We start from the raw sequence: 112,744 nt of genomic DNA, 5'->3' as shown, positions 1-112,744 counted from the left end.
CTGAGTATGTGCCGCCGGTTGACGGCCAGGCCGCGCGTGTTGCCTGGCATGGCTGGGCGGAAGGCGACGCCACTACACGTCTGGATGTTATCCACGCCTGGCTCTTTGAGGATTTACCCGGCGGGCGCGTACGTATTCTGACCCAGGAATCACAAATTGGCGTTCCGGCACAAGAACTGGCACTTACGCTGCCCAATCCGATGATCAACGGTCACCAGGAGTGGATAACCGGCCTGGCCCGGGCTGCGCGTGACGCTTAATTGAGCCAGAAAGGGCTCTCTGTCCTGGGCCGGATAAGGCGCAGCCGATCTCTGGTGAATAGTTGTCAAAACGTTAATTACGTCACAAATTTAATGTTACACTGCGTAACTTTTCTACAATAACCCCACGCAGGTAACAAAATGAGTGAAGCTGTTGAACAAAAATCCCGCGCTGAGGCAAATTCCCGACCTAACTGGTCGGCGGTATTTGCCGTGGCGTTCTGCGTTGCCTGCCTGATAACCGTTGAATTTCTCCCCGTTAGCCTGTTAACGCCGATGGCGCAGGATTTGGGGATTTCTGAAGGCGTGGCCGGGCAATCGGTGACCGTGACGGCATTTGTCGCCATGTTCGCCAGCCTGTTTGTGACGCAAATTATTCAGGCGACCGATCGTCGCTATGTGGTGATCCTGTTTTCGGTGCTACTGACGCTTTCCTGTCTGCTGGTTTCCTTTGCCAATTCTTTTTCGCTGCTGCTCGTTGGCCGCGCCTGCCTCGGTCTGGCGCTTGGCGGCTTCTGGGCGATGTCGGCGTCGCTGACCATGCGTCTGGTTCCTGCACGTACGGTGCCGAAAGCGCTGTCGGTTATTTTTGGCGCGGTCTCCATCGCGCTGGTAATTGCCGCGCCGCTGGGGAGCTTTTTGGGCGGCATTATCGGCTGGCGTAACGTGTTTAATGCGGCGGCGGTAATGGGCGTGCTGTGCACGATTTGGGTGGTGAGAGCGTTGCCTTCGCTGCCAGGTGAACCTTCGCATCAGAAACAAAACATGTTCAGCCTGTTGCAGCGTCCAGGGGTGATGGCCGGGATGATTGCCATCTTCATGTCCTTTGCTGGTCAGTTCGCCTTCTTTACCTATATTCGCCCGATCTATATGAATCTGGCGGGCTTTGACGTTGATGGCCTGACGCTGGTGCTGCTGAGCTTCGGTATTGCCAGTTTCGTTGGTACGTCGTTCTCGTCGATGATTTTGAAGCGTTCGGTCAAACTGGCGTTAGCCGGTGCGCCACTGGTGCTGGCGCTCAGTGCGCTGGTCCTGATCCTGTGGGGCAGCGACAAAGTGGTCGCGGCGGGTATTGCGATTATTTGGGGGCTGTTGTTTGCGCTGGTACCGGTCGGCTGGTCGACGTGGATCACCCGTTCGCTTGCCGATCAGGCAGAAAAAGCCGGATCCGTCCAGGTCGCCGTGATCCAGCTTGCCAATACCTGCGGGGCAGCGGTGGGAGGCTATGCGCTCGATACCCTCGGACTGCTGTCGCCCCTGATGCTTTCCGGCAGCCTGATGCTGCTGACGGCGCTTTTGGTGGCAGCGAAAGTTCGCATAAAAGGTATGCAATAATCTCGGTGTTGTTCGCCGGATAAGGCGTTCTCGCCGTATCCGGCACTTCACTACTCACTAATCAGAACCATGCTTCCCACATGGCACCAAGGTTAAAGTCGTCCAGCGTTTCATCCTGCGTGCCGTTGACCCGCGCGGTGCGATCGTTATCCACCTTGCCGCCGGTGACGTAGAAGCGCAGCATCGGGCGGAACTCCGGTCCCATGGCGATCGACATGTTCTGCGACAGCGTCAGTTTCCAGCCGTGGTTATCCCCGCCGTTGTCGTAATCTACGCGCTGATAGCCCGCTTCCAGCCAGGTGGAGTGAACGTCGTTCCAGAAGTACATTGGACGCACAATCGCGCCGTAGTTCTTACGGTTATCGCTCTTATCGGTGCTGTTGTCGTAATCATGGAACGCTAACAGGTATTCCACCTGCGCCTGGCGGGTAAACTTATGACTTCCCTCGAAGCTGGCGTAAACCGTAGTCAGGTCGTCGGTTTTGTTATAGACGCTGTTGTCGGAGTTATCAGAATAACGGGCAATCACTTTATTCACGCCGCTGTCGTTGGTGTGGCTCAGCACGAATGCGCCCTGCCAGGCTTTCAGGCGGTCATCGCTCTCGACGGCTTTGGAGTCAAAACCGTAGTTGGCGTAGATCTCCAGATCCAGCGGGCCCACTTTCATATTGTGAATTTTTGACGTCACAGCGTAGTTGCCTTTATCGCCGGTACCGGAACCGCCGGTACAGGTAATACGCGATGGGTTGGCTTCGTCTTCCATCACTTCCGGGCTGCACGATTCAACTGCGGCAACGGTGGCGACATCAAACTGTACGCCGCCGATGTCGAAGTTCTTCACCCCGGCGCCCTGGCCGTCGTGGTTCATCCAGAAGTAGTCGTTGATACCCTGTTGCGGACGCTGGTGGAAGTCGCGGCCTGCCCAGATATAGGCGTTGGGATTGGATTCCAGTACGTTGGTGACGCCCGCGTAGGCTTTTTTCAGGTTAACTTCGTCGCCCCAGTGGTCGATCATCACGTTGATGTCCCAGATGGCGCCGTTATCGCTTTTGAACGCTTTTGAGAGCTGGAACTCGCCGCCGTTGCCTTCGTTACCCAGGCGACCGATAGCGGAAGCACCGTTGTAGGAGCCATCAACGCCAACGTATTTCTGATCGCCGCTCTGGAAATGCGCGCCGTAACGCGCATAGCCGCTGAATTTCACACCGAACGGAATAGCCATATCCGGCGATTGCGCCGCGCTTTGCGGCTCGTTAATGACATCGGTTTTTTTCGCCACGGCGGCGTCCATTTTTGCCTGACGCTCAGCCAGCGCTTTATCGACGGCTTTGGCAACGATGGCATCGATTTGTTCTTGTGTGAATTCCTGTGCGAGGACAGAAATTGGGCACAGCGCGGCGACGACCGCCAGCGTGACTGGAAGTTTTTTTATCATGTTCATGGTTATCTCATCGACACTTTACCCTTCAGTTTGCGTAGAGCATTCTGAATAAGCGTGTGCATTAATTTATTTTAAGATAATAACCATCCCGTCTCGGTTTAATTTGCTATCACCAAAACAAGTTGATTTGTCTATTTAATAACGGGTACAGGGCTGCTTTATTTAATCGTAATGCTTTCTCCGTTGTTGAATGTGTAATTAACGATTAACGCTGATACAGATGAATAATTTCTTCTGACAGTTCGCGGGCTAATAACGACGTCATTAAGTGGTCCTGCGCATGCACCATAATTAATGTCATTGGTTGCCGGGCTTCCCCGGCGTCCTGTTCGATCAATTTGGTTTGCATGTGATGAGCCTGACGGGCGTAACCGTCAGCCTCACGAAGCAGGCTTTTTGCCTCGTCAATATTGCCGGCGCGCGCGGCATGCAGCGCTTCAAAGCACAGACTGCGGGACTGCCCGGCATTGACGATGATTTCCATTACTGCTTCTTCTAATGCAATCATGTTGTTCTCTTCCTAATCGAATCCGTTATTTTCGGCGGTCTGGGCAAACCATTCGCCGCTTTTTTTCACAGTACGTTTTTGCGTTGCTAAATCTAACTGAACAAAACCGTAGCGGTTTTTATAACCGTTAAGCCATGACCAGTTATCAATAAAGGTCCACATATGGTAGCCAAGACAATTACAGCCTTCGCTAATTCCTTTATGTAGCCATTTAAGATGCTCAGAAACAAATTCAATACGGTAGCTGTCGTTGATTTGCTCTTGCTGAATAAAACGCTGCTCATTCTCGACACCCATACCGTTTTCAGAAATAAAACAGCGCGGGTTGCCATAATTATCACGCAGATTGGTAATAATATCGTAAATACCCGGCTCATAAATTTCCCAGCCACGGTAGGGGTTCATTTTCCGCCCCGGCATTTCGTAATAATCAAACAGCCACTCCGGCATAAACTGTGCATCCGGGTTGATGGCGCTATCACGACATTTCACGCGACGCGGCTGATAGTAGTTGATGCCGAGCAGGTCGATTTTGCCCTCGGCGATTAACTGGCTGTCGCCTGGCTGGCATGTTGGTAACTGATCGTACTCCTTCAGCAGCTCAACCAGATCCGCCGGATATTCACCCTTCAGCACCGGGTCGAGGAAGCTGCGGTTAAACAGCAGATCCGCATAGTGTGCGGCTTTTACATCCACCGGATTTTGTGAGCGCGGGTAGGAAGGCGTTAAATTCAGCACCACGCCGATTTCACCGTCATGGTTTGCGGCACGATATGCCCGAACCGCCGTCGAATGCGCCAGTACGGTGTGATACGCCACGGTGGCTGCACGTTTGAAATCCACCACATTAGGGTAATGGAAGTCATACAGATAGCCGCCTTCAACCGGGACAATTGGCTCGTTAAAGGTAAACCAGTGCTTAACCCGGTTGCCGAACAATGTAAAACACGTTTGTGCATAGCGGCCAAACGCCTCGACCACTTCACGGTTTTCCCAGCCACCTTTCTCCTGCATCACCATCGGCATGTCGAAATGAAACAGGGTGATAAATGGCGTAATGCCTTGTGCCAGCAGCTCGTCGATGACGTTGTTATAGAACTCGACGGCTTCAGGATTAACCTCGCCGGTACCGTCCGGAATCAGGCGCGACCAGCTCAGAGACGTACGGAAGCTGTTATGCTTCAGCTGTTTGAGCAGTGCGATGTCCTGTTTCCAGTGCTGATAAAAGGTCGAGGTAGTTGCCGGGCCAACTCCCTGATGGAAACGACCTGGCTGACGGTCGAACCACACGTCCCACGTGGTCTGGCTTTTGCCGCCGTTCAGGCTATCCCCTTCGGTTTGCAGCGCTGAGCAGGCACTGCCCCACCAGAAGTTTTCAGGAAAACGGTATCTCATTGTTCTGACTCCTTGATTCATTATGAGTTGCTACGGGCAGCGTTCGCCACGGAGACGGCATCCTGTGCTTTTTGCTCTTCGGTTTTCAGCAAAGAACGTTCGTAAGCACGCAGGAATGGAAGGTACATCAGCGCTGACATCGCCATACAGATAAAGCACATCACCACCGGACTTAATGCCCAGTTTGCGGCCCAGGAAGCACCGATTGGCGCAGGCGTAGTCCACGGCGTCAGTGAAACAACCTGTGCCAGCCAGCCGAGTTTGGTGGCGCTATAGGCCAGCACGGCGTTAACCAGCGGGACGCAGACAAACGGGATGAACAACATCGGGTTCATGATGATTGGCGCACCAAACAGAATAGGCTCATTGATATTAAAGAAACTAGGCACAATTCCCATTTTGCCGATAGTACGCAGATGCGCGACGCGACTGCGCAGCAGCAGGAATGCCAGCGGTAAAGTTGAACCGACGCCGCCAATCAGCAGGTAGTGATCCCAGAAACCTTGCAGATAGACATGGGGCAGCGCAGCGCCCGCTGCCAGAGCGGCCTGGTTAGCGGACAGGTTCGCCATCCAGAATGGGTTCATGATGCCGGTTACGATCAATGAGCCGTGAATGCCGGCAAACCAGAAAATCTGGCACAACAGCACAGAAAGCAGAATAGCGGGCAGTGAGTCAGAAGCGGAAACCAGCGGCTCCAGCAGGTGCATAATCGCCTGCGGGATGATCATCCCGGTTTGTGCTTCGATAAACAGGTTCAGCGGATGCAGGGTCGCAATCACCACCAGTACCGGAATGAGGATCTCGAATGAACGCGCGACGCCGGTCGGGACTTCCTTCGGCAGACGGATTGTCACGTTATTCTGCTTCAGCCATGCATATATACGGGTGGAGTAAATGGCGGTGATGAGGGCGGTAAAGATACCCTGACCGGAAAGATACTGCGTCGAGATTTTACCGTCGGCATAGGGCGCAGCAACCAGTAAAAACGCCATAAAGGCCAGCAGGCCAGACATCACCGGATCGAGGTTAAACTGACGGCCCAGGCTGGCACCAATGCCCACGGAGATAAAGAACGTCATAACACCCATGCTGAGGTTAAACGGCAGCATAAGCTGTTCACGATAAGTTGCCGAGAAATCGAGCCAGCCCCGGGCAAAGCTGTTGGTAGTATCGGCAGAGAACGGCGGAAAAATAAACACCAGCATGAAGGAGCCGATGATCATAAACGGCAGCGCCGCCGTAAAACCGTCACGAATTGCAATCACATACTTCTGCTGCCCTAACTTGCCAGCGAGCGGGGTGATGGATTGTTCAATGACGGCAACCATTGACTGATATAACGAACTCATAATGACACCTTTCTAGTGTGTCGCTTCAATCAGCGACAGAGCATAATCCAGCACTTTGTCACCGCGTTGCATACCGTAATCCATCATATCTATGGCTTTTACGGGTATACCCTGGGTGGCAGCCTTTTCGGAGAGCGTATTAAGCATGTACTTTACCTGGGGGCCGAGTAGCACCACCTGGTAATTTGGAAACTGAATGTCAAATTCGGAAACGCCGTAGGCCTCAATCTTCACAGGCAATCCGCGAGACTCTGCCTCTTCAACCATTTTGCGAACCAGCAAGCTGGTGGACATCCCTGCCGAACAACACAACATAATCCTGAACATAGTGAACCATCCTTTAAATGTAAAAACTTATTGCGAGTCTGATTTGATATCATACGGAAACCGGTTTCCATTCATGGAAAACAGAACTGTGACGGCCATCAAGATCTTATTCTTATAAGGCTAATTATTTGGATTTAGCTCACGAAATTAGCTGTGAAGATCTCTTTTTGAGTCCAAATGGAAAATCGGTTTCCATGAAAAACGGAAACAGCTATACTGCGGATGGCGATTATTTGAGCCAATGTTAAATTCAGGATGGAAAGGGCCAGGCGGGTCCTGTCAGGGGAGAATGATGTCTACTATCAACGATGTATCGCGTTTGGCTGGCGTGTCAAAAGCCACTGTGTCACGCGTGTTGAGCGGATCGCGTGGCGTAAAAGAGGCCAGCCGCCTCGCCGTGTTGAAAGCGGTGGATGAACTCAATTATCGTCCGAACGTGATTGCGCAGTCGCTACTCAGCCAGTCTACGGGCTGTATCGGCGTGATATGCGCGCAGGACAACATTAATCAGACCACGGGTTATCTCTATGCGCTGGAAAAGCATCTTAGCCAGCATCAAAAGCACCTGCTGCTGCGTTTTGCCAATACCAAAGCGGAAGTCATGAGCGCTCTTGATGAATTAAGCTGCGGCTTGTGCGATGACGTCCTGATTATTGGCGCGCGTTTTCCGCTGAACATCAATCAGGAGAATGTCATTCTGGTGGATTGTCTGGATTCCGGCGATGACGTCAACAGCATCCAGTTCGATCATGAGTTCGCTACCGAAACCGCCTGTAACTACCTGATAAGTCAGAACCGACGCCAGATTGCTTTAATTCATCCGGACGGGATGGGTTTCTCCGATCAGGTGCTGTTGGGCTATAAACACGCGCTGGAAAAAAACTTCCTGCCGTTTAACCGTAACCTGGTATTTATGGCTGCAACGTCATCGTCAGTGGCCTTGCAGGAGCTGCTGAACAACGCGTCAACGCTGAATTTTAACGCGCTGCTGGTGGCGGATGAACAGCAGGCACAGCGGGTTATCCCGCAGTTGCAGGCGTTTAATAAATCAGTACCGCAAGATATTATGGTCTTTAGCCTGGCCGGTTCGCTGCATCTGCCGGGAATCCCTACGATCCCGGCGATTGAATATTCCATGGACGCCATGGCGGCGCGGATCGTCAGTTGGCTCAACGAGAAAACCCAGAGCGTGCTGGGGTCGTACGTGCTGCGCGGCGACTTAATTATTCCTCAGCGTTAACGCTTTCCCTCTGGCGTGGGGCTATTTCGCTTCACGCCTATAAATCCGGGCATTCAACTTTGCCAAGCGCTTCCCAGTAGTTGTTTTGATTGTTTCTTTGAATGGCCAGAATGGCTTCGCGGATGTGCTGCTGATTACGCGTATCAGCCATAATCGTTTTTTCCCATACCTCATCAGATGGCGACCCTTGCGGGGTGCAAATCTTACGTAAATCCTTCATAACAGTATTCTTTTCGTGTACAGCCTGCAGACTGCCATAAGCCGAGTCGGCATGTGCCAGACCGGGTAGCGTGAAAAGGACGGCAATAATCGGAAAAATGACTCGTTTCATGATAATAATCCTTGTTGTCTATGCGCATCATCTCAAGAGTAAGTGTAGACGGCATACGACTCACTCATCACCCTGTGTTAATGTCTAAAAATAAATCAGCCAGAAGTTGTAGTTATTTCAGGAGGATAGGATGCAAATACAGATTACAGATACGATTACCGAAGACGATCAAGATGCCCTGCTTGCCGGATTGCGCGCTTACAACCGGCAGTTTCTGAGAACCACCAATTTTGGCGACCTGGCGGTGTACTGGCGCGATGAGCGCAATGACATTCTGGGTGGGCTGATCGGCAAAATCAAAGGCGAATGGCTGTGCATTGATTTTCTGTGGATGCATGACTCGCTGCGTAAAGGTGGTTACGGCACAAAATTGATGCAGGCCGCAGAACAGACGGCGCGTGAGAGAGGATGCCTGCATGCGCTGGTGGATACCATGAGTTTCCAGGCGCTGCCGTTTTATCAGAAAAACGGCTATCAGCTGCAAATGACCCTCGATAACTTCCCGGAAACCGGTTCCGCGCGCCATTATTTGTCGAAAACGTTTTGATGACCGGAAGGTCTGGATGCCGCCTCACTTTCTTGCGCAGCAGAATAGTGTATGTTCTGAACAATCATTTATTTCTTAAGCGGTAAAGAGATGAGACGGATTGAGATAATACTGGGAGAGCTGGAACGGCTGACGCGAGGACTGAATCTTGCCCATCTGGCGCAGGAAACGGCGTTCACGGCGGAGGCCATCGGCTTCAACCTCGGGCTGGCGCGCAACTCGGTCAGTAAAGATCTCAATCAGCTCTGGAACGACGGCCTGGCGATTAAAAGCCGTGGGCGCCCGGTATTCTTTCTGCATCGTCAGGCGATTGAAACGCTGCTGGGGCGCAAACTGGATGAGTCCGAGCGAGAAGTGCAAACCGTTGCCGACCTGTTGCCTGTTCAGGAAAACCAGGCAACAGACGATCCCTTTTCCGGCCTGATTGGTTACGATCGCAGCCTGCGTGATGCGGTGGAAAAAGGCCGCGCGGCGGTGCTGTATCCCCACGGACTGCATGTTCTGCTGACCGGTCCCTCCGGCGTGGGTAAAACCTTTTTTGCCGAACTGATGCACCGTTTCGCTTGCGAACGTGCAGAGGGAACGCCTCCACCGCTGGTCTATTTCAACTGCGCGGAATACGCGCATAACCCGGAACTGCTCTCTTCGCACCTGTTTGGTCATCGACAGGGGGCGTTTACCGGCGCAAACGAGAATAAACCCGGTCTGGTCGAACAGGCTGATGGCGGCTATCTCCTGCTTGATGAAGTGCATCGCCTGCCGTATGAAGGTCAGGAAAAGCTGTTTTCTATTCTCGACAAAGGTGAATACCGGCCGCTGGGTTCAAGCGCTGTGGCGCGGTCTATTTCAGTTCGCCTGATATGTGCGACCACCGAACCGGTAAGCTCGGCTTTGCTGCGTACCTTCCAGCGACGTATTCAGGTATGTATCGATCTCCCCGGTATCCGCCAGCGTTCGGTGGAAGAGCAAGTTGAACTGATTGTTGGTTTCTTACAGCGTGAGAGCCGCAAAATCGAGCGTACGATAAGCATCGACCGTACCCTGCTGCTCTGGCTGCTGAACAAGCCGCTGGAAGGCAATATTGGTCAGCTCAAGAGCGATATTCAGTTTCTCTGCGCCCAGGCCTGGGCCTCGGGGATGACGGAGCACAGCGATACGCTACAGCTGGATAAACGTCTGACCGAGATCCCCTTTAACGCCACGCCGGAACAACGTCTGCTGGTTGGGGCGCTGTTCGAAGGCAAAGAAAACCTGAGCATTGATGCCCGCACGTTGCCGGCACTGAAAAATTCGCTGGCCACCGGAGCTGAAATTGAAGAGAGCGATCTCTTTTACAGCTTCCTGACCCGGGAATATATCAACCTGCGTAACAGCAACGTACCACCTGCTGAAACGCTGGCAATCCTCAAAAACAAACTCAGCTCGATTTTTGAATATGGTCTCTACAGCCGCGATAGTGTGGCGCATCCCCCGCGCTATGGCGATCAGATTGAAGAGCGAGTTACGCTGCTGATCGGCTGCGTTGAGCAGGTGCTTGGTTTTACGCTGCCGGAAAATCTGGTTAACCCGCTGCGCAAACACTTTCTGGCGCTGATTGGCTACGTGCAGCGCGGCCTTATTCCGCAACTTTATTCTTCCAGCCTGATCCTCGATCGCTGCAAAGATGAATACGAAAACGCCACGCTGTTATGCCGAAAAATCAATGAACTGCTGCATATTCAGTGTCCGGCGACGGAGGTGGTCTGGCTGTGCCTGTTCCTCAAAGAGTGTCGCCATTACCGCCAACGGATTGACGCCAGTCCTGACTGCGGGGTGATTTTGATTGCCCACGGCGCGACGACCGCCACAAGCCAGGCGCAGTACGTGAATCGCGTGCTGGAGCGCGAGGTGTTCAGCGCTATCGATATGCCTTTCGAGCAGTCAGTGCATGACACGCTGGAAGCTCTGACACAGATGATCCAAACCCGGCAGTATCGCCGATTGATCCTGATGGTGGATATTGGCTCGCTGGTCCATTTTGGCAGTACGATCAGCAAATTATTCCAGATAGACGTTCTGCTGATGCCCAACATCACGCTCACCAGTCTGCTGGAAATAGGGTTGGATTTAAGCTACGAAACCAGCGACTTGCCGCAGCTGGCGGCGTTGATGCAGAGCAAAAATATTCCCTGTCAGCTCTGTACGCCACAGCAGGAAAACAGCGGTAAAGTGCTGGTCATTTCTTGCATTACAGGGATGGGAACAGCAGAAAAAATCAAAAAGGTGCTGGAAGAGAGCTTCGGTGAGTTGATGTCGCAGGATACGCGGATGGTGATCCTCGATTACAACGAAGTTCGCAGCCTGGAGCGTGTTCAGCAGGCGATTAACGCCAGTGAACGTCTGGCGGGCATAGTGGGTACTTTCCAGCCAGGACTGCCGGATATTCCGTTTATCTCGCTCGAGGAGTTGTTCTCTGAGCAAGGCCCTGAGCTGGTGCTCAGCCTGCTGACGCCAGATCTCTCCAGCAGCGAACGCCGGCTGGAGATGGAGCGTAGCGCGATGCGCTTTATCAGCGCGTTGACTATGGAGAGCATCATTAACCATATTTCGGTGCTCAACCCGCAGCGTATTCTGAAAGAGATGGAAGGCGTGCTGAATAATCTGACCGCTGCGCTGTCGCTCAAACCGAGCCGTCAGGTGACACTGCGCTTCCTGATCCATTGCTGCTGTATGGTCGAGCGTATTGTGATTAACCGCAAACCGTTACAGATGGCGCTGGAGAACAAGCCGGATCTGGATATTCGTGCGTTTAGTGTCATTAAATCGGCTTTCCTGCCGATCGAAGAGGCCTATGCCATTCGCTTATCGGACGCGGAATATTTTTATATCTACGAACTGCTGTATAGCTAATCCCAAGACTTGCGGGGCTTTGCGCCCCGTCGGCATCCATAACTCCCCCGCGTGACACAAATTCTGGCACAGCCTTTGCTCTTACTTTGATGAGTTTGCCGGATGGCGGCATAAAACGCCTTATCCAGCCTACAAAAGCACTTCCCGTAGGCCTGATAAGCGAAAGCGCCATCAGGCATTGCAAGTCTCATGTAATCGAGCCAGGAGGCCATTTTGACTACCACTGAATCCTTGCCCCAGATCCTGCTGCTGACCCATGGCGGCTGGGGGCAACAGCTTTGCAACAGCCTGCGCATGGTGATGGGCGAAATCAAAGGCGTAACGGAAATCGCGCTAATGCCTGTTGATACGCTCGGCGAATTTTATCAACGCGTCGAAGCCGTAGTGAAAACTATGCCGGAAGGCTCACTGATCCTGACTGATTTTATTGGCGGCACCACGTCTAACGTGGCGGCACGGCTGAGCGCCGATTACCCGGTGGCAGTGATTTCAGGGCTCAACGCCTCTTTGTTACTGGAGGCGCTCGACAAACGCGAGCATGGCCAACTGACCACCTGCGTGGCCGATCTGGTCGAGGCCGGGCGTAGTAGCTGCCTGGACGTTGTTGCCCACGTACGTCAATTACAACAATCACAATAAGGAATAAACATCATGGCAAACATCGTTTTATGTCGTATCGATAGCCGTCTGATTCATGGGCAAGTGGTGACCAAATGGGTTGGGCAATCTCAGGCAAACCGGATTGCAGTGGTCAGCGATGAGCTGGATGCCGATCCGTTTATGAAAAACATCTACCTGATGGCCGCGCCGCCGAACATCAAAGTGGATTGCTTTGGTAACCAGAGTTTTGCCGCCGCATGGAAAGAAAACCAGCTTGGTGACGGCAAGGTTCTGGTGCTGTTCCCCTCTCTGGCGGCGGTTCAGGAAGCGGTCCAGTTGGGTTTTGATGTCACCACCATTCAGGTCGGTGGGCTGGGCGGTGGGCCAAACCGCAAAGCGGTATTCCAGAACATTACGCTGGATGAAAAAGACGTCGGCATTCTGAGCGACCTGAAAAATCGTGGGATTCAGGTGTTCTTCCAGACTATCCCGGAAGATAAGCCTCAGTCGCTGGACGATATCCTGAAAAAATTCTAATTCTTTGATAACAGGGTACTTAATTATGGATACTTTAGTCTTCGCAAGCCTAATGGGGTTGTATTACTGGTTTGCCCGATTACGCCTTGGCTACACCTTCTCCGCCATGCTGCTACAGCCAGTGGTGATTGCCGTATTCGTTGGTCTGCTGTTAGGCAACATGGAAACGGCGATGATCATCGGTGCAGGTATGCAGCTGGTTTATCTCGGCGTGACCTCCACGCCAGGCGGCAACGTCCCGTCGGATCCGGCGCTGGCTGCCTGCATTTCAATTCCTATCGCCGTGAAGGCCGGAATGGACCCGAACCTGGCTATCGCACTGGCGATCCCGTTTGGCGTTATCGGCGTGTTCCTCGACCAGTTGCGCCGCACGCTAAACGCGGCATGGGTACATATGGCCGACAAGCATGCGGAAACGGCAAACATGGCGGGCATTATGCGCTGTGCGTTCCTCTACCCGGCGTTGCTCGGACTGGTACTGCGTTTCCCGGTGGTCTTCGCCGCCAACTATTTTGGTCAGGACGTTGTGGAAAGCTTCCTTAAGCTGATGCCGCACTGGCTGACGCACTCCTTTGAAATTATGGGCGGCATTCTGCCGGCGCTGGGCTTCGCCATCACCATTATGGTGATCGGTAAAAAGAGCCTGCTGCCATGGTTTATCGGCGGTTTCTTTGCGGTGCTGTATCTGAAGGTAGACATCATGGCGATGGCAATCTTTGGTACCTGCGTGGCCTTCCTCATTAAAGGTCTGGCGAAAAATGAAGGAGCAGCATGATGAGCAGCGACGTAATGCAGCATGAACTGGTGGAGCGCGCGCGTGAAAGCGGCACGTTGACCAAAGCAGACATCACCAAAGCCTGGTTTATCTACTGGCTAGGCGCGGAAGTTTCCAGCTCCTATGAACGTTTGCAAAGCCTTATTTTCTGCGCCTCAATGACGCCGATCATCAAAAAACTCTACCCGCAAAAAGAGGAGCAGGTTGAAGCGCTGAAACGCCATTTGAACTTCTTCAACTCGGAGCAGACGTTCGGGGCGGTGATTCAGGGGATCTCCATTGCGATGGAGGAACAGAAAACCCGCGGCGAGCCGATCAGCGACGCCTCAATTACCGGGATTAAAACCGGGCTGATGGGACCACTGGCCGGGATGGGGGACTCCATCATCTGGGCCGCCGTGATGCCGCTGTTAATTGCTATATTCATCCCGTTTGCGGCGAATGGCAGCGCGATGGGCGGAATTGTACCGTTAATTCTCTATCCTGCTATTACGCTGGCAATCAGCTATGGCATGGTTCACAAAGGCTATACGCTGGGGCGTGACTCGATAATTGGGCTGCTGCAGGGAGGGCGAATAAAGGAACTTATCTACGGCGCTAACGTGCTGGGTTTGATCATGATGGGCGCGCTTTCTGCAAGCTACGTCAAGATCACCACGCCGTTAAAACTTAGCGCCCTGAAAGGCTCTGAAGTGGTGGTCCAGCAAATCCTCGACTCTATTGCCCCCGGCCTGTTGCCGCTGGCGGCGGTGTTCGCCATCTATTTCTATCTGGTGAAGAAAGGGCCGCGTTACACCACGATTTTACTGTCGATTGTCGCGCTCAGCGTGGTCTGTTCGCTGCTGGGAGTGCTGTAAGCCATGACACAGAATATCTACCAACAATTGGGGCTAAAACAGGTCATTAACGCCTGCGGCAAGATGACGATTCTGGGTGTTTCCAGCGTAGCGCCGGAAGTAATGCAGGCCACCGCACGGGCTGCTTCAGCCTTTGTTGAAATTGATCGGCTGGTGGACAGAACTGGAGAACTGGTTTCCCGCTACACCGGGGCTGAAGACAGCTATGTCACCTCCTGTGCATCGGCGGGCATTGCTATCGCTGTTGCCGCCGCCATTACCCGTGGTGACCAGGCGCGAGTCTCGCTGATGCCGGACAGCGCAGGTATGGCCAATGAAGTGGTCATGCTGCGCGGGCATAACGTTGACTACGGTGCGCCTATCACCAGCGCCATCCGTTTGGGCGGCGGGAGGGTGGTGGAGGTTGGCTCAAGTAATCTGGCGGCCCGCTGGCAGCTGGAGAGCGCGATTACCGATAGCACCGCCGCGCTGCTGTACGTGAAATCGCACCACTGCGTGCAGAAGGGGATGTTGAGCATTGCGGATTTTGTGCAGATCGCGCAGGTTCACAACCTGCCGCTGATTGTCGATGCCGCCGCCGAGGAGGATTTACACGCATGGGTGGCGAGCGGGGCGGATATGGTGGTCTACAGCGGGGCAAAAGCTTTTAACGCGCCGACCTCCGGATTTATCACCGGGAAGAAACAGTGGATTGCCGCGTGTAAAGCGCAGCACCACGGGATTGCCCGGGCGATGAAAATCGGCAAAGAGAATATGGTTGGGTTGGTGTATGCCCTGGAAAACTACCATCAGGGACAAACCGTAGTCACTGCCGAAGAGCTCCGCCCTGTGGCGCAGGCGATTTCAGCGATTCGCGGACTGGATGCGGATATCGAGCAGGATGAGGCCGGACGCGCTATCTGGCGGATTCGTATTGGGGTGAATGCGCAGGTGCTGGGAATGGATGCTTACGCTGTAGAAGCGCACCTGCGTGAGGGCGATATCGCGATCTACGCTCGCCGTTACAACCTTCATCAGGGCGTCTTTAGTCTTGACCCGCGTACGGTCGCAGAAGGGGAAATGGCGTTGATCGTAGAGCGATTAAAGGAGATTGCAGAACATGCAGCACATTAATTTTTATCGTAATAAAGTGGCTATTAACGTGCTGGCGAAGGATATCGCCAATGCGCGGGAAATCTATGATGCTGCCGAAGGCCACGCGGTGATTGGCATTCTTTCGGCGCAGTTTTCCTCGGTTGAGGAAGGGGTTCTGGAAGTAAAACGTTGGATGAACGACGTGCCGTCGATTTCTGTGGGGTTGGGGGCCGGTGACCCGGCGCAGTATTACAAAGCGGCGATGATTGCCTCACAGGTACATCCAGCACACGTCAACCAGACCTTTACCGGTTGCGGGTTTGCGGCAGGCGCCTTGGCGGCAACGGGCGGTGAACAGACCCATATCAACGCGTTAGTCAGTCCCACTGGCACGCCGGGGGACGTGTTGATCTCGACCGGCGTCAGCAGCAGCCAGGGCACGCCAGCCCGCGTTTCCTGCGAGGCAGCGGTCCGTATGATGTTGGATTCAGGAGCCCATGCGGCGAAGTTCTTCCCAATGGGCGGTGAACAGTCGCTGCCTGAGCTATACGCACTGGCGACGACTGCAGCACGAAACGGCATGACGCTGATTGAACCGACCGGCGGTATCGATCTCGATAACTTCGGCGTTATCCTGCAATCCTGTCTGGAGGCGGGAGTACCGCGCGTCATGCCGCATGTTTACAGCTCGATTATCGACCCACAGACCGGTAATACCCGGCCTGCAGATATCGTCAGGCTGATGGAGATAGTCAAAGCTCTGGTGTGATGTTGCTATCGCCGGATGGCACTTCGCTTATCCGGCCTACAGATAACCTCATGTCACCAGCCCGGTCAGCGTAAGCGCTATCGGGCATTTTTGTCCATATGTCTGCTTTATGCTTTTTTCTTCTTGCTGATGCTTTTTCGTTTTTTAAACCGCAGCGGCCTTCCCGCTATAGTCATTTCATTACTCATCAGGCGGTTATTGCAAAAGGATAAAACGTGAAGCTGAAGATACCTTATTTCGGGGCCGGGGCGGCGGTATTACTGGCGGGATTATTGCTGGCAGGATGCGATCAACAGAGCAGTGATGCAAAGCATATAAAAGTGGGTGTAATTAACGGTGCTGAGCAGGATGTAGCGGAGGTCGCGAAGAAAGTCGCTAAAGAAAAATATGGTCTGGAGGTAGAACTGGTGGGTTTTAGCGGTTCTCTGCTGCCCAACGATGCCACCAATCATGGTGAGCTGGATGCCAACGTCTTCCAGCATCGTCCGTTCCTTGAACAAGATAATAAAGCACACGACTATAAGCTGGTTGCGGTAGGCAATACCTTTGTGTTCCCGATGGCTGGTTATTCGAAGAAAATCAAAACTGTCGCTGAACTAAAAGACGGTGCAACGATTGCGATACCTAACGATCCTACCAATCTGGGCCGGGCGCTGTTGCTGCTGCAAAAAGAGAAGTTAATTACGCTGAAAGCGGATACCGGTCTGCTGCCAACAGCGTTGGATATCACTGATAATCCGCGGCATCTGAAAATTATGGAACTGGAAGGTGCGCAGTTGCCGCGTGTACTGGACGATCAGAAAGTGGATGTGGCGATTATCAGTACCACCTACATCCAGCAAACCGGGCTTTCCCCGGTACATGACAGCGTATTTATTGAAGACAAAAACTCACCGTATGTGAACATTCTGGTGGCGCGAGAAGACAACAAAGATGCCGAGAATGTGAAAGAGTTCCTGCAATCTTATCAGTCACCTGAAGTGGCGAAGGCGGCAGAAACTATCTTTAACGGTGGCGCGGTTCCGGGCTGGTAATCATAACCTTTTGCCGCGCCGGTTGGTGTTAAACCGCTCTGGCGCGGCGACGTGAGTCCATTGAGATAAGTATTACCGAAGAGAGGATCAAAAGCGTGCCCAGCCAGTCTGGCAGGGTAAAGGTAATACCTAACAGCAGCAGGGACAGCAACGCGCTGCTCAACGGTTCCGCGCAGCTTAAAATGCTCGCTTTCGGTCCGCCAATCATCTGCGCGCCTTTCAGGTACAGGCTAAACGTCAGCGACGTGCCGATGACCACCAGATAGAAAAACGCCAGAATCAAACTGCCATTCACCACGAAATTAGTGCCCTGTCCGGCATAAAACGGCAGCAGGATCATGCCGCCGATTAACATACTCCAGCCGACAACCGGCAGCGTGCCATAGCGCGCGATAAGCGTTGAGGGGTAGGTGGTGTAGAACGCGGCGGCAAACGCCGAGGCAATTCCCCAGAACAGCGCGGCAGGTGAGATAGACAGCGACGTCGGGTTACCGTGGGTGACCAGCAAGAAGGTGCCGATAAGCGAGGTGAAGATCGCAGTCAGCACTAAAATCCCCGGTCGTGCTTTGCGCACCACGGAAAACCACGCCACGATTATGGTCGGTGACAAAAATTGCAGCACCGTCGCGGTGGCGGCGTTGGATTTTTCAATAGTCAGCAGAAAGGTTAGCTGTACGGTGAGCGCCCCAACCACGGAAAAAATCAGCAGGCTGATGGCGTCTTTGCGGTTTTTGATAATGGAGAACACTTTGTCGCCGTGAACGAAAGAGAGCATCAGCAGAATGAGCCCGGCGAAAATCAGGCGCGTCATGGTCAGAAACTGCGACGACATCTGGCTTTGCTCCATGATGTATTGCGCGCAAACGCCTGAACTTCCCCACAATACGGCGGCAATCAGGACGTTCATCATCCCTCTTCTGGTGGAACTCATCTTTCCCTCGGCATGTTGTTTTGTTTTATTTGTGTGCAGGCATCATAGCAGAGATGGTTGCGATTTCTGCCAGCACATCCGCAATCAGCCAGTCATTAAAGACTTTTACCTCCGGGCGCATTACCGCGTGCTGTGGCGTAACAATGTAGTAAGACCACGCCAGAGGCCAGCGGGTGTTGGGATGAAGCTGAACCAGTTGTCCGTCTGTCAGTAGCTGCTGCACCAATGCCCTACGCACAATGGCGACACCTTGACCGCTGAGCGCCGCCAGAATCACTGCAGAGGTAGAGTTGATGTGCAATCCACTGTCGCGAACGGCAGGTGCCTGGGTAGCGGTCAGGACATCATTCCAGCCCGGGAAATTGGCGCCGGGGTGGGGAGTGTCATCATGGATAAGCTTCTGTGCGGCCAACCATTCTCCACAGGATATTTTATCTACTGGCACAATACGTGGGCTACAGACCAGAACCGCTTCTTCATCCATCAGCCAGGTTTTATTTACCCCAGGCCAGTCGCCTTTACCGCAACGTACGCCCAGATCCGCTTCGCCATGAGCAACATCCATCAGCTTTTCCGTCACGTTCAAGCGTAATTCTATGTTTTCATGCGCTTGTGAGAAACGATTGAGGCGGCTCATCAGCCAGTTCATCACCAGTACCTGAGAGGCCGTGATAATCACCACCGAGCGTGCTCGCCGACCGCGTAACTTGTTCAGCCCAGATTCCAGATTATCCAGTCCCTGGGTTATCTCGCGCAACGCGTCCTGTGCTTCGCTGACCAGCGTGAGACGCTCTTTGCCTGAACGGGTTCGATGCAGCAGCGGGTGGCCAACCCAGTCTTCCAGCGCACGTACCAGTTGCCCAACGGCAGCCGGAGTGACCCCCAGTTCCTGCGCCGCACCAGTAAAACTGCCGTGGCGGGCTGTGGCCTCAAAAGCGTGTAACCATTTAAGCCGATTAAGCGAGCGCATCAGGTCATTTCCCGTTTTGTGAATATCTTCAGTATATGCCATCGAGATAGATTTTCTTTCTCGGTTCGCTATTTCTTCTCATTCGTCAGCGCCTCAGGGGAGTGGCATTGTTAGCGCATTAACGAATACGTGAAACGAGGCTAGCGATGAACACATTATTTGTCGGCAAAAAACTGTTAGTGGTGGGCGGTACCAGTGGTATCGGATTTGAAACCGCAAAACTGATCCTCCAGGGTGGTGGTCGAGTGGTGCTGGTTGGCAATCGCGCCGAGAAAGCGGAACGGGCCCGTCAGGCGTTGGCGGAACTGGGTGACGTCTCTGTCATTGTGGCGGATCTGATGTCAGAAGCGGGCGTTAAGCAGGTGATGGCAACGGTGAATGCTGAGCACAAAGACATCAACCTGTTAGTAAATGCAGCTGGGGTTTTTTTCCCAAAACCTTTCACTGATCATGAAGTTGAAGATTATGAACTGTACATGAGCCTCAACCGCGCGACGTTTTTTATCACCCGCGATGTCGTGCGTAATATGGTGGCGGCTAACATCCAGGGTGCCATCGTGAATATTGGTTCGATGTGGGCGCAACAGGCAATTGGCGCAACACCTTCTTCAGCGTACTCAATGGCAAAAGCGGGCCTGCATGCATTAACTAAAAATCTGGCCATCGAGCTGGGGGCGAATGGGATCCGCGTCAATGCCGTTTCGCCAGCAGTCGTGCATACACCTATCTACGAAGGATTTATCCCGAAAGAAGACGTACAAGGTGTGATGAGCAGCTTTGACAGCTTCCATCCGATTGGTCGGGTTGGTATGCCGCGTGATGTGGCTGAATCCGTCGCCTTCCTGTTGTCAGACAAAGCGCAATGGGTAACTGGCGCCATCTGGGATGTCGATGGGGGAGTTATGGCTGGGCGTAATGGCTGATATAAATCCCCCGCATAGCTGCGGGGGCGCGTCGAGACATTAAGGCTCAATCGGCGTCAGATAATCCAGCCGTAGCGGTTCGGCTAGCAGATCGTTCATTTGTAGAATGAACGCCTGGAAATGTGGCAGAGCGATATGCTCATCCAGACCGGCCTGACCGCGCCAGGATTCGCGCACGTAGAACACATCCGGCGTGTCGCGTAACTGGAACAGGGCATATTCAATATTGCCCGGCTCCCGGCGCGTGGGCAGCAGCAGAGCTTGTAGCGCCTGTTTCAGTGCGTCGATTTTCCCCGGTTTGGCTTTCAGTACCGCAATAATTGAAATCACGTCAGAATCAGACATGTTAAAACCCCTCCAGCACAATCTTGCCGACCGAGCGACCGGTTTCAATTTGCGTGTGGGCTTTTTGCAGATTTGCCGCGGTAATCGCGCCAAAATGTTCGCCCAGCGTGGTACGGAGGGTGCTGTCGTCGATCAACTGCGCCACGCGGGTCAGTAACTGATGTTGCGCAATGATGTCGTGGGTTGTGAACATCGAACGGGTAAACATAAACTCCCAGTGCAGCGAAATGCTTTTGGCCTTCAGCGGGCGCGCATCGAGAGTTTGCGGATCGTCAATCAGCGCCAGTTTGCCCTGCGGCGCCAGTGCGGCAATAATTTGCGAATAGTGCTGCTCGGTATTGTTCAGGCTGGCAACGTGCGTCACCTCTTTAATGCCTATCCGTGCCAGCTCTTCCGTCAACGGCTTGCTGTGGTCAATCACATGATGAGCGCCCGCTTCACGTACCCATTTCTGGCTCTGCGGACGTGATGCGGTACCGATGACGGTCATTTTGGTCAGCTTACTGGCCAGTTGTGTCAGAATAGAACCGACGCCGCCAGCCGCGCCAACAATCAATAACACATCATCTTCATTGCCATTTTCCTCAACGCCCAGACGGTCGAACAGCATTTCCCAGGCGGTGATAGCTGTCAGTGGCAGCGCCGCAGCAGAAGCATTATCCAGTGTTTTTGGCTTCAGCGCGGTAATACGTTCATCAACCAGCTGAAATTCACTGTTACTGCCAGCGCGGCCGAGCGCTCCGGCGTACCAGACTTCATCGCCGGGTGCGAACAGGGTGACGGCTTCGCCCACGGACTTCACCACGCCAACGGCGTCCCAGCCCAGCACACGCGGCACATCAGCGTTAAAACCTTCGCGGACCTTGGTATCAACGGGGTTGACGGAAATGGCTTTCACTTCAACCAGCAGATCGTGCCCGGTAGCAACTGGCATGGGCAGGTCAATCTCTTGTAAAAATTCAATGTTATTGCCGTCGGTCGCGGCGCGGGTAATGGCGATGGCTTTCATGGTCTCTCCGGTCACAGGAATCAGTTGAATAATTTGATGGTAAACCGGTAACAGAACGGGAAAAATAGCCCTACGGCGACAGGACTTATACTCGGGGAGTGAAAATGTTCCGGCTTGAAGATCTCACGTTGTTTGTCCGCGCCGCGGCGCTGAATAGTTTTAGCGATGCCGCGCGCGAAGTCGGCGTTCAGCCTGCTCAGGTCAGTTCTGCTATCAAGCGTCTGGAGTCTACGTTGGCTATCCGCTTGTTCGCCCGCTCTACGCGCAGCCTGCGCCTGACGCCGGAGGGCGAGGTCTGGCTACCCTATGCTCGCCAGATGCTGGACGTAATGCATGCCGGGCTGCAAAAAATTCAGACCCCGGAAGATGAAGTGTCAGGCACGCTGCAAATCGCCGTGCCTTCCGATCTCGGTCGTAACCTGCTGCTGCCGGTCTTTCAGTCGTTTCGACGCCGCTATCCCGCGCTGCGCCTGCGGATTTTTTTCTCCGACCAGGTAACGGATGTCTTTAAAGACCCCGTCGATGTTGCGTTTCGCTATGGCAACACCGAAGACGCGTCTTACATTGCCCTGCCCGTTGCACCGGGTAACCGACGCGTGCTGGTGGCATCACCGGAATGGGTTGCGCAAAACGGCGCGCCGCAAACCCCGGATGATTTAACACAGCTCAACGCCATGACCTTCGTATTACGCGGCCGCCTGCACGATCGCTGGACGTTTACGCGCAACGGCGAGGTCAGCAGTGTGCAGGTTAACGGCACCATTATGAGTGACGATGCGGAAGTGATCCGGCGCCTGGCGATTGCCGGAGAAGGTGTGGCGTACAAGTCGTGGCTGGATGTCAGCGAGGATGTGCGTGACGGTCGATTACAACTGCTGATGCCGGATTATCAGGGAGAGAAAGTCCCGCTGAATATGATTTGCCCGCATCGGAAGCAGCTTTCAACCGCGGTACGCCTTCTGCACGAGGCGGTGAAGGCGCGGTGTGAAATGCTGGCGCAAAGCTAATAAGCGCTTTACGCCAGAATACTATCGCGTCGTTACTCAGTCTTTTTTCGTTGCATTCGCAAAGAAAATATCAGACTGAATGTCTTTAGTACGGATGGTAAATAGCTGATTGGTTAGATCTTCCGTCAGCTTCTCGGCGTCGGCCATGATGCGCAGGTTGAAGTCATTCAGCATCTTATCCGCGGCGGGTTTATCGGTTTTCGCCATCTTCAGATACTCTGCTTCGACCTCTTTTTGCTCCTTCGCCACTTTGTCTTCCCACGCTTTGTAGGCTTTTTTGACGATTGGCGCGAGCTTCGGATAATCGGTCATCGTCAGCGTTTGTAATTTACGATATTTCCAGTAGATAGACTGATCGTCCGCTTTATCGGTACCCATCGTGTAGTTAGCCGGATACGCTTTCAGACCGCTGTAGTACGGAACGAAGGCGGTGAGGTCAGCCATGCCCAGGCCAATGTAGGTCGTTTCACCAATCTCTTTTGGCAACCACGGACGGACCTGCATGACGTGCGCTTCATAGGTACGGAAAACGCTGACCGGACGCCATGGCTCTTTGCCGTTCAGACCGTTGGTGTACGGGTCATGGCTGGTCCCTTCATAGTGACTACGCAACACGGCTTTCACATCGTCCAGCGTCATTTTCTTCTCTGGCGTCATGAAGACCGGGAATTCGCGCCCTTTGGCCATATCCTGATTTACGGAAGGATTGAACTCTTTCTGGATGGTCCATACGCGAGGGTCGTTATACGTGCGGTCACGCTCGTCATCACGGGTATAGGCTTTGGAGAAGTTGAATTTACCGTCTTTCGCCGGATCGTACAGCCCTTTTTCAGTCGCAAATTGAATCAGGTTTTTTGACGCCATCATGTCCGGACTTTTAGGATCGTAATCCTGTAAGCGGCCCTGATTACCGGTGGCAAAATACTGGTTATTCGGCAGACGCTGCGCCATCCACTGGTGGCCGCTACCGGTTTCCAGGTACCAGATCTCGTTATCGTCGACGACGGCAACGCCAAAACCTTCGCCTGCGCCGACGGTCTCAACGATATGGCCCAACAGCGCCACAGCTTCACGTGCGGTTTTACTTTGTGACAGCAGAATATCCGGGATATCGTCTTCGGTGATCCCTTTATCCTCAACGTACGGGTCGGCGGCCAGTGCTTTCGGTGAGGCAAAAATGGATTCTGTACCGCTCACGCCGACACCCAGCTCGTTAAATCCGGTCGCGCCGTGCAGTTGGGTTTTCCAGTTTGGGACAGTGGTATAACGCAGAGAGTTTTTCGGCAGTGGCCAGGTAAAATCATTCGCACCATTATGTGCTTTGGTGCTGTATACCCCGGTCTGATTTTGCTTTGCCGGATGAATGACAAAATGCTGTGCTTTCAGGGCATCGCTGTCTGCGCTACGGGCGACCAGCATGGAGCCGTCCGCTGATGCTTCGTTGCCGACCAGCAGGGTCGTACAAGCAAAACCTGATGAAACAACGGCCAAATTTATAGAAAGTGCAATCAGGCACTTTTTAAAAGTAAACATTACGTATCCCTCATATGTACGCCAAAAATACACCGGAAACACACCGTTTCCTGAAATGCGATAACGCCTGAACGCTCAGACATTGCTCGCGAGAGAGATAAACGCCCCTGCCCACGTCTTCTCCAAATATCCATCCGTAGGTTGAAGTCTTCTGGGCAAAATATAACGCCCATTTCGCTTAATTATTACGCAACGGATATTATGATATTCAGGATGTTTCCTGATTCGCGATGAAGAATAGCAATGGGTTATGTGTGGATTCAGTGACCCATGTCGCGTAAGTCAATGATGACAAATGTGAATTTCATTGAGGGGCCGTACTTTTTGTTTCCGGATATGACGCTACCTTTTGCGGCAATACAGCGAGGGCACATTGGAGCTGGCAAAAATCCATGCACCTTTATACTCCTCCATGACCAGGCTCAGGCTTCGTCCGCTTTGGCGGTAAAATCCAGGTAATGTGTCGTTAATATCCGCTTCATCAGCGGTGTCAGCGAAGGTTTTGACGACCTGCATCGCCTGTAGCACTCGGGCATCGCGCTTTTGGGTGTAGTTAAAATAGATGTTCCTGCTAATGTCTGAGGTATTACGCCCGTACAGTTTGCCGGTAATAGTGGCCAGGCCTTCACTGTTGTACATCCGAAACGATAACGTACCCGTAAAGCGGTTGCTGCCAATATTCCATTCCATGTTACCGATGCAATTCAGCGGTTTGTCGGCATAGCGTGAATGCCATAACCATCCGCCTGAACCGAGCACAGTAACCAGCCCGGCCACGAGCACTATAAGGTGGCGTGTTTTTTTCATTGCCCTCGCATCCAGTAATAATGAGTAGTACAAAATGCGTTAGCATCCACCCGTGCATCTTTATCACAGACAAATGCCACGATCCTTTCCGCTTTGCTGTAACCGGTAAGAAACACGTGCTTGTTGTTTTCACAGAGATAGGGATGTAACTGCATCAGATTGAAATAGCCTTGCTGGTCGTGTTCATTTGGTGAGTAATAGATTTTGCAATTTTGCCGCGATGGGGTCTGCATGGAAGCCTGGACAAATTTACTAAACGGCATAACAGGGCGCGTTTGATACCACACCAGCCAGATGATCAACGTGGCAATCACGACACTGGCGCTAAATAAAACCTCAAACCAGGGTATCTGCGTCGTTTGTTGTGGTGTCGAAGGAATTATCTTTGCGGGGGGGATTTCTTCAATAACCGGCGGCGGGGAAACTTCACTCTGTTGAAGCGTTATTGTCTCTACTTGCGTATTCTCATTTAATCTGAGCCCGCGTCGGGAAATAGTTTTCACCGTATCACGAGGCAACCCCACGTCCGCCAGCGCGTTTCGTAGCGTCAGAATAGCCTGGTAAAATGTGTTGGTGGTGGTCACATTATTTCTTTCACCCCAACCAATTGTCATCAACGTGTTCTGGGAAACAATGTCACTTGCGTGAGTAATTAAATAGAGAAAACAGAGCGAGGCAGGGAGCTGGAGCTGAATTGCTCGCCCGGTCTGACGATTGACCAGACTTTTGCTATCAGGATTAAATTCGACCAACTGATTGATAAGGTACAATTGCCCAGCCCTCAGTAACCAAAACGAATCACAGCGTGTGCTAACGCATCCTTTAAATTTTACATCCAAATCGAAAATGCGCCTCACTCTTTGTTCATGAACGAAGATAAGAATTTCACTAATTCGTTAAAATATCTTTAAATACAATACGTTAGTAATCTTATTTCTTAGGTGAGAATTAACTAAGGTTAAATAATGAGAATTCATTACAGTTTTATCTGAATTATCTTTATATTTGTCCACAACATGACAAGGGTGATTGAGTTATCAGAATTACGTAATTAGTAAGTGACTTTTACGCAGGTTATTTTTTAGCAAATAGTGCTTTTTTACTGTTTATCCTGGAATCTGAATTTATGCATAAAATTCCTAATGCATAGGTTGTTATTCTGAGATAAAGCGTAAATAAGCTTAGCGCAATCGTATTACTCACAGACCATACATATTAGTGCATCAGGAGTTTATTACATTTTATTAGCGCCACTGTTATTAACTGACAAGGAATGTACTACGTGTTGGATTGACACATTTATTTACCAATGAAATATTTATGGAAAAATAACAGGAGTCATTTTTGATGAAGAGATCACCGTCACAGACTGTTCGTTGCATAAGCTGTGAATTATCCTGTCAATTATTTCCGGATACTGCGGTTCGTGCCAGTTACTGTCACCGTGCCGCATTTGCGATCTGGCCTGAGGGGAATGGCTTTCTGCAAAAAGGAATTATTGAAAAGCTTCTGCTTAATAATCAAAACCATTTGTCGCGTGGGTTTATTTTTGTGGACTTTTCTTTCCCGAATCTGCGCCTGTTTGCCGACCCGCAATGGGTTGACCGGCTTGCCTACAGCGGTATGCATATTGTGTTGATAGCAGACAGGAACCTGGCGCCGTTAGCCAACTACTGGCTGTCCAAAAGCAATAAAATACAAGGGATTATATATTCTGATGATGATGACGAAGTTCAACATCAGAAAATTAGGCGACTCTTTACTGGTCATCTCGCTAACAGCAAACGTGGACGCTCACTTAACTATACTGAAATGATATTACTGAAGCGTTTTGTGTCAGGGAAAAGTATTCAGCAAATTACCAAAATAGATAATATCGATATTAAGAAAATATATGTCTACAAGCTCAGGCTTGAAGATAAGTTAGGCCATAGTATTCATCAAATATTGTCGAATATTTTATAACGTATTTTTGAGTTTTATTATTTTCACATCCTTGCGATGTGGTGGACGCTCTACGCCTGAAAGCAGGAGGCTAATATGCCAAATCCCAAATCTTATTCTCGTATTGCCATAGCGGTTTCAGCCGCATTAACCTCTATGGTATTTTCAGCTCAAGCGGCATGGGTTGACGTTGATAGTCTACCCTCCACCGGACTGGTTAGCAGTCTGCCCCCGGAATTGCAGGCAATAATTCCAGCGCAGGCAAATGCCAGTTTCGCTAAAACCAGCGCCATGCCGAATTATGTTTATCAATGGAGTGCGGGCACTATTCCCGTTTATGGCAATGGATTAACGATTAATGGACCCGGCGCTGAAGCTTTTGAGCACTCTGTTACCGTTATTCAGAACAGTACAACGGGTAGTCCGGGCGTTATTTTTGGGGACGACCTGACGATTCGCACGCAGTCGAAGAATGCCGCCAATAATGGTAAAGATGTTGACGGTATCCGCACGCACGGGGCGAATACGCCGGATAACCCGGTCTTTATCATCACCGGGGATCGCACCAGTATTTATGTGGACGGTCAGGATGGTGACGGTATTAACGCCGGTTACAACTCCTATAGCCAGGGTTGGAAGGGCTCGGCCAGCATTTACGTCGGTGACGATCTGTATATTCAGACCACCGGTTCCCAGGGACGTGGTATCACAGCAAACGCGATGAAAGACGCCACGCAGGCCAAAAATACAATTGTGGTCGGCGACCGGGCACACATTGTGACGATCGGTGACAGTTCAGAGGGTCTTCGCACCGGGCAGAGCGGTTCCTCGATACTGCTTGGCAATGACGCCACCATTGAGACTTCGGGTGCTTCTTCAACGGGGATTTATGCCGCCTCATCGTCCAGAACGGAACTGGGCAACAACGCGACGATTACGGTCAACGGCGTCAGCGCTCATGCGGTTTATTCCACCAACGCGACCGTGAATCTCGGTGAAAACGCAACGATCAACGTGAACAGTTCGGCGAAAGCGGCGTCATACAGCAAAGCGCCACGCGGCCTGTATGCGGCTTCACGCGGGGCGATAAACCTGGCAGGCGGTGCCGCCATTACCATGGCGGGCGATCACAGCAACGAAAGTTATGCCATCAGTACTGAAACGGGCGGCATCGTAGACGGTTCTACTGGCGGGCGTTTTCTTATCGACGGCGATCTTCATGCCGCTGGCGCGACTGCTGCAACCAGCAGCCTGCCGCAGCAAAACAGTACCATTAAGCTCAACATGACCGACAACTCGTTGTGGAGCGGGGCGTCATACATCACCAGCGCCACTGCCGGGACGGGCGTTATCTCGCTGCAAATGAGCGACGCGACCTGGAACATGACTAACAGCTCAACGCTCACCGACCTGACGCTGAACGGCGGGTCAGTGGTGAACTTTGGGCATGCTGACGGCGAACCGTGGCAGACGCTTACCATCAATGAAGATTTTACCGGGAACGGCGGCAAACTGGTTTTCAATACTGTCCTGAATGACGATACCTCCGAAACCGACAAGCTGAAAGTGCTCGGCAACACTGCGGGTAATGCGTTTGTGGTGGTGAATAACATTGGCGGAACCGGGGCGCAGACCATTGAAGGTATTGAGATCATCGAAGTGGCCGGTAATTCTGACGGTACTTTTGAGAAAGCGGGCCGTATTGTTGCCGGTGCGTACGACTATAACGTGGTGCAGAAAGGCAGTAACTGGTATCTGACCAGCTTTATTCCTGCTCCGCCGGATCCGGAAGACCCGGACCCCGTCGATCCGCATGACCCGGACCCTGTTGATCCGGACCCGGTCGATCCTGTAGACCCGATTATCCCTGAGCCGGAAGAACCTGTTGCGCCTCCTGTCACTGAGCAGCAATACCGTCCGGAAGCAGGCAGTTATCTGGCGAACAACTATGCGGCTAACACGCTGTTTATGACCCGACTGCACGATCGTCTGGGTGAAACGCAGTACGTCGATATGCTGACAGGCGAGAAGAAAGTTACCAGCCTGTGGATGCGTAACGTTGGGGCGCATACCCGCTTCAAAGACGGTAGCGGGCAGTTGAAAACCCAAAGCAACAGCTATGTGATGCAGCTAGGCGGCGACCTGGCGCAGTGGAGTAGCGACGGTCTTGACCGCTGGCACCTCGGCGCGATGGCCGGTTATGCCAACAGCCAGAACCGCACGCAGTCCAGCCTGACCGGCTACCATTCACGTGGCCAGGTCACCGGTTACAGCGTGGGGTTGTACGGCACATGGTATGCCAATGACGCCGACAAGACCGGCACCTACGTAGATACCTGGGCGCTGTATAACTGGTTTGATAACAAAGTGATGGGCCAGGAGCAGGCAGCAGAGAAATACAAATCCAGCGGGATAACCGCTTCGGTTGAAGCCGGTTACAGTTTCAAACTGGGTGAAAGCGAGCGCAACAGCTACTGGCTGCAACCGAAAGCGCAGGTGGTATGGATGGACGTGCAAGCCGACAGTCACCGCGAAGCGAACGGTACCCGCGTGAAGGACAACACCGATGGCAACCTGATGACCCGTCTGGGCGTGAAAGCCTTTATCAACGGGCACAACGCCATCGACGACGGTAAATCTCGCGAGTTCCAGCCGTTTGTTGAAGCCAACTGGATCCACAACACACAGACAACCAGCGTGAAGATGGACGATGTGAGCAACGACATGCGCGGCACCAAAAACATCGGTGAGCTGAAAGTCGGCGTTGAAGGTCAAATCACTCCGCGCCTCAACGTGTGGAGCAACGTGGCCCAACAGGTCGGCGATAAAGGCTACAGCGATACCCGCGGTATGCTCGGCGTGAAATATAACTTCTGATGCATCACAGGTAATAGAAAGCCGCTGAATAATCGATCGGCGGCTTTTTTTTGGAAGCGGTAGGTTGGATAAATGGCATCCGTCAATAAGGCTCAGTCATAAAGCCATTTACCTGCTTTTGCAGACTCTGTCAGCATACGGAGGGTTAATGGCTGTGGCTCATCGTCATCCCTGCTACAGGTAAAAATTGCATAAAGTATGAATGTCTCAATAGGCCAATATTTATAGAAATCGAAATTGGCGCAATCAACATTGAAAGTTGCAAAGTAAGCATCCATGATGTCTGCGCCCGTTTCACTGGCCCACACATAATCTCCTGTTGAAAGACTTGTGTCGAGGGTGACTGGCCAACGCTTTTTAAAGAATAAGCTGGGTTTATTAAATGTCTCATCGTACCAGGCGATGACATCATTATCACTTACCATAGCTTATCTTTACCTCTGGCTATAGTGTTGTATTTAATTGTGGCTTTGTATGAAATCGCAGTCACGTCATAAGCCATTATGACAATCCCCAATATTGGGATCCATCTTCCAACAAAAGCGCCCAAATTGGTTACATATGCAAATTTTAATCGTCTTATACTTCCTGTAGTTAGGGTGGGTAAACGTCTGGTTTCTATATTTAACCAGTGTCGTAGCTGAGAGCTCAGTGGTGATGTGCCTGCTGTTGCTCCTATCGGCTTACCTCTGGTTGCGATCGTAGGTTGACCAAGTAAAATTAGACCCAAGGTCATGTAATCATTTACGCCAAATTGTTCACTTGTTTCATCCAGGAAAATCCAGAAAAGAAGTTCTCCTGCTGAAAGATTAGCAAACCCTCTGTAAAAATATGTACCGTTAAGCTCTTCGATAGTGTCCATATGATTTCACTTATTCGGTTATGCGTTCATTCCAGGCATCCGAATATTGGATGTTACCATCGAGATAATGCCAAGTAATTTTATCGTAACGCAGCTGTACTTGTTCTCTATGACCAACATTGATGACAGTTTTAGTGTCATGCATCATCGGTGTTACGGATACAACTTTAACCCCTTCGAGGAGCATGTTGTAGTACTCTGCTTCCTGACCTGCATTATTGATCTCGTACCACCTAAATTCTGCCGATTGCAAGCTTTGCCCTGTGGCAACGGCTTTAAAAAGATAAGGTGAAGCGCTATCGAATTCCTTCTCAAAAATCAATGCGCCGTGCACACGTGTGCCAGTAAGCTTTCCTGTATTGCCATCCGTTGGGATGTAAAGGTTATGGCTAAACGATGTCACCTCGATTGAGTGTTCGCGATTGGTTACATCAACAGATCCCTTTATAAGTAAGCCACCATCGTCTTTGAGCCAGAGATAAGCAGGAATTGCCATTTTAATAATCCATTTTGTTGAGAAAATAATATATGAGGGTTTTTACGATTGGTTTGCAATAGTGAAGGTGTTAATAATAGAGAAAAAATAAATAAACCATTCCACGGCTGAATTTAAAATATCTATATATAAGCAGGATGATTTGTTATGGAAGATTAATTCATTTTGAAAGTAGGCCGGATAAGCGCAAGTGCCATCCGGCATCAGGTTAACATGTAAGCGCCACTTACATGTTGACTCGTAATTCACTGAAGAGTCGCCAGCGTGCTCTCAATTCTATTTAACTTCTGATTGGCCTCTTTCAGCTCATCCTGCAACCGTTGCTCCTGCTCGCCATAGACCATCAGGACGATACAGCCATTCATCACTTTTACGGTAATCTGTTGCCCCGTATCAAACCCCGCTTCGCGTAGCCACTTGCCGGAAAGAATAATTTTTGGCGTGGATTTGTCGAAAACATTCGGGCGATATCCCACAATTAGCGAACGCTCAGTTCCGGATTGGTCGATGTCTGGGGTAGAATGCGAATCAGCCATAATCAACTCCTTGATAGTTGATGAGGTTAGCTCTCGTCGGGTACTGCGAGTACCAGGCGAGGGCGTTATAAGTCAGGTCGCCAGATATAAAGGTACGTACCTGGTTGGTGGTGTACTGCTCTTATAGGTACGTACATGTCAACAGCTAAACGCGATCCAAATCAGTCTAAATCCGGAAAAGCACCAACTTTCCAGATTCGTATCACACCCGAGTTAAAGGCGCAGTTCGAGGCTGCGGCAAAGGCCGAAGGGATGAGTTTAGGGAATTGGCTCAAAACATTAGGGAGAAAGGAGTTGGAACGGTTAGGTATTGAGCCACAGGATAAATAGTGAATAGATTAATTGCCCTGTCTTGCAGGAATATTTATAATTTCCATTTTTAGGGCATTTTCTCCTGAGAATATTGCAGCCAACCCCTGTCTAATTTTTAATTTATCGTTTTCTATTGCCCCGTGGGCCATAGGTGAATATATGGCTGTTTGTAATTGAACTCGCTCAAAATCATACCCAATATCTTTCGCTATCTCTGATAGCAAGTCTAGAAAAAGATTGTTGCTTGTTTGGTTCCATATGGTGCCAGATGCATTATCATTATCAGGGTAAGATGTATTTAAATGCGCAAAGTATAGTTTCCACGAAGATAATACCTTACTTTCAGAATCGCTTCTCTTGGTTCTTCCTCTTTTTATTTTTCCGTAAAATGCTAAGTCGATCATATTTAATGCGCGAACATGTTCATTAGACAGTCGAGAGTTCTGAGATCGAGTAGCCATAAGTTGTTTGAATATATCAATTTTTAATGATTTTTTCTGAGAATATCTTTCTATAAATTTCTGTGTCTGAATGGCTAATAATGGGCTAATTACAGTAGCAGCGATGGCCATGATCGTAAGGGCAGTGCTCATATGGGATTCTCGTTAATCATAAATGAAAATAGATATTGTGGGCGAGAATTATAAAAGCATGCATATGCTGAGAATATATGGCAAATGGCTGGGATGATATGAGAATTTTGGCGGAAGATCACAGGAGTCGAACCTGCCCGGGACCGCTGGCGGCCCCAACTGGATTTGAAGTCCAGCCACCTCACCGGAGATGACGATCTTCCGCGCCTCGATTGCTACATGGAGGCGGGGCGCATTATAGCTACTTCCAAACGTTTCCACACCCCCTCACTCACTTTTTTAACTTCCGTTTCTCCATACCATGACCAGTTTCAAATAAATCCCCGCAAAATCCATTACTTACACTTAGACACATTTTTTGACGCTACTCTGATCACAGAAAACAAGAATCGTAATTTGATAACGAGATATCGGAATACCCGCGCTCACAGGGATGGTTTACAAGAACTGTAACCGGTATCAGTGCGTGTGAAAGTGCTAACAAGGATGCGTAATGAAAAGTGAGATTTTGTCCGTTAAAGAGAAGATTGGCTACGGCATGGGCGATGCCGCCAGCCACATCATCTTTGATAACGTTATGTTATATATGATGTTCTTCTATACCGATATTTTTGGTATCCCGGCCGGTTTTGTCGGCACGATGTTCTTACTGGCTCGCGCGCTGGATGCTATCTCAGACCCTTGCATGGGACTGCTCGCCGACCGCACCCGTTCGCGCTGGGGGAAATTCCGCCCGTGGGTGCTGTTTGGCGCTCTGCCATTTGGTCTGGTCTGTGTGCTCGCCTACAGCACGCCGGATCTCAGCCTGCACGGCAAAATGATTTATGCCGCAATCACCTACACGCTGCTGACCCTGCTTTATACCGTGGTGAATATTCCCTACTGCGCGCTGGGCGGTGTGATAACCAATGACCCAACGCAGCGTATCTCCCTGCAGTCATGGCGCTTTGTGCTGGCGACGGCGGGCGGCATGCTCTCCACCGTGCTGATGATGCCGCTGGTGAATCTGATTGGCGGCGAAGATAAAGCGTTGGGCTTCCAGGGCGGGATTGCCGTGCTCTCGGTTGTGGCGTTCCTGATGCTGGCGTTTTGCTTCTTCACTACCAAAGAACGCGTGGAAGCGCCGCCGAGCAGCAACTCAATGCGTGAAGACCTGCGCGACATCTGGCAGAACGACCAATGGCGTATCGTCGGCCTGCTGACCATCCTCAACATCCTTGCCGTCTGCGTTCGCGGCGGGGCGATGATGTATTACGTCACCTGGATTCTGGGTACCCCGGAAGTGTTTGTCGCCTTCCTCACCACCTATTGCGTCGGCAATCTTATCGGCTCTGCGCTGGCAAAACCGCTGACTGACTGGAAATGCAAAGTCAGCATCTTCTGGTGGACGAACGCCCTGCTGGCGGTCGTCAGTCTGGCAATGTTCTTTGTGCCGATGCACGCAAATCTCACCATGTTCGCCTTCATCTTCGTGATTGGCGTACTGCATCAGCTCGTGACGCCAATCCAGTGGGTGATGATGTCCGACACCGTTGATTACGGCGAGTGGTGTAACGGAAAACGTCTGACGGGGATCAGCTTCGCGGGCACGCTGTTCGTGCTCAAGCTGGGTCTGGCGCTCGGCGGGGCGATGATCGGCTGGATGCTGGCGGGCGGCGGTTACGATGCCGCAGCGAAAACCCAGAACAGCGCCACCATTAGCATCATTATCGCATTGTTCACGATTGTCCCGGCTATTTGTTACCTGTTGAGTGCCGTGATTGCCAAACGCTTCTATACCCTGAAAACGCCGTATCTGACGGAAATCATGAGTCAGCTGGCTCAGGGTGCGCACCGCAATCAGCAGGATTTTTCGACGAAAGAATTACAGAACTAAGGAACCAACGATGAAAATTAGCGACGGAAACTGGCTGACGCAGCCTGGCCTGAATTTAACTCACCCGATTCAGGTATTCGAGGTCGAGCAACAGGGTAACGAGATGATTGTCTACGTTGCGCCGCGCGATGTGCGTGAACGTACCTGGCAACTGGATACTCCACTCTTCACCCTGCGCTTTTTCTCGCCACAGGAAGGCGTGGTGGGTGTGCGTATGGAACATTTCCAGGGCGCGTTGAATAACGGTCCGCACTATTCGCTGAACGTGCTGCAGGACGTCAACGTAGAGATACAAAACACCGCTGAATTTGCCGAACTGAAAAGCGGTAATTTGAGCGTGCGGGTCACTAAAGGTGAGTTCTGGTCGCTGGATTTCCTGCGTAACGGCGAACGTATTACCGGCAGCCAGCTGAAAAATAACGGCTACGTGCAGGACACCAACAGCGGGAAAAACTATATGTTTGAACGCCTGGATCTGGGCGTTGGCGAAACAGTGTACGGTCTGGGCGAGCGCTTTACTGCGCTGGTACGTAACGGCCAGACGGTGGAAACATGGAATTGCGATGGTGGCACCAGTACCGAGCAGTCTTACAAGAACATCCCGTTTTATCTCACCAACCGTGGTTACGGCGTGCTGGTAAACCATCCGCAGTGCGTGTCGTTTGAAATTGGCTCTGAGAAAGTGTCAAAAGTGCAGTTCAGCGTTGAAAGCGAGTATCTGGAATATTTCGTCATCGACGGCCCTACGCCGAAAGCGGTGCTGGATCGCTATACCCGCTTTACCGGTCGTCCGGCGCTGCCGCCAGCCTGGTCATTCGGTTTGTGGCTGACTACATCGTTCACCACTAATTACGATGAAGAGACGGTGAACAGTTTTATCGATGGGATGGCCGAGCGCAATCTGCCGCTGCACGTCTTCCATTTCGACTGCTTCTGGATGAAAGCCTTCCAGTGGTGCGACTTTGAGTGGGATCCGGTGACCTTCCCTGACCCGGAAGGCATGATCCGCCGCCTGAAAGAGAAAGGGCTGAAGGTCTGCGTATGGATAAACCCCTATATCGGCCAGAAATCCCCGCTGTTCAATGAACTGAAAGAGAAAGGTTATCTGCTCAAGCGCCCGGACGGCTCCCTGTGGCAATGGGATAAATGGCAGCCGGGCCTGGCGATTTATGACTTTACCAATCCTGAAGCCTGCGAGTGGTATGCCAACAAGCTGAAAGGTCTGGTGGATATCGGCGTTGACTGCTTCAAAACTGACTTTGGCGAACGCATTCCTACTGACGTTAAGTGGTTTGACGGTGCCGATCCGCAGAAAATGCACAACCATTATGCGTACATCTACAACGAACTGGTATGGAACGTGCTGAAAGAGACCGTCGGTGAAGAAGAGGCCGTGCTGTTCGCCCGTTCGGCCTCGGTCGGCGCGCAGCAGTTTCCGGTGCACTGGGGCGGTGACTGCTATGCCAACTATGAATCGATGGCCGAAAGCCTGCGTGGCGGGTTGTCCATCGGCCTGTCCGGCTTTGGCTTCTGGAGTCACGATATTGGCGGCTTTGAGAATACCGCCCCGGCGCACGTCTACAAGCGCTGGTGTGCGTTTGGGTTGCTCTCCAGCCACAGCCGCCTGCACGGTAGTAAATCCTACCGTGTTCCATGGGCGTACGATGATGAATCCTGCGATGTGGTGCGCTACTTCACTGAGCAAAAATGCCGCATGATGCCATACCTGTATCGCGAAGCGGCGCGCGCCAATGAACTCGGAACGCCGATGATGCGCGCAATGATGCTGGAGTTCCCGGACGATCCGGCATGTGATTATCTCGACCGCCAGTACATGCTGGGCGATAGCGTGATGGTTGCGCCGGTGTTTAGCGAGGCGGGTGATGTGCAGTTCTATCTGCCGGAAGGACGCTGGACGCATCTGTGGCGTAACGACGAGGTGGTGGGCAGCCGTTGGCATAAGCAGCAGCATGACTTCCTGAGTCTGCCGGTTTATGTGCGCGACAATACACTGCTGGCGCTGGGCTGCAACAACCAGAAGCCGGACTACGCCTGGCACGAAGGGACGGCGTTCCAGCTGTTCCATCTGCAGGAGGGTCGGGAGGCGATTTGTGAAGTCCCGGCGGCTGACGGTTCGGTTATCTTCACGCTGAAGGCGACGCGCACGGGTAATACCATCACCGTGCAAGGAAGTGGCGAAGCGCGCAACTGGACGCTGTGTCTGCGTAATATTACGCAGGTTAGCGGCGTGAAGGGCGGCTCATCTGTGGGCAGTGAGTGGGGAACGGTTGTCACGCCGGATGCGGATGTGCTGACGATTACCCTGTAAGTAAATCTCAACGTGGGCTGGATGGCGACGCAATGCGTTTTATCCGGCCCACGCTGCGAGCAGCATTCCAGATCTGAAAATCCAAAACATCCTGAATTAAATTTTTATCTCCCCATATTTGCGAGCGATATCACTCTGAATCCCACGAAAAATGTGATCTGCGCCGTAAATATTTCACTATTTCCCGTTTTTGTCTTATTTCTGTCCGGAATACAGGACACGATTTAGTATTGTTGGCGCATCGTAGTCCTCTTATATTTATCATCACGGATTACACGTGGAGCATCAATGCTTCTTTATAACCTAAATAATTCGAGTTGCAGGAAGGCGGCGACGCAGCGAATCCCCTGAACGTACATAAGTACGTGACTGGGGTGAGCGAGGAAAGCCAACGCACATGCAGCTTGAAGTATGACGGGTATAGATATTTAATCTGGTATGTAATAAGGGTAAATAATGCAAATGATTACCTCGCGACAAAACAGATTATTAAAATTTCTTCTGTCTAAGAAGGAATATGTCACGCTGCTGAAAATTGCCGAATATTTATCTGTTTCAGAGAAAACTGTGCAGCGCGATCTGCGCTTACTGGAACCATGGTTATCAGAATGGAAAATAGCCATCGATAAACGTGCTGGTGCTGGGGTGATATTAAGTGCTGATAATATTACAGACCTTTTATATATGGACCAGTTATTAGGAACGGAGGGTGATGATGCTGACGGCATGATGAATAATTCACGGCGAGTCAAGATAGCTTCACAATTATTAAGCGAAACGCCGCATGAAACGTCGATCAGTAAATTATCCGAACGTTATTTCATTAGTAGCGCATCGATTGTTAACGATCTGAAAGTAATTGAATCCTGGATTACCCCGTTGGGCCTGTCGTTGATTCGTAGTCAGAGCGGCACGCACATTGAAGGCAGCGAGAGCGGTGTGCGCCAGGCGATGGCGTCGCTGATTAACGGTGTGATTAACCATAATGAACCCGGCAGCGTGATTTATTCACGCCTGGATCCGGGCAGTTATAAAGCGTTAGTGCATTACTTTGGCGAAGAAGACGTTTTATTTGTCCAGACGTTATTGCAGGAAATGGAGAACGACCTGTGCTGGTCGCTCGGCGAGCCTTATTACGTCAATATCTTTACCCATATTCTGATCATGATGTACCGCATCACGCGGGGCAATGCGCTTCCGAGAAAAGAAGAGAGCATCTCTACCTGTGATGAGAACATATTTTCCATTGCCAGTCGCATGATTCAGCATATCGAAAAACGCATTGCCCACCCGCTGCCGGAAGACGAAGTCTGGTTTATATATCAATACATTATCTCCTCGGGTGTGGTGATTGAAGAGCATAATGACGTGAGCGTGATTGGTCATATGCACTCCAGCGACGAAGCGCGTTTGATTACCCATCGGTTGATTGCCACCTTCGCCGAGATGGTCGACAGCGATCTTAGCCAGGACACGGCGCTGTATGACGGATTGCTGATCCACATTAAGCCGCTGATTAACCGACTGAACTACCAGATCCGCATTCGTAATCCGCTGCTGGAGGATATCAAAGGCGAGTTGCAGGACGTGTGGCGTCTGACCCAATGTGCGGTGAATCGGGTGTTTAGCGGTTGGGGCGAGCGGGCCGTGTCGGAAGATGAAGTGGGATATTTAACCGTGCATTTTCAGGCTGCAATGGAGCGTCAGATAGCGCGTAAACGCGTACTACTGGTCTGTTCAACGGGTATCGGCACTTCTCACTTACTCAAAAGCCGTATTCTACGCGCCTTTCCGGACTGGACTATCGTCGGCGTGGTGTCGGCAGGCAGCCTGCCCACTGTACTGACGGACGATATTGAACTGGTGGTATCGACGATTAATTTACCCGCGGTTGCCATGCCGGTCGTGTATGTCACTGCCTTCTTCAATGATGCGGATATTAAGCGGGTAACAGAAACGGTTATTACGGAAAAATTACATCGGGCGACGTCGCTGGTCGTTGAAAATTAATGTCTGAACTCCATGAGGTATGATTGATGGACATCACGAAAATACTCAATACAAATCGCGTTATTTTGGACATGAAGGCTACAAGCAAAACGGAGGCTATTGAGGAACTGACGGATATTCTGCAAAAAGATGGAGCAATTAGCTGTCGCGAAACGTTTATTCAGGATGTCTGGCAACGTGAGTCAGAAGGCTCGACCGGCTTCGAAAACCATATTGCGATCCCGCACGGGAAATCCTCGGCGGTGGTCAATACCACGCTGGCGATTGGGCGTACCCGCCAGGATATTCCCTGGGAAACCCTGGACGGCAGCAACGTGCGCTGCATTATTCTGTTTGCCGTACGTCTTGAAGATCAAAACACCACCCATATTCGTCTGCTTTCGCAGGTTGCTGGCGCGTTGGCAGATGACGACATTATTGAACAACTATTAGTTGAAAGTAGTCCACAAAAAATTATTGAGCTTTTTAGCCAATATGCTGAATCCAATGTCTGCTAAATAAAATGTGGAGCATGTTATGAATATTGTTTGTGTTGCCGCCTGTACGGCGGGTATTGCGCACACCTATATTGCCCGTGAGAAGTTAATTAAAGGTGCCAAAGCGCTTGGTCATAATATAAGAGTTGAAACCCAGGGCACCATTGGCACAGAAAACGAACTGCTGACAGAAGATATTTCTGCGGCTGATGTCGTGATTCTTGCTGTCGATGTAAAAATAAAAGGGGAGGAGAGATTTTCAAACAAACGCATTGTGCGAGTAAAAACTGAAATCGTCATAAAATCGCCCATTCAGTTTCTTGAAAAGGTTGAAAAATCATTAGTTAATAATAACCAGTAGCGTTCCTCATTCTGGAGGGGTTTCACATGAGTGAAAATAAAATTCCGCTATCTCAGGAAATAAAAAAACATTTATTAACGGGAATTTCGTGGATGATCCCGTTAATTGTCGCCGCCGGGATCTGTATTGCTCTCGGGCAAATACTTGGCGGCACTAACGTCGGTGAAAAAACAGGAACTATTCCCTGGATGCTCAACCAGATTGGCGGCTGGGGGATGGGGTTAATCGTACCGCTGATTAGTGCGGCGATTGCGTACTCCATTGCTGACCGTCCGGGATTCGCGCCGGGTCTGATTGTCGGCTTCGTCTGCGGAGAAATTCATACCGGTTTTATCGGTGGGATGCTGGGCGGATTTCTGGTCGGTTATACCGTCCTGCTGCTCAAGCGCTATATCCGTTTGCCGCAGTCGATGCAGGGGTTGATGCCCATCATGGTGCTGCCGGTACTGAGTACCGTTATCGGCGGCCTGTTGATGATGACGCTGATTGGCAAGCCGATTGCCTGGCTGCAGGACGCGTTGATTCATCTGCTGGAGTCCATGCAGGGCGGATCCCGCTTTCTGATGGGCGCTATCCTCGGTGCGATGGCGACATTCGACTTCGGTGGGCCGGTGAATAAAACCATGTCGCTGTTTGCTGACGGCATGCTGGTCAGCGGCGTGTACGGTCCGGAAGCGGTGAAGTTTGTTGGTTCGATGATCCCTCCATTTGGCATTACGCTCTCTTTCCTGCTGACGCGTCACAAGTACACCCGTGCGGAACGTGAGGCGCTGAAGGCTGCATTCCCGATGGGGATCTGCATGATTACCGAAGGGGTTATTCCGATTGCGGCGCGCGACCTGCTGCGCGTGGTGGGCTCCTGCGTGGTGGCCTCGGCGATTGCGGGTGGCCTGATTATGGTGTGGGGTGTCGAAAGCCCGGTACCGCACGGCGGCATGTTTGTGGTTCCGCTCTTTACGCATCCGCTGCTGTTTTGCCTGGCGCTGGGGATCGGTACGGTGATTTGTGGCGTCATGCTGTCGCTGTGGAAGAAACCGGTAACCGAGCGTGATGAAGAGTTTGACGAACTCAGCGATCAAAAGCTGAAAGACGAAGAAATCACCTTCACCCTGGAATAACCGGAGGCCATATGTTTGCCGATATGAAAAGCATGGTGACCAAAGCCTGGCGCGAACAGTACGCGCTGCTGGCCATCAACTGTATGAACCTGGAAAGCGCCCGCGCAGCGGTGCGAGTGGCGGAGAAACACCGTGCGCCCATCATCCTGAATTTGTATCAGGGGCATCTGGAGCATTTTCCGGCCCCGATAGCGGCAGCGGTGGTCAAAACGCTGGCAGAGGAAGCCTCGGTACCGGTCGCGCTGGCGCTGGATCATGGAAAGGATCCTGTACGCATTCGCCAGGCTTTTCGCGCCGGATTCAGCGGCTTAATGATCGACGCCTCCGCCTTTGCGCTGGAGGAGAACATTCGCCAGACCCGGGCGGTGGTTGAGCTTGCAGCCAGCGTTTCTCTGTGCGTGGAAGGCGAGCTGGGTCATTTGGCCGATGCTCCGTGCTATGACCACGCCGCTAACGCTGATTTGATGACCCAGGCCGCCGACGTGGAACCCTTCATCCAACAGACCGGGATCGATTTGCTGGCGGTTTCGGTGGGTACGGCACACGGCATGTACGCGCCGGGTATCACTCCTGCTATTGATTTCCAGCGGCTGGAGGAAATAGCCCGGTTATCAACGGTGCCGCTGGCGCTGCATGGCGGCAGCGGGACGCCGTTTGACCAGCTACAGCGCTGTCCGACGTTTGGTGTCGCCAAGATAAACGTTGGTGCGGCGGTTTTCGAAGCCGGAAAGGCTGCGCTACTGCATACCCTGTGTCGCGACACATCCGGTGAACTCGTTGATGCCCTGGCCCTGATGGAACAGGCCTGCGAGGAAGCCATTATTCCGTACCTGCAGGCCAGCGGCGCTATCGGCAAAGCCTGATTCATTTTCTGTAACGCCTTCTATGCCTCTGCGATGACGCACTGGCAGGGCTTTCTACACCCTGAAACTGGAGAATTAACATGTTAGTTTCGATGAAAGAATTACTGCAACCTACCCGTCAGCACGGTTTTGCCATCGGCGCATTCAACGTGGCGGACAGCTGCTTTGTACGCGCAGTAGTGGAAGAAGCGGAGGCGACCAATACCCCGGCGATTATCTCCATTCACCCCAGCGAACATGATTTTGTCGGCGATGCGTTTTTTAGCTATGTCCGTGATATCACCCTGCGCAGCCCGGTTCCCTTTACTCTGCATCTGGACCACGGCGCTTCGGTTGAGCATGTCCTGCGGGCGATTCAGTGTGGGTTTACCTCGGTGATGATTGATGGCTCGCTGCTACCATATGAAGAGAACGTGGCGCTGACCCGCGAAGTGGTCAAACTGGCGCATGCGGTAGGTGTTTCGGTGGAAGGGGAGTTGGGAACGATTGGCCAGACTGGGACGTCAGTGGAAGGCGGCGTGTCGAAAGTAACTTATACCGATCCTGCTCAGGCTGAGGATTTTATCGCCCGAACGGGTGCAGACACGCTGGCGGTGGCGATTGGAACCGCGCACGGGATCTACCCGAAAGGGATGCAGCCTGAGCTGCAAATGAACATCCTGCGCGATATCGCCGGGCGTGTGGATATTCCGCTGGTGCTGCACGGTGGTTCCGCGAACCCGGATGCGGAAATTGCCGAATCCGTGACGCTGGGCGTTGGCAAAATCAACATTTCCAGCGATATGAAATACGCCTACTTCCAGAAAGTCCGCGAAATCCTGGCGAAAGAAACCTGGTGGGACCCGAACGTAATCTATCCGGAAGCCATTAGCGCCGCGCGGGACGTGATCCGCCACAAAATGAAACTGTTCGGTTCAACCGGCAAAGCATCACTTTACTAACGGCATGCAGGCGGGGCGACCCGCCTCTTTCGCAACAAGGAAAAGTGGAATGAAGCGTTCACACATTAATTATGCCGTCGATAAAGCGCATGCCATCGCTGAGACTTTTCGGGTCTGTCTGCCTGATTTCGCATATTTTACGGTCGATGCCTGGCGGCAACAGGATCAAACTCTGTGGCGTGAAGTGCGTGATCTCCAGTTGGGCTGGGATATTACCGACTTCGGGCACGGAGATTTTGCGCAAACGGGGCTGACGTTACTAACGTTGCGCAATGGTCTGATGGGGTCAGCGGATTACCCCAAACCGTATGCCGAAAAGATGCTGCAAATTCAGCAGGATCAGCAAACGCCATGGCATTTTCATCGCCATAAAATGGAAGATATCGTTAATCGCGGCGGCGGTGATTTATGTATGCAGCTGGCGTGGGTCACGCCTGATGATGAGTATGACGCCCGACGCGTTGTTGAGGTTAGCGTGGATGGTCAGCGGCGTACCGTTAACGCTGGCGAGACGCTGGTATTGAAACCGGGACAAGGAGTGTGCCTGCCACCGCGCTTGTATCATCGCTTTTGGGCGGAGAAGGCGTTCGTGCTGGGCTGGGAAATCTCGATGGTCAATGACGACCAGCATGACAACCACTTTCTGGAATCTGGCGGTCGCTTCCCGGTGATTGAAGAAGACGAGCCGGTGAAGTGGCTGTTGTGCAGTGAATATATTCGCTTATGAGCGTGAGTAGGCCCGGTAAGCGAAGCGTCACCGGGCAATAAATCATTGTGCGGGTGGTGGTGCAGTGACTTCACTCCCCGAAACCACGCCCGCCTGCATAGTTTGCGTTACCTGCTGTTTCTCCACGTTCACCGCATGCAGCTGACCGTTGACCGTTGGCTTGAGCGGCGCATCGGCCTGAATATTGCCGCTGGCGGTAAGCTGGATGTTGCCATCGCCGGAAAGCGGCAGTGCGGGCCAGCCCCACTGCTGCAGGATCGTCATTGGCACGCCGCGCCCGTTCAGGCTGACCTGCGTCTGGCGCTGAGGTAGCTGCGAAATGCTGGCAGTGGCCTCCAGCAGTCCTTTTTCCGTATAGGCGCTCAGTTCGCTGATATTGATGGTGCTGCTGTTTGCCGTTAGCGCCAGCGAAGGACGACGCACATCCGTACGGTTAAAGGTGGCTGCGGCAGCGTTGAGGGTGGCGCTCCCGCTCCAGATCCCCCACTGATTGTTCTGTACCAGCCCGAGGTTAGCGCCGTAGCCGTCCAGTGCAGTGAGCTGCCACGGGAAACTCGGGTCGATATCAATCACCAGATTGCGGCTGGCGCTGAATTTCTTCAGCGTCAGGCTGTTTAGCCACTCTGGCAGGGGTTTCATCCACAGCTGCTTCCAGTTTTCCGGCAGCGTGTATTCCAGACCAGCAATAGCGGCATCGTCAAGGACCAGCGCTTTGTTGCTGCGCATCCAGTTTCCGGATGTTCTGACCATACCGCCTTCCCAGCGGGTGGTGAACTGGCGCAGCGCAATGCCCTGCGGTGAGAACTCGGCGTTCAGAATCGGATCGAAGAAGTGCAGAGAGCCGTAAATAAACTCGCTGGCATTCATCGACAGTTTGCCTTCCTGAGTTTGCCAGTCGTCCTTGCTGAAGGTCATGTTGCGCAAGCTCAGATCGAGATCCGTCACCGCCCAGTCGGGGCCTTGCAGACGGGCATCCGTCACTTCCAGACGACCAATTTGCAGGGAAGGAATAGTGCTTAACGGGGCAAAAAAGTCGGCCAGCGATTTGTCGCTTTGCAGCCGGATATCGTTCAGGCGCAGATTCTCCACAACCCAACTCCCGTCGGCATTGCGTTGCGCTACGCCGGTTAATGCCCCACGCGCCACGTCAGCGCCAATATTGCTTAGCGTCACCCGGTCATGGTCGATGCTGCCTTCAATCAAGACGTTGGTAGTTGGAACATCGTTGAGCGTCAACGAACTGGCGCTGAGCTGAATTTGCGCTTTGCTCCCGAGAATTTTACCTGCCTCAGGGCTCCAGGGAATGACGCCGCCGTTAACGCGCTGGGCGCTGAGATTCCACTCGCTGCCGGGGCTGTTAAGCGCCATATCCTGCAATTGCAGGCGATCGGCCTGGAACGGCAGCGGTGCGGTTTGCTGGGAAAGATTCAGCGTGCCGTTTTGCAACAAAATGGTGTCTACGTGCAGCGGGTCGGTGATTTGGCGGCTACTCAGCCCAATATCGACCGTTTTAGCGACCAGCGTTGCGGGTTGACCATCCCGGCCAAAGGTGACGTTTTCCAGCAGAATATGGGAAGGGGAGGAAAACCGGTGATCGATGGCATCAAACGCCAGATGGTAGCTGCTGTTCTCCGAAACCCAGGCGCTGACGTGCTCTGCCCCCCAGCGGGTTTGCAGTAGAAAATAAAGGCCGAGAATCGCCACTGCAAGGGCGATCAGCACGTAAAGAAGCAGCTTTCCAATAAATTTCATGGTCTTCCATCCCGCGAAGTGCACATAGTCAAGTTATGCACGATTTAGGCGCAATGCTCAAGGCGGGAATGGTGAAAGAGCGTTACAGCGGCGTTGATTCAGAACCAACGCCGCATTTTGCTTATTGCTTTTCTGGTGGGAATACCAGATTCAGAACGATTGCGGTAATACCGCCAGCGGCGATACCGGAAGAGAGTAGGTTTTTCACCCAATCCGGGGCGAACTGGAGAATCAGCGGCTGCTGGGAAACACCCAGACCAACGGCCAGCGACAGCGCGATAATCAGAATCGCGCGGCGGTTCAACGGCTCGCGGGACACGATACGCACACCGGATGCTGCGATAGTACCGAACATCACCAGCGTTGCGCCGCCCAGTACCGGCTCAGGAATATGCTGTACAAAACCGCTGACTGCCGGGAACAGGCCCAGCGCGATCAACATCAGCGCCACCACAAAACCAACGTAGCGGCTGGCAACGCCTGTTAACTGAATAACCCCATTGTTCTGGCCAAAACAGGAGTTCGGGAAGGTGTTGAACACGGCGGAAACAAACGAGTTCAGACCGTTCGCCAGCACGCCGCCTTTCAGGCGCTTCATATACAGCGGACCAGAAACCGGCTGCTCGGAGACATCAGAGGTGGCCGTAATATCGCCGATGGTTTCCAGTGAAGTGATCATAAAGACCAGCATCAGCGGCAGCAGTAAACTCCAGTCGATGCCCAGGCCATAATACAGCGGCGTTGGCACCATCAGCAGGTCCTGACTTACCGGTGCGGTATTTTGCGGCAGCATGTCCATAAACCAGGCCAGCAGATAGCCTGCCGCCATCGCAATCACCAATGACGCAACGCGCAGGTACGGGTTGCGTTGACGGTTAAGCAGGATGATTAGCGCCAGCACCACGCCTGCCAACAGTAAATTCTTCGGCGCACCAAAGGTGTTGTCGCTCATTGCGGCATAGCCACCGCCAATCGATGTCAGACCCACCTGAATCAACGACAGGCCGATAATCATCACTACCACCCCTGAGACCAGCGGAGTAATAATACGACGCGCCAGGTGCAGGACACGCGAGATAACCATCTCGGTGCAGCTTGCCAGCATCAGCGTACCGAACAGCGCCGCCATCATGGTTGGGACATCTGCGCCACCGGTTTTTAGCGCCGTACCGCCCATAATCAGTGGCGCAACAAAGTTAAAGCTGGTGCCCTGAATGGATAGCAGCCCTGAGCCGACCGGCCCCCAGGCTTTGATCTGGATGATAGAAGCCACGCCGGAGGCGAACAGCGACATACTGATAATGTGTTGAGTATCCTGAGCCGGTAAACCAAGCGCCTGGCAAATTAACAGAGCAGGGGTGATCACCGCGACGAACATGGCCAGCAGATGCTGACAGGCGGCAAACAGGGTCTGGGCTAACGGGGGGCGATCTTCAAGACGGTAAATCAGTTCACTGTTGTGAGTCTGCGCAACCGGTTGCGCATTTGTTGACTCTACGGCGTTAACGGACATCAGAGGCAATCCCATGGTGGAAAAGCGGTGATTTTATCTGACCAGGGCAGAAAAGCAAACGTTTGCTAGCAGGTATTCTTAATATTTAAAACGGATAAACAAACATTTTTATATAACTTTTCATCATTTTCTGCTTAAAATCCACTCCGAAAACTCAATAAGAGCTAAAAATCGGTCTGGAATGCATCGTGCGTGATTGTGCTAAACGCACTAATGGAGCTGTAAATGTTTTATCTCGATACGTTATCAACGCTGGTTGCGGCAACCCTTGTGTTGCTGCTGGGACGTAAGCTCGTCCAGTCTGTTTCCTTCCTGAAAAAATACACCATTCCCGAACCCGTTGCAGGCGGATTGCTGGTGGCGATTGCGCTGCTGGTGCTGAAAAAAAGCATGGGTTGGGAAGTGAACTTCGATATGACCCTGCGCGATCCGCTGATGCTGGCTTTCTTCGCCACTATCGGCCTGAACGCCAATATCGCCAGTTTGCGTGCTGGCGGCCGCGTGGTGGGTATTTTTCTGATTGTGGTTGTTGGCTTGTTGCTGATGCAAAACGCCATCGGTATCGGTATGGCGACCCTGCTGGGTCTGGACCCGCTGATGGGTCTGATCGCTGGCTCGATCACCCTCTCTGGTGGACACGGAACCGGGGCCGCGTGGAGCAAGCTGTTTATTGAACGTTATGGCTTCACCAATGCGACTGAAGTGGCGATGGCTTGCGCAACGTTTGGTCTGGTGTTGGGTGGGCTGATTGGCGGCCCGGTGGCACGCTATCTGGTCAAACACTCCACCACGCCAGACGGTATGCCGGACGATCAGGCCGTGCCGACCGCATTTGAAAAGCCGGACGTTGGGCGCATGATCACCTCGCTGGTGCTGATTGAAACCATTGCTCTGATCGCTATCTGTCTGACGGTGGGTAAAATCGTTGCGCAAATGCTGGTTGGAACAGTGCTGGAATTGCCGACCTTCGTCTGCGTGCTGTTTGTTGGGGTGATCCTCAGTAACGGTCTGGCGCTACTGGGTTTTTATCGGGTGTTCGAACGTGCAGTTTCGGTGCTGGGTAACGTAAGTCTGTCGCTGTTCCTGGCGATGGCGCTGATGAGTCTGAAGCTGTGGGAACTGGCTTCACTGGCCTTGCCGATGCTGGCAATCCTGGTTGTGCAGACTATTTTCATGGCGCTGTACGCGATATTCGTCACCTGGCGCATGATGGGTAAGAACTACGATGCCGCCGTGCTGGCAGCCGGACACTGTGGTTTTGGTCTCGGCGCGACGCCGACGGCGATTGCCAACATGCAGGCGATTACCGAACGTTTTGGACCATCCCATATGGCGTTTCTGGTGGTGCCGATGGTGGGGGCGTTCTTTATCGATATCGTCAACGCGCTGGTGATTAAGCTGTATCTGCTGTTACCGATTTTCGCGCAATAACGGCTGTGCGGCGGGATAACATCCGCCGCCGCTATGAATTAACTACGCGTTGGAGTAGCGTTCGGTTTCCGGCATCCAGCGCTCTATCAGTGCCACGGCCTGTTGCGGATAACGTTCGTGAATATGGCGGGCAATGCGCTGAACTTCCGGGATAATCGCCTGATCGCGCAGTAAATCTGCGACCTTGAATTCTGCCGTTCCGGTCTGGCGAGTACCTAACAGCTCGCCGGGGCCGCGAATCTCTAAATCTTTTTGCGCAATTACGAACCCGTCGTTGCTGTCTCGCAGAACCTGCAGGCGTTTCTGCGCGGTTTTAGACAGCGGTGATTTGTAGAGCAGAACGCAGTGGGAAGCCACCGCGCCACGGCCTACGCGACCACGCAACTGGTGCAACTGGGCCAGACCTAAGCGTTCCGGGTTTTCAATAATCATCAGGCTGGCGTTTGGCACGTCCACGCCCACTTCAATCACCGTGGTGGCAACCAGCAGATGCAGTTCACCCTGCTTAAAGGCCGCCATTACTGACTGCTTCTCGGCGGGCTTCATGCGCCCATGTACCAGGCCAATATTGAGTTCTGGCAGCGCCAGTTTAAGCTCTTCCCACGTCGCTTCTGCCGCCTGAGCTTCCAACAAGTCGGACTCTTCAATCAGCGTACAGACCCAGTATGCCTGACGTCCTTCGTGGGTACAGGCGTTGCGCACGCGATCAATGATATCGCTGCGGCGGGTATCCGGAATGGCGACCGTAGTGACCGGCGTACGCCCCGGAGGCAGTTCGTCAATGACCGACGTGTCGAGGTCAGCATAGGCTGTCATCGCCAGGGTACGTGGAATCGGCGTGGCGGTCATGATTAGCTGGTGTGGGTGGAAACCCTGCTGCTGACCTTTTTCCCACAGCGCCAGGCGCTGATGAACGCCGAAGCGGTGCTGTTCGTCGATGATAACCAGCGCCAGCCCGTTGAACTGCACCTGTTCCTGGAAAATCGCGTGCGTGCCGACAATCATCTGCACCTGACCGCTGGCGATGGCTTCTTGTTGCGCCAGACGCGCTTTACCTTTCTGCTTGCCCGCCAGCCAGCCCACTTCAACGCCCAGTGGCGCGAACCAGTTGCGGAAGTTATTTGCATGTTGTTCAGCCAATAGTTCGGTAGGAGCCATTAGCGCAACCTGCTTACCATGTGCGATAGCCCGCAGCGCGGCCAGCGCGGCAACCAGCGTTTTACCGGAGCCGACATCACCCTGCACCAGGCGCATCATCGGCACATCCAGTGCCATATCGCGTTCAATCTCAGCGGTAACGCGGGCCTGTGCGCCAGTAGGTTTGAACGGCAATGCTGCCAGCAGCTTATCTTTTAGCGCGTTGTTAGCACTTAACGGCTGGGCGTGAAAACGCTGTGCCCCGGCGCGTAGTGCCAGCATGCTGAGATTATGCGCCAGTAGTTCTTCGAGAATCAGACGTCGCTGCGCCGGATGCTGTCCGGTTTCCAGATCGCTGAGTTGCAGCGACGGTGGGGGGCGGTGCAACGTGCGCAGTGCTTCGGGTAGGCTCATCATGCCCTGTGACAGCTCTGGCGGCAGCAGTTCGGCAATGGCGCAGGTATCGAGTAGATCCAGTGCCTGATCGGTCAGCTTGCGCAGCGTGGCCTGCTTCACACCTTCGGTGGTTGGATATACTGGTGTGAGTGTTTCCTGCAATTCTGGCGTGCTGAGATCGCCTTGTACGCGGTATTCCGGGTGAATCATCTCTGCGCCGTATTTCCCGCGTTTGGCTTCGCCGTAGGCCAGTACCCTACGCCCGGTAGCGAGGCTGTTTTTCATCGCTGCGCTGAAGTTGAAAAAGCGCATGGTGAGAATCCCCGAGCCATCGCTGATTTGACAGGTCATCATCCGGCGGCCGCCGAAGGTAATATTGCAGTTCAGCACTTCGCCTTCAACGGTGGCATAGACACCCGGCAGCAGTTCGCCAATTGGGTACAGATGGGTACGGTCTTCGTAACGCAGAGGGAGGTGGAGCAGGAGGTCCTGCACGGTGTGCAGGCCAATTTTCGCCAGTTTACTGCTTTGCGCTGCGCCAACGCCGGTCAGAGAGTTGAGTGGGATGGCATCCAGTAAACGGCCTTTCATCGCGTTTATCTCGCAGATTGCATAGTGGCCCACCACGTTGCATCGGCTTCAATTTCGCCCTGCGTGTTTACGTGAGGGTAGGGAAGACCTTTGCGCTTAGCGACATTCGCCAGCACCGGATAACCGCCTTCAAACAGTAAGCGCTGCTGCTCTTCTTGTGGCAGCATGCTGTTTTCTCGTCGGTACATCCCCGCGTTTTGCCGCTGGCGCTGTGCTTCGTACAGAATCAGCGCGGAGGCGACAGAAACGTTCAGTGACTGCACCATGCCAGTCATGGGAATGATGATGTCCTGATCAGCCAGATTCAACGCTTCCTGAGTGATGCCGGTTTTCTCCTGGCCCATCAGGATGCAGGTGGGGCGCGTGTAATCAATCTCGCGAAAATCCACAGCTTTATCTGACAGATGGGTTGCCAGGACCTGCATGCCCCGGCTTTTTAAATGTGTGACCGCATCGCCAATGGTAAGGTGAGTTTTCACCTGCACCCAACTGTTGCTGCCTGCGGCAGAAGAGGCCATGGTGCGCATACGGCTACCCGGCCAGACGGCGTGGACTTCATGCACGCCAACCGCATCTGCAGTACGAATAATCGCAGAAACGTTATGAGGTTTGTGAACCTGCTCCATGCAGACGGTCAGATCGGGCTGACGACGTGCGAGCATCTCGCGGATACGTGCATAGCGCTGTTCATTCATAAGACTAGTTTCGGTTACGGGTGACTTTTATCACGTCCGGCATGACGCGGATTTTGCGCATGATATTCGCCAGGTGCACACGATCGCGAGCGGTCAGGCGAATAAAGGCGCTATAAACGCGGCCATCTTTCTCTTCCGTATTCAAACTTTGAATATTGGAGGTGGTCGTGTTGATTGCCGCCGTCAGGTTCGCCAGAGCACCCTGGTGGTTAAACATATCCACCTTAATCTCGGTGATGAATTCCTGCTCCGTCTCTTTATCCCATTCCACCGCCATAAACTTCTCTGGCTCTTTCTGGTAGCCACGAATATTACGGCAGGACTCATGGTGGATCACCAGACCTTTACCCGGACTGACGTGGGCAATGATTGGATCACCTGGAATTGGACGACAGCATTTCGCGAAAGTGATCAGCACGCCGTCTGCGCCTTTGATTGGCAGATGACCATGGCCAGATTGTGCTGGTACGTTCGCTGTTGCTTCGCCCTGCTGGAGGTTTTTCGCTACCACCACGCTCATGGCGTTACCCAGCCCGATTTCTGCGAGCAGATCGTCAAGCGTGGCGAGCTTCATACGCTCAAGCTCACGCTGGATGCTCTCTGGCGGGATCTCAGCCAGTTTACGGCTACCGCCCAGGGCATGGTTGAGCAGTCGACGACCCAGACTGACGGAATCATCGCGCTTGAGGTTTTTCAACAGTTGGCGAATCTTGGCGCGCGCTTTCGAACTGACGACGAAGTTTAGCCACGCTGCGTTCGGACGTGCGCCCGGCGCGGTGATAATCTCAACGGTCTGGCCGCTAAAGAGCGGTTGTGAAAGCGGGTAAGGCTGTCTGTCGACGCGCGCGCCGACGCAGGCGTGACCGATATCGGTATGCACGGCGTAGGCGAAGTCGACAGGCGTTGCACCGGCGGGCAGTTCGACAATGCGCCCTTCCGGTGTGAAAACATAAATCTCATCCGGGAAGAGATCAGATTTGACGCTTTCAATAAATTCAAACGAGCTACCGGCGCTCTGCTGCAGTTCCAGCAAGCTTTGCATCCAGCGCTGAGCGCGGATTTGCGCAGTGGTGCTGCTTTCGCCGCCGTGCTCTTTGTAAGCCCAGTGCGCTGCGACACCCATTTCTGCCATCTGGTCCATGTCTTCAGTACGAATCTGTACTTCAACCGGGACGCCATGAGGGCCGATCATTGAGGTGTGCAAAGACTGATATCCGTTCGCTTTCGGAATGGCGATATAGTCTTTCACGCGACCAGGGCGTGGTTTGTACAGGCTGTGCATCTGGCCGAGTACGCGATAGCAGGTATCGGAATCATGAACGATGACGCGAAATGCGTAGATATCCATGATGGAGTGAAAACGCTGCTCTTTGAGCACCATTTTGCAGTAAATAGAGTACAGGTGCTTCTCACGCCCGCTTACGCGACACGGAATACCTGCCTCCTGCAAACGCCCTTCGATTTCCGAGAGGATTTTTTGGATCATCTCTTTGCGGTTGCCGCGAGCGGCTTTAACCACTTCTTTAATCACGCGATAGCGGTTTGGGTACAGCGCTTCAAAACCCAGCTCTTCCAGCTCGGTTTTAATGTGATGAATACCTAAACGGTGTGCCAGCGGACTATAGATTTCGAGGGTTTCACGGGCGATGCGGCGACGTTTGTCCGGGCGTAATGAGCCCAGCGTGCGCATGTTGTGGGTGCGGTCGGCAAGTTTGATGAGAATGACGCGGATATCCTGCACCATTGCCATAATCATCTTGCGAAAGTTTTCAGCTTGCGCCTCTTTCTTATCGCGAAACTTAAGCTTATCAAGTTTCGATACCCCTTCTACCAGCTCTGCAACGCTTTTACCAAAAAGCTGTTCCATGTCCTGATAGGTGGCTGGGGTATCTTCAATCACGTCATGCAGCAGCGCAGCCATCAGCGTTTCGTAGTCGAGTTTCATCTCGGCCAGAATGCAGGCTACCGCTACCGGGTGCGTGATATAGGGTTCACCGCTTGAACGTGTCTGGCCCTCGTGAGCGTCACGTGCAACGAGATACGCCTGCCGAAGACGCTTAATCTGGTCTTCCGGCAGGTAGTTTTGAATCAGTTGATTCAGGCTTTCAAACAGATACAAGGGCGACCCGCTTTGTGATTAACGACGACCTTCAGCAATAGCGGTAACGGCTTGTAATTCAGCGGCTTCCTGCTCTTGCTGTTCCTGGCGCTCACGCACGTCGAGGATCTGGTTGTTGATCAGACCTTCTTCGATTTCGCGCAGCGCGATAACGGTAGTTTTATCGTTTTCTTCCGGTACGAGCGGATCCTTTCCGCCTACCTGCATCTGACGAGCGCGACGCGCGGCGACCAGTACCAGGTCAAAACGGTTACCAATTTTCTCTACAGCGTCCTGAACAGTTACGCGTGCCATACTTAAAATGCTCCACAGGTGAAGAAATGACTGGGCATGATACTGAATGTGGGTTCAGTCTGCCAACAGTTTGCTGATTAAAGCGTCATGACGCTGCTTTTGGCGGCTCATGCGCAGACGTTCGGCGCGAATGATGGTTTTCAAATCGCCCAGGGCGGTGTCGAAATCATCATTCACAATAAGATAATCATATTCGGCGTAATGGCTCATTTCTGCAACAGCTTGCGCCATACGTTTCGCGATCACGTCTTCGCTATCCTGACCGCGGCCCCGCAGGCGGCGGTCCAGCTCAATCTTAGACGGTGGCAAAATAAAAATACTGCGCGCATGCGGCATTTTTTCACGAATTTGCTGCGCACCTTGCCAGTCGATATCTAAAAAGACGTCTACGCCGGATGCTAATACTTGCTCAATGGTTTCACGCGAGGTGCCGTAGTAATTACCGAAAACCTCCGCGTGTTCCAGGAACGCGTCTCTGCCAATCATGGTTCTGAATTCATCATGGTTCACAAAGAAATAGTGTTCACCGTGCACTTCCCCCGGGCGCGGTGCGCGCGTGGTGTGCGAAACAGAAACCTGGGTGTCATACAACGGTTGGGTCTTTAATAAAGCCTGAATCAGGCTGGATTTACCCGCGCCACTGGGGGCAGAAACAATATAAAGCGTGCCTTGAGCCATGAGTATCTTAATGTATGTGATTGTCGAAAGAGAGCCTACATACGGGCTTATTATACACGTAGCCGCTATGTGACGTAGCCCTTGTCACACTTTTTGCGCATGTTTATTGCGTTTTGCGTACCAGTTTCCTGTTTTATCGGTGATTTGCAGCAATACATGCAAATGTCCGGAAAGCTGTTCGCAGGATGAATTTTTGCCGCTCTGTTTCTATTTCACTTCGCGCTATACCTGCCGGGAAACGTATCGTTCAGCGGAGATAGCATGGGATTATGGAAATGCATAGGGCTGGTTTTACTGGTGTGGCATTTACCTGCGTGGGCGGTATGCCCCGTCTGGTCGCCTGCCAGGGCAAACGAGGAAATTTCACGACTACAGCAGCAGATTACACAGTGGAATGACAGTTACTGGAAACAAGGGGAAAGTGCCGTAGACGACGGCGTTTATGACCAGCTCAATGCGCAACTAATTCAATGGCAGCGCTGTTTTGGCGATGAAGTCCCACCAGATCTGTCTGTGCCCCCAATAAGTGGCACCGTCTCGCATCCAGTTCCCCACACGGGCGTTCGAAAACTTGCTGATAAGCAAGCGCTACAGCAATGGATGCTCGCTCGCAGCGATCTCTGGGTGCAACCGAAGGTGGATGGCGTGGCGGTGACGTTAGTCTATCGCAATGGCAATCTGGTACGGGCGATTAGCCGTGGTAATGGCCTGAAAGGCGAAGACTGGACGCAAAAGGTTCTGCAGATCCCTTCCGTACCACATTCCACCAAGGGGAAACTCGCTAACAGTACGTTGCAGGGTGAGATATTTTTGCAGCAAGACGGGCATATTCAGAAGCAGAGAGGGGGAATGAACGCCCGCTCGAAGGTTGCTGGATTAATGATGCGCCAGGGCAATCCGGAAATGTTACGCTCGCTGGCAATTTTTATCTGGGCCTGGCCTGATGGTCCGGCGGTCATGCCTGAAAGACTGGAGCAGCTCACGGCTGCCGGGTTTAGTTACACGCAACGTTATACTCAGGCCGTGAAGAATGCGGATGACGTCGAAAAGTCGCGCGCCAGGTGGTGGAGTTCAGCATTACCTTTTGTGACGGATGGTGTCGTGGTGCGAACGGCAAAAGAACCACGGGCACAGTATTGGCTACCCGGACAGGGTGACTGGCTGGCGGCGTGGAAATATCCTCCCGTGACGAGGGTATCTGAGGTTACTGGTATTCAGTTCTCCGTTGGTAAAAGCGGGAAAATTGCGGTGGTTGCATTGCTGACTCCCGTCATGCTGGATGATAAACGCGTACAGCGCGTCAATATTGGCTCCGTCCGACGCTGGAATGAATGGGATATCGCGCCTGGCGATCAGATTCTGGTGCGCCTGGCTGGACAAGGGATACCCCGTATAGACGAGGTGGTCTGGCGCAGCACTCAGCGTACTAAGCCAATACCCCCCGAGGGGCGCTTCAATTCATTAACCTGTTTTTATGCTACAGCGGAGTGCCAGGAACAGTTTGTTGCCAGACTGGTCTGGCTGGGCGGCAAAGAGGTGCTGGGGCTGGAGGGGATCGGCGAGGCGGGATGGCGAGAGCTCAACCAGGTGTATCGCTTTGAACATATCTTTTCTTGGCTTGGGTTAACTCAGGAACAGTTAGAGTCTGCACTTGGTGTAATCAAAGGGGAGAAGCTGTGGCATCAGTTCAACCTGTCGCGCGATCTCCCGTTCACGCGCTGGGTGATTGCCATGGGAATACCGTTAACACAGGCAACGCTAAATGCCAGCCGGGATGGTTCGTGGCAGCAATTAAAAGAACGCGATGAACAAAGCTGGCGGCAGCTCCCTTTCATGGGAGAACGGCGGGCACGGCAGGTTATTCAATGGCTGGAGGATCGAGAGGTCACAGCGCTGAGCAACTGGTTAGCTGCTCAGCGGATCGCGGGCTTTATGCCTTAATGGCCTTCGTGGCGATAGTAAAATACCGGCAGACCTAACTTCAGGCGCAGCGCCAGTAATCGGGCGGTAAAGCCGAAGAGCAGAGTAGAGATAACCACTACATCATGACTGGAGACATAATGCTGTAGCACGATGTACAACACAGCAGCGGCGAATGATACGCCAGCATACAACTCTTTCTGGAACACTAACGGGATGCGTTTGCAGAACATATCGCGTAATACGCCACCGAAGACGCCGGTCGTGACCGCAGCGACCACGGCGATAATCGGTCCATGACCCATATCCAGTGCCACCTGAGCACCGATAATAGAAAAGACCACAAGGCCCAGCGCATCCAGTACGAGGAATATTTTGCGCAGATAGGGCATGACGGGAGCAATAATAGTGGTGAGTACCGCAGCGGTCGCCACGATAATGACGTATTCAGGGTGCTTTACCCAGCCAAGAGGATAGTGGCCGAGAAGAATATCGCGTACCGATCCGCCGCCAATGGCCGTCGCGGTGGCAATGATGATGACGCCAAATGTATCCATACGACGACGCCCAGCAGCAAGCGCACCGGTCATGGCTTCGGCAGTAATACCAATTAAATATAAAACGTGTAACAGCATGCATTCCCCCTGATTTGCTGGGGGCTAAGGTTAACGATTTGTGCGCCTTGTCACGATTGAGATTTTCTAAGGTGAAGTGATTTTAATAACTACAGCTAATGCTGGTTTGGCGAAAATGCCATATGATATGCGATATCATGATATTAATGATGTTGATAAATGATGAGAAAATATAATGCGTAGTGAGAGGTTATAAACATGCTCATCGGAAAAAACGCGTAGCGCCGCCGTTTACTGGCGAGCCACGTATGATATTTCATCAAACTATCCCCCCGACCATAGGACAAGTTGACACTCTAGAAGCCATTAGGGACGTCATCCTGAGTAAACTCTGATATGCAGCGGCTTCTATTCTGAAAAATGGTTCCCCTCAGCTATCGCCTCTATGCGTGTAGGCGCATTTACAGCAAAATTTTCAGCATTAAGTGAGTCGGAGTGATAGACATGAGCGTAAGAGAGGAAATTCAGGATGGCAGAGAGGCTGGAATTTTAAGAAGCGGGATAATCTACACCGAAGTTTTGGGGTGGGTAGATATGGGACACGCTCGAGGAGATGATGTCAGAAAGTTACTCTCGGATATGCATCAAGGCGAGCATTCAGGAAAGGATTATTACGATGTAAAATACACTCAAAGCATGGGAAGAGGAGGCCTCACAATTGGGAAGTTTATCAGATGGAGAATTAGAAAAGGGCGCAGCTTATTTGAACGATATAGTATAGCGCTTTCCATGATGATGGCGCTTGCTCATCGTTTTGAAGGTTTACAGTCAAATTTCCCCTTTTATCTTTACACCGACAGCGGTTTCAGTGGTGAGGATTTAGTATCCGATTTGCTGGGATTCTACCGCGTCTTCTCATATAGTAACCCATTCCCGCTATTGCAGCCCGTCAGCAAAGAGGAAGCCCTCAGACGTTGGGATTATTATGGTCCAATCGGCTCTTTTAAAAACACCTCATTCCAACCGATTTTATTTCCCGAACCGATGAAATCAGCTTTAGCTCTTCCTGTAAAAGGTGTTTTACCCTCATTCATGAGAACAGTGATACCTTACAGTGACTTCAGTTCTGGTAACGTTAAAATAGTTTCCAGAGATGGAACGGTCGTTAACTGGTAAAAAAGGGAAACATATGAAACAGGCAGTCATAATAGTGCTGATGGTAATAGCTATATGCAGCTCTTATTTCTGGCCTAATATTAAAATGAGACTTGCAGGTAACGCACAATATTCAGAGTTTGATAGAGCCAAATATGATTATTACACTCCCCAAGTTTTAAAAAAAATGCCGAGAATATCCCAAGTGTATGACTTTAATTATACGAACATTTCTGGCCCTAAGGCTGATGTATGGAGTGTGACGTTCTATAATACCAAGGATACGTGGAAAATTAGTGAATATCTCTCAATGGCGGGCTATGAAAAACAGGAAAAATGCGATATAGAGGCAGAATGTTGGCGCCTCAGGGGATCTGATGAAGTACTGACAGTTGTGAATATGAACAGCAGCAACGCTGTTCGGGTTGATATTCTGAAGAGTCTTTATAACGACAAATATATGCCAGATAAATAATTACTCCAATTTTATATCAATCAGCACTTATTGGCGGTAGGGATAGCCCGCATTTAGCAGGCTATCCTGTGCTTTACGATAGCATAGGTATGGTACGCAAAATTACTCGATATTCTGAATCTGCTCGCGCATTTGCTCGATCAGTACCTTCAGTTCAATCGCGGAATTCGTCACTTCGGCATTGATAGACTTCGATGCCAGAGTGTTCGACTCACGGTTGAATTCCTGCATCATGAAGTCCAGACGACGGCCAACCGCCTCTTTTTTCTTCAGAATGTTGTAGGTTTCTTTGACGTGGGCTTCCAGGCGATCTAATTCTTCCGCCACATCGATACGTTGCGCCATCAGCACCAACTCTTGCTCAAGGCGGTTATTTTCCAACTGCACCTGGGCGTCTTCCAGTTTGGCTACCAGACGCTCGCGCTGCCATTGCAGGATTTCCGGCATATGAGCACGCACTTTTGTGACTTCAGCGCTGACGCCTTCCAGACGCTGCTCGATCAGCGCTTTCAGCGCCTGACCTTCGGTTTCACGCGCAACGATGAAGTCATCCAGCGTACCGTCAAGCGCGGCGAGGATTTCGGCGGCAATGGCGTCCAGATCCTGCTCCTGGGCAGCCATTACGCCTGGCCAGCGCAGGATATCAACCGGGTTGATTTCACCTTCATCGCTCTGCATTTTGACCCAGTTAGCAGCGCTAACGAGCTGTTTAGCGAGTTTTTCATTCAGAATCAGCTCGCCTTGCGCGCTGGCATCAGGCTCAAAACGCAGGGTACATTCGACTTTACCGCGCGTCAGACGCGTGCGAATACGTTCGCGAACAACGGGTTCGAGACTACGGAACTGCTCCGGCAGGCGAAAATAAGTTTCCAGATAACGCTGGTTTACCGAGCGCATTTCCCAGGTTGCGCTACCCCATTCACCCTTGATTTCACGCCGGGCGTAGGCGGTCATGCTGCGGATCATAGACGTTCCTGTTTTTAAAGATGAGATGGGAGGATTATAGCCATCCACGTCTTGTCAGGATAGGAATAACCGTCGGAAGTCCGTATAATGCGCAGCCACATTCGTTTCAAGCCGGAGATTTTATCATGCGTCCAGCAGGTCGTAGTGCCAATCAGGTGCGTCCCGTCACCCTGACCCGTAATTATACAAAACACGCTGAAGGCTCCGTGCTGGTCGAATTTGGTGATACCAAAGTGCTGTGTACCGCTTCTATTGATGAAGGCGTCCCACGTTTTTTGAAAGGTCAGGGCCAGGGCTGGATCACCGCAGAATATGGCATGCTGCCACGCGCCACGCACACCCGTAACGCCCGTGAAGCGGCGAAAGGTAAGCAGGGCGGCCGTACCATGGAAATCCAGCGCCTGATCGCTCGTGCGCTGCGCGCCGCCGTTGACCTGAAGACACTCGGTGAATTCACTATTACGCTGGACTGTGATGTTATTCAGGCAGATGGCGGTACGCGTACTGCATCGATTACTGGCGCATGCGTTGCGTTGGCGGATGCGCTGAACAAGCTGGTGGCGAGCGGTAAGCTGAAAACTAACCCGATGAAAGGGATGGTTGCCGCGGTTTCCGTGGGGATTGTCAATGGTGAAGCGCTCTGTGATCTGGAGTACGTTGAGGATTCAGCGGCAGAAACTGACATGAACGTGGTGATGACTGAAGACGGTCGCATTATAGAGGTTCAGGGTACGGCGGAAGGCGAACCGTTCAGCCATGAAGAACTTCTCACCCTACTGGCATTGGCCCGAGGGGGAATCGAATCCATTGTAGCGACGCAGAAGGCGGCGTTAGAAAATTGATTTTAAAGGCGACTGATGAGTCGCCTTTTTTTTGTCTGTAATAAAGTGAGATGAGGAGCGAATCCATGAAACCGTATCAGCGCCAGTTTATTGAGTTTGCGCTTAGCAAGCAGGTACTAAAGTTTGGCGAATTTACGCTGAAATCCGGGCGCAAAAGCCCCTATTTCTTCAACGCCGGGCTGTTTAATACCGGGCGCGACCTGGCACTGTTAGGCCGTTTTTATGCCGAAGCGCTGGTGGATTCCGGTATTGAGTTCGATTTGCTGTTTGGCCCTGCCTACAAAGGTATTCCGATTGCGACTACTACGGCTGTAGCACTTGCGGAACATCACGATAAAGATATGCCGTACTGCTTTAACCGCAAAGAGGCGAAGACCCATGGCGAAGGCGGTAATCTGGTAGGTAGCGCACTTGAGGGACGCGTGATGCTGGTGGATGATGTTATCACCGCAGGTACGGCTATTCGTGAGTCGATGGAGATTATTCAGGCGAATGGCGCCACTCTGGCGGGGGTACTGATTTCTCTCGATCGTCAGGAACGCGGTCGCGGCGAGATTTCCGCGATTCAGGAAGTGGAACGCGATTATGGCTGCAAGGTGATTTCTATCATTACCCTGAAAGATCTGATTGCGTATCTGGAAGAGAAGCCAGAGATGGCGGAGCATCTGGTGGCAGTACGGGCCTATCGCGAAGCGTACGGCGTTTAAGAACTGCCGGATGGCGCTGCGCTTGTCCGGCCTACGTAACTCCGTAGGCCGGACAAGACGAAATCGCTACTGCAATTGAGCGGCAACCAACGGCCAGCGGGTGTCAAAATCATCCGTTGGGCGGTATTTAAATTCACTACGTACAAACCGGGACAGCATACCTTCGCAGAAAGCCAGTAACTGGCTGGCCAGCAGCGTTTCATCCACGGTGTAGCCTTCACCTTCACGCATTCTTTTTTCGCGCAGAACCTGGCGCAACTGCGCTTCAATGCGCTCAAAAAGTTGGTTAATGCGACCTTGCAGACGGTCTTGCTCGAACATCAACGCGTGTCCGGTCAGAATTCGTGTCAGGCCTGGATTACGCTCACCAAACCCTAAAATCAGCAGAACGATCAGACGCAGACGCGCGTTGGTGTCTTTTTCATCTTTCAAAATCAGATTGATACGCGTAATCAGACTATCTTCGATAAACTCAATCAGGCTATCGAACATACGGGTCTTGCTGGGGAAATGGCGATACAATGCCGCTTCGGATACGCCAACTGAGGCTGCCAGCTTTGCTGTGGTGATGCGTTGGCTACCATCGCTGGACTCAAGCATCAGTGCCAGAGACTGAAGTATTTCTTCGCGACGATTCCTTTTCGCAGTTTGCTTTTCTACCATGTTACAAAATACCCCTGAAAATAAGCTCTTGCCAGGCAGGCATCCACACAGCGACCGCAAACTGTTGTTTGCGGTGTGTTATTGCGTTATTACGCTATGGGATGCTTTTCTGCGGGTTACTTGCGCCCGGAATGGCCGAAGCCACCTTCGCCACGATCGGTGGCTTCAAACTCTTCCACCAGATTAAATTCAGCCTGCACGACCGGTACAAATACCATCTGCGCGATACGTTCGCCCGGCTCAATAGTGAAGCTGTCCTGACCACGGTTCCAGACGGACACCATCAGTTGGCCCTGGTAGTCGGAATCAATCAAACCAACCAGATTGCCCAGCACGATACCGTGCTTATGGCCCAGCCCGGAGCGGGGGAGCATTACCGCTGCCAGAGAAGGATCGGCAATGTGGATAGCTAACCCGGTTGGCACCAGCGTTGTTGCGCCCGGCGCCAGCTCTACGGCGTCATCAAGACAAGCACGCAGGTCAAGTCCGGCAGAACCAGAAGTGGCGTACGTCGGGAGCGGAAATTGTTGCCCTACGCGCGGGTCCAGAATCTTAACGTCGATTTTTTTCATCATAACGGGTCACGATCTCGTCGAGTAATAATTGGCCCAGGAGTTCTTTACGCTCAAGCGGTAAGACTTTGTCTCCATCCTGCCAAAAAAGGTGTAATGCGTTGCTATCGCTGTTAAACCCTTGAGTTGACAGCGAAACGTCGTTCGCACAGATCACATCAAGGTTTTTGCGGATGCGTTTTTGCCGGGCATATTCTTCCACATTATTTGTTTCGGCGGCAAACCCAACGACAAAAGGACGGTTAGCATCCAGTGCGGCAACACCGGCGATAATGTCCGGGTTTTTGACCATTTTTACTGTTAATTCATCACCCTGCGTCGCTTGTTTTTTTATTTTTTCGTGGGCGACAGTTTCAGCGCGATAATCAGCGACTGCAGCGCAACCGATAAAAATATGCTGTTGTTGAACCGCAGATTGCACAGCGGCTTCCATTTCCAGCGCGGTCATCACATCAACCCGCTGAACAAATGGTGGTGTGGATAACGAAACCGGACCCGATACCAGTGTGACGTTTGCACCGCGCTTTGCGGCAGCGGCCGCGATCGCAAACCCCATCTTCCCGGAACTGTGGTTGGAAATATAACGCACGGGATCAAGCGGTTCACGCGTCGGGCCCGCCGTAATCATGATGTTGAGATGTTGCAGATCGTTGACAGGTGAAAAATGTTCTGCCGCCATATCCACAATCGTTAACGGATCCAGCATACGTCCAGGGCCGATATCACCACATGCCTGACTACCGCTGTCAGGACCCCAAATGAGCAAACCGCGTGAGGCAAGAATACCCAGATTGTGCTGGGTCGCGGCAGCGCGATACATCTGCTGGTTCATGGCTGGCAGTACAGCAACAGGAGCAGGCGTTGCCAGACAAATCGTTGACACCAGGTCGTTGGCCATACCTGCGGCGACACGAGCAATCAGGTCTGCTGTAGCGGGTGCCAGGATGACCAAATCGGCCCATTTTCCCAGCTCAATGTGGCCCATCGCGGCTTCGGCTGCGGGGTCAAGCAGGCTGTCGGAAACGGGATAACCTGAAACCGCCTGTAAACTCAGGGGAGTAATAAATGCTTTTGCCGCTTCGGTCATCGCCACGCGGACGTCAGCGCCGCGTTCCCGTAAACGACGCACCAACTCAGGGGTCTTGTACGCAGCAATACCACCACTGACGCCAAGTACGATTTTTTTACCGGCCAGGCTCATCATGATCTTTCCTGTTGGGTTTCACCAGAAGGCGGATATTTTATCACAATCCGCAATTTGTCGTGCTTTTGACCGTACTCCACTTTGCGAGGCGCTACGAAGAAGTGAAAACAGCACGTCGATTCACCGTCGGTGTTATGCCACTATGCGGACGCGAGAGGAGGGAGAAGCATGGAAAATACAGGAAGTATGATGCCCCGGGAAAAGCTGTTGGCGCAGGGGGCCAGTTCTCTGACCGATGTTGAGCTTTTGGCTCTTTTTTTACGTACCGGCATGCAGGGTAAAGATGTGCTTACGCTGGCGAAAGAGATGCTTCAGCATTTTGAGTCGCTGTATGGTCTGCTGTCTGCTGATTACATGGATTTTAGCTATGTTCAGGGAATCGGTATCGCGAAGTACGCACAGTTGAAGGGGATTGCGGAGCTGGCAAGACGCTACTACAACGTGCGAATGATAGAGGAGCGTGCTCTACTTAGTCCGGAAATGGCGCGTGAATTTCTGCAAAGTCAGCTTTCGCAAGAGGAACGCGAGATCTTTCTGGTGATCTTTATGGATTCTCAACATCGCGTGATTAAACACAGCAAACTTTTTTCCGGTACGCTTAGCCATGTCGAGGTGCATCCGAGAGAAATTGTCCGTGAAGCGATAAAAATGAATGCTTCTGCGGTGATCCTTGCGCATAATCACCCTTCGGGGTGTGCAGAGCCGAGTAAAGCAGATAAACTCATCACCGAGCGTGTTGTGAAATGCTGTCAGTTCATGGATATCCGGGTGCTTGATCATCTGGTCATTGGGCGCGGAGAGTACGTTTCTTTTGCGGAACGCGGTTGGATTTAACGCACTTTACGCGATCCATCGGGATCTTTGTCTGTTCGGGACTTGAGCACATCGCTGACTCAGCGTATACTACGCCACCTTTGAGAATCTCGGGTTTGGCATTTGGGCCTGGCAATCGAGAGTTCGCAAATACGCAAAATCATTCTTGTTGCGTCCAATGACGAGGCAACATTGAAAGATTAAGTGTATTGAACTGCGATAACCGGGCTGAGAAGCCTGACGAGGCGCCAATACCCCATACGAAGCTCGAGCTAATTTGATTTTTGGAGAATAGACATGTCCCGAGTCTGCCAAGTTACTGGCAAGCGTCCGGTGACCGGTAACAACCGTTCCCACGCACTGAACGCGACTAAACGCCGTTTCCTGCCTAACCTGCACTCTCACCGTTTTTGGGTTGAGAGCGAGAAGCGTTTTGTCACCCTGCGTGTATCTGCTAAAGGTATGCGTGTTATTGATAAGAAAGGCATCGAAACAGTTCTGTCTGAACTGCGTGCCCGTGGCGAAAAGTACTAAGTACTAAGAGGAAATAAATCATGGCTAAAGGTATTCGTGAGAAAATCAAGCTGGTTTCTTCTGCTGGTACTGGTCACTTCTATACCACTACGAAGAACAAACGTACTAAGCCGGAAAAACTGGAACTGAAAAAGTTCGATCCAGTTGTTCGTCAGCACGTTTTATACAAAGAAGCGAAAATCAAATAATTTTCGTTTTGATGTAAAGAAAAACCCTGCCTCGGCGGGGTTTTTTGTTTTCTGGCCGTCCCCATATTAATGAGACCTGACATACCGCCGGAGATACTATGCCTGAATTACCTGAAGTCGAAACCAGCCGCCGTGGTATTGAGCCGCATCTGGTGGGGGCAACGATTATGCACGCGACGGTGCGTAACGGTCGTTTGCGTTGGCCAGTATCTGAGGAAATCTATCGTCTGAGTGATCAACCTGTCCTCAGCGTACAGCGGCGCGCGAAATACCTGCTGCTAGAACTGGCGGATGGCTGGATAATCATTCATCTGGGGATGTCGGGTAGCTTGCGTATCCTTCCTGAAGAGCTTCCGGCAGACAAGCACGACCACGTTGACTTAGTGATGAGCAACGGCAAAGTTCTGCGTTATACCGATCCCCGTCGCTTTGGCGCCTGGCTGTGGGCTAAAGAACTGGATGGACATAATGTACTCGCTCATCTTGGCCCTGAGCCGCTGAGCGACGATTTCAACGCCAATTATCTACAGCAGAAATGTGCGAAGAAGAAAACGGCGCTTAAACCCTGGCTGATGGATAACAAGCTGGTGGTGGGTGTGGGTAATATCTACGCCAGCGAGTCGCTATTTGCGGCTGGGATTCATCCTGACCGTCTTGCGTCATCATTGTCGAAAGATGAGTGTGAATTGCTGGTACGCGTAATCAAGGCGGTGTTGCTGCGCTCTATCGAGCAGGGCGGGACGACGCTGAAGGACTTTCTGCAAAGTGACGGTAAGCCTGGCTATTTTGCCCAGGAGCTGCAGGTCTATGGGAGAGAAGGTGAACCTTGCCACGCATGTGGCGCACCGATTGTTGCGACAAAACACGCCCAGCGTACAACGTTCTATTGTCGTCGCTGTCAGAAATAGTTTCATTGCTGGCCGGATGCTGCATCCGGCCTGGTGCATTACTTCAGTTTACTCATTAACGCCTGATGGACGTTTTCCGGCAAAAAGTGCGTCACGTCACCCTGGTGGCGGGCAACTTCTTTCACCAGTGACGATGAGATAAAAGACCACTCTTTAGATGGCATCAGAAAAACGCTTTCCAGCTGTGGCATGAGGTGGCGGTTCATATGGGCCAGCTGCATTTCATACTCAAAATCGGCTACCGCGCGCAGGCCACGGATCAGAATGTTCGCCTGATTATCACGGGCAAAGTTTGCCATCAGATCGCTGAATCCCAGCACTTCCACATTGCCAAGATGCGCCGTTGCCTGTTGTGCCAGCTCAACGCGCTCTTCCAGAGTAAACATCGGCTTTTTACTGGGACTTGCGGCTATTGCCAGAATCACGTGATCAAACATGCTTGTCGCACGCGTCACGATATCGAGGTGGCCGTTAGTAATAGGATCAAAGGTTCCTGGATAAATCGCCCGTTTTTGCATGACTTGCCTCAATGCGTTTTGGGTGGCAGGTAAGGTTCCAGCAGTTGCAGCAGACGCTGTAGCGCGCCCTGATTTTGATACAGAACTTCAACTGCGTGACGGCCATAAAAATTACGATAATCTGCATCGGTCAGTAAGGAAGAGACCTCTTTCACCAGCGTAGTTGCGTCGGTGACGGTGATCAATCCGCTTGCCTGTTCGAGACGGGCGCAAATATCTTTAAAATTAAACGTATGTGGTCCCATCAACACCGGAATAGCATGCGCTGCCGCTTCCAGCGGGTTGTGTCCACCACGTTCAACCAGTGAACCGCCGACAAAAGCAAGGTCGGCAATGCCATACAGCAACATCAGCTCACCCATGGTATCGCCGATCACAACCTGAGTACCTGATGATGGAACTTCACCCGAAGAACGAGTGGTATAGCTTAGTCCAGCCTGGCGTACGAGGTTAATGGCATCCGGGAACCGTTCAGGATGTCTGGGAACCAGAATCAGTAAAAGATTCGGGAACTGATTTAATAACGCCTGATGGGCGGCAATGATGATGCTTTCTTCGCCGTCGTGGGTGCTGGTTGCAATCCATACCGGGCGGTGAGGCGCCCATTGACGACGTAATGTCACCGCTTTTGCGGCCAGTTGCGGTGTGACGGATATATCAAACTTCAGGCTGCCAGTAACGGTGACTTGATTGCTTCTGGCGCCAAGCGTAATAAAACGTGCGCCATCTTCTTCGTTTTGTGCGGCAATCAACGTAATTCGACGCAGTAGTCTGCCAACAAATTTACCTAATTTCGCATAACCAGCGGCTGAACGAGCAGAAAGACGTGCGTTGGCAATGACCAGAGGAATGTGGCGCTTATGGAGTGCCGCGATCAGATTTGGCCACAGCTCGGTTTCCATAATTAACACCAGTTTGGGGTCAACTTTATTCAGAAAACGGTTCAGGGCATCCGGTAAATCGTATGGCAAATAAATGTGCTGAACGTCAGTGCCAAAAGCAGATTGTACGCGCTCGGAACCGGTTGGCGTCATGGTGGTTACCGTGATCGGCAAGTCGGGATAACGATGTCGCAGAGCGCGAACTAATGGGATTGCAGCCAGCGTTTCGCCCACAGAAACCGAATGAAGCATGATGCCGCCAGGTTTTAGCGGGCGGCGATAAAAGCCGTAGCGTTCGCCCCAGCGTTTACGGTAGGCCGGAGCCTTACGTCCGCGCACCCAAAGCCGTATCCAGATCAAAGGCTGAATAAGGTAGAAAAGGGCGGTGTAAAGCAATTCGAGCATAATGGTAGCTGACTTATGAATGTGCTGGGGATTCTATGTATTTAACTATGGCTTTACCATCATTTTTATCCAGGTTGTATCAAAACGATGGAATTGATGAGGGACCGATTTCGCTGATGGCTATTTCAAAAATGCACATGGCCGCATTTATATGTCTTAACCTCTTGTGCGGTGTACGTTTTCTGATGAACTGGTTTCTTTTTTATCTGTATGTTTTTCATGGCTTATTTTGTATTTTGTTCAAAAAATATTCATTTCGGAATGCGTGATAATAAATGATATACTACTGCGCAATTTCAGGTAGCTAGCGGGCAGAAACGTTTCGAAAGCTCAGAAAGTCATCTTTGGATGCTTTAGGCAAGGATTACACGATTCTGATGCTTCAAACCTGACATGCCTGGCGACGCGATGCGGATATTAATGCATGAATATTGCTTTTTGTTTGTACAAGTATTTTCCCTATGGTGGGTTACAACGTGATTTCTTGCGGGTAGCGCTGACGGTTGCTTCTCGTGGCCATCATGTTCAGGTATTTACCCAGTCATGGCAGGGCGAGCGTCCGAAAGGGCTGGAGATTATACTCGTCCCCGTCACATCCAGAACGAATCATGGGAAAAACGAGCAATATTATCAGTGGGTTCAGAATTATTTAACTCAACATCCCGTCGATCGTGTCGTTGGTTTTAATAAAATGCCTGGGTTGGATGTGTATTACGCTGCGGACGTTTGCTATGCAGAAAAGGTCGCCCGCGAGAAAGGCTTTTTCTACAAATTGACTCGCAGGTACCGACACTATTCTGCATTTGAAAAAGCCGTATTTCAGCAGGGTGCCGGCACTACGCTTTTGATGTTAACCGATAAGCAAATTGGTGACTTCAAACATCATTACCAAACTGAGAGCCAGCGTTTTTGTATCCTGCCACCAGGAATTTATCCTGACCGAAAGTACAGCCAACAACCTGAAAACAGCCGGCAGGTTGTCAGAGAAAAAAACGGTATTGGTCTCGATCAGTACTTACTCTTACAGGTAGGTTCCGATTTCAAACGCAAAGGTGTGCCAAGAACATTACAGGCGTTGGCTTCTTTGCCTGATGTCATCCGCCACCGCACGCGATTGATGGTTGTTGGTCAGGATAAGGCCGATCGCTATCGCGCTCAGGCTCGTCAATTGGGGGTTGAAGAACAAGTGCAGTTCTTCTCGGGGCGAGACGATGTCGCAGAATTGATGTCTGCTGCTGATTTATTACTTCACCCCGCTGTACAGGAAGCTGCCGGTATTGTCTTACTAGAAGCTGTAGTTGCCGGGCTACCGGTATTAACTACCGAAGTTTGCGGCTATGCGGGTTATATCAACGCCGCACAATGTGGGGTGGTGATTCCTGAACCTTTTGAGCAGGAAAATCTGAATACAGCACTTTTCGATGCGCTGCAAAATAATGAGCAGAGAAGTCGTTGGGCCGGGAACGCGCGGCATTTTGCTGATACAGAAGATCTCTACAGCCTGGCAGATAAAGCTGCAGATATCATTTTAGGTCCTAAGAATGATTGAATTAAAAGAACCATTTGCCACGCAGTGGCAAGGAAAAGACCCGTTTACTGAAGTCACTAAGCTGGATGGTGAGGTTTTTCGCGCTCTGGAAACACGGCGTACCCTACGTTTTGAGATGATGGGAAAGGGTTATTTTCTTAAATATCATCATGGAACCACGCTTAAAGAAGTGGTGAAGAACCTTATATCTCTGCGTATGCCTGTACTGGGTGCCGACCGTGAGTGGCTGGCGATTCACCGCTTAAAAGAACTGAATGTTGATACTATGACAGGGGTTGCATTTGGTCAAAAAGGTCTGAATCCGTTAGAGCGAACCTCGTTTATCATCACTGAGGACCTTTCTCCCGCCATCAGCCTTGAAGATTTTTGTGCCGGGTGGGGAGTTGAGCGTCCTGATTTTGTATTAAAACGGACCATTATTACCCGTGTGGCAGAAATGGTGGGTAAAATGCATCGGGGTGGAGTAAATCATCGGGATTGCTATATTTGCCATTTTTTACTCCAACAACCGATGCCAGAAAATATTGCGGATATCAAACTTTCCGTAATCGATCTGCATCGTGCACAAATTCGTCAACATGTACCGCGCCGCTGGCGAGACAAGGACTTGATCGGACTCTATTTCTCTTCACTTGAGATCGGTCTGACGTCCAGAGATATCTACCGTTTTTTACGTGTCTATTTTTCGATGCCACTACGTGAAATCTTTCGTCAGGAAGTCAGGTTGTTTGAACAGGCTGTCACAAAAGCGCAAAAAATAAGACGAAGAACAATAAGAAAAGCGCTATAAATCACATATAAAGTTTGAGGCCATTTTATTATGAACATTGATTTCCAGAAGCTAGTTATTCAAAAACACGTCATAGACAGCTCTACGCATGAGAAGAGTAAAAAACTAAGTGTTGCGTATGGTGTCGACCGTAATTTTTTATTTGGCTCTGGCATTTCAATGACCTCAGTGTTAGTGAATAACCCTGATATTGATATTCACTTTTATATAGCAACAGACTATATAGATGACGATTATCTGGAGAGTGTAAAACGCCTGACCCAAATGTATAGTACGACTGTGACGGTTCTTGTGTTCGATAACGCGGTATTTCGTGAACTACCGAGTACGAAATCATGGACTTATGCGATGTACTATCGTTATCTTGCATTTGAATATTTAAGTACGGAGCTAAGCTCTGTACTGTATCTTGATGCCGATGTTATCTGTAAAGGTTCATTGCAAGAGCTTACGGAGATTAATTTCTGTGGGGAATATGCGGCTGTCATCAATGATATCGATGATGTGCGTATTAAATCCGGCAACAGGCTCGGCATTCCTGAACTGAGTAACGGTTACTTTAACTCTGGCGTGGTATTTGCCAATCTCGAAGTGTGGCGTGAACAGCAGTTGTTGACTAAAGCATTTTCCATTTTAGATAAACGTCAAAAAGAGCTTCTTTATTTTGATCAGGATGTGCTGAACATCTTGTTTGTCGGTAATGTTATTTTCCTGAGAAGAGATTTTAACTGTATTTATGGTGTGGATCAGGAATTGAAAAATAAGAATGATAAACTATATCAGAATTTCATCACCGATAATACGGTATTAATACACTATGTCGGTGTTACTAAGCCATGGCATTCATGGGCCAAATACCCGGTAGCCAAGTTTTTTATAGATGCCTATAAAAAATCAGCATGGGCGGAAAAATCTTTATTAAATGCAAATACGGCAAAACTATATAAACGCAAGTCACGGCATGAAAGGGCACAACGTAAATATATCCGTTCGGTGCTTAGTCATGTAATGTATATAAAAAATAAACTACATAACGTACGGTCACACTAGTTAGTTGTGCATATAATTGTCAGATAGCATATTGAAAAGGTGTAGTACATGAATTTTGATTGTCATCAGTCTATCAAGGATACCATTGAGTTCTTTGGTGCTCCAAAAGAACAAAAACCACAGCTCAATATCGCCTGGGGGGTTGATCAGAACTTTATGTTTGGCGCGGCGGTTTCGATGTCGTCCGTTTTACTACATAATCAAGATATCAATATTCATTTTCATCTTTTTACTGATTATATTGACTCAGACTATCAGCAAAAATTAGAAATATTAGCAAAGCAGTATTCAACGAATATAACTGTTTATGTGATGAATGCTGAAGGATTAAAGGTTTTGCCATGCGGGAATGCGTGGTCTTATGCGACCTATTTTAGGTTTATTGCATTTGAGTATCTTAGTGAAAAAATTGATAATTTATTATATATAGATGCCGATGTGGTATGTAAAGGGTCGTTGATTGAATTAACAAAAATTCAGTTTGAGCATCATGTGGCTGCAGTTATTCAAGATATTGATGACAGTCGTTCATATGCTGCCACTCGACTTAACGTTCCGGAATTTGTTGAGCAATATTTTAATGCTGGTGTTATTTTTGCTAATTTAAAGAAGTGGAAGGAACACCAGTTTTTCGCTAAAGCATTTTCTATTCTGTTGGACAAAACCAAGAAATTTGCGTTTCTTGATCAGGATGTTTTGAATATTATGTTTTTAGGGAAAACCATTTTTCTACCTAGAATCTACGATGCAATATATGGCATTAAACAAGAGTTAAAGAGTAAAGACACTTCTCGATATAAAGAATACATCACCAATGACACTATTCTTATTCATTATGTTGGTGTAACTAAACCCTGGAATTCATGGGCTAACTATCCTTCAGCACAGTACTTTGTTGAAGCCTGGAAGGCTTCTCCGTGGGCGACAGTTCCACTGCTACCTGCCAGAACGCCAAAACAGTACAAAAAGAAGTCACGCCATGAAAGGTTACAAGGGAAGTATTTCGCCTCAGTAATCAGTTATATTGGTTATTTGCGTGAAAAATTAAAAAAATAATAAAAAACTCCCGTAAGGGAGTTTTTTATTAACGTAATTTAGTCTTAAGGTATTTCATATACCATTTGAGAGAGGCATAGTAATTTCCCTTTTGGGCTTCCTGACGTGAGTAAACACGATAATCAGTAGGCCTCATACGTGGAGCATAAGACCGTAGTTCAGTATTTCGCCATGGCGTGAAATGATGGTAGAAAAGATAAAGTTGCTGTGAAAGCCCAGTGTGTTCTTTATACCAGGGTTTCCTTCCACCGGTGAAATGGATAATACGTGGTAGAGTATCTTTTTGAAAAAAGAAGGTCTCTTTCTGTTGTTCAGTAAACCAGTTAAATAAAAAATTCCATTTGTTATCAATAAATTTAACATTGCCATTAATAGCAATGTTCAGAGCATCTTGATCCGGATAAGGGAGATTTTTGACCCGATCGAACAATATTTGGTTGGCTTTTATTTCAATATTATGTTCAGTCCATTTTTTGATATTAATATACATAAATCCGGAGTTGAAATAAAAATCTGTCGTTAAATTTAATCGTTTCGCATTTTTGTTGCTACTATTATCAAGCGAATCATGACTGACGGCACAAATAACTTCACTAATGTCAATGTTATTAATTTCATGAATGCTGTCGAAGCACAGTGTGTCTGCATCTAAATAGATAAAAGACTCTACCTTATCCCTAAGCAGTCGTGGGACCGCTAATCGCATATAGATTGAACGGTTCAGGTGTTTGATTGCAAAGTCATTGTTATACTTTTCAATCTCTTCCTTATCGATATTGATAACCTGAATTTTATCACTGGTAGAACGCAGTTTATTGATTTCTTCATCTGTAACGTCATAGACAAAGACGAAGAATGACAGATCTTGCCCCGGGTTGTTCATTATGACAGACATAATGGACACTGCTACATATTCCAGATAATTGGCATCTGTACAGTAAGCAATGTTAATAACGTTTTTTTTGCTGTCCATTTATGCTTTCTCATTACCTTTTATATTGTCACTATCATGAAGTACCTTATCGATAGCGTCAATCACAGCTTGCTCCGGTATCCATGTTAGATATTTTTTAGATCTGTCGAGTTTATCTCGAGAAGGCATTGGATGATAATCGCCAGCCCAAATCAATATAGCTTTATCTGACCATGGCTTCCACTGTTGATAATTGGTGGCGCCAAACAGGCAGACCTGCGGTGTCTTTAGCGCCGCTGCCATATGCATAGGAGCAGAATCGACGCCAATGTACAGAACTGCATGATCGATCAATGCAGCCAACTGCAAAAAGGTGGTTTTACCTGCCAGCGTCAGATCAGGGGTGGATTGACACAGTTCAGCAATGCGCTGAACCTGCTGCTGCTCACTTAGCGCTGGCCCACAGGTAAGATAAACATGCAGACCACACCGATGAAGGTGGTCTATAACATGCGCGAATTTTTCATCGTCCCAGCATTTAAACTCTTGTCTGGCAGTGGGTTGAATAACGACATATTTTTGTGAAGGCAATTCCGGGAGTAGGGTAACTAAATGTTGATAGTCGTCAGGGCGATAACAAAGAGACATCTCTTTCTTCAGTTCTGTTTCGCTAAACCCGATACCTTTTAGAATAGATAAATTTTGTTCAACAATATGTGTTCCAATGGATGGCGTTACTCGCGTAAAAAGTCGGTTCCACTGATCTTTTTCGCGCTCAAAAGCAATTGAAGGGCAACGCAAAGACGCTATAAGAGCGCCGATCGGCCATTGTTCGGTGAGGTTAACGATCAGGTCGTAGTGATTTTTCTTCAGTTGTTTACGTACTGAAAGGTAATTTTTCACTGTTGACAGCAGGCCTTGCTTTTTCTCAATCAGATAAAAATTATTGATATCTTTATGGGCGGCTAAGATTGCTTTGGTATCTTTATAGAGCAGCAAATCGATCTTAGCTTGCGGATAACGAGCCCGAATGCTGGCTATAACAGGTGTAGTTAGCAGAACATCCCCATAAAACTTGAGCTTGCAAATAAGAATCCGGTCAACTTTTTCAAACATGTTAAAATCCCTTTCGCAAGAATAAGCTTTTGCAAGCAGATATTATCTTATATCTTGTTTCAGAAATAGAACGATCGATATGGGGATATTTCATTTTCAGAATTATTTTCTTCTTAACGATTTTCGTATCGCAGCATGCAAGTGCATTCTGAATGTCATTTAGCATACTCTCGCTATAGCGATAATAGCCTTTTTTCTTGCGTAAAAGTTTACGTCCTTCGAGAAAGCAATTGATAATCATAAATGTCGCAACAGTACGCTTGGATCTATTTTCATTAATATAGTTATACATTTTTCGCATAGCAAAGAAGATGCTGTCAGCGTCACTATCAATAATGTTCTCGGTAATACTTTTATCGTTTACTCGGTAGTAATATAATTTATTCTCGATTTTTAGAATCTTATGGCATTTAAAATACTGGAATGGGCAAAAAATCATGTCTTCGTAGCGGCGATGTTCCTCGAACTTATCGCTACCAATGATATTGCGGTGAAAGATTTTTGTCATCAGATGCCATTGCCCTGCCTTGAATGTTGGTAATAGAGGGGCGTAATTGTCATCTGATAAGATTATTTCGCGCTGGGTAATGTTGTTTTCCATTTTCGGCGCGTTCTTATACAAATTGTTTATATCTCGAGTTAAGTTAAATTCGATGATATCATATTTTTCGTCTCTTAACTTAGGCAAGAGAATTGTAAAATAATTCTGGCAGACAATATCATCACTGTCTACAAAACCAATATATTTCCCTGTCGCATGAGCAAGACCAACATTACGGGTGATTGCAACACCCTGATTTTTTTGACTTATATATTTAACATTATGACAATCTTTTTCACGGTAAAACGCATTTATACGCTCTTCGGTTAAATCCGTAGAGCCATCATTCACAATTATTACCTCCACATCATCAGTGATGCTCTGATGTATAGACGCCAACGTCGCTGTGATGAGTTCAGCGTTGTTGTATGTAGGTATAATAATGCTCAGTAAATAACCGGAAGCGTTAACCATGGCATCGTTCTCTTGTTGGACTCGAGCTCAGTACTGCTGCTACACATAACGCCAGCACGCTGCTCAGGGCTTCACCTTTGGCATATAATAATAAATCACTCAAGCCATAGACTGCGATAGCGCCTGAGACGACGAACAACAGAGGACTACGTTGCCAGTAAGCTATTAAAAACATGGCAGTATAGAGCAAGAGTAGCACAACAACACCAGGGATGCCTTTTAGTGAGAAGGTATCAACTATTTCGTTATGCAGGTGGACGTTAATGAACTCAAGTGCCCCTTGCAGCGAAGTGTCCTGCACCGCAAGTCGCTGAATTTCTGCTCCGCGTTGTTCGAGTGACTGTCCCCAGTGGTGCATTTTCCCGGCTTCAATACCTGCCCGTTGCATCGCCAGTCTCGCGCCGATAGAAGTATTACTATTGTTTTGATTATAAGAGTGCAGATCAACCAGGAAGTTCTGATAGCGGCTTTCAATGATTGGTTTTAAGGGGATTGCAGCAACCCCCACCAGTATTACAAAACCCAGCAGTGCCCTTAATAGCATAGTGCGGTTGTGACGATAGTACATCAGGAATAGGCCGACACTCAGGATCGGGTATACCAAAATAGCGGCTCGAGTTTGCGTTGTGATGATGACTGCAAGCGATATCAAAAAATGTAACAGATAGAGTGCAACGGTGTGTTTTAGACGCAGATTAATAATGGCCTGAGAGGCTAATAATGCAATTAGCGTCAGAGCGTAGGCTGTGCCGGTTTGGTGTTCAAAGCCCAGCGCAACACGGTAGGTCATAATATCTGGTGCCCCGGCGACCTCGTAGCCTGCGAAAAGATACAGGCCTATTGCTGTAAGAATCGTCCAGATACTGGTGATGCGAGTTTTGTTGGCACATGGCTCTCGCGATGCCAAAGCGGTCATAACCAGTGCGGCAAAAATCATCACTTTGCCACCGTTCTGGTATGACCTATAGGCTCCGGTAAAAGCAGATCCTGGCTGTTTAAATATTTCTACCCAAATAATCTGGAGTAAACCGAAGAGCAACAACATAACAGGTAAAACCAGGTTTTGTTTGTTACTGCACACATGTTTTATATTTTTTCCTATAAGCGGTAGAGATAGCGCCGTGGAGAAAATAAATACCTTCAGCGCTTCATCTGGATTGACCAGCACCATCGCAAGCGTTGCCAGGATCCCAGCGTAAAATAAGAAGTATATAAAATCGAATGGATTATTTTTTATACTATAAATAAAGCGAGAAAACATGTGTTGGCGAAGCATGGTTCATCTCTTAAAGTTAAAGCAAATTATTATCAACTAGCGATATGTTGACTAAGTTAGCATCCAGATCCTGCAATTTTCCGGAATGGCTTTGCTGTGTGTATTGATTCTTCCCATATCCCCCAATCAGTCCGGGATCCGTTGGGCCATACAACGTAATATTAGGGCGATCCAACGCGGCGGTTAAATGGCTCAATCCTGTATCAACCGACACCACAAACTTTGCCCCCGCCAGAATGCGAGCCACATCTTCCAGACTCATTCGCGGCAGGACATCAACGTAGGGAAACCCTTCTGCCAGCCTTTTGGCGCGCGCTTCTTCATGAGGAGCACCCCAGGGGAGTTTAATACGGATGCCCGTATTATTTAACAGGCCAATCAGCTCCCGCCAGTTGGCTTCTGGCCAGTGCTTATCATCACGTGTCGTGGCGTGCAGAAATACAGCATACTGGCCTGCATCAGCCTTATGTTCATTCATAAAATGCTGCGCAATCGCGTAATCACCCTGCAACTGCGGTTTAGCATACCCCAGACTTTTGGCGAACAATTCACGCGTACGTTCTACCGCGTGCTGCTGTTTGGCTATGTGATGTTTGCGATTATAAAACAGACTCGCCAGCGGTTCGCGGGCTGTGCTCCAGTCCATACCATGCTTGATGCCACGTGCCAGACGTGTCACCAACGCCGCGCTTTTAACCAAACCCTGCGCATCGATTATCGCGTCATACTTCTGTAAACGCACCGCATCACGAAACGCTTTACGCTCGGCTTTAATCGGCGCTGAAAACCAGGCTTTACGCCAGCGACGGATCGCTACTGGAATAACCTGGTCAACGGCTGAATGCCAGGAGGGGATTTGAGCGAACCCTTCTTCCACCACCCAATCAAATTGAATACCCGGAATAGCCTGCTGCGCATCGGTTAAGGCAGGCAACGTATGCAGTACATCGCCCATAGACGACGTTTTAACGATCAGAACCCGCATCCGTCAGGCTTCCTCTTGTAACAACAGGTCGTTGAGTTCTTCCAGTACGCGCTGGGGTGTGATATCAATCAGGCTCTGGTGATAGCCTTCTGCCGCATCGCCCTTACGCACTTTGTGATACCCCGTAATCAGGCGAATGACACGTGCCTTGTGGGAAAGCGGAGGCGTAAAATCCGGGCTGCTTGGACCATACAATGCGACCAGTGGACGGTTCAGTGCCGCGGCCACGTGCATTAATCCAGAATCGTTGGTGACGACCGCTTTGCAGGCGGCGAGCAGAATGACGGCCTGTTCCAGCTGTGTTTCGCCCGCCAGATTACGGCACCAGGCTTGCTGTTCAGTGCTCAGCGTTGCCAGGATCTCATTGCCAGCTTCATGGTCTTTTGCTGAGCCAAACAGCACAATCTGATGGCCTTCATCGATCAACTGCTTCGCCAACTCTGCGTAGTGGTAATGTGGCCAGCGTTTTGCTGGACCAAATTCCGCACCTGGGCAAAAACCGATGATGGGGCGTTCGGCTGAAAGGGAGAACTGGCTACAGGTTAGCGATTTTTCACCCTCGCTGACCTGCAACTGTGGCCATAGCAGAGGCTGCGGCAAATCTTTGGCCGTCAGCATCACGCCTTTATCATAAGCCAGAGCCACATAGCGCTCGACCATCAGTGGCCATGCGTCTTTATCCAGTACGCGCGCATCGTTCAGCAGACCGTAGCGCATCTCGCCACGCCAACCGGTACGATGGGGAATACCCGCAAAGAATGGCACCAGAGCGGATTTAAACGAGTTAGGCAGCACATAAGCGCGGTCATAGCGCTTCTCACGCAGACTGTGGCCGAGTTTACGGCGCTCGCCGATCTCCAGCGCGCCGTGCCCCAACGGCATGGCGATAGCTTCGTTGACTTCTGGCATGCGCGACAATAACGGACGGCACCAGGCAGGTGCCATCACGTCGATTATCGCCTGGGGATAGCGCGCCTTGAGCGTGCGATAGAGACTTTGCGACATCATCATGTCGCCCACCCAAGACGGGCCAACCACCAAAATCTTCATTCACTTCATCCTTCAAGCTGTCTCTGCGTTGGCTGCCTGCGTTCACTCCGGTCACTTACTCTTGTAAGCTCCCGGAGGTTCACTTAGTTGCCGCCTTGATACCGCTCGAATGATTTTGTGAATTTGTAGCGTTGTCGCGGTTCAGCCAGGCCATATATTCCGTGACGCCTTCGGCGACGGTTTTAAACGGCTTGTCATAGCCCGCTGCGCGCAGGTTCGTCAGATCTGCCTGGGTAAATGCCTGGTAGCGGCCTTTCAGTTTTTCCGGGAATGGAATGTACTCAATGCTGCCTTTTTTGTGGTACGCCAGCGTAGCATCGGCAACGGCCTGGAAAGATTCCGCACGACCTGTACCGAGGTTAAAGATGCCGGAAACCCCGTTTTCCAGGAACCACAGGTTTACCGCAGCCACGTCGCCTACGTAAACGAAATCACGTTTGAAGTTTTCACTGCCTTCAAACAGTTTTGGCGTTTCGCCATTGTTAAGCTGGGTGTTGAGGTGGAAAGCAACGCTTGCCATGCTGCCTTTGTGGCCTTCACGCGGTCCGTAGACGTTGAAATAGCGGAAGCCAACAATCTGAGAATTGGCTTCTGGCAGGATCTGACGCACGTACTCGTCGAACAGGAATTTTGAGTAGCCGTAGACGTTCAGCGGTTTCTCATATTCACGGGATTCGATGAAATCAGAAGTGCGACCGCCGTAGGTGGCGGCAGAGGACGCGTACAGGAACGGGATTTCACGCTCCAGGCAGTAGTGCAGTAGCTCTTTGGAGTATTGATAGTTGTTGTCCATCATATACTTGCCGTCCCACTCGGTGGTGGAAGAGCATGCGCCTTCGTGGAAAATCGCTTCGATATCGCCGAAATCTTCCCCGGCCATAATCTGGATCAGGAAGTCTTCCTTGTCCATGTAGTCAGCAATATTCAGATCCACCAGGTTAACAAACTTGGTGCCGTCTTTCAGGTTGTCCACCACCAGGATGTCGGTGATGCCTTTATCATTCAGGGACTTAACGATGTTGCTGCCGATAAAGCCCGCGCCGCCGGTAACGATGATCATAAATGTAACCTTCGAATTATGGAGTCAGAGACAATCTCAGACACGAATACTTCTATCATATCACTACATGGCTTAGGCTTCAGCCATTCACCGATAAGCCGTGCGGGTACACGTGATTTATGCTTCATTTTGAAGAAGTGATGATGCGTCATCTCGTATCAACGTATAGCTTTGGGTAATATGTGCTGAAATTTGCCCAGTCTGGAGAATTGAAATGCGTGGGGATTTTTACAAACAGTTAACGAACGATCTCGAAACCGCACGTGCGGAAGGATTGTTTAAAGAAGAACGCATTATTACATCTGCCCAGCAGGCGGATATTACCGTGGCGGATGGAAGCCACGTTATTAACTTTTGTGCGAACAACTATCTGGGACTGGCTAACCATCCGGAACTGATTGCAGCGGCAAAAGCGGGTATGGATTCTCACGGATTTGGTATGGCTTCGGTTCGCTTTATTTGCGGTACCCAGGACAGCCATAAGCAACTGGAGCAAAAACTGGCGGCATTCCTCGGTATGGAAGATGCCATCCTTTACTCTTCCTGCTTCGACGCCAACGGCGGCCTGTTTGAAACGCTGTTGGGCGCAGAAGACGCAATTATTTCCGATGCCCTGAACCACGCTTCTATCATTGATGGCGTGCGTCTGTGTAAAGCAAAACGTTTCCGTTACGCCAACAACGATATGGTGGAACTGGAAGCTCGCCTGAAAGAAGCGCGTGAAGCGGGCGCTCGTCATATCCTGATCGCCACTGATGGCGTGTTCTCTATGGATGGGGTAATCGCTAACCTGAAAGGCGTTTGCGATTTGGCGGATAAATACGACGCTCTGGTCATGGTTGATGATTCCCATGCCGTCGGTTTTGTCGGCGAAAATGGTCGTGGCTCCCATGAATACTGTGACGTGATGGGTCGCGTGGACATCATCACCGGTACGCTGGGTAAAGCACTCGGCGGCGCATCCGGTGGTTACACCGCAGCGCGCAAAGAAGTTGTTGAGTGGCTGCGTCAGCGTTCCCGTCCTTATTTGTTCTCCAACTCATTGGCACCGGCGATTGTTGCGGCTTCCATTAAAGTGCTGGAAATGGTTGAAGCTGGCAGCGACCTGCGCGATCGCCTGTGGGCGAATGCACGTCAGTTCCGCGAGCAAATGTCTGCCGCAGGCTTTACGTTAGCCGGTGCGGATCACGCGATCATCCCAGTCATGCTGGGTGATGCAGTAGTGGCGCAGGCATTCGCCCGCGAGCTGCAAAAAGAGGGGATTTACGTTACCGGATTCTTCTATCCGGTGGTTCCAAAAGGCCAGGCGCGTATCCGTACCCAGATGTCTGCGGCGCATACCCCTGAGCAGATTACGCGTGCTGTTGAGGCGTTCACACGCATTGGTAAACAACTGGGCGTTATTGCCTGAGGATGTGAAATGAAAGCGTTATCCAAACTGAAAGCGGAAGAGGGCATTTGGATGACCGACGTTCCTGAACCGGAAGTCGGTCATAACGATTTGCTGATTAAAATCCGTAAAACAGCCATCTGCGGGACTGACGTTCACATTTATAACTGGGATGAATGGTCGCAAAAAACCATCCCGGTACCGATGGTCGTTGGGCATGAATATGTCGGCGAAGTTGTTGGCATCGGTCAGGAAGTTAAAGGCTTTAAAATCGGCGATCGCGTTTCAGGCGAAGGTCATATCACCTGCGGGCATTGCCGTAACTGCCGCGGTGGACGTACTCACCTGTGCCGCAATACGACCGGTGTCGGTGTAAACCGCCCTGGCTGCTTTGCGGAGTACCTGGTGATCCCGGCATTTAACGCATTTAAAATCCCGGACAATATCTCCGACGACCTGGCGTCTATCTTCGATCCGTTCGGTAATGCAGTGCACACGGCGCTGTCGTTCGATCTGGTTGGGGAAGATGTGCTGGTTTCCGGTGCGGGTCCAATCGGTATTATGGCGGCAGCGGTCGCGAAGCACGTTGGCGCACGCCACGTGGTGATCACTGACGTTAATGAGTATCGCCTTGAGCTGGCGCGCAAAATGGGTATCACCCGCGCGGTCAACGTGTCGAAAGAGAATCTGACCGACGTGATGGCTGAACTGGGTATGACCGAAGGGTTTGATGTGGGCCTGGAGATGTCCGGGGCGCCGCCAGCGTTTCGCGCCATGTTGGACACCATGAACCACGGTGGCCGTATTGCTATGCTGGGTATTCCGCCATCTGATATGTCAATCGACTGGACCAAAGTTATCTTTAAGGGGCTGTTTATTAAAGGTATCTACGGTCGTGAGATGTTTGAAACCTGGTACAAAATGGCTGCACTGATCCAGTCTGGTCTGGATTTGTCGCCGATCATCACCCATCGATTCTCTATCGATGAATTCCAGCAGGGCTTTGACGCGATGCGTTCAGGCCAGTCAGGGAAAGTGATCCTGAGCTGGGATTAACCGTATCCACCCTGTGGATTCTGTGTGTTGTCCCCGGATGTTGATTATCATTACCGTCCGGGGCTTTTTTGCTTCCTCCTGCCCGGCGCATTTTCCGCTAAAGAATTAATATTTTTTTCTGAAAATCTACCGCTTAATATGCTAAAAAGTGCCGATAACTCTACTGTTTGGCAGGATTTGATATGACCTATACCCCTGGTCTCCTGAGCGTCATTATGCCGCTTTACAACACGGGTGAGCCGTTCATTGCGTGTATGGATTCACTGATTGCGCAAACCTGGAAGAACCTGGAGATCATTATTGTTAATGATGGCTCTACGGATAACTCTGCGGAGCTTGCTCAGTCTTATGCGGATCGTTATCCGCACGTTCATCTGCTGCACCAGCGCAATGGGGGCGTTTCTGCGGCGCGCAATACCGGTATGAAAGTTGCCAGGGGGGAGTACATCGCGTACGTAGACGGCGATGATATTGCCTATCCGGAAATGTATGAAACGCTGATGAACATGGCGCTGAAAGACAACCTGGATGTTGCGCAGTGCAACGCTGACTGGTGTATTGCCGAGACGGGCCACACCTGGGCATCCATTCCTACCGATCGTATTCGTTCTACCGGCGTGATGACTGGGCCAGACTGGTTACGCAAAGCGTTAGCCAGCCGCCGTTGGCGGCACGTTGTCTGGATGGGCGTTTATCGTCATCAGACTATCCGCGACGCGGGGCTGACCTTCCTGTCTGGCCTGCACCACCAGGATATTATCTGGACAACGGAGTTTATGTTTAATGCGAAGCGCGCGCGTTACACGGAAGTCCCGCTGTACAAATACTTCCTGCACGGCGCATCTGTTAGCCGTCTGCCGCGCACCGGGCTGAAAAACCTCGCTTACCAGCGCCACTACATCAAAATTACCCGTCTGCTGGATAAGATGAATCACGACTACGCCGGACGCATTCCAATTTACCCGGAATTCAAACAGCAGGTGATTTACGAAGCGCTACGTGTTTGTCATTGCATACGCAAAGAGCCGGACGAGAAAATCCGCCAGCGCATGATTGCTGAAGTATTTGTATCGGGTATGTTCAAGCGTATGGTGAGTAATATCTGCAGCGTTAAGCTGGGTTATCAGGTGCTGTTGTGGGCTATCCGTTTTAGCCAGTGGCGCGATAAATCATTGACGCCGCGCCGCCTGGCCCATTTAACGCTGGATAGTAAAGACTGATTATTGCCAGCCCTGCCACTGCAGGCGCATATACTGCACCAGCGTGCTTTGGGTGATGCTTTCGCCGAGCACGCTGAAGAAGCGGCTGGCGTACACCGGCTCTAACGGCTGTTTCGGTTTGCATAATTTCACCCCGCGGAAAGGATTACGTGGTGCATCAGGCGTACCGTTCTTCGGTGGTGTGAGGTTTGGTCTGGAGGTATCCACCTGTGGTTCATTGAGCAAGCTGCTTGGGCGAACCAGCGTGATGTCGGCTGGCAGGCTATACAGCATCTGCTGCAGGACGCGAACCGTAGACGGGTGAGGGTGGCCAATGGCGATTGCGGAACCGTTGCGGCGCGCAAGCTCGACGGCACGATTAAACTGACGGCGAATATCGGCTTCGTTTTGCGTGTCATCCAGGAAGACTTTGCGTTTGATGACCTTCACACCGGTTCCTGACGCTGCGCGCATTGCCTGGCTGTTACCAATGGTCATGCTGTCCAGGAAGTAGAGGTCGTAGCGTTCCAGCGCCTGCATCACCTTCTGCATGCCGAAAAGACTGGAGGTCATCGCGCTGCCCATATGGTTGTTCAGACCGACCGCATTCGGCACTTTACTTACCGCGTCGCGAATAATGCGCTCAATCTCTTCGCTGCTCATTTCAGGGCGTAACGTGTCTTTCTCTAACGGCTGCTTGCTCAGCGGCGCCATTGGCAGATGGATCAAGACTTCATGCCCGCTGTTATGTGCTTTGATTGCCATTTCACGCGCATGTGGGGCGTTAGGCAGAACGGCAACGGAGATGGTAGAAGGCATCGCCAGTACCTGGTTTTCAGTGTGTGGGCGATAGCCGAAATCATCAATGACGATGGCGAGTTTGCCAGCAAATACAGGTGTTGCGAAGGCCAGCAGACTGGCGAGAGAGAGTAGTAGACGACGAAATTGTTGTGGCAAAACTTATCTTCCCAACCACGGCTGTGGATTGACCGCCTGACCCTGGCGACGAATTTCGAAATAGAGTGCCGGCCTGCCCTGACCGCCGCTGCTACCCACAAGTGCTATAGGCTGCCCGGCGCGAACCTGCGTACCGACGCTGACCAGTGCGCTCTGGTTATAACCGTACAGGCTCATATCGCCTTTACCGTGTTCAACGACGACCACCAGGCCATAGCCCTGCAGCCAGTCCGCCAGAATGACACGACCATCGGCAATGGCTTTAACTTCGGTGCCCTCGGATGCACCAATAACCATCCCCTTCCAACGTAGCTCACCCTGCAGCTGTTCGCCATAACGATGTAACGTTGGACCACGAACGGGCCAGAATGCCTGACCGCGTGGCGAGCCCAAACCGCCGGTACGCGACATCAGTGATTTTTCACTTTCGGTCGGTTTATAGGTTGAGCCTTTTCGTGACGCATCCTGTTGCTTATCGCGCACGGCCTGCGCCTCGCGTGCTTCACGTTCCGCACGCGCTTTGGCTGCGGCTTCGGCACGGGCAATGCTGTTGCGCAGACGGGATTCGTTGGCGCGCATTTCGCCCAGTTGCTGTTGACCCTGTTGAATCGATGATTCCAGACTCGAAAGCGTTTTTTGACGTTCGTTACGTGCCTGTTCCAGCTTAGCCTGCTGGGCGCGCTGTTCGTACAGTAGCGTCTGCTGTTCGCTCTGCTTATCTTCCAGCTCGGCTTTTTGCGAGTCGACCTCTTCGCGGGTTTGTTTCAGCTGCGCGATGGTTTCCTGTCGCGCCTGGTTCAGATAGCCGAAATAGGCCTGCAGGCGTTGCCCACGCTGGCTTTCTTCACCGCTAAGAATGAGCTGAATGCCGGTGTGTTCGCCCTGGCGAAAAGCTGCGTCGAGTTGGGCTGCCAGGCTGCGTTCTTGCGCGGCCCGCTGTTTTTCCAGCTTCGCGAGTGCTGCGTTCATCTCTGCGATTTGCGCATTCAGCTGTGCCAGTGAGTTTTGCGTTTCGCGCAACTGCCTTGCGGCAACGGCGATGGCTTGTTCCTGAGCTTTAAGCTGAGCGAGGAGGGTGGCGCGTTGTTGTTGCTGTTGGCGTACCGCGCGTTCTTTTGCCGCGATATCAGCCTGAATAGATTTGAGCTGGTCGCGTTCGTCCGCGTGGGCGGAAAAGGCGCACAGCAATACGCCAGCGCTAAGCGCGCTGGCGTAGAACAAGGGCCTGACTGAAAACTTACGTGGTTTCACGGCCCGAGTGATGGTATTAATCGCCTTTCCCCTCATGGGGAGGGATTATTCCACGATGAACAGCGGCTTACCAGTCATCTCTTGCGGGATTTCCATACCCATCAGCGTCAGCATCGTTGGGGCGATATCAGAAAGTTTGCCGCCTTCGACTGCTTTAACGTTCTTACCACCGACATAAATCAGCGGAACGGGCAGGTTGGTGTGCGCAGTGTGCGCCTGACCGGTGGACGGATCGCGCATCTGCTCTGCGTTACCGTGGTCCGCGGTGATCAGCAACTGGCCGCCAACGGATTCAACCGCTTTCGCGACCTGTTCAACGCAGTGATCCAGCGCTTCAACCGCTTTAACCGCTGCTTCCATCACTCCGGTATGACCAACCATGTCGCCGTTCGGGTAGTTACAAATGATGGTGTCGTATTTTCCGCTCTCAATCGCCGCAACCAGTTTTTCGGTCAGCTCAGCAGAGCTCATCTCCGGCTGCAGATCGTAGGTCGCAACTTTCGGCGAGTTGATCAGGATGCGGTCTTCACCTTTGAACGGCTCTTCTACGCCGCCGTTGAAGAAGAAGGTCACGTGCGCATATTTTTCGGTTTCGGAAATACGCAACTGCGTTTTGTCGTGCTTCGCCATCCACTCGCCAAGGGTGTTAGCCAGAGATGCTGGTGGGTAAGCAACCGCAGTTTTGATGTCGGCCGCGTATTCGGTCAGCATCACAAAGTTGAGGTTAACGACTTTCTTACGGGCGAAGCCGTCGAAGTCAGCGTTAACAAACGCACGAGTGATCTCACGCGCACGGTCGGCACGGAAGTTCATGAAAATCAGCGTATCGCCGTCTTCCATGGCGGCTTCAGCCTGGCCTTCAGCACGGATCACGGTCGCTTTCACGAATTCGTCGTTTTCGTCGCGGGCATAAGCAGCCTGCAGGCCTTCAACCGCCGTAGCGAACTGGAACTCGCCTTTGGCCAACGTCATCAGGTCATAAGCCTGTTCAACGCGATCCCAACGGTTGTCGCGGTCCATCGCGTAGTAACGACCGATGATGGACGCTACGCGGCCTTTGCCCAGCGCGGCAAATTTCTCTTCGAATTTCTGCAGTGAATGTTCAGCGCTGCGCGGCGGGGTATCACGGCCATCAAGGAAAGCGTGCAGATAGATTTTCTCAGCCCCGCGTTCAGCAGCCATTTCTACCATCGCCATGATGTGATCTTCGTGGCTGTGAACACCGCCCGCAGAGAGCAGACCCATGATGTGAACCGCTTTGCCGCTATTTTTTGCCTGGTCGACCGCATTGGTCAGCACCGGGTTAGCGAAGAAAGTACGCTCTTTAATTTCTACATCCAGACGGGTCAGGTCCTGATACACGATGCGGCCCGCGCCCAGGTTGACGTGACCGACTTCGGAGTTGCCCATCTGGCGATCGGGCAGGCCAACTTCCAGGCCAGACGCATCAATCAGGGTATGCGGACGTTTTGCCCACAGGGCATCCATTACCGGGGTTTTAGCACTAAAAATGGCGTTATCCTGGCTGTCTTCGCGATAGCCGTAGCCATCCAGAATCACCAGTACCATAGGTTTTTTAGAAACCGACATTGCGACAACCTCACACTTAATAGATAAAAAATAATTGCGTAATTTTACTACAGCTGAATCGATAAAGTAGCCCCGGAAGATCAAATAATCGACCAGAGCGCGCCGCAGAGGGCGTGGTTTTAGGTTTTTTTTTCCGTAGCGCCCCGCAAAAATGCAATCCAATGCACGCTCTGGCTGTATTTGCGCCAACGCGCAGGTATACTCCTTTCCTGGTTTTTTTAATCACTGAGTCGGGAGTTGTTACCCCCCATGCAAGAAATTATGCAATTTGTTAGTCGCCACCCTGTATTGAGTATCGCCTGGATTGCGTTACTGGCGGCTGTATTATTTACCACGTTTAAGAGCCTGACTTCCAAAGTGAAGGTGATTACGCGCGGAGAAGCCACACGTCTCATCAATAAAGAAGACGCCGTTGTCGTGGATTTACGTCAGCGCGACGACTTCCGCAAAGGCCATATCGCAGGCTCCACTAACCTGCTGCCGAGCGAAATCAAAGCCAATAATTTTGGCGAACTGGAAAAACACAAAAACAAACCTGTGATTGTGGTTGATGGTTCAGGCATGCAGTGCCAGGATTCAGCAACTGCGCTGATCAAAGCCGGTTTTGAGCAGGTGTCTGTACTGAAAGATGGCGTAGCGGGCTGGAGTGGTGAGAATCTGCCACTGGTTCGCGGCAAATAATTTACCCGTCTTCTTTCATGCCGCAGGGTAAAAAGAACACTGGAGAATAAGTCATGGCCAATATTGAGATCTATACCAAAGCAACCTGCCCGTTTTGCCATCGCGCAAAGGCGCTCCTGAACAGCAAGGGTGTGAGTTTCCAGGAGCTTCCGATTGACGGCGATGCCGTGAAGCGTGAAGAAATGATCAAGCGCAGTGGCCGTACTACGGTTCCGCAGATTTTTATTGATGCACAGCACATTGGTGGTTGTGACGACTTGTATGCGTTGGATGCGCGTGGTGGACTGGATCCGCTGCTGCGTTAAGGCGTACCGAAGTATTTAAAGGACAACACTAAAGGGTTTTCTCAACATGTCAGAACAAAATAACACTGAAATGGCTTTCCAGATCCAACGTATTTATACCAAGGATGTGTCTTTCGAAGCGCCAAATGCACCGCATGTTTTCCAGAAAGATTGGCAGCCAGAGGTTAAACTGGATCTTGATACCGCATCTACCCAACTGGCAGATGACGTGTATGAAGTAGTGCTGCGTGTCACCGTAACGGCTTCCCTGGGTGAAGAAACTGCGTTCCTGTGCGAAGTTCAGCAGGGCGGTATTTTCTCCATCAGTGGTATCGAAGGGACTCAGATGGCGCATTGCCTGGGCGCATACTGCCCGAACATTCTGTTCCCGTATGCCCGCGAATGCATCACCAGCCTGGTTTCACGCGGTACGTTCCCGCAACTGAACCTTGCGCCGGTCAACTTTGATGCGCTGTTCATGAACTATTTACAGCAGCAGGCTGGCGAAGGTACTGAAGAACATCAGGATGCCTGATGAACCAAAGTAATGCTTCAATGACTGTGATTGGTGCCGGCTCGTACGGCACCGCTCTTGCCATCACCCTGGCAAGAAATGGCCATCAGGTTGTCCTGTGGGGCCATGATCCTAAACATATCGCGACTCTCGAGCACGATCGCTGCAACGTCGCGTTCCTTCCTGATGTGCCTTTTCCCGACACGCTGCGCCTGGAAAGTGATTTAGCCACTGCACTGGCCGCCAGTCGTAATATTCTGGTGGTGGTGCCGAGCCACGTCTTTGGCGAAGTGCTGCGTAACATCAAACCATTGATGCGTCCTGACGCACGACTGGTCTGGGCGACAAAAGGTCTGGAAGCGGAAACAGGACGTCTGCTGCAGGACGTCGCGCGTGAAGCGCTGGGGGACTCAATTCCACTGGCGGTTATTTCCGGCCCGACGTTCGCCAAAGAGCTGGCTGCGGGCATGCCGACGGCGATTTCTCTGGCCTCGACGGACGACACTTTTGCTGACGATCTCCAGCAGTTGCTGCACTGCGGCAAAAGCTTCCGCGTTTATAGCAACCCGGATTTCATTGGCGTGCAGCTTGGCGGCGCGGTGAAAAACGTCATTGCCATTGGTGCGGGGATGTCTGACGGCATCGGTTTTGGCGCGAATGCACGAACCGCATTGATCACCCGTGGGCTGACCGAAATGTCTCGTCTTGGTGCGGCGCTGGGGGCCGATCCTGCCACCTTTATGGGGATGGCGGGTTTAGGCGATCTGGTGCTGACCTGTACCGACAACCAGTCGCGCAACCGTCGTTTTGGCATGATGCTCGGCCAGGGGATGGACGTGCAGGGTGCGCAGGACAAGATTGGCCAAGTGGTTGAAGGCTATCGCAATACGAAAGAAGTTCGTGAATTGGCGCACCGTTTTGGTGTTGAGATGCCAATAACCGAGGAAATTTATCAAGTATTGTATTGCGGAAAAAACGCGCGCGAGGCAGCATTGACGTTATTAGGCCGTGCACGCAAGGACGAGCTGAGTCGCCACTAGCTGTAAGGAACTGTTGAATATAACGACCCGATCCGCGAAGAACGGATCGGTCGTTTTGCTACCTTCTGGAGTACGCAATGCCGTGTGAAGAACTGGATATCGTCTGGAAAAACATTAAAGCGGAAGCCCGGGCACTGGCGGAATGTGAGCCAATGCTGGCCAGTTTTTACCACGCAACACTGCTCAAGCATGAAAATCTCGGCAGTGCGCTAAGCTATATGCTGGCGAATAAACTCGCTTCTCCAATCATGCCCGCCATTGCGATTCGCGAAGTCGTAGAAGAGGCCTACGCGGCCGATCCTGAAATGATTGCCTCAGCGGCCTGCGATATTCAGGCAGTACGCACGCGTGACCCGGCTGTCGATAAATATTCCACTCCACTGCTGTATCTGAAGGGCTTTCATGCGCTTCAGGCCTACCGTATCGGTCACTGGCTGTGGCATCAGGGGCGTCAGGCACTGGCGATCTTCCTGCAAAATCAGGTGTCCGTTACCTTCCAGGTAGATATTCATCCGGCGGCAAAAATTGGCCGTGGGATTATGCTCGATCACGCCACCGGCATTGTGGTTGGTGAAACCGCGGTGATTGAAAACGACGTCTCTATTCTGCAATCCGTCACGCTGGGCGGGACCGGTAAAGCCGGCGGTGACCGCCACCCGAAAATTCGTGAAGGCGTGATGATCGGCGCGGGAGCAAAAATTCTCGGCAACATTGAAGTCGGACGCGGCGCGAAGATTGGCGCAGGTTCGGTCGTGCTACAGCCCGTACCGCCGCATACCACCGCCGCAGGCGTACCGGCGCGCATCGTCGGTAAGCCAGACAGCGATAAGCCGTCTATGGATATGGATCAGCATTTCAACGGGATTCATCATACTTTCGAATACGGCGATGGAATCTGATTTCGAGCTATCTTACTTGTCATCTTGAACCCGGGCTGTGCTCGCCATCCTCACGTACTACGTGTACGCGCAGGTCGGCAAGCGCAGTCCGTGTCCAACCTGACTGCGCCGATAACGCTCGAAAAATAACGGTAAATTCTTTCGTAGGTCGGATAAGGCGTCAGCCGCCATCCGACAAAAATCAACTACGCAATACCGCGCCGGGATAACCTAACTGGCGCCAGGCCTCATACACCACCACCGACACCGCATTCGACAGGTTCATGCTGCGACTGTCCGGCATCATCGGAATACGAATTTTTTGTTCGGCAGGCAGCGCGTCGAGGATGCTGGCTGGCAGACCGCGAGTTTCCGGGCCAAACATCAGATAATCCCCATCCTGATAGCTTACCGCGCTATGCGCTGGAGTACCTTTGGTGGTCAGGGCAAACAGACGTTGCGGATTTTCTGCGGCGACGAAGGCGGCGTAATCAGGGTGGCGTAGCACAGCGGTAAATTCATGGTAATCCAGCCCCGCGCGACGCAGGCGCTTGTCGTCCCAGGTAAAGCCCATTGGCTCAATAATATGCAGACGAAAGCCGGTGTTGGCGCAAAGACGGATAATATTGCCGGTATTTGGCGGGATTTCTGGTTCGAATAAAACGATGTTTAGCATACTGCCCCCTTAATAACGGGGGGCAGAATAGCAGAAAGAGCCGGTACTATGCGACGGTCAGCGCGTGCGGTTTATAGCGTTGCAGCTTGTAAATCGTCGCGGCAGCGGCGACCAAAGCCGGAAGGCTGAGGAACATTAAGATACTGTCTGCCTGCCATTGCAGGGAAAGCAACTGGGCGCTCATCATCGTTCCGGCTACGCCGCCGAAGCGGCCCACGCCCTGCATCCAGGCAATGCCCGTTGCGCGGCAGTGGGTTGGATAAAACGTTGCAGCCAGCGTCTGTAGCCCGGACTGCGCGCCGTTCATGGTAATCCCCATCAGGAAGATCAGTGCGCCGAACAGGATGATATGGTTGTGTTCAAACCCGAGAGCGAGGGCAAACAGCATCGTCAGCATAAAGCCGAGTGATACCACTTTATGCGCTTCCCAACGGTCCATTAACCAACCGGCCAGCAGGATCCCTGCGGTACCGCCGAAGGTAAACAGTGACGTCAGCCAGGCGGATTCAGCCAGCGGATAGCCCATGCCCAGCATCAGCGTTGGCATCCAGCTCAGCAGCACGTAATAGATAACCAGCCCCATAAAGTAGGTCGTCCAGAGCATCAGCGTGCCCGGCAGCCAGGGCATACTGAATAGCTGCGCCACGCTGCCTTTTTTGATCGTGACGCGGTCTTCATCCAGATAAAACTGAGTAACCTGTTCCAGATTTCCCGACATAAAACGTTGAGCAATGCGTTTAACCTGTGCCACCCCTTTACCGCGGTGAACCAGATACTTCACCGACTCCGGCAGGAACAGCACCAACAGTACGGTGAGGGCCAGCGGGGCGATCGCACCGGCAAGCAGAACACTGTGCCAGCCGTAATTGGGAATAAGCCAGGAGGAGATTACGCCGCCGCCCGCAGCGCCTAACGGAAAGCCGCAGTACATGGTGTTAATCGCCATTGAACGACAACGTTTCGGGGCGAATTCTGACACCAGGGTGATGGCGTTGGGCATTGCCGCGCCAAGTCCAAGTCCAGTGAGAAAACGCCAAAATGTGAGCATATTCAGGGTCTGGGCATAGGCGGTTCCCAGACTGGCGAGGCCAAAGAACAGACAGGAAAATACCAGGACACGCTTACGGCCCATACGATCGGAAATGGGTCCGGCGAGCAGGGCGCCAAATGACAGGCCTAATAGCGCGGCGCTTAACACCGGTCCGAGATCTTGCTTCTTGATGCCCCAGTCGGCTGAGAGCGTGGGAGCAATATAACCCATCGCCGCGGTATCGAAGCCGTCAATGGCTAAAACCAGAAATCCCAGGACAATAATGACCCAATGGAAGCGCGAAAAAGGACTGTCATCTATCGCCTGCTGGATATTCACTTTACCGGAATAAGCCATGTCACCCTCGCCCGTTATGATGGTTGTTATCTGTATAAATCGCTCTTGTATTAGCTTGTATATACATTTGGCAGGTGGATAAAAAGTTGTCAAATATATTGGTTGTAAATGTTAACTGGTCGTTATTTTTGCATAAAAAATGGCCGGACTGAGAACAGGCCGACCATGCAGAAAACGCGATTTTACGGGGGAGAGTGTTACGCAGCGCTACCCTGGGCCAGAGGCGCTAATGCAGCAGGCAGGTTCTGACCCAGTTCCTGTACCAGCGAATCACGGCTGATTTCGCTAATCGACTTCGCACCGGTCAGGGTCATTGCCACTTTCATCTCTTTCTCGATCAGATTCAGCAGATTCGCCACCCCGGCCTGACCGTGGGTTGCCAGCGCGTACAGATAAGCACGTCCCAGCAGAACACTATCCGCGCCCAGCGCAATCATACGTACGACGTCCAGACCGTTGCGGATCCCACTGTCTGCCAGAATGGTGATATCGCCTTTTACTGCATCGGCAATGGCGGGCAGCGCGCGAGCAGAAGACAGCACGCCGTCTAACTGGCGGCCACCGTGGTTAGAGACAACGATGCCGTCCGCACCAAAGCGTACGGCGTCTCGGGCATCTTCGGGATCGAGGATCCCTTTGATCACCATCGGACCATCCCAAAATTCACGGATCCACTCGAGGTCTTTCCAGGAAATCGACGGATCGAAATTATTCGCCAGCCAGCCGATGTAATCCTCAAGACCGGTAGGTTTACCAAGATAAGTCGAGATATTGCCTAAATCATGTGGGCGACCGTTCAGGCCAACGTCCCATGCCCACTGTGGATGGGTGACTGCCTGCCAGTAGCGGCGTAGTGCGGCATTTGGGCCGCTCATCCCGGAATGGGCGTCACGGTAGCGTGCACCAGGGGTTGGCATATCGACGGTAAAGACCAGCGTGGAGCAACCTGCCGCTTTGGCGCGCTCCAGCGCGTTGCGCATAAAGCCGCGATCGCGCAGAACATATAGCTGAAACCACATTGGACGTTTGATGGTTGGAGCGACTTCTTCAATCGGACATACGGATACCGTGGAAAGCGTAAACGGAATGCCTTTGGCATCAGCGGCGGCGGCGGCCTGAACTTCGCCCCGGCGCGCGTACATGCCGCACAGACCGACAGGTGCAAGGGCCACCGGCATGGAGAGCGTTTCGTTGAACAGCTTTGTCTCCAGGCTCAGGTCGGACATATTCTTCAGCACGCGCTGGCGAAGTGCCACTTCAGACAGGTCTGCCACGTTACGGCGCAGAGTGTGCTCTGCATACGCCCCACCGTCTATATAGTGGAACAAGAAGGGGGGTAGGATGCGCTGGGCTGCGGCGCGATAGTCGCTGGCTGCTGAAATAATCATGTGTTGTTCTCCCTGCTATTCTCACCAGGGTCACCGGGCAGGCGGGTGATACGCGCCTGGCGGGCCTGATCTTCATCAAATCGTTTAATCGTGGTGTGGACAAAACTGAGGTGCGCCATCATTGCTTTACGCGCTCCGTCGGCATCTCCGGCAACAATCGCATCCAGGACGGCCTGATGCTGCGCCGTCAGTTGCGAAAATACGGGCGGCACAAGGTACATTCGCTGGCGGCTCTGTTTCACCGAAGACTGCAATACGTCGAAGAAACCGCGCATGGTCTGTAACAGCACCACGTTGTGCGAGGCCTCCGCAATGGCGAGATGAAAGCGAACGTCTGCCTGCGAGGCGAGATCTGGATCTTCGCTTTGTGTGGCCTCGAAACAGAGTCTGATCTTCTCTTTGTCGGCAGCAGTGGCACGCATAGCTGCATGCCAGGCGGTGCTGGCTTCGATGGCGTGGCGGGCTTCCAGAATATCGAAACTGTAATCAGGGTCGTCTGCCAGTAGAGTTTTCAGCGGCTGAACGATGTTTTGTTCAGACCATGCCTCATGCTGCCAGCGGATAAACGTCCCGCCGCCACGACGGCTAATCAACACGCCTTCGCTCACCAGTTTCGCCAGCGCCTCGCGCAGCGAGTTGCGCGATACGCCGAGCTGTACGGCCAGCTGGCGCTCAGCGGGCAACTTCATGCCCGCCTCCAGCTGTTGTTCTTCAATCAGCGCCCGCACACGAGATGCGACTTCGTCTGACAGGCGTCTGGGCATCACTATCATGGAATCATCCAGGTTAAGACATAGGCCTGCAGCGTGGTAATCACACCCACCATGCAGGTGAAAATCAGGCTGTGCTTCACGGTAAAGCGGAACAGATCAGACTCTTTCCCCACTAATCCCACTGCCGCACAGGCGATAGCGATAGATTGTGGAGAGATCATTTTGCCGGTCACGCCGCCGGTGGTATTTGCGGCCACCATCAGCACATCAGAAACGCCGATTTGCTGAGCGGCCGTGGCCTGCAGGGCGGCGAACAATGCGTTTGATGAGGTGTCGGACCCGGTTAGGAATACCCCCAGCCAGCCAAGGAACGGCGAGAAGAAGGTAAATGCGCTGCCGGTATGTGCCAGGGCCAGTGCCAGGGTGGATGAAAGCCCGGAGTAGTTAGAGATAAACGCGAACGCCAGCACCATCCCGATGGAGTAGATAGGCAGCGCCAGATCTTTCAGCGTGCTACCAAAGGTCTGCAGCGCAGCAGATGGCTTCATCTTCAGCCAGACGATAGACAGCAGGGCGGCAAACAGTATTGCGGTACCGGTCGCGGAGAACCAGTCAAATTTGTACACCGCCGCGTAGGCCGTGGCTTCGTGTACGACCGGCGGCATACGGGCAACCAGCTTGTCGAGGAACGGAACCGGAATATTGACCACCCAGTGGTACATCGCGCCGCCTGGCGCAAACAGCGCTTTAAACGGCGGTATGCTCCACAGCGTGACGGTAGCTGTCAGGAACAGGAACGGTGACCAGGCGCGTACCACCTGCCCAGCGGTGTAGCGGGTGCGCGACAGATCCATATCGACCTGCGAAGCACCCATATCGCCAAAACGGAAGATACGTACCGGCTGCCAGCGTTTCAGGAACAGCGTCAGACACACCAGTGAGACCAGAGAAGAGATGATGTCCGGCAGTTCCGGCCCGATAAAGTTAGAGCTGAGGTACTGTGCGATAGCAAACGAGCCGCCAGCGACCATCACCGCAGGCCAGGTTTCTTTGACACCACGCCAGCCATCCATAATCGCCATAATCCAGAACAGCACGATAATGGTCAGGAACGGCAGCTGACGACCTACCATCTGGCCAATCTCGAAGCTGTCCAGTCCGGTAACCTGACCGGCGACCAGAATCGGAATGCCCATTGCGCCAAAAGCGACCGGCGCGGTATTTACGATCAGGCACAAACCTGCCGCATACAGCGGGTTAAAGCCAAGACCAACCAGCAGCGCGGCGGTAATCGCTACCGGAGCGCCAAAGCCTGCCGCTCCCTCGAGGAATGCCCCAAAGGAGAAACCAACAATCAGCATTTGCAGACGCTGGTCTGGGGTAATCGAGAGTATCGATGACCGGATAATGTCGAACTGCCCGGTCTTCACCGAGATTTTATAGACGAATACCGCGGCGATAATGATCCAGGCAATTGGCCACAGACCGTAGAAGAAACCGTACACTACGGATGCCAGCGCGTGATCGACCGGCATTTTGTAAAACAGCAAGGCGACCGATAAAGCGATCACCACCGTCCATGACGCCGCAACATAGCCTTTCAGCTTGAGCTTAATCAGGGCGAAGAAAAAGAACAGGATAGGGAGCGATGCGATCAGACTGGAAAGCCAGATGTTACCGGCCGGGTCGTAGTTCTGTTGCCAGAGATTCATTGCAGGTCTCCTGGGGGCCGCTGACATAATGGAATGAGTCTTTGCTCAAATCTTCGTCACATTATGTGTAAAAGTGGCCCTGCCAATATTGTTGTGTAGGGGTAATGACAATGAATGGTTAATCAAATGTTATTTATTGGCAACGGTATTGTACGCGCATTTTAATGAAATGTGAGGTGCTGGTAGGATCTGGCTAAAATTGGTAGGGCCAATTGAGGGGGGAATGAAGGACCGGGCAAGCGGATGTTGCCCGGTGGGAGATTAGAACTCGCTCTTCGCGAAGCCCGTCATCTCTTTCAGGCCCATTTCACGGCCAAGCTCGGTCATCGGGTGGACGACGATCAGGCCGCGCACGCTTTTCTTCAGTTTGCCCATGTCAGCCTGCTCTTTTTTGGTGATGGCCCGACGGAACGGAAGTTTTGTCAGCTTTTGCGCTTCTTTGCTCAGCTTCTGGCTGTGAACTTCACGCAGGCGTGCGATCTCGGCTTCCAGAGTTTCTTTCTCTTTTTCCAGCTCCGCGTATTTGTCGGCGGCTTCAACCAGGGACAGGTCTGCCTGCTGGTGGCGAATAGCGTCCAGACGATCGCTCAGGCGTTTAATTTCGTTTTTTTCGACTTCTTTCATAGGATAGCTTCTGATAAAAATAGGATGAATGCCCTATAGTATGCGCGCAGAGCGGGATTATTCACAACTGCTCGAAGATAAATAATCAAATACCGTAAGTATTAATTAGCTAATGATAATGTTACTACATTGATTAACAAGGAATTTTAAGCGATAAGATCGACCATGGTGCTTTTTATTGGCGTGTTCGTGGTGAAGCACGTTTTCCTCAATATAAACACCCAACTGATCCTAAACTTAAATGATCAACCGCACAGGCTGAGCGCGGTTAATACATGGAGGAGGGAAGATTATGGCGAAAATAGGTGAGAACGTTTCAATCCTGATTGATAAAACTGTCGATTTTATGGCTTCAAGCCAGGCTTTTCGCGAATATTTGAATAAAACACCGCCGCGCAACGTTGTCCCTTCAGAAATACCGCAGGAAAACGCGCAGCTGTATCTGCAACGTCTGGCGTACTATCGGCAGCTGTATCGACCGCAGCAGGAAGAGAAATAAGCAAGCATCGTCTTATTTTTGAAAGGCTTTTTTTAAGCTGATTTTAGAAATCAGCTCGGTCAGGGAAAGGACCATGGTGGATCGTACCATCTGCTGGTAACGCTGGATCTGCATGGCATGCAAACCAGAGTCTGAGGTATCAAACTGGGGTGGCGGCGGGAGTGCCGTCACGCAGTGAAGTTCACCAAACGGTCCAAGAATTTCGTCGTCGGTGAATGCGTATTCGTTGCCGTCGTGATTCAGCTCCTCCCGCAGCGCCATCAGCAGCTCTGCATCTTCGTACTCCGGGCGACTGAGTACGCCCAGGCCGTAGATTAACTTCAGACGAACGGAAAGATCGCCCAACGGACCATCGCCGTCGAGCAGCGGTTCTACGGCGTATTTCACCGCATAGTCGTCTTTGCGAAATACCTGAAGCACAAGGATATTCACCGCCTCGGTGAGCAGTTCTACGGCGGTGATGAGGAAGCTGCGTACGGTTTTGCCAGCATTCAGACGCTCAAGCACACGATTTTCAAAGGCCTGCGTTTGTTCCATTATTGCCTGCATATCTGACAATCTATTATTCAGGCGCAGGATATCCTGCGCCAGGTCCTGCATCATTTCTTTGCGTTATACGCGTTAACAGCCTCAAGCACGACATCACTATTGGCATCCAGCCCGGAAACTTGCGCCAGCGCGGCCTGTGGACCTTTTTCGTCAATCAGCGCGGCCAGTTCCTGTGCCTGCGGATCTTCTTCGCTGCGATAGTGCATCGCTGCCGCAATACCGGTAACCAGATTCGCATGCGGCAAACCATATTCCAGCGTACCCAGCAGTGGTTTAATCAGGCGGTCGCCTGCGCTCAGCTTACGCAGCGGCTGACGACCCACGCGCTCAACGTCATCTTTCAGATACGGGTTTTCAAAACGACCGAGGATTTTCTGAATGTATGCCGCATGTTTTGCTGCATCAAAGCCATAGCGTTTGATCAGTACCGCGCCGCTCTCTTCCATCGCACCTTTTACCACTGCGCGGATTTTCTCGTCGAGAATCGCGTCACGGATGGTCTGATGACCGGTCAATTTTCCGAGGTACGCGGTTATAGCATGCCCGGTGTTCAGCGTGAAGAGTTTACGTTCGACAAATGCCATCAGGTTATCAGTTAATTCCATTCCTGGGATATTTGGCAGTTCACCTTTGAACTGTGTTTTGTCGACAATCCACTCACTGAAGGTTTCGACGGTAACTTCCAGCGGATCGTTGGTTGCTGAAGCTGAAGGCGGAACAATGCGGTCCACGGCAGAATCGACAAAGCCAACATGTTCTTCAACCCAGGCTTTATCTTCATCTGCTAACGCGTTCATTACATGGCCTTTCAACTGGGTCGTTCCGCGCACCATGTTTTCACAAGCGATGATATTTAGTGGAGTAGCGATGCCCTGCGCCTTGCGTTTAACCAGTCCTTTGGCGATGGCTGGAGCGATACGCTCAAGTACAACCGGACCGACGGCGGTAGTGACTAAATCTACGTGGGCAATCAGTTCAACAACATCATCGCCGATGCTGCTTACAGCGTTGACGCCGGAGACGGTATCAACCTGCTCATTTTCACCCACGACATGAACCTGATAGCTATGACGGGCATTCAGGGCATCGAGAACGACCTGATTTACATCCGCGAACGTCAGCTGTATCCCCGCGTCCGCCAGCAGTTTGCCGATAAAGCCACGACCGATATTACCTGCGCCAAAATGTAATGCTTTCATAGTATTAACCTTCATTAATGTTTTTACCCAAGAGGGCTGGGGTGAGGGACTGCATTGATTTCCCCTCAACCTAACCCTCTCCACAAGGGAGAGGATTTTGTAGGCCCGGTAAGCGTGAGCGCCACCGGGCAATAACGCTTACTTACGACCTGCCAGCAGTTCCAGAACTTCATCCACGCTGGTGGTATGGGCCAGACGTTCGATCACGGATTCATCATCCAGAGCGTTGGTCAGGCTGGTAATCACCTGGATGTGCTCGTTGTTACGCGCTGCGATACCAATAACCAGACGGGCAATATCGTCTTCTTCTTCACCGAAGCGAACGCCTTCCGGGTACTGGCAGAACACCACACCGGTTTTCAGCACGCGGTCTTTGGCTTCAACCGTACCGTGCGGTACTGCGATGGACTCACCCAGGTAAGTCGGGGTCAGTTTTTCGCGGTCCAGCATCGCCTCGACGTATTCTGGCTCAACGTAACCACCTTTCACCAGTTGCTCACCAGCAAAGCGAATCGCTTCTTCTTTGTTAGCCGCTTTACGGCCAAGGAAGATGTTCTCCGCACCCAGTTTGAACAGGTGGGTATCACCCTCTTCAAAGCTGTCTTTCAGGTGGTCGCGAACTTTCTCCTCGTTCACGTTGTGGCGCTGCGCAGCGACCAGACGTTCGGTCAGGTTGGAGTACAGACCGCTGTCGAGGAAGTTGGTCAGCGAAATGTGCTGTGCCTGAGGCACCTGGCGCATCGCGCGTTCGGTCAGGTCACGGTGGGTAATGACCAGATCCACATCCGGCGGCAGATTATTAATCGCGCTGTTAGTGACGGAAATCTGAGACAGCCCTGCATCCTGTACTTTCTTACGCAGTACGCCCGCACCCATAGCGCTGGAACCCATACCGGCATCGCAGGCAACGATGATTTTACGCACATGGCTCAGGTCGTTGGTGACGTCGCCAGCCGCCAGCGGGGATGCGCCTTTGGATTCCGCTTTCATGTCGTGCATTCGACGGGTTGCGGCATCAATGTCATCATCTTCTTTCACTTTGCTGGTTTTCAGCAGAATGGCTGAGACCACAAAGGAGACTGCCATAGCCGCACAGATAGCAGCGATGTTAGCGAAGTAAGCTCCCTTCGGTGTCATTGCCAGCACGGCCAGGATAGAACCCGGAGACGCCGGAGAAACCAGACCGCCGTTCAGGATAGTCAGGGTAAATACGCCAGTCATACCGCCGAGAATAACGGCCAGGATCAGGCGCGGGTTCATCAGCACGTACGGGAAGTAAATTTCGTGGATACCACCCAGGAAGTGGATGATAGCCGCGCCGCCTGCAGATTGCTTAGCGCTGCCGCGACCGAAGAACATGTACGCCAGCAGGACGCCCATACCCGGACCCGGGTTTGCTTCAATCAGGAAGAAGATGGATTTGCCCATCTCATGGGACTGCTGAATACCCAGCGGTGAGAAAATACCGTGGTTAATGGCGTTGTTGAGGAACAGGATTTTCGCCGGTTCAACGAAGATAGACGCCAGCGGCAGCATGTCATGGACAACCATGAAGTTAACGCCTGCCGCCAGAATTTTGGACAGTGCTTCAACCAATGGGCCAATGCCGAGGAATGCCAGAATGGCGAGGATCATACCGATGATGCCAGCGGAGAAGTTATTCACCAGCATCTCAAAACCGGATTTGATCTTACCGTCTACCCAGTTGTCGAAGTGTTTGATCGCCCAGCCGCCCAGTGGACCTGCAATCATCGCGCCGAGGAACATTGGCATGTCCGCACCGACGATAACGCCCATGGTGGTGATTGCACCAACTACGCCGCCACGCTCGCCGCCAACCAGTTTACCACCGGTATAACCGATCAGTAGCGGCAGCAGATAGGTGATCATCGGGCCGACCAGCTTCGCCAGCGTTTCGTTCGGCAACCACCCTGTCGGAATGAATAATGCGGTGATAATACCCCACGCGATAAACGCGCCGATATTTGGCATCACCATGTTGCTGAGGAATCGACCAAAGCTTTGCACCTTGATCTTAATATCGGATGACATAAAAACACCCCTTCTTATGTTTGCTATCACGCAGGCTGAAAGCCCGAGGTTTGTTAATGTAGCGGCAGGAGGTAGCCGGACCCTGTAGATACTGCGAAATCTGGCACTGAATCGTTCAACTGTCCAGTCGACGGCCTTTTATGTGACATTCGTCACGTAAATATAGGGTGTATGGCGTTAGTTAATGTGATTTTCATCACAAAATACCGGTACAAAAAAACATCGCAGTGCAATAATTCGCTGAAAATGAGGATTAAATGTGAAGTGATTCACATTTTTGCTTTCCTTGTTTGTTGGATTTTTGTGATGTGAATCGCAAAGTATTTTCATCTGAAATTTATCAGATGTGATCTGCGGCAGGTTCTACCCCCGACATTTTTTATTGCAAAACAAAGCAATTTCTCACCAGAAAAAATATTTATTTTGTGGTATGGCAAAAACCCTTAACTCCAGTTATGTTCAAAACATCAGCCAGGGTGCATACGGCTGCCGGCATAAAAAAACTCTAATTAGCGTGAATTCGAGGCAGGTATGTTTCTAAATTATTTCGCGTTGGGCGTGCTGATTTTCGTATTTCTGGTTCTGTTTTATGGAATCATCGCCATTCACGATATTCCCTATAACATGGCTAAAAAACGTAACCATCCCCATGCCGATGCCATCCATACTGCAGGATGGGTGAGCTTGTTCACTCTTCATGTTATTTGGCCGTTCCTGTGGATCTGGGCCACGCTCTACCAGCCTGAAAAGGGATGGGGAATGCAGTCACATATCACACCGACCGGAAAGGAGTCAGACCCTGAGATTGCCGCGCTGGCAGCGCGAATCACCCAGTTGGAAAAAAGACTGGATGGGGAGAAAAAAACCGATAACTCCACCTTTCCGGAGATTTAATCATGGATTTGTTGATAGTCCTGACCTATGTGGCCTTTGCCTGGTCCATCTTTAAAATATTCCGTATTCCGGTAAACCAATGGACGCTTGCTACCGCTGCATTAGGTGGGGTGTTCATTGTTGCGGGATTGATTTTATTAATGAACTATAACCACCCGTATACCTTTACGGCGCAAAAAGCGGTTATTTCAATTCCGGTCACTCCGCAAGTCACAGGAATTGTTAGTGAGGTAACGGATAAAAATAATCAGCTAATTAAAAAAGGCGATGTGCTGTTTAAGCTCGATCCGGTACGGTATCAGGCGCGTGTCGACAGGCTGCAGGCTGATCTGGTTACCGCTACGCACAACATCGACAACCTGAAAGCACAGTTGTCGGAAGCGGTCGCCAATACCACCCGTGTATCTGCTGAACGTGACCGTCTGTATAAAGATTATCAACGTTATTTGAAAGGCAGTCAGGCGAAGGTTAACCCGTTCTCTGAAAGCGATATCGATAACGCCCGGCAAAACTATCTGGCACAGGATGCGCTGGTCAAAGGCTCGGTTGCAGAACAGACGCAGATTCAGAGCCAATTAGACAGTATGGTCAACGGTGAGCAATCTCAGGTTGCGTCCCTACGTGCCCAGCTTGCCGAGGCTAAATACAATCTTGAACAGACGGTAGTTCGTGCCCCCAGCAACGGTTATGCCACGCAGATTTTAATTCGTCCGGGGACTTACGCAGCAGCATTACCTTTGCGTCCGGTAATGGTGTTTATTCCTGAACAAAAACGGCAAATCGTGGCGCAATTCCGCCAGAACTCGCTGCTGCGCCTTAAGCCGGGCGATGAAGCGGAAGTGGTGTTTAATGCGCTGCCTGGCCAGGTTTTCACCGGCAAGCTGACCAGTATTCTTCCGGTCGTTCCGGGCGGTTCTTATCAGGCGCAGGGCGCATTACAGTCCTTAACGGTGGTGCCGGGTACCGATGGCGTGCTGGCTACGATTGAGCTGGATCCGAATGCCGATGTGGATGCGCTGCCGGACGGTATCTATGCTCAGGTTGCAGTCTATTCCGACCATTTCGCCCACGTGTCGGTAATGCGTAAAGTACTGCTGCGCATGACCAGTTGGATGCATTACCTTTATTTGGATCATTGAGACTGCCATCACCTGCCATTTTCAGTGACCTGAGCCATACTAAGCGGTGTCCCACTATCGTTGGGCACCGCTTTTTTGTTGGCAAAAAGGACCCGGCATGAAACTCATTGGCAGCTATACCAGCCCTTTTGTGCGTAAAATTTCTATTCTGTTACTGGAAAAGGGCATCACCTTCGAATTTGTGAATGAACTCCCCTATAACGCGGATAGCGGCGTGGCGCGCTATAACCCGTTAGGTAAAGTACCCGCGTTGGTCACCGATGCGGGCGAGTATTGGTTTGATTCTCCTATCATCGCGGAATATATAGAGCTACTGGATATTGCACCAGCCATGCTGCCGCGTGATCCGCTGGCTGCGCTGAAGGTACGCCAGTTGGAAGCGTTGGCAGACGGCATTATGGATGCCGGTTTAGTTTCGGTGCGCGAACAGGCTCGCCCTGCCGCGCAGCAGTCAGAAACAGAATTGTTACGTCAGCGTGAGAAGATCACCCGTAGTCTGGATGTGCTGGAAGGCTATCTGGCGGATGGTACGCTGAAAACGGATACGGTTAACCTGGCAACCATTGCGATTGCCTGCGCCGTCGGTTATCTCAATTTCCGTCGGGTTGCGCCCGGCTGGTGTGTTGACCGACCCCGTCTGGTCAAACTGGTGGAAACGCTCTTTCAACGCGAGAGTTTTGCCCGCACGGAACCGCCAAAGGCTTGATGCGTATTATGTCCGCCTGAGCAAAGTCACGGTACAATCCTTCCTATATCGATATCCCTCTCCACGGTGGAGAGGGCCACCAACAGCCAGGCCCTTTCATGACAACCGACATGCGTTCACTCTACAGCCAGCTTCCTGCTATCGATCGTTTATTGCGCGATAGCGCCTTCCCAGCCTTACGTGAATCTCACGGCCATACCCGGGTGGTTGACCTGCTGCGTCACATGCTCGACGAAGCCAGAGAAGCTATTCGCGACACGCACGCGCTCCCGGCATGGTGTGAGGACTGGGCACAAGAAGCCAGCGCCCGGCTGGAACGAGAATCGCAAAGCGCGCTACGCCCGGTGATTAACCTGACCGGAACGGTGCTGCATACCAACCTTGGGCGCGCGTCGCAGGCCGAAGAAGCAATTGAAGCGGTGGTACAGGCGATGCGCACGCCGGTGACGCTGGAATACAGTCTGGATGATGCCGGGCGGGGACATCGGGATCGGGCCCTGGCGGATTTACTCTGCCGTCTGACGGGGGCGGAAGACGCCTGTATCGTCAATAACAATGCGGCAGCTGTTCTGCTGATGCTGGCCGCCACGGCGAACGGCAAAGAGGTGGTTGTGTCTCGCGGCGAGCTGGTGGAAATTGGCGGCGCGTTTCGTATTCCGGACGTCATGTGTCAGGCCGGATGCATTCTACGCGAGGTGGGGACCACCAACCGGACCCATGCGAAAGATTACCGCCAGGCGGTGAATGAAAACACCGGTCTGCTGATGAAAGTGCATACCAGTAATTACAGCATTGAAGGCTTCACAAAGTCGGTGGATGAGGCGGAGCTGGCCGTAATTGGCCAGGAGCTGGATGTACCGGTGGTGGCGGATCTGGGCAGTGGTTCGCTGGTCGATCTCAGCCAGTATGGTTTGCCGCAGGAGCCGATGCCGCAGCAACTGATTGCCGCTGGCGTCAGTCTGGTGAGTTTCTCCGGCGATAAACTGCTGGGCGGGCCGCAGGCTGGGATAATTGTCGGTAAAAAAGAGATGATCGCTCGTTTGCAGAGCCATCCGCTGAAACGCGCATTACGGGCAGATAAAATGACACTGGCTGCGCTGGAAGCGACGCTACGGCTCTATCTGCACCCGGAAGCACTGGCGGAGAAGTTGCCGACGTTGCGCCAGCTCACCCGCTCACAAGAAGCGATCCACGCGCAGGCACAGCAATTACAGGCACAGCTTGCAGAGCATTACGGTGATGAGTTCGCCCTGAATGTGATGCCTTGCCTGTCGCAGATTGGCAGCGGCTCACTACCTGTTGATAGGCTGCCCAGCGCGGCGCTAACCTTTACCCCACATGACGGGCGCGGGAGCCGCCTTGAAGCGTTGGCAACCCGTTGGCGTACGCTGCCCGTGCCGGTTATTGGGCGAATTTATGATGGCCGCTTATGGCTGGATCTGCGCTGCCTTGAAGACGAGACCCGGTTTATGGAGATGATGCTGAAATGATTATTGCAACCGCCGGACACGTTGACCACGGAAAAACAACGTTATTACAGGCGATTACCGGTGTGAATGCCGACCGTCTGCCGGAAGAAAAAAAGCGCGGCATGACCATCGATCTCGGCTATGCCTACTGGCCGCAGCCGGATGGGCGGGTGCTGGGGTTTATCGACGTTCCTGGACACGAAAAGTTTCTGTCCAACATGTTGGCGGGGGTCGGCGGCATCGATCACGCGTTACTGGTGGTGGCGTGTGATGATGGCGTAATGGCGCAAACCCGTGAGCATTTGCAAATTCTGCAGCTGACGGGCAATCCGCAGATCACCGTGGCACTCACGAAAGCCGACCGCGTAGACGAAGCAAGAATTGAAGAGGTGCGTGCGGAGATTCAGGCCACGCTGGGGAATTATGGTTTCGCGGAGTCGGTGCTTTTCGTCACTGCGGCCAGTGAAGGCCGTGGCATCGAGGAACTGCGTGACCATTTGTTGCAATTAACGTCGCGCGAGCATGCCCGCGAACACAGCTTCCGCCTGGCGATTGACCGTGCCTTTACGGTCAAAGGCGCAGGGCTGGTAGTGACCGGGACGGCGCTCAGCGGTGAAGTGAATGTCGGTGACACGCTGTGGCTCACGGGAGTCAACAAACCGATGCGCGTACGTAGCCTGCATGCACAAAATCAGGCCACCGACCGCGCGCAAGCGGGACAACGTATTGCGCTGAATATTGCCGGCGATGCGCAAAAAGAAGAACTAAACCGCGGCGACTGGCTGCTTTCCGATGCGCCGCCAGAGGCTTTTACCCGCGTGATTGTTTCTTTAGAACATGCTGCGCCGCTGATGCAGTGGCAACCGTTGCATATTCACCACGCGGCCAGCCATGTCACCGGGCGCATCTCTCTGCTTGAAGGAACGCTGGCGGAACTGGTGTTTGATACACCACTCTGGCTTGCTGATAACGACCGTCTGGTGCTGCGTGATATTTCTGCCCGCACAACGCTGGCAGGTGCACGTGTTGTGACGCTTAATCCGCCGCGACGCGGAAAGCGTAAGCCGGAATATTTACAGTGGCTGTCGGCGCTGGAAAACGCGGAGACTGACGGTGACGCTCTGGCGCTGCACCTGGCGCGTGGGGCGGTGAATATTCCTGACTTTGCCTGGGCGCGTCAGCTCAATGGCAACGGTATGCGTCCGTTGATTGAGCAGCATGGATTTATTCAGGCGGGATACAGCCTGTTGAATGCCCCCGTTGCCGCGCGCTGGCAGCGGAAAGTTCTCGATACGCTGGCGACCTACCATGAGCAGCACCGTGATGAACCAGGGCCCGGGCGCGAGCGCCTGCGCCGTATGGCTTTGCCGATGGAAGACGAAGCGCTGGTATTGCTGCTAATTGAAAAGATGCGCGAGAGTGGCGCTATTCATAGCCATCATGGCTGGTTGCATTTGCCGGAACATAAGGCGGGTTTCAGCGATGAGCAGTTGGCAATCTGGCAAAAAGTAGAACCGCTTTTTGGCGATGAGCCGTGGTGGGTGCGCGATTTGGCAAAACAGACGGGAACGGATGAACAGATGATGCGTGTGGCGTTACGACAAGCGGCACAGCAAGGCATCATTACCGCGATCGTGAAAGATCGTTATTACCGTAACGATCGGATTGTGGCCTTTGCCAATATGATCCGCGAACTGGATCAGGAAAGGGGATCGACATGTGCCGCCGATTTTCGCGACAGGCTTAACGTTGGGCGCAAATTGGCTATCCAAATTCTGGAATATTTTGACCGCATTGGTTTTACTCGCCGTCGGGGAAATGATCATTTATTACGCGATGCGTTGCTGTTCCCTGAAAAATAATGAAACAATTAATTCATGGATTAAATGAATTAATACAAAATAGATGTTGATTGAAATAAGCACATTAGATTATGAACCTAATGTGCTTTTTAATTGTAAGTGTTATTAAAATAACAACCACGATCATATTTTGTTGGAAATTTCACTCGTATGCTTCCTACCTCTTTAGAGTAATTAAGGATCGTACAATGGCTGCTTCAACATTTTTTATTCCTTCCGTGAATGTAATCGGCGCTGACGCATTAAAAGACGCAATGAATACAATGGCGGAATATGGTTTTCGCCGTACGCTGATTGTTACGGATGCCATGCTGACGAAATTAGGTATGGCTGGCGATATTCAAAAAGCGCTACAGGAACATGATATTTCCAGCGTAATTTACGATGGTACGCATCCTAACCCCACGACCAGTAACGTTGCTGCTGGCCTGAAAATGCTGAAAGAAAATGACTGTGATAGCGTTATTTCTCTCGGCGGCGGCTCTCCTCACGATTGTGCGAAGGGCATTGCGCTGGTGGCGGCTAACGGTGGCGATATTCGTGACTACGAAGGCGTAGACCGCTCTGCAAAACCGCAGCTGCCGATGATCGCCATCAACACCACGGCGGGTACGGCATCTGAAATGACCCGCTTCTGCATCATCACTGATGAAGTACGCCACATTAAAATGGCGATTGTGGATAAGCATGTTACACCGCTGCTGTCCGTCAATGACTCCTCGCTGATGGTCGGTATGCCGAAGTCTCTGACGGCGGCTACCGGTATGGATGCGCTGACTCACGCTATCGAAGCCTATGTTTCTATTGCTGCGACCCCCATTACCGATGCGTGCGCGCTTAAAGCTGTCACCATGATTGCGGAAAACCTGCCGGTCGCCGTGGAAGAGGGCGGCAATGCTCAGGCGCGCGAAGCCATGGCCTATGCGCAGTTCCTCGCAGGCATGGCCTTTAACAATGCCTCTCTTGGCTACGTGCATGCGATGGCGCACCAGTTGGGTGGCTTCTACGATCTGCCACACGGAGTATGTAATGCCGTACTGCTGCCGCACGTACAGGTATTTAATAGCAAAGTTGCTGCCGCTCGCCTGCGCGATTGCGCCTCGGCAATGGGTGTGAACGTTGCTGGTCTGAGCGAAGAGCAAGGGGCAGAAGCCTGCATCGCGGCGATCCGCGAACTGGCGCAGAAAGTGAATATTCCGGCTGGGCTGCGTGAGCTGAACGTGAAAGAAGAAGATTTTGCCGTTCTGGCGACTAATGCCCTGAAAGATGCCTGTGGTTTCACTAACCCGATTCAGGCGACACATGAAGAAATCATGGCGATTTATCGTGCTGCCATGTAATTCGTGATACCTGTCGTAAAGCAGTAAAAGGCTGGCGAATAATTCGCCAGCCCCGTCTACCCTTGTAGTACCCCTACAGCAAGGAGACGGTCATGACCAATAACCCCCCTTCAACGCGTATTTATCCCGGCGAGTATGGTTACCCTCTGAAGTTAAAAGCCCGATACGATAACTTTATCGGCGGTGACTGGATCGCACCGGTGGACGGTGAGTATTACCAAAACCTGACGCCGGTAACCGGGCAATTACTGTGCGAAGTGGCCTCTTCCGGCAAAAAGGACATCGATTTGGCACTGGATGCCGCGCACAAAGCAAAAGACAAATGGGCGCAGACTTCCGTGCAGGACAGGGCGGCGATTTTGTTCAAAATTGCCGATCGTATGGAGCAAAATCTGGAGCTGCTGGCGACGGCTGAAACCTGGGATAACGGTAAACCCATCCGTGAAACCAGCGCGGCAGATGTGCCGCTGGCGATTGATCATTTCCGCTATTTCGCGTCCTGTATTCGTGCACAGGAAGGGGGAATAAGCGAAGTTGATAGCGATACCGTGGCGTATCACTTCCATGAACCTCTTGGCGTGGTGGGGCAAATTATCCCGTGGAACTTCCCGCTGTTGATGGCCAGTTGGAAGATGGCGCCCGCCCTGGCTGCCGGTAACTGTGTCGTGCTTAAACCTGCGCGTCTGACGCCGCTGTCCGTGTTGTTGCTGATGGAAGTTGTCGGCGATCTGCTCCCGCCTGGCGTGGTGAACGTGGTAAACGGCGCGGGAGGGGAAATCGGTGAGTATCTGGCGACGTCAAAACGCATTGCAAAAGTGGCGTTTACCGGCTCAACGGAAGTTGGGCAGCAGATCATGCAGTACGCCACGCAGAACATTATCCCTGTCACGCTGGAGCTGGGCGGGAAATCCCCCAATATCTTCTTCGCGGACGTGATGGATGAAGAAGATGCGTTCTTTGACAAAGCGCTGGAAGGTTTTGCATTGTTTGCCTTCAACCAGGGCGAAGTATGTACCTGCCCGAGTCGGGCGCTGGTACAAGAATCCATTTACGAACGTTTTATGGAAAGAGCCATACGTCGGGTGGAAAGTATCCGTAGCGGCAACCCGTTAGACAGCGTGACGCAAATGGGCGCGCAGGTGTCGCATGGTCAACTGGAAACCATTCTGAATTACATCGACATTGGTAAAAAAGAAGGGGCAGATGTTCTCACCGGCGGGCGGCGCAAGCAGCTGGATGGCGAGTTAAAAGAGGGGTACTACCTCGAACCGACTATTCTGTTTGGTAAGAACAACATGCGGGTTTTCCAGGAGGAGATCTTCGGACCGGTGCTGGCTGTCACGACGTTTAAAACCATGGAGGAAGCGCTGGAAATCGCTAATGACACCCAATATGGGCTTGGCGCTGGTGTCTGGAGTCGAAACGGAAATCTGGCTTACAAAATGGGGCGTGGGATTCAGGCGGGGCGAGTTTGGACCAACTGTTACCATGCTTACCCGGCGCATGCGGCGTTCGGCGGCTACAAGCAGTCGGGTATCGGGCGCGAGACGCATAAGATGATGCTTGAGCATTATCAGCAAACCAAATGCCTGTTAGTGAGCTACTCTGATAAACCACTGGGGCTGTTTTAATTTCACGTCACCTACTGCCCGGTCGCGTTTAGCGTACCGGGCATCAAGTTATGTCCTCAGGTAAGTGGCTGGGGTGAACGAACGCAGCCAACAAAGAAGCAGCTCGAAAGACGACGGGTATATATAAACCCATATATCGTTATATAAATAAGATAATTGCATCCAATCTGGTCATTCCAATACTATTATCAACTCTATTGTTTAAATCAAATTGCATCCGAATTCCTTAATTTAAATCCCTGAGGCAAATATGTTCCTTAATTATTTTGCATTAGGAGTGCTTATTTTTGTATTCCTGGTCATTTTTTACGGGATTATTATTCTGCATGATATTCCCTATCTAATTGCAAAGAAACGTAACCATCCTCATGCCGACGCAATACATGTTGCGGGTTGGGTTAGTTTGTTTACCTTACATGTTATTTGGCCCTTTTTATGGATCTGGGCAACGCTTTATCGCCCGGAACGCGGGTGGGGCATGCAGAGCGCGGATTCTTCCCTGATCCAGCTTCAGGCAAGGGTTGCGGATCTGGAAAAGAAACTGGGTGAGGCCAAGACCTCTCCGGCGGAGTAATATCGATGGATTTACTGATTGTTCTGACCTATGTGGCGTGCGCATGGTCAATATTTAAAATTTTTAAAATTCCTGTAAATAAATGGACAGTTCCTACCGCGGCATTAGGCGGTATATTCATTGTTTGCGGACTTATATTACTGATGAATTATAACCATCCGTATACATTTAAGGCACAAAAAGCGGTAATTTCTATTCCCGTGGTGCCGCAGGTAACGGGTGTAGTGACAGAAGTGACGGATAAGAAGAATACGCTAATCAAAAAAGGCGAGGTTCTGTTTAAGCTTAATCCAGGGCGTTATCAGGCGCGGGTCGATCGCCTGAAGGCTGATATTGTTACCGCACAGCATAAAGAGCAGGCTCTGGTTGCGCAGTTAGACGAAATGAAAGCCAACACGCAGCGGGCAAAGGCCACGCGTGACAAACTGGCAAAAGATTACCAGCGCTATGCGCAGGGGAGTCAGGCGAAGGTGAATCCTTTTTCTGAACGCGATATCGATGCGGCGCGCCAAAACTACCTGGCGCAGGAAGCCTCGGTGAAATCCTCCGTTGCAGAACAACAGCAAATTCAGAGCCAGTTGGACAGCCTGGTACTGGGTGAGAATTCGCAAATTGCCAGCCTGAAAGCACAGCTAGCGGAAGCAGAGTTCAACCTGGACCAGACCGTGGTTCGCGCGCCCAGCGATGGTTACGTCACTCAGGTGCTGATGCGCCCAGGAACCTATGCCGCCGCGCTGCCGATGCGTCCGGTCATGGTATTCATCCCGGATCAGAAACGACAAATTATCGCCCAGTTCCGTCAAAACTCGCTGTTGCGACTGGAACCAGGTGATGAAGCTGAAGTGGTGTTTAACGCCCTGCCGGGTAAGGTGTTTAGCGGTAAACTGGCCGCCATTAGTCCGGCGGTACCGGGTGGTACATACCAGTCGAACGGGGCACTGCAATCTTTAAACTCTACGCCTGGTTCGGAAGGGGTAATCGCCACGATTGAGCTGAACGATAATGCGGATGTGAACGCATTACCTGATGGGATCTACGCGCAGGTCGCCGTTTACTCTGACCACTTCGAACATGTGTCGGTCATGCGCAAGGTGTTGCTGCGGATGACCAGTTGGGTGCATTACCTGTATCTCGACCACTAAGCGCAGGCTATTTCGCTTACTCAGGCTGTCGTATCGCCTGAGCAAGTTGCTGACGTATCTCCGCGAGCATTGCATCGAGAATATACTGCACTCGCCAGGGCTGGTATTCACGCTTGCGGAAAATCGCCACTAAATCCAGCCACCATTCATGTTGTTCTGAGAAACACGGGACCAGCATCTCGGAACGACAATCTTTTTGCACACTTTCATTTGGCGCAAAAACAATCCCCAAATGGTTACGCGCCAGCGCCAGTGCCGATTGTGTATTGTCGCAGATGTAATTTCCCGTCACACGATAGTCGCGCATCTTTTTGTCTTCAGCAGAATTGAATCGCCAAATGTTGGCATCATCAATCATCATAGAATCAATTAGAATGCAGGAATGGTTAACTAATTCATCAGGACTACTAATAGGATTCTTGGTGAGATATTCCCGACTGGCAAAAGCAATAACCGCATATTTAGTGATAAAACTGGCGACCAGTGATTCATCTTTAGGATGAGCATAGGAAAGTAAAATATCACAATCGTCAGGAAAGTCGACGCCTTCATAAAATGCTTTGCGATCCAGGTTATAGGTTTTTAGCACCAGACTGATATCGCCAATATCCATAATTTTTGCAATAACATGTTGCGATAAGTAAGCAATAATTCCGGTTGGTGCATATACCGTTACTTTTCCACGTTTCTCGTGCTTATAATCAGCAATGAAATTATTTAACTGATCATTTCTGTCTAACATGTCATTGATGTAAGGAAGTAACGCTATACCAAACGGCGTGAGGGTCAGTTGTCGGGTGGTGCGGTCAAATACCTTTAGCCCAACTTTTGATTCAAAATCAGCAAGATACTTACTTACATTGGCCTGAGCAATGCCGAGAACAGTAGCGGCATGGCTGATATTTTCACTGGCAGCAATTACCGAAATAATCTTCAGTTCCCGGTGTTTAAGTTGTAATTTATTCATCGCCAAGCCCAATATATATAATTTTATATATATTACTATATAAATATGAACCTTGCACCGATGAAATTGTAAGCATTATTATGCACCCGCTTTGTAGCTTATTTTAAAATGGAATGTTGGCATGTTAATTAAACACAATATTGTGGCGCTGCTCGCCTTTTCTTTTATGGCGAGTGCAACTGCCGCAGAATTTTCTATTGGCGCTGGCGCTGTATATAATGAATCACCTTATCGCGGGTATAATGATAATGTTCACGCAGTACCGCTTGTCAGTTATGAAAGTGAATCATTTTATTTTAGGCAAACAACGCTAGGTTATATTTTGTCTAAGAGTGAAAGTAATGAATTTAGTATTACTGCCTCTTATATGCCGCTTGAGTTTGATCCCGGCGACAATGACGATCACGCGATGAAAACGCTGGATAAGCGTGACGCAACGGCAATGGCGGGTGCCGCGTGGTATCACCATGAA

At 51.5% G+C, this 112,744-nt stretch carries 111 protein-coding genes and 1 tRNA gene (2 of these 112 running past the window's edge); 59 read left to right on the top strand and 53 right to left on the bottom strand.

All coding sequences use genetic code 11. The annotated features are described in order from the left end of the window. Both BZK40_RS06755 and nepI read left to right on the top strand, forming a co-directional pair. Positions 1–260, top strand: partial view of an SRPBCC family protein gene (locus BZK40_RS06755; RefSeq protein WP_079934371.1) — the final stretch only. 265 nt of this gene lie to the left of the window's left edge; only the last 260 of its 525 coding nucleotides appear in the window; the start codon falls outside the window, past its left edge; the stop codon is at positions 258–260. Positions 261–401: 141 nt separating this feature from the next. Beyond that, positions 402–1,595 carry a purine ribonucleoside efflux pump NepI gene (gene nepI, locus BZK40_RS06750; protein ID WP_008786516.1) on the top strand — a complete coding sequence of 398 codons (1,194 nt, stop codon included), beginning with the start codon at positions 402–404 and terminating at the stop codon, positions 1,593–1,595. 61 nt (positions 1,596–1,656) lie between these two features. Here nepI and BZK40_RS06745 read toward each other — a convergent pair whose 3' ends face one another. The 5 genes from BZK40_RS06745 to BZK40_RS06725 form a co-directional block, all read right to left on the bottom strand. Continuing rightward, positions 1,657–3,036 carry a carbohydrate porin gene (locus tag BZK40_RS06745; protein WP_008786515.1) on the bottom strand — a complete coding sequence of 460 codons (1,380 nt, stop codon included), beginning with the start codon at positions 3,034–3,036 and terminating at the stop codon, positions 1,657–1,659. 205 nt (positions 3,037–3,241) lie between these two features. Next, positions 3,242–3,544, bottom strand: coding sequence for a PTS lactose/cellobiose transporter subunit IIA (locus BZK40_RS06740; protein WP_008786514.1), 303 nt, complete (start codon positions 3,542–3,544; stop codon positions 3,242–3,244). 12 nt (positions 3,545–3,556) lie between these two features. Beyond that, the gene (locus tag BZK40_RS06735) at positions 3,557–4,939 is read right to left on the bottom strand and encodes a glycoside hydrolase family 1 protein (RefSeq protein ID WP_079934370.1); all 1,383 of its coding nucleotides are present in this window, start codon (positions 4,937–4,939) and stop codon (positions 3,557–3,559) included. 20 nt (positions 4,940–4,959) lie between these two features. Further along, complete coding sequence (locus BZK40_RS06730) at positions 4,960–6,291, bottom strand: PTS cellobiose transporter subunit IIC (protein ID WP_008786512.1); 1,332 nt, start codon at positions 6,289–6,291, stop codon at positions 4,960–4,962. Between the two features lie 12 nt (positions 6,292–6,303). Beyond that, positions 6,304–6,618 carry a PTS sugar transporter subunit IIB gene (locus BZK40_RS06725; RefSeq protein ID WP_008786511.1) on the bottom strand — a complete coding sequence of 105 codons (315 nt, stop codon included), beginning with the start codon at positions 6,616–6,618 and terminating at the stop codon, positions 6,304–6,306. 292 nt (positions 6,619–6,910) lie between these two features. Between BZK40_RS06725 and BZK40_RS06720 the strand changes: the two genes are divergently transcribed. Beyond that, on the top strand, positions 6,911–7,858 hold the full coding sequence (locus tag BZK40_RS06720; RefSeq protein ID WP_032941556.1) for a LacI family DNA-binding transcriptional regulator: 948 nt from the start codon (positions 6,911–6,913) through the stop codon (positions 7,856–7,858). A 37-nt stretch (positions 7,859–7,895) separates the two neighbouring features. Here BZK40_RS06720 and BZK40_RS06715 read toward each other — a convergent pair whose 3' ends face one another. Then, positions 7,896–8,189 carry a YicS family protein gene (locus BZK40_RS06715; RefSeq protein ID WP_008786509.1) on the bottom strand — a complete coding sequence of 98 codons (294 nt, stop codon included), beginning with the start codon at positions 8,187–8,189 and terminating at the stop codon, positions 7,896–7,898. Positions 8,190–8,319: 130 nt separating this feature from the next. On the opposite strand from BZK40_RS06715, the gene BZK40_RS06710 reads away from it, so the two are divergent. The 9 genes from BZK40_RS06710 to nlpA all read left to right on the top strand — a co-directional run bounded on the left by BZK40_RS06710 (position 8,320) and on the right by nlpA (position 17,271). Then, entirely contained in the window at positions 8,320–8,736 is a 417-nt protein-coding gene (locus BZK40_RS06710) for a GNAT family N-acetyltransferase (RefSeq protein WP_079934369.1), read from the top strand. A gap of 90 nt (positions 8,737–8,826) precedes the next feature. Next, positions 8,827–11,625, top strand: a complete 2,799-nt coding sequence (gene dagR, locus BZK40_RS06705) for a transcriptional regulator DagR (RefSeq protein WP_079934368.1) — start codon at positions 8,827–8,829, stop codon at positions 11,623–11,625. Positions 11,626–11,838: 213 nt separating this feature from the next. Further along, complete coding sequence (locus BZK40_RS06695) at positions 11,839–12,264, top strand: PTS sugar transporter subunit IIA (RefSeq protein WP_048215255.1); 426 nt, start codon at positions 11,839–11,841, stop codon at positions 12,262–12,264. Between the two features lie 12 nt (positions 12,265–12,276). Continuing rightward, positions 12,277–12,762, top strand: a complete 486-nt coding sequence (locus tag BZK40_RS06690) for a PTS sugar transporter subunit IIB (protein ID WP_003023959.1) — start codon at positions 12,277–12,279, stop codon at positions 12,760–12,762. Between the two features lie 25 nt (positions 12,763–12,787). Beyond that, complete coding sequence (locus BZK40_RS06685; RefSeq protein ID WP_003023960.1) at positions 12,788–13,537, top strand: PTS mannose/fructose/sorbose/N-acetylgalactosamine transporter subunit IIC; 750 nt, start codon at positions 12,788–12,790, stop codon at positions 13,535–13,537. Continuing rightward, positions 13,534–14,394, top strand: a complete 861-nt coding sequence (locus BZK40_RS06680; protein ID WP_005121522.1) for a PTS system mannose/fructose/sorbose family transporter subunit IID — start codon at positions 13,534–13,536, stop codon at positions 14,392–14,394. Before BZK40_RS06685 ends, BZK40_RS06680 begins: the two co-directional genes overlap by 4 nt. A 3-nt stretch (positions 14,395–14,397) precedes the next feature. Next, positions 14,398–15,507: a D-glucosaminate-6-phosphate ammonia lyase gene (dgaE, locus tag BZK40_RS06675; protein ID WP_079934367.1), complete on the top strand. Its 1,110-nt coding sequence runs from the start codon at positions 14,398–14,400 to the stop codon at positions 15,505–15,507. Beyond that, a complete protein-coding gene (dagF, locus tag BZK40_RS06670) occupies positions 15,494–16,237 on the top strand; it encodes a 2-dehydro-3-deoxy-phosphogluconate aldolase (protein WP_032945420.1) in 744 nt (247 codons plus the stop codon). The genes dgaE and dagF overlap by 14 nt, the downstream gene beginning before the upstream one ends. 215 nt (positions 16,238–16,452) lie before the next feature. Beyond that, positions 16,453–17,271 carry a lipoprotein NlpA gene (gene nlpA / locus BZK40_RS06665; protein WP_008786507.1) on the top strand — a complete coding sequence of 273 codons (819 nt, stop codon included), beginning with the start codon at positions 16,453–16,455 and terminating at the stop codon, positions 17,269–17,271. 28 nt (positions 17,272–17,299) lie between these two features. On the opposite strand, the gene BZK40_RS06660 is transcribed toward nlpA, so the two are convergent. Further along, positions 17,300–18,202 carry a carboxylate/amino acid/amine transporter gene (locus BZK40_RS06660; protein WP_003827166.1) on the bottom strand — a complete coding sequence of 301 codons (903 nt, stop codon included), beginning with the start codon at positions 18,200–18,202 and terminating at the stop codon, positions 17,300–17,302. Positions 18,203–18,227: 25 nt separating this feature from the next. Further along, positions 18,228–19,172, bottom strand: coding sequence for a LysR substrate-binding domain-containing protein (locus BZK40_RS06655; RefSeq protein WP_079934390.1), 945 nt, complete (start codon positions 19,170–19,172; stop codon positions 18,228–18,230). A gap of 146 nt (positions 19,173–19,318) precedes the next feature. Between BZK40_RS06655 and BZK40_RS06650 the strand changes: the two genes are divergently transcribed. Beyond that, positions 19,319–20,095: an SDR family NAD(P)-dependent oxidoreductase gene (locus BZK40_RS06650; protein ID WP_079934366.1), complete on the top strand. Its 777-nt coding sequence runs from the start codon at positions 19,319–19,321 to the stop codon at positions 20,093–20,095. 39 nt (positions 20,096–20,134) lie between these two features. Here BZK40_RS06650 and BZK40_RS06645 read toward each other — a convergent pair whose 3' ends face one another. Then, positions 20,135–20,425, bottom strand: coding sequence for a putative quinol monooxygenase (locus BZK40_RS06645; protein ID WP_162623446.1), 291 nt, complete (start codon positions 20,423–20,425; stop codon positions 20,135–20,137). Positions 20,426–20,441: 16 nt separating this feature from the next. Next, on the bottom strand, positions 20,442–21,449 hold the full coding sequence (locus BZK40_RS06640) for a zinc-binding alcohol dehydrogenase family protein (RefSeq protein ID WP_048215259.1): 1,008 nt from the start codon (positions 21,447–21,449) through the stop codon (positions 20,442–20,444). A 104-nt stretch (positions 21,450–21,553) separates the two neighbouring features. Between BZK40_RS06640 and BZK40_RS06635 the strand changes: the two genes are divergently transcribed. Further along, a complete protein-coding gene (locus tag BZK40_RS06635) occupies positions 21,554–22,456 on the top strand; it encodes a LysR family transcriptional regulator (RefSeq protein ID WP_079934365.1) in 903 nt (300 codons plus the stop codon). Between the two features lie 36 nt (positions 22,457–22,492). Here BZK40_RS06635 and BZK40_RS06630 read toward each other — a convergent pair whose 3' ends face one another. The 3 genes from BZK40_RS06630 to BZK40_RS06620 all read right to left on the bottom strand — a co-directional run bounded on the left by BZK40_RS06630 (position 22,493) and on the right by BZK40_RS06620 (position 25,566). After that, positions 22,493–23,989, bottom strand: a complete 1,497-nt coding sequence (locus BZK40_RS06630) for a C69 family dipeptidase (RefSeq protein WP_032945412.1) — start codon at positions 23,987–23,989, stop codon at positions 22,493–22,495. A gap of 342 nt (positions 23,990–24,331) precedes the next feature. Next, on the bottom strand, positions 24,332–24,796 hold the full coding sequence (locus BZK40_RS06625; protein WP_003827183.1) for a YqeJ family protein: 465 nt from the start codon (positions 24,794–24,796) through the stop codon (positions 24,332–24,334). After that, entirely contained in the window at positions 24,793–25,566 is a 774-nt protein-coding gene (locus BZK40_RS06620; protein WP_020996049.1) for a winged helix-turn-helix domain-containing protein, read from the bottom strand. Before BZK40_RS06620 ends, BZK40_RS06625 begins: the two co-directional genes overlap by 4 nt. Before the next feature lie 577 nt (positions 25,567–26,143). Here BZK40_RS06620 and BZK40_RS06615 point away from each other — a divergent pair. Continuing rightward, complete coding sequence (locus tag BZK40_RS06615) at positions 26,144–26,761, top strand: helix-turn-helix transcriptional regulator (protein ID WP_032945410.1); 618 nt, start codon at positions 26,144–26,146, stop codon at positions 26,759–26,761. A 75-nt stretch (positions 26,762–26,836) separates the two neighbouring features. Then, complete coding sequence (misL, locus tag BZK40_RS06610; RefSeq protein WP_079934364.1) at positions 26,837–29,617, top strand: intestinal colonization autotransporter adhesin MisL; 2,781 nt, start codon at positions 26,837–26,839, stop codon at positions 29,615–29,617. Positions 29,618–29,709: 92 nt separating this feature from the next. On the opposite strand, the gene BZK40_RS06605 is transcribed toward misL, so the two are convergent. The 4 genes from BZK40_RS06605 to BZK40_RS06590 form a co-directional block, all read right to left on the bottom strand. Continuing rightward, positions 29,710–30,042 (bottom strand): DUF1493 family protein, encoded by a 333-nt coding sequence (locus BZK40_RS06605; protein WP_079934363.1) that lies wholly within the window; start codon positions 30,040–30,042, stop codon positions 29,710–29,712. Beyond that, the gene (locus BZK40_RS06600; protein ID WP_079934362.1) at positions 30,036–30,479 is read right to left on the bottom strand and encodes an STM2901 family protein; all 444 of its coding nucleotides are present in this window, start codon (positions 30,477–30,479) and stop codon (positions 30,036–30,038) included. The genes BZK40_RS06605 and BZK40_RS06600 overlap by 7 nt, the downstream gene beginning before the upstream one ends. 10 nt (positions 30,480–30,489) lie before the next feature. Then, a complete protein-coding gene (locus tag BZK40_RS06595; RefSeq protein WP_079934361.1) occupies positions 30,490–30,975 on the bottom strand; it encodes an Hcp family type VI secretion system effector in 486 nt (161 codons plus the stop codon). Positions 30,976–31,220: 245 nt separating this feature from the next. Continuing rightward, a complete protein-coding gene (locus BZK40_RS06590; RefSeq protein WP_079934360.1) occupies positions 31,221–31,511 on the bottom strand; it encodes a SymE family type I addiction module toxin in 291 nt (96 codons plus the stop codon). Positions 31,512–31,646: 135 nt separating this feature from the next. On the opposite strand from BZK40_RS06590, the gene BZK40_RS06585 reads away from it, so the two are divergent. Beyond that, positions 31,647–31,841: a toxin-antitoxin system HicB family antitoxin gene (locus BZK40_RS06585; RefSeq protein WP_008786495.1), complete on the top strand. Its 195-nt coding sequence runs from the start codon at positions 31,647–31,649 to the stop codon at positions 31,839–31,841. Between the two features lie 8 nt (positions 31,842–31,849). Here the strand turns inward: BZK40_RS06585 and BZK40_RS06580 are convergent, their stop codons facing one another. Beyond that, on the bottom strand, positions 31,850–32,416 hold the full coding sequence (locus BZK40_RS06580; protein WP_060682980.1) for a DUF6680 family protein: 567 nt from the start codon (positions 32,414–32,416) through the stop codon (positions 31,850–31,852). Between the two features lie 108 nt (positions 32,417–32,524). Then, positions 32,525–32,619, bottom strand: a tRNA-Sec gene (locus tag BZK40_RS06575). Between the two features lie 290 nt (positions 32,620–32,909). On the opposite strand from BZK40_RS06575, the gene BZK40_RS06570 reads away from it, so the two are divergent. From BZK40_RS06570 to BZK40_RS06530, 9 genes are all read left to right on the top strand, one after another. Continuing rightward, positions 32,910–34,292, top strand: a complete 1,383-nt coding sequence (locus BZK40_RS06570) for a glycoside-pentoside-hexuronide family transporter (protein WP_079934359.1) — start codon at positions 32,910–32,912, stop codon at positions 34,290–34,292. Positions 34,293–34,302: 10 nt separating this feature from the next. After that, complete coding sequence (gene yicI, locus BZK40_RS06565; RefSeq protein WP_079934358.1) at positions 34,303–36,621, top strand: alpha-xylosidase; 2,319 nt, start codon at positions 34,303–34,305, stop codon at positions 36,619–36,621. 456 nt (positions 36,622–37,077) lie between these two features. Beyond that, a complete protein-coding gene (locus tag BZK40_RS06560; RefSeq protein WP_032945399.1) occupies positions 37,078–38,631 on the top strand; it encodes a BglG family transcription antiterminator in 1,554 nt (517 codons plus the stop codon). Positions 38,632–38,657: 26 nt separating this feature from the next. Next, positions 38,658–39,128, top strand: coding sequence for a PTS sugar transporter subunit IIA (locus BZK40_RS06555; RefSeq protein WP_008786490.1), 471 nt, complete (start codon positions 38,658–38,660; stop codon positions 39,126–39,128). Positions 39,129–39,147: 19 nt separating this feature from the next. After that, entirely contained in the window at positions 39,148–39,468 is a 321-nt protein-coding gene (locus tag BZK40_RS06550; RefSeq protein WP_003844521.1) for a PTS fructose transporter subunit IIB, read from the top strand. Positions 39,469–39,494: 26 nt separating this feature from the next. Next, on the top strand, positions 39,495–40,586 hold the full coding sequence (locus BZK40_RS06545; protein WP_003827232.1) for a PTS fructose transporter subunit IIC: 1,092 nt from the start codon (positions 39,495–39,497) through the stop codon (positions 40,584–40,586). Between the two features lie 11 nt (positions 40,587–40,597). Continuing rightward, a complete protein-coding gene (locus tag BZK40_RS06540) occupies positions 40,598–41,449 on the top strand; it encodes a class II fructose-bisphosphate aldolase (protein ID WP_032945395.1) in 852 nt (283 codons plus the stop codon). Between the two features lie 80 nt (positions 41,450–41,529). After that, positions 41,530–42,390 carry a ketose-bisphosphate aldolase gene (locus BZK40_RS06535; protein WP_003024018.1) on the top strand — a complete coding sequence of 287 codons (861 nt, stop codon included), beginning with the start codon at positions 41,530–41,532 and terminating at the stop codon, positions 42,388–42,390. Between the two features lie 49 nt (positions 42,391–42,439). Beyond that, the gene (locus BZK40_RS06530) at positions 42,440–43,117 is read left to right on the top strand and encodes a D-lyxose/D-mannose family sugar isomerase (RefSeq protein WP_079934357.1); all 678 of its coding nucleotides are present in this window, start codon (positions 42,440–42,442) and stop codon (positions 43,115–43,117) included. Positions 43,118–43,159: 42 nt separating this feature from the next. Here BZK40_RS06530 and BZK40_RS06525 read toward each other — a convergent pair whose 3' ends face one another. After that, the gene (locus BZK40_RS06525; RefSeq protein ID WP_079934356.1) at positions 43,160–44,869 is read right to left on the bottom strand and encodes an AsmA family protein; all 1,710 of its coding nucleotides are present in this window, start codon (positions 44,867–44,869) and stop codon (positions 43,160–43,162) included. Between the two features lie 121 nt (positions 44,870–44,990). Then, entirely contained in the window at positions 44,991–46,382 is a 1,392-nt protein-coding gene (xanP, locus tag BZK40_RS06520) for a xanthine/proton symporter XanP (RefSeq protein WP_003024026.1), read from the bottom strand. A gap of 225 nt (positions 46,383–46,607) precedes the next feature. Between xanP and gltS the strand changes: the two genes are divergently transcribed. Beyond that, positions 46,608–47,813 carry a sodium/glutamate symporter gene (gene gltS / locus BZK40_RS06515; RefSeq protein WP_003024029.1) on the top strand — a complete coding sequence of 402 codons (1,206 nt, stop codon included), beginning with the start codon at positions 46,608–46,610 and terminating at the stop codon, positions 47,811–47,813. Between the two features lie 42 nt (positions 47,814–47,855). Here the strand turns inward: gltS and recG are convergent, their stop codons facing one another. The 5 genes from recG to gmk are packed head-to-tail and all read right to left on the bottom strand — an operon-like array spanning position 47,856 to position 53,723. Next, positions 47,856–49,937 carry an ATP-dependent DNA helicase RecG gene (gene recG, locus BZK40_RS06510; RefSeq protein ID WP_079934355.1) on the bottom strand — a complete coding sequence of 694 codons (2,082 nt, stop codon included), beginning with the start codon at positions 49,935–49,937 and terminating at the stop codon, positions 47,856–47,858. 5 nt (positions 49,938–49,942) lie between these two features. Then, positions 49,943–50,632, bottom strand: coding sequence for a tRNA (guanosine(18)-2'-O)-methyltransferase TrmH (gene trmH / locus BZK40_RS06505; RefSeq protein ID WP_048237018.1), 690 nt, complete (start codon positions 50,630–50,632; stop codon positions 49,943–49,945). A 4-nt stretch (positions 50,633–50,636) separates the two neighbouring features. Next, entirely contained in the window at positions 50,637–52,751 is a 2,115-nt protein-coding gene (gene spoT, locus BZK40_RS06500) for a bifunctional GTP diphosphokinase/guanosine-3',5'-bis pyrophosphate 3'-pyrophosphohydrolase (RefSeq protein ID WP_003024038.1), read from the bottom strand. Positions 52,752–52,769: 18 nt separating this feature from the next. Then, complete coding sequence (gene rpoZ, locus BZK40_RS06495; RefSeq protein ID WP_000135058.1) at positions 52,770–53,045, bottom strand: DNA-directed RNA polymerase subunit omega; 276 nt, start codon at positions 53,043–53,045, stop codon at positions 52,770–52,772. A 54-nt stretch (positions 53,046–53,099) separates the two neighbouring features. Continuing rightward, positions 53,100–53,723 (bottom strand): guanylate kinase, encoded by a 624-nt coding sequence (gmk, locus tag BZK40_RS06490; RefSeq protein WP_003024042.1) that lies wholly within the window; start codon positions 53,721–53,723, stop codon positions 53,100–53,102. A gap of 261 nt (positions 53,724–53,984) precedes the next feature. Here gmk and ligB point away from each other — a divergent pair, with 261 nt between their 5' ends. After that, entirely contained in the window at positions 53,985–55,664 is a 1,680-nt protein-coding gene (gene ligB / locus BZK40_RS06485) for an NAD-dependent DNA ligase LigB (RefSeq protein ID WP_079934354.1), read from the top strand. Here the strand turns inward: ligB and BZK40_RS06480 are convergent. After that, entirely contained in the window at positions 55,661–56,278 is a 618-nt protein-coding gene (locus tag BZK40_RS06480) for a trimeric intracellular cation channel family protein (RefSeq protein ID WP_003024049.1), read from the bottom strand. The two genes, ligB and BZK40_RS06480, sit on opposite strands and share 4 nt — an antisense overlap. 444 nt (positions 56,279–56,722) lie before the next feature. Between BZK40_RS06480 and BZK40_RS06475 the strand changes: the two genes are divergently transcribed. Beyond that, complete coding sequence (locus BZK40_RS06475) at positions 56,723–57,394, top strand: hypothetical protein (RefSeq protein ID WP_079934353.1); 672 nt, start codon at positions 56,723–56,725, stop codon at positions 57,392–57,394. A gap of 13 nt (positions 57,395–57,407) precedes the next feature. Beyond that, positions 57,408–57,848 (top strand): hypothetical protein, encoded by a 441-nt coding sequence (locus BZK40_RS06470; protein WP_079934352.1) that lies wholly within the window; start codon positions 57,408–57,410, stop codon positions 57,846–57,848. Positions 57,849–57,950: 102 nt separating this feature from the next. Here the strand turns inward: BZK40_RS06470 and BZK40_RS06465 are convergent, their stop codons facing one another. Continuing rightward, the gene (locus BZK40_RS06465; RefSeq protein ID WP_003024052.1) at positions 57,951–58,814 is read right to left on the bottom strand and encodes a YicC/YloC family endoribonuclease; all 864 of its coding nucleotides are present in this window, start codon (positions 58,812–58,814) and stop codon (positions 57,951–57,953) included. A 125-nt stretch (positions 58,815–58,939) separates the two neighbouring features. Here BZK40_RS06465 and rph point away from each other — a divergent pair, with 125 nt between their 5' ends. After that, positions 58,940–59,656 carry a ribonuclease PH gene (rph, locus tag BZK40_RS06455; RefSeq protein ID WP_003024054.1) on the top strand — a complete coding sequence of 239 codons (717 nt, stop codon included), beginning with the start codon at positions 58,940–58,942 and terminating at the stop codon, positions 59,654–59,656. A gap of 65 nt (positions 59,657–59,721) precedes the next feature. Then, positions 59,722–60,363 carry an orotate phosphoribosyltransferase gene (gene pyrE, locus BZK40_RS06450; protein WP_020996052.1) on the top strand — a complete coding sequence of 214 codons (642 nt, stop codon included), beginning with the start codon at positions 59,722–59,724 and terminating at the stop codon, positions 60,361–60,363. Positions 60,364–60,429: 66 nt separating this feature from the next. Here the strand turns inward: pyrE and slmA are convergent, their stop codons facing one another. The 3 genes from slmA to coaBC all read right to left on the bottom strand — a co-directional run bounded on the left by slmA (position 60,430) and on the right by coaBC (position 62,799). Continuing rightward, positions 60,430–61,026 carry a nucleoid occlusion factor SlmA gene (slmA, locus tag BZK40_RS06445; protein WP_003827257.1) on the bottom strand — a complete coding sequence of 199 codons (597 nt, stop codon included), beginning with the start codon at positions 61,024–61,026 and terminating at the stop codon, positions 60,430–60,432. Between the two features lie 116 nt (positions 61,027–61,142). Further along, entirely contained in the window at positions 61,143–61,601 is a 459-nt protein-coding gene (dut, locus tag BZK40_RS06435) for a dUTP diphosphatase (RefSeq protein WP_003827259.1), read from the bottom strand. Continuing rightward, positions 61,579–62,799 carry a bifunctional phosphopantothenoylcysteine decarboxylase/phosphopantothenate--cysteine ligase CoaBC gene (coaBC, locus tag BZK40_RS06430; protein WP_095533115.1) on the bottom strand — a complete coding sequence of 407 codons (1,221 nt, stop codon included), beginning with the start codon at positions 62,797–62,799 and terminating at the stop codon, positions 61,579–61,581. The genes dut and coaBC overlap by 23 nt, the downstream gene beginning before the upstream one ends. 171 nt (positions 62,800–62,970) lie before the next feature. On the opposite strand from coaBC, the gene radC reads away from it, so the two are divergent. The 4 genes from radC (at position 62,971) to mutM (ending at position 65,245) form a co-directional block, all read left to right on the top strand. Continuing rightward, on the top strand, positions 62,971–63,636 hold the full coding sequence (gene radC, locus BZK40_RS06425) for a RadC family protein (RefSeq protein ID WP_048227329.1): 666 nt from the start codon (positions 62,971–62,973) through the stop codon (positions 63,634–63,636). Between the two features lie 276 nt (positions 63,637–63,912). Further along, a complete protein-coding gene (gene rpmB, locus BZK40_RS06420) occupies positions 63,913–64,149 on the top strand; it encodes a 50S ribosomal protein L28 (RefSeq protein WP_003024071.1) in 237 nt (78 codons plus the stop codon). A 20-nt stretch (positions 64,150–64,169) separates the two neighbouring features. Then, on the top strand, positions 64,170–64,337 hold the full coding sequence (gene rpmG / locus BZK40_RS06415) for a 50S ribosomal protein L33 (RefSeq protein ID WP_003024094.1): 168 nt from the start codon (positions 64,170–64,172) through the stop codon (positions 64,335–64,337). A gap of 98 nt (positions 64,338–64,435) precedes the next feature. After that, complete coding sequence (gene mutM, locus BZK40_RS06410; RefSeq protein WP_079934351.1) at positions 64,436–65,245, top strand: bifunctional DNA-formamidopyrimidine glycosylase/DNA-(apurinic or apyrimidinic site) lyase; 810 nt, start codon at positions 64,436–64,438, stop codon at positions 65,243–65,245. A gap of 38 nt (positions 65,246–65,283) precedes the next feature. Here the strand turns inward: mutM and coaD are convergent, their stop codons facing one another. Together coaD and waaA are read right to left on the bottom strand one after the other, a co-directional pair. Continuing rightward, positions 65,284–65,763, bottom strand: coding sequence for a pantetheine-phosphate adenylyltransferase (gene coaD, locus BZK40_RS06405; RefSeq protein WP_003024099.1), 480 nt, complete (start codon positions 65,761–65,763; stop codon positions 65,284–65,286). An 8-nt stretch (positions 65,764–65,771) separates the two neighbouring features. Next, positions 65,772–67,049, bottom strand: a complete 1,278-nt coding sequence (gene waaA, locus BZK40_RS06400) for a lipid IV(A) 3-deoxy-D-manno-octulosonic acid transferase (RefSeq protein WP_048237015.1) — start codon at positions 67,047–67,049, stop codon at positions 65,772–65,774. Between the two features lie 424 nt (positions 67,050–67,473). Here waaA and BZK40_RS06390 point away from each other — a divergent pair, with 424 nt between their 5' ends. Genes BZK40_RS06390 through BZK40_RS06375 form a run of 4 tightly spaced genes read left to right on the top strand, consistent with a single transcriptional unit; the run spans position 67,474 to position 71,494 of the window. Then, entirely contained in the window at positions 67,474–68,598 is a 1,125-nt protein-coding gene (locus BZK40_RS06390) for a glycosyltransferase family 4 protein (RefSeq protein ID WP_079934349.1), read from the top strand. Continuing rightward, positions 68,591–69,388 (top strand): lipopolysaccharide core heptose(I) kinase RfaP, encoded by a 798-nt coding sequence (gene rfaP / locus BZK40_RS06385; protein WP_048215298.1) that lies wholly within the window; start codon positions 68,591–68,593, stop codon positions 69,386–69,388. The genes BZK40_RS06390 and rfaP overlap by 8 nt, the downstream gene beginning before the upstream one ends. Positions 69,389–69,418: 30 nt before the next feature. Further along, positions 69,419–70,438, top strand: a complete 1,020-nt coding sequence (locus BZK40_RS06380; protein ID WP_079934348.1) for a glycosyltransferase family 8 protein — start codon at positions 69,419–69,421, stop codon at positions 70,436–70,438. A gap of 48 nt (positions 70,439–70,486) precedes the next feature. Beyond that, on the top strand, positions 70,487–71,494 hold the full coding sequence (locus BZK40_RS06375; protein WP_079934347.1) for a glycosyltransferase family 8 protein: 1,008 nt from the start codon (positions 70,487–70,489) through the stop codon (positions 71,492–71,494). Positions 71,495–71,522: 28 nt separating this feature from the next. On the opposite strand, the gene BZK40_RS06370 is transcribed toward BZK40_RS06375, so the two are convergent. From BZK40_RS06370 to rfaD, 7 genes are all read right to left on the bottom strand, one after another. After that, positions 71,523–72,467, bottom strand: a complete 945-nt coding sequence (locus BZK40_RS06370; RefSeq protein WP_079934346.1) for a glycosyltransferase family 8 protein — start codon at positions 72,465–72,467, stop codon at positions 71,523–71,525. Beyond that, a complete protein-coding gene (gene rfaQ, locus BZK40_RS06365; RefSeq protein ID WP_079934345.1) occupies positions 72,468–73,523 on the bottom strand; it encodes a lipopolysaccharide core heptosyltransferase RfaQ in 1,056 nt (351 codons plus the stop codon). It abuts the gene before it with no gap. A 1-nt stretch (position 73,524) separates the two neighbouring features. Continuing rightward, positions 73,525–74,538, bottom strand: a complete 1,014-nt coding sequence (locus tag BZK40_RS06360) for a glycosyltransferase family 2 protein (RefSeq protein ID WP_079934344.1) — start codon at positions 74,536–74,538, stop codon at positions 73,525–73,527. Further along, positions 74,531–75,814: an O-antigen ligase family protein gene (locus tag BZK40_RS06355; RefSeq protein ID WP_172111150.1), complete on the bottom strand. Its 1,284-nt coding sequence runs from the start codon at positions 75,812–75,814 to the stop codon at positions 74,531–74,533. Before BZK40_RS06355 ends, BZK40_RS06360 begins: the two co-directional genes overlap by 8 nt. 16 nt (positions 75,815–75,830) lie before the next feature. Beyond that, on the bottom strand, positions 75,831–76,799 hold the full coding sequence (rfaC, locus tag BZK40_RS06350; RefSeq protein ID WP_079934343.1) for a lipopolysaccharide heptosyltransferase RfaC: 969 nt from the start codon (positions 76,797–76,799) through the stop codon (positions 75,831–75,833). Between the two features lie 3 nt (positions 76,800–76,802). Further along, positions 76,803–77,849: an ADP-heptose--LPS heptosyltransferase RfaF gene (gene rfaF / locus BZK40_RS06345; protein WP_071446339.1), complete on the bottom strand. Its 1,047-nt coding sequence runs from the start codon at positions 77,847–77,849 to the stop codon at positions 76,803–76,805. Between the two features lie 79 nt (positions 77,850–77,928). Then, positions 77,929–78,909 (bottom strand): ADP-glyceromanno-heptose 6-epimerase, encoded by a 981-nt coding sequence (rfaD, locus tag BZK40_RS06340; RefSeq protein WP_048227317.1) that lies wholly within the window; start codon positions 78,907–78,909, stop codon positions 77,929–77,931. Between the two features lie 214 nt (positions 78,910–79,123). Between rfaD and kbl the strand changes: the two genes are divergently transcribed. The 3 genes from kbl to BZK40_RS06325 all read left to right on the top strand — a co-directional run bounded on the left by kbl (position 79,124) and on the right by BZK40_RS06325 (position 82,575). Further along, a complete protein-coding gene (gene kbl / locus BZK40_RS06335) occupies positions 79,124–80,320 on the top strand; it encodes a glycine C-acetyltransferase (RefSeq protein ID WP_003827313.1) in 1,197 nt (398 codons plus the stop codon). Positions 80,321–80,329: 9 nt separating this feature from the next. Then, a complete protein-coding gene (tdh, locus tag BZK40_RS06330) occupies positions 80,330–81,355 on the top strand; it encodes an L-threonine 3-dehydrogenase (protein ID WP_003024132.1) in 1,026 nt (341 codons plus the stop codon). Between the two features lie 182 nt (positions 81,356–81,537). Further along, on the top strand, positions 81,538–82,575 hold the full coding sequence (locus tag BZK40_RS06325) for a glycosyltransferase (RefSeq protein WP_048215306.1): 1,038 nt from the start codon (positions 81,538–81,540) through the stop codon (positions 82,573–82,575). On the opposite strand, the gene BZK40_RS06320 is transcribed toward BZK40_RS06325, so the two are convergent. The 3 genes from BZK40_RS06320 to gpmM are packed head-to-tail and all read right to left on the bottom strand — an operon-like array spanning position 82,576 to position 86,352. Then, positions 82,576–83,511, bottom strand: coding sequence for a divergent polysaccharide deacetylase family protein (locus BZK40_RS06320; protein ID WP_003024138.1), 936 nt, complete (start codon positions 83,509–83,511; stop codon positions 82,576–82,578). 3 nt (positions 83,512–83,514) lie between these two features. Continuing rightward, positions 83,515–84,774, bottom strand: a complete 1,260-nt coding sequence (gene envC, locus BZK40_RS06315; RefSeq protein ID WP_231504629.1) for a murein hydrolase activator EnvC — start codon at positions 84,772–84,774, stop codon at positions 83,515–83,517. A 33-nt stretch (positions 84,775–84,807) separates the two neighbouring features. Further along, positions 84,808–86,352: a 2,3-bisphosphoglycerate-independent phosphoglycerate mutase gene (gpmM, locus tag BZK40_RS06310; RefSeq protein WP_057066896.1), complete on the bottom strand. Its 1,545-nt coding sequence runs from the start codon at positions 86,350–86,352 to the stop codon at positions 84,808–84,810. Positions 86,353–86,601: 249 nt separating this feature from the next. Here gpmM and BZK40_RS06300 point away from each other — a divergent pair, with 249 nt between their 5' ends. From BZK40_RS06300 to cysE, 5 genes are all read left to right on the top strand, one after another. Continuing rightward, positions 86,602–87,033 carry a rhodanese-like domain-containing protein gene (locus BZK40_RS06300; RefSeq protein ID WP_003024148.1) on the top strand — a complete coding sequence of 144 codons (432 nt, stop codon included), beginning with the start codon at positions 86,602–86,604 and terminating at the stop codon, positions 87,031–87,033. A gap of 53 nt (positions 87,034–87,086) precedes the next feature. Further along, the gene (grxC, locus tag BZK40_RS06295) at positions 87,087–87,338 is read left to right on the top strand and encodes a glutaredoxin 3 (protein WP_003024152.1); all 252 of its coding nucleotides are present in this window, start codon (positions 87,087–87,089) and stop codon (positions 87,336–87,338) included. Positions 87,339–87,384: 46 nt separating this feature from the next. After that, entirely contained in the window at positions 87,385–87,852 is a 468-nt protein-coding gene (secB, locus tag BZK40_RS06290; RefSeq protein WP_003024155.1) for a protein-export chaperone SecB, read from the top strand. Further along, positions 87,852–88,871, top strand: coding sequence for an NAD(P)H-dependent glycerol-3-phosphate dehydrogenase (gene gpsA, locus BZK40_RS06285; protein WP_008786462.1), 1,020 nt, complete (start codon positions 87,852–87,854; stop codon positions 88,869–88,871). Before secB ends, gpsA begins: the two co-directional genes overlap by 1 nt. Before the next feature lie 77 nt (positions 88,872–88,948). Continuing rightward, positions 88,949–89,770 (top strand): serine O-acetyltransferase, encoded by an 822-nt coding sequence (gene cysE / locus BZK40_RS06280; protein ID WP_003024160.1) that lies wholly within the window; start codon positions 88,949–88,951, stop codon positions 89,768–89,770. Between the two features lie 181 nt (positions 89,771–89,951). Here the strand turns inward: cysE and trmL are convergent, their stop codons facing one another. The 6 genes from trmL to BZK40_RS06245 all read right to left on the bottom strand — a co-directional run bounded on the left by trmL (position 89,952) and on the right by BZK40_RS06245 (position 96,249). Next, the gene (gene trmL / locus BZK40_RS06270) at positions 89,952–90,425 is read right to left on the bottom strand and encodes a tRNA (uridine(34)/cytosine(34)/5-carboxymethylaminomethyluridine(34)-2'-O)-methyltransferase TrmL (RefSeq protein WP_003827329.1); all 474 of its coding nucleotides are present in this window, start codon (positions 90,423–90,425) and stop codon (positions 89,952–89,954) included. A gap of 46 nt (positions 90,426–90,471) precedes the next feature. Then, the gene (locus BZK40_RS06265; protein WP_032945353.1) at positions 90,472–91,812 is read right to left on the bottom strand and encodes an MFS transporter; all 1,341 of its coding nucleotides are present in this window, start codon (positions 91,810–91,812) and stop codon (positions 90,472–90,474) included. 197 nt (positions 91,813–92,009) lie between these two features. Continuing rightward, positions 92,010–93,200 carry an FMN-dependent L-lactate dehydrogenase LldD gene (gene lldD, locus BZK40_RS06260; protein ID WP_032945351.1) on the bottom strand — a complete coding sequence of 397 codons (1,191 nt, stop codon included), beginning with the start codon at positions 93,198–93,200 and terminating at the stop codon, positions 92,010–92,012. Continuing rightward, on the bottom strand, positions 93,197–93,973 hold the full coding sequence (gene lldR / locus BZK40_RS06255) for a transcriptional regulator LldR (RefSeq protein WP_003024170.1): 777 nt from the start codon (positions 93,971–93,973) through the stop codon (positions 93,197–93,199). Before lldR ends, lldD begins: the two co-directional genes overlap by 4 nt. After that, a complete protein-coding gene (gene lldP / locus BZK40_RS06250; protein ID WP_003827332.1) occupies positions 93,970–95,625 on the bottom strand; it encodes an L-lactate permease in 1,656 nt (551 codons plus the stop codon). The genes lldR and lldP overlap by 4 nt, the downstream gene beginning before the upstream one ends. Positions 95,626–95,886: 261 nt before the next feature. Beyond that, on the bottom strand, positions 95,887–96,249 hold the full coding sequence (locus BZK40_RS06245; protein WP_003827333.1) for a YibL family ribosome-associated protein: 363 nt from the start codon (positions 96,247–96,249) through the stop codon (positions 95,887–95,889). A gap of 292 nt (positions 96,250–96,541) precedes the next feature. Here BZK40_RS06245 and BZK40_RS06240 point away from each other — a divergent pair, with 292 nt between their 5' ends. Beyond that, complete coding sequence (locus tag BZK40_RS06240; RefSeq protein ID WP_032945348.1) at positions 96,542–96,748, top strand: hypothetical protein; 207 nt, start codon at positions 96,542–96,544, stop codon at positions 96,746–96,748. Between the two features lie 12 nt (positions 96,749–96,760). Here the strand turns inward: BZK40_RS06240 and mtlR are convergent, their stop codons facing one another. From mtlR to mtlA, 3 genes are all read right to left on the bottom strand, one after another. Next, positions 96,761–97,348 carry a mannitol operon repressor MtlR gene (gene mtlR, locus BZK40_RS06235; protein WP_003024179.1) on the bottom strand — a complete coding sequence of 196 codons (588 nt, stop codon included), beginning with the start codon at positions 97,346–97,348 and terminating at the stop codon, positions 96,761–96,763. After that, on the bottom strand, positions 97,348–98,496 hold the full coding sequence (gene mtlD / locus BZK40_RS06230; RefSeq protein ID WP_020996057.1) for a mannitol-1-phosphate 5-dehydrogenase: 1,149 nt from the start codon (positions 98,494–98,496) through the stop codon (positions 97,348–97,350). The genes mtlR and mtlD overlap by 1 nt, the downstream gene beginning before the upstream one ends. A 138-nt stretch (positions 98,497–98,634) precedes the next feature. Then, a complete protein-coding gene (mtlA, locus tag BZK40_RS06225; RefSeq protein ID WP_008786455.1) occupies positions 98,635–100,548 on the bottom strand; it encodes a PTS mannitol transporter subunit IICBA in 1,914 nt (637 codons plus the stop codon). A 531-nt stretch (positions 100,549–101,079) separates the two neighbouring features. Here mtlA and BZK40_RS06215 point away from each other — a divergent pair. From BZK40_RS06215 to BZK40_RS06175, 9 genes are all read left to right on the top strand, one after another. Beyond that, positions 101,080–101,442, top strand: coding sequence for a DUF3302 domain-containing protein (locus BZK40_RS06215; protein ID WP_003827338.1), 363 nt, complete (start codon positions 101,080–101,082; stop codon positions 101,440–101,442). 2 nt (positions 101,443–101,444) lie between these two features. Continuing rightward, positions 101,445–102,581 (top strand): HlyD family secretion protein, encoded by a 1,137-nt coding sequence (locus BZK40_RS06210; RefSeq protein WP_079934342.1) that lies wholly within the window; start codon positions 101,445–101,447, stop codon positions 102,579–102,581. Between the two features lie 97 nt (positions 102,582–102,678). Beyond that, positions 102,679–103,287 carry a glutathione S-transferase gene (locus BZK40_RS06205; protein ID WP_008786453.1) on the top strand — a complete coding sequence of 203 codons (609 nt, stop codon included), beginning with the start codon at positions 102,679–102,681 and terminating at the stop codon, positions 103,285–103,287. 98 nt (positions 103,288–103,385) lie between these two features. Continuing rightward, positions 103,386–104,777 (top strand): L-seryl-tRNA(Sec) selenium transferase, encoded by a 1,392-nt coding sequence (gene selA, locus BZK40_RS06200; protein WP_079934341.1) that lies wholly within the window; start codon positions 103,386–103,388, stop codon positions 104,775–104,777. After that, a complete protein-coding gene (selB, locus tag BZK40_RS06195; RefSeq protein WP_079934340.1) occupies positions 104,774–106,618 on the top strand; it encodes a selenocysteine-specific translation elongation factor in 1,845 nt (614 codons plus the stop codon). Before selA ends, selB begins: the two co-directional genes overlap by 4 nt. 188 nt (positions 106,619–106,806) lie before the next feature. Beyond that, entirely contained in the window at positions 106,807–107,958 is a 1,152-nt protein-coding gene (gene yiaY, locus BZK40_RS06190) for an L-threonine dehydrogenase (RefSeq protein ID WP_008786450.1), read from the top strand. A gap of 92 nt (positions 107,959–108,050) precedes the next feature. After that, positions 108,051–109,589: an aldehyde dehydrogenase AldB gene (gene aldB, locus BZK40_RS06185; protein WP_008786449.1), complete on the top strand. Its 1,539-nt coding sequence runs from the start codon at positions 108,051–108,053 to the stop codon at positions 109,587–109,589. 250 nt (positions 109,590–109,839) lie between these two features. After that, complete coding sequence (locus tag BZK40_RS06180; protein ID WP_003024200.1) at positions 109,840–110,163, top strand: DUF3302 domain-containing protein; 324 nt, start codon at positions 109,840–109,842, stop codon at positions 110,161–110,163. Positions 110,164–110,168: 5 nt separating this feature from the next. After that, on the top strand, positions 110,169–111,305 hold the full coding sequence (locus BZK40_RS06175; protein WP_003827345.1) for an HlyD family secretion protein: 1,137 nt from the start codon (positions 110,169–110,171) through the stop codon (positions 111,303–111,305). A 16-nt stretch (positions 111,306–111,321) separates the two neighbouring features. On the opposite strand, the gene BZK40_RS06170 is transcribed toward BZK40_RS06175, so the two are convergent. Further along, entirely contained in the window at positions 111,322–112,272 is a 951-nt protein-coding gene (locus tag BZK40_RS06170; RefSeq protein WP_079934339.1) for a LysR family transcriptional regulator, read from the bottom strand. Positions 112,273–112,393: 121 nt separating this feature from the next. On the opposite strand from BZK40_RS06170, the gene BZK40_RS06165 reads away from it, so the two are divergent. Beyond that, positions 112,394–112,744 carry the 5' portion of a MipA/OmpV family protein gene (locus BZK40_RS06165; RefSeq protein ID WP_032945338.1) on the top strand. The gene runs 390 nt beyond the window's last position, so 351 of the gene's 741 nt are visible here — the first part of the coding sequence; the start codon lies at positions 112,394–112,396; the stop codon falls past the right edge of the window.

This window comes from Citrobacter portucalensis (assembly GCF_002042885.1).
In the GTDB taxonomy this organism is placed as follows: Bacteria; Pseudomonadota; Gammaproteobacteria; order Enterobacterales; family Enterobacteriaceae; genus Citrobacter; species Citrobacter portucalensis.
This window is presented reverse-complemented; position numbering and strand designations above follow the sequence as displayed.

What these genes read in the sequence shown, in the direction of transcription:
- nepI (WP_008786516.1), top strand. Translation starts at nt 402, where the DNA reads ATGAGTGAAGCTGTTGAACAAAAATCCCGCGCTGAGGCAAATTCCCGA.
- BZK40_RS06745 (WP_008786515.1), bottom strand. Translation starts at nt 3,036, where the DNA reads ATGAACATGATAAAAAAACTTCCAGTCACGCTGGCGGTCGTCGCCGCG.
- BZK40_RS06740 (WP_008786514.1), bottom strand. Translation starts at nt 3,544, where the DNA reads ATGATTGCATTAGAAGAAGCAGTAATGGAAATCATCGTCAATGCCGGG.
- BZK40_RS06735 (WP_079934370.1), bottom strand. Translation starts at nt 4,939, where the DNA reads ATGAGATACCGTTTTCCTGAAAACTTCTGGTGGGGCAGTGCCTGCTCA.
- BZK40_RS06730 (WP_008786512.1), bottom strand. Translation starts at nt 6,291, where the DNA reads ATGAGTTCGTTATATCAGTCAATGGTTGCCGTCATTGAACAATCCATC.
- BZK40_RS06725 (WP_008786511.1), bottom strand. Translation starts at nt 6,618, where the DNA reads ATGTTCAGGATTATGTTGTGTTGTTCGGCAGGGATGTCCACCAGCTTG.
- BZK40_RS06720 (WP_032941556.1), top strand. Translation starts at nt 6,911, where the DNA reads ATGTCTACTATCAACGATGTATCGCGTTTGGCTGGCGTGTCAAAAGCC.
- BZK40_RS06715 (WP_008786509.1), bottom strand. Translation starts at nt 8,189, where the DNA reads ATGAAACGAGTCATTTTTCCGATTATTGCCGTCCTTTTCACGCTACCC.
- BZK40_RS06710 (WP_079934369.1), top strand. Translation starts at nt 8,320, where the DNA reads ATGCAAATACAGATTACAGATACGATTACCGAAGACGATCAAGATGCC.
- dagR (WP_079934368.1), top strand. Translation starts at nt 8,827, where the DNA reads ATGAGACGGATTGAGATAATACTGGGAGAGCTGGAACGGCTGACGCGA.
- BZK40_RS06690 (WP_003023959.1), top strand. Translation starts at nt 12,277, where the DNA reads ATGGCAAACATCGTTTTATGTCGTATCGATAGCCGTCTGATTCATGGG.
- BZK40_RS06685 (WP_003023960.1), top strand. Translation starts at nt 12,788, where the DNA reads ATGGATACTTTAGTCTTCGCAAGCCTAATGGGGTTGTATTACTGGTTT.
- BZK40_RS06680 (WP_005121522.1), top strand. Translation starts at nt 13,534, where the DNA reads ATGATGAGCAGCGACGTAATGCAGCATGAACTGGTGGAGCGCGCGCGT.
- dgaE (WP_079934367.1), top strand. Translation starts at nt 14,398, where the DNA reads ATGACACAGAATATCTACCAACAATTGGGGCTAAAACAGGTCATTAAC.
- dagF (WP_032945420.1), top strand. Translation starts at nt 15,494, where the DNA reads ATGCAGCACATTAATTTTTATCGTAATAAAGTGGCTATTAACGTGCTG.
- BZK40_RS06660 (WP_003827166.1), bottom strand. Translation starts at nt 18,202, where the DNA reads ATGAGTTCCACCAGAAGAGGGATGATGAACGTCCTGATTGCCGCCGTA.
- BZK40_RS06655 (WP_079934390.1), bottom strand. Translation starts at nt 19,172, where the DNA reads ATGCGCTCGCTTAATCGGCTTAAATGGTTACACGCTTTTGAGGCCACA.
- BZK40_RS06650 (WP_079934366.1), top strand. Translation starts at nt 19,319, where the DNA reads ATGAACACATTATTTGTCGGCAAAAAACTGTTAGTGGTGGGCGGTACC.
- BZK40_RS06640 (WP_048215259.1), bottom strand. Translation starts at nt 21,449, where the DNA reads ATGAAAGCCATCGCCATTACCCGCGCCGCGACCGACGGCAATAACATT.
- BZK40_RS06635 (WP_079934365.1), top strand. Translation starts at nt 21,554, where the DNA reads ATGTTCCGGCTTGAAGATCTCACGTTGTTTGTCCGCGCCGCGGCGCTG.
- BZK40_RS06630 (WP_032945412.1), bottom strand. Translation starts at nt 23,989, where the DNA reads ATGTTTACTTTTAAAAAGTGCCTGATTGCACTTTCTATAAATTTGGCC.
- BZK40_RS06625 (WP_003827183.1), bottom strand. Translation starts at nt 24,796, where the DNA reads ATGAAAAAAACACGCCACCTTATAGTGCTCGTGGCCGGGCTGGTTACT.
- BZK40_RS06615 (WP_032945410.1), top strand. Translation starts at nt 26,144, where the DNA reads ATGAAGAGATCACCGTCACAGACTGTTCGTTGCATAAGCTGTGAATTA.
- misL (WP_079934364.1), top strand. Translation starts at nt 26,837, where the DNA reads ATGCCAAATCCCAAATCTTATTCTCGTATTGCCATAGCGGTTTCAGCC.
- BZK40_RS06605 (WP_079934363.1), bottom strand. Translation starts at nt 30,042, where the DNA reads ATGGTAAGTGATAATGATGTCATCGCCTGGTACGATGAGACATTTAAT.
- BZK40_RS06600 (WP_079934362.1), bottom strand. Translation starts at nt 30,479, where the DNA reads ATGGACACTATCGAAGAGCTTAACGGTACATATTTTTACAGAGGGTTT.
- BZK40_RS06595 (WP_079934361.1), bottom strand. Translation starts at nt 30,975, where the DNA reads ATGGCAATTCCTGCTTATCTCTGGCTCAAAGACGATGGTGGCTTACTT.
- BZK40_RS06590 (WP_079934360.1), bottom strand. Translation starts at nt 31,511, where the DNA reads ATGGCTGATTCGCATTCTACCCCAGACATCGACCAATCCGGAACTGAG.
- BZK40_RS06585 (WP_008786495.1), top strand. Translation starts at nt 31,647, where the DNA reads ATGTCAACAGCTAAACGCGATCCAAATCAGTCTAAATCCGGAAAAGCA.
- BZK40_RS06580 (WP_060682980.1), bottom strand. Translation starts at nt 32,416, where the DNA reads ATGAGCACTGCCCTTACGATCATGGCCATCGCTGCTACTGTAATTAGC.
- BZK40_RS06570 (WP_079934359.1), top strand. Translation starts at nt 32,910, where the DNA reads ATGAAAAGTGAGATTTTGTCCGTTAAAGAGAAGATTGGCTACGGCATG.
- yicI (WP_079934358.1), top strand. Translation starts at nt 34,303, where the DNA reads ATGAAAATTAGCGACGGAAACTGGCTGACGCAGCCTGGCCTGAATTTA.
- BZK40_RS06560 (WP_032945399.1), top strand. Translation starts at nt 37,078, where the DNA reads ATGCAAATGATTACCTCGCGACAAAACAGATTATTAAAATTTCTTCTG.
- BZK40_RS06555 (WP_008786490.1), top strand. Translation starts at nt 38,658, where the DNA reads ATGGACATCACGAAAATACTCAATACAAATCGCGTTATTTTGGACATG.
- BZK40_RS06550 (WP_003844521.1), top strand. Translation starts at nt 39,148, where the DNA reads ATGAATATTGTTTGTGTTGCCGCCTGTACGGCGGGTATTGCGCACACC.
- BZK40_RS06545 (WP_003827232.1), top strand. Translation starts at nt 39,495, where the DNA reads ATGAGTGAAAATAAAATTCCGCTATCTCAGGAAATAAAAAAACATTTA.
- BZK40_RS06540 (WP_032945395.1), top strand. Translation starts at nt 40,598, where the DNA reads ATGTTTGCCGATATGAAAAGCATGGTGACCAAAGCCTGGCGCGAACAG.
- BZK40_RS06535 (WP_003024018.1), top strand. Translation starts at nt 41,530, where the DNA reads ATGTTAGTTTCGATGAAAGAATTACTGCAACCTACCCGTCAGCACGGT.
- BZK40_RS06530 (WP_079934357.1), top strand. Translation starts at nt 42,440, where the DNA reads ATGAAGCGTTCACACATTAATTATGCCGTCGATAAAGCGCATGCCATC.
- BZK40_RS06525 (WP_079934356.1), bottom strand. Translation starts at nt 44,869, where the DNA reads ATGAAATTTATTGGAAAGCTGCTTCTTTACGTGCTGATCGCCCTTGCA.
- xanP (WP_003024026.1), bottom strand. Translation starts at nt 46,382, where the DNA reads ATGTCCGTTAACGCCGTAGAGTCAACAAATGCGCAACCGGTTGCGCAG.
- gltS (WP_003024029.1), top strand. Translation starts at nt 46,608, where the DNA reads ATGTTTTATCTCGATACGTTATCAACGCTGGTTGCGGCAACCCTTGTG.
- recG (WP_079934355.1), bottom strand. Translation starts at nt 49,937, where the DNA reads ATGAAAGGCCGTTTACTGGATGCCATCCCACTCAACTCTCTGACCGGC.
- trmH (WP_048237018.1), bottom strand. Translation starts at nt 50,632, where the DNA reads ATGAATGAACAGCGCTATGCACGTATCCGCGAGATGCTCGCACGTCGT.
- rpoZ (WP_000135058.1), bottom strand. Translation starts at nt 53,045, where the DNA reads ATGGCACGCGTAACTGTTCAGGACGCTGTAGAGAAAATTGGTAACCGT.
- gmk (WP_003024042.1), bottom strand. Translation starts at nt 53,723, where the DNA reads ATGGCTCAAGGCACGCTTTATATTGTTTCTGCCCCCAGTGGCGCGGGT.
- ligB (WP_079934354.1), top strand. Translation starts at nt 53,985, where the DNA reads ATGGGATTATGGAAATGCATAGGGCTGGTTTTACTGGTGTGGCATTTA.
- BZK40_RS06480 (WP_003024049.1), bottom strand. Translation starts at nt 56,278, where the DNA reads ATGCTGTTACACGTTTTATATTTAATTGGTATTACTGCCGAAGCCATG.
- BZK40_RS06475 (WP_079934353.1), top strand. Translation starts at nt 56,723, where the DNA reads ATGAGCGTAAGAGAGGAAATTCAGGATGGCAGAGAGGCTGGAATTTTA.
- BZK40_RS06470 (WP_079934352.1), top strand. Translation starts at nt 57,408, where the DNA reads ATGAAACAGGCAGTCATAATAGTGCTGATGGTAATAGCTATATGCAGC.
- BZK40_RS06465 (WP_003024052.1), bottom strand. Translation starts at nt 58,814, where the DNA reads ATGATCCGCAGCATGACCGCCTACGCCCGGCGTGAAATCAAGGGTGAA.
- rph (WP_003024054.1), top strand. Translation starts at nt 58,940, where the DNA reads ATGCGTCCAGCAGGTCGTAGTGCCAATCAGGTGCGTCCCGTCACCCTG.
- pyrE (WP_020996052.1), top strand. Translation starts at nt 59,722, where the DNA reads ATGAAACCGTATCAGCGCCAGTTTATTGAGTTTGCGCTTAGCAAGCAG.
- slmA (WP_003827257.1), bottom strand. Translation starts at nt 61,026, where the DNA reads ATGGTAGAAAAGCAAACTGCGAAAAGGAATCGTCGCGAAGAAATACTT.
- dut (WP_003827259.1), bottom strand. Translation starts at nt 61,601, where the DNA reads ATGATGAAAAAAATCGACGTTAAGATTCTGGACCCGCGCGTAGGGCAA.
- coaBC (WP_095533115.1), bottom strand. Translation starts at nt 62,799, where the DNA reads ATGAGCCTGGCCGGTAAAAAAATCGTACTTGGCGTCAGTGGTGGTATT.
- radC (WP_048227329.1), top strand. Translation starts at nt 62,971, where the DNA reads ATGGAAAATACAGGAAGTATGATGCCCCGGGAAAAGCTGTTGGCGCAG.
- rpmB (WP_003024071.1), top strand. Translation starts at nt 63,913, where the DNA reads ATGTCCCGAGTCTGCCAAGTTACTGGCAAGCGTCCGGTGACCGGTAAC.
- rpmG (WP_003024094.1), top strand. Translation starts at nt 64,170, where the DNA reads ATGGCTAAAGGTATTCGTGAGAAAATCAAGCTGGTTTCTTCTGCTGGT.
- mutM (WP_079934351.1), top strand. Translation starts at nt 64,436, where the DNA reads ATGCCTGAATTACCTGAAGTCGAAACCAGCCGCCGTGGTATTGAGCCG.
- coaD (WP_003024099.1), bottom strand. Translation starts at nt 65,763, where the DNA reads ATGCAAAAACGGGCGATTTATCCAGGAACCTTTGATCCTATTACTAAC.
- waaA (WP_048237015.1), bottom strand. Translation starts at nt 67,049, where the DNA reads ATGCTCGAATTGCTTTACACCGCCCTTTTCTACCTTATTCAGCCTTTG.
- BZK40_RS06390 (WP_079934349.1), top strand. Translation starts at nt 67,474, where the DNA reads ATGAATATTGCTTTTTGTTTGTACAAGTATTTTCCCTATGGTGGGTTA.
- rfaP (WP_048215298.1), top strand. Translation starts at nt 68,591, where the DNA reads ATGATTGAATTAAAAGAACCATTTGCCACGCAGTGGCAAGGAAAAGAC.
- BZK40_RS06380 (WP_079934348.1), top strand. Translation starts at nt 69,419, where the DNA reads ATGAACATTGATTTCCAGAAGCTAGTTATTCAAAAACACGTCATAGAC.
- BZK40_RS06375 (WP_079934347.1), top strand. Translation starts at nt 70,487, where the DNA reads ATGAATTTTGATTGTCATCAGTCTATCAAGGATACCATTGAGTTCTTT.
- BZK40_RS06370 (WP_079934346.1), bottom strand. Translation starts at nt 72,467, where the DNA reads ATGGACAGCAAAAAAAACGTTATTAACATTGCTTACTGTACAGATGCC.
- rfaQ (WP_079934345.1), bottom strand. Translation starts at nt 73,523, where the DNA reads ATGTTTGAAAAAGTTGACCGGATTCTTATTTGCAAGCTCAAGTTTTAT.
- BZK40_RS06360 (WP_079934344.1), bottom strand. Translation starts at nt 74,538, where the DNA reads ATGGTTAACGCTTCCGGTTATTTACTGAGCATTATTATACCTACATAC.
- BZK40_RS06355 (WP_172111150.1), bottom strand. Translation starts at nt 75,814, where the DNA reads ATGCTTCGCCAACACATGTTTTCTCGCTTTATTTATAGTATAAAAAAT.
- rfaC (WP_079934343.1), bottom strand. Translation starts at nt 76,799, where the DNA reads ATGCGGGTTCTGATCGTTAAAACGTCGTCTATGGGCGATGTACTGCAT.
- rfaF (WP_071446339.1), bottom strand. Translation starts at nt 77,849, where the DNA reads ATGAAGATTTTGGTGGTTGGCCCGTCTTGGGTGGGCGACATGATGATG.
- rfaD (WP_048227317.1), bottom strand. Translation starts at nt 78,909, where the DNA reads ATGATCATCGTTACCGGCGGCGCGGGCTTTATCGGCAGCAACATCGTT.
- kbl (WP_003827313.1), top strand. Translation starts at nt 79,124, where the DNA reads ATGCGTGGGGATTTTTACAAACAGTTAACGAACGATCTCGAAACCGCA.
- tdh (WP_003024132.1), top strand. Translation starts at nt 80,330, where the DNA reads ATGAAAGCGTTATCCAAACTGAAAGCGGAAGAGGGCATTTGGATGACC.
- BZK40_RS06325 (WP_048215306.1), top strand. Translation starts at nt 81,538, where the DNA reads ATGACCTATACCCCTGGTCTCCTGAGCGTCATTATGCCGCTTTACAAC.
- gpmM (WP_057066896.1), bottom strand. Translation starts at nt 86,352, where the DNA reads ATGTCGGTTTCTAAAAAACCTATGGTACTGGTGATTCTGGATGGCTAC.
- BZK40_RS06300 (WP_003024148.1), top strand. Translation starts at nt 86,602, where the DNA reads ATGCAAGAAATTATGCAATTTGTTAGTCGCCACCCTGTATTGAGTATC.
- grxC (WP_003024152.1), top strand. Translation starts at nt 87,087, where the DNA reads ATGGCCAATATTGAGATCTATACCAAAGCAACCTGCCCGTTTTGCCAT.
- secB (WP_003024155.1), top strand. Translation starts at nt 87,385, where the DNA reads ATGTCAGAACAAAATAACACTGAAATGGCTTTCCAGATCCAACGTATT.
- gpsA (WP_008786462.1), top strand. Translation starts at nt 87,852, where the DNA reads ATGAACCAAAGTAATGCTTCAATGACTGTGATTGGTGCCGGCTCGTAC.
- cysE (WP_003024160.1), top strand. Translation starts at nt 88,949, where the DNA reads ATGCCGTGTGAAGAACTGGATATCGTCTGGAAAAACATTAAAGCGGAA.
- trmL (WP_003827329.1), bottom strand. Translation starts at nt 90,425, where the DNA reads ATGCTAAACATCGTTTTATTCGAACCAGAAATCCCGCCAAATACCGGC.
- BZK40_RS06265 (WP_032945353.1), bottom strand. Translation starts at nt 91,812, where the DNA reads ATGGCTTATTCCGGTAAAGTGAATATCCAGCAGGCGATAGATGACAGT.
- lldD (WP_032945351.1), bottom strand. Translation starts at nt 93,200, where the DNA reads ATGATTATTTCAGCAGCCAGCGACTATCGCGCCGCAGCCCAGCGCATC.
- lldR (WP_003024170.1), bottom strand. Translation starts at nt 93,973, where the DNA reads ATGATAGTGATGCCCAGACGCCTGTCAGACGAAGTCGCATCTCGTGTG.
- lldP (WP_003827332.1), bottom strand. Translation starts at nt 95,625, where the DNA reads ATGAATCTCTGGCAACAGAACTACGACCCGGCCGGTAACATCTGGCTT.
- BZK40_RS06245 (WP_003827333.1), bottom strand. Translation starts at nt 96,249, where the DNA reads ATGAAAGAAGTCGAAAAAAACGAAATTAAACGCCTGAGCGATCGTCTG.
- BZK40_RS06240 (WP_032945348.1), top strand. Translation starts at nt 96,542, where the DNA reads ATGGCGAAAATAGGTGAGAACGTTTCAATCCTGATTGATAAAACTGTC.
- mtlR (WP_003024179.1), bottom strand. Translation starts at nt 97,348, where the DNA reads ATGCAGGACCTGGCGCAGGATATCCTGCGCCTGAATAATAGATTGTCA.
- mtlD (WP_020996057.1), bottom strand. Translation starts at nt 98,496, where the DNA reads ATGAAAGCATTACATTTTGGCGCAGGTAATATCGGTCGTGGCTTTATC.
- mtlA (WP_008786455.1), bottom strand. Translation starts at nt 100,548, where the DNA reads ATGTCATCCGATATTAAGATCAAGGTGCAAAGCTTTGGTCGATTCCTC.
- BZK40_RS06215 (WP_003827338.1), top strand. Translation starts at nt 101,080, where the DNA reads ATGTTTCTAAATTATTTCGCGTTGGGCGTGCTGATTTTCGTATTTCTG.
- BZK40_RS06210 (WP_079934342.1), top strand. Translation starts at nt 101,445, where the DNA reads ATGGATTTGTTGATAGTCCTGACCTATGTGGCCTTTGCCTGGTCCATC.
- BZK40_RS06205 (WP_008786453.1), top strand. Translation starts at nt 102,679, where the DNA reads ATGAAACTCATTGGCAGCTATACCAGCCCTTTTGTGCGTAAAATTTCT.
- selA (WP_079934341.1), top strand. Translation starts at nt 103,386, where the DNA reads ATGACAACCGACATGCGTTCACTCTACAGCCAGCTTCCTGCTATCGAT.
- selB (WP_079934340.1), top strand. Translation starts at nt 104,774, where the DNA reads ATGATTATTGCAACCGCCGGACACGTTGACCACGGAAAAACAACGTTA.
- yiaY (WP_008786450.1), top strand. Translation starts at nt 106,807, where the DNA reads ATGGCTGCTTCAACATTTTTTATTCCTTCCGTGAATGTAATCGGCGCT.
- aldB (WP_008786449.1), top strand. Translation starts at nt 108,051, where the DNA reads ATGACCAATAACCCCCCTTCAACGCGTATTTATCCCGGCGAGTATGGT.
- BZK40_RS06180 (WP_003024200.1), top strand. Translation starts at nt 109,840, where the DNA reads ATGTTCCTTAATTATTTTGCATTAGGAGTGCTTATTTTTGTATTCCTG.
- BZK40_RS06175 (WP_003827345.1), top strand. Translation starts at nt 110,169, where the DNA reads ATGGATTTACTGATTGTTCTGACCTATGTGGCGTGCGCATGGTCAATA.
- BZK40_RS06170 (WP_079934339.1), bottom strand. Translation starts at nt 112,272, where the DNA reads ATGAATAAATTACAACTTAAACACCGGGAACTGAAGATTATTTCGGTA.